The 86,398-nt window shown below is 41.4% G+C and carries 71 protein-coding genes, 4 tRNA genes and 6 pseudogenes; 46 read left to right on the top strand and 35 right to left on the bottom strand.

Annotated elements, in window-relative coordinates; translation table 11 throughout:
• Positions 1-89: 89 nt before the first annotated feature.
• Positions 90-1,892 (bottom strand): DUF3685 domain-containing protein, encoded by a 1,803-nt coding sequence (locus PUQ00_RS06690; RefSeq protein ID WP_300414406.1) that lies wholly within the window; start codon positions 1,890-1,892, stop codon positions 90-92.
• Positions 1,893-2,147: 255 nt separating this feature from the next.
• On the opposite strand from PUQ00_RS06690, the pseudogene PUQ00_RS06685 reads away from it, so the two are divergent.
• Positions 2,148-2,956 (top strand): annotated as a pseudogene (locus PUQ00_RS06685) (hypothetical protein); the annotation flags it as partial.
• A gap of 242 nt (positions 2,957-3,198) precedes the next feature.
• Here the strand turns inward: PUQ00_RS06685 and PUQ00_RS06680 are convergent.
• Positions 3,199-3,645, bottom strand: a complete 447-nt coding sequence (locus PUQ00_RS06680) for a Fur family transcriptional regulator (protein ID WP_300414404.1) — start codon at positions 3,643-3,645, stop codon at positions 3,199-3,201.
• A 681-nt stretch (positions 3,646-4,326) separates the two neighbouring features.
• Between PUQ00_RS06680 and PUQ00_RS06675 the strand changes: the two genes are divergently transcribed.
• Positions 4,327-4,797 carry a CRR6 family NdhI maturation factor gene (locus PUQ00_RS06675; RefSeq protein ID WP_300414411.1) on the top strand — a complete coding sequence of 157 codons (471 nt, stop codon included), beginning with the start codon at positions 4,327-4,329 and terminating at the stop codon, positions 4,795-4,797.
• 38 nt (positions 4,798-4,835) lie between these two features.
• Here the strand turns inward: PUQ00_RS06675 and PUQ00_RS06670 are convergent, their stop codons facing one another.
• Positions 4,836-6,251, bottom strand: coding sequence for an isochorismate synthase (locus PUQ00_RS06670; RefSeq protein ID WP_300414402.1), 1,416 nt, complete (start codon positions 6,249-6,251; stop codon positions 4,836-4,838).
• Between the two features lie 311 nt (positions 6,252-6,562).
• On the opposite strand from PUQ00_RS06670, the gene menA reads away from it, so the two are divergent.
• From menA to PUQ00_RS06655, 3 genes are read left to right on the top strand one after another with little or no spacing between them, the layout of a single operon-like run.
• Complete coding sequence (gene menA, locus PUQ00_RS06665) at positions 6,563-7,459, top strand: 2-carboxy-1,4-naphthoquinone phytyltransferase (RefSeq protein WP_300414399.1); 897 nt, start codon at positions 6,563-6,565, stop codon at positions 7,457-7,459.
• Between the two features lie 13 nt (positions 7,460-7,472).
• Positions 7,473-8,480, top strand: a complete 1,008-nt coding sequence (locus tag PUQ00_RS06660; RefSeq protein ID WP_300414396.1) for an o-succinylbenzoate synthase — start codon at positions 7,473-7,475, stop codon at positions 8,478-8,480.
• Positions 8,465-9,892: a 2-succinylbenzoate--CoA ligase gene (locus PUQ00_RS06655; RefSeq protein WP_300414409.1), complete on the top strand. Its 1,428-nt coding sequence runs from the start codon at positions 8,465-8,467 to the stop codon at positions 9,890-9,892. The genes PUQ00_RS06660 and PUQ00_RS06655 overlap by 16 nt, the downstream gene beginning before the upstream one ends.
• A gap of 92 nt (positions 9,893-9,984) precedes the next feature.
• Here PUQ00_RS06655 and PUQ00_RS06650 read toward each other — a convergent pair whose 3' ends face one another.
• From PUQ00_RS06650 to PUQ00_RS06640, 3 genes are all read right to left on the bottom strand, one after another.
• Complete coding sequence (locus PUQ00_RS06650) at positions 9,985-10,461, bottom strand: thioesterase family protein (protein WP_300414394.1); 477 nt, start codon at positions 10,459-10,461, stop codon at positions 9,985-9,987.
• Positions 10,462-10,641: 180 nt separating this feature from the next.
• Positions 10,642-11,103, bottom strand: coding sequence for a type II toxin-antitoxin system VapC family toxin (locus PUQ00_RS06645; protein WP_300414393.1), 462 nt, complete (start codon positions 11,101-11,103; stop codon positions 10,642-10,644).
• A complete protein-coding gene (locus PUQ00_RS06640; protein WP_300414391.1) occupies positions 11,100-11,369 on the bottom strand; it encodes a hypothetical protein in 270 nt (89 codons plus the stop codon). The genes PUQ00_RS06645 and PUQ00_RS06640 overlap by 4 nt, the downstream gene beginning before the upstream one ends.
• A gap of 195 nt (positions 11,370-11,564) precedes the next feature.
• Between PUQ00_RS06640 and PUQ00_RS06635 the strand changes: the two genes are divergently transcribed.
• Together PUQ00_RS06635 and PUQ00_RS06630 are read left to right on the top strand one after the other, a co-directional pair.
• Positions 11,565-12,737 carry an XRE family transcriptional regulator gene (locus tag PUQ00_RS06635; RefSeq protein ID WP_300414389.1) on the top strand — a complete coding sequence of 391 codons (1,173 nt, stop codon included), beginning with the start codon at positions 11,565-11,567 and terminating at the stop codon, positions 12,735-12,737.
• 2 nt (positions 12,738-12,739) lie between these two features.
• Positions 12,740-13,270 (top strand): hypothetical protein, encoded by a 531-nt coding sequence (locus tag PUQ00_RS06630; protein ID WP_300414387.1) that lies wholly within the window; start codon positions 12,740-12,742, stop codon positions 13,268-13,270.
• A gap of 109 nt (positions 13,271-13,379) precedes the next feature.
• Here PUQ00_RS06630 and PUQ00_RS06625 read toward each other — a convergent pair.
• Both PUQ00_RS06625 and PUQ00_RS06620 read right to left on the bottom strand, forming a co-directional pair.
• A tRNA-Ser gene (locus tag PUQ00_RS06625) sits at positions 13,380-13,464 on the bottom strand.
• 131 nt (positions 13,465-13,595) lie between these two features.
• Positions 13,596-14,516: a TIGR04168 family protein gene (locus PUQ00_RS06620; RefSeq protein ID WP_300414384.1), complete on the bottom strand. Its 921-nt coding sequence runs from the start codon at positions 14,514-14,516 to the stop codon at positions 13,596-13,598.
• Positions 14,517-14,665: 149 nt separating this feature from the next.
• On the opposite strand from PUQ00_RS06620, the gene nadA reads away from it, so the two are divergent.
• The 3 genes from nadA (at position 14,666) to PUQ00_RS06605 (ending at position 16,009) form a co-directional block, all read left to right on the top strand.
• A complete protein-coding gene (gene nadA / locus PUQ00_RS06615) occupies positions 14,666-15,640 on the top strand; it encodes a quinolinate synthase NadA (protein WP_300414381.1) in 975 nt (324 codons plus the stop codon).
• A gap of 124 nt (positions 15,641-15,764) precedes the next feature.
• Positions 15,765-15,850 (top strand) — tRNA-Tyr (locus tag PUQ00_RS06610).
• Between the two features lie 87 nt (positions 15,851-15,937).
• Positions 15,938-16,009 (top strand) — tRNA-Thr (locus tag PUQ00_RS06605).
• Positions 16,010-16,175: 166 nt separating this feature from the next.
• Here the strand turns inward: PUQ00_RS06605 and PUQ00_RS06600 are convergent.
• Both PUQ00_RS06600 and PUQ00_RS06595 read right to left on the bottom strand, forming a co-directional pair.
• Complete coding sequence (locus PUQ00_RS06600) at positions 16,176-16,829, bottom strand: group I intron-associated PD-(D/E)XK endonuclease (RefSeq protein ID WP_300414378.1); 654 nt, start codon at positions 16,827-16,829, stop codon at positions 16,176-16,178.
• Between the two features lie 72 nt (positions 16,830-16,901).
• Positions 16,902-16,974, bottom strand: a tRNA-Arg gene (locus tag PUQ00_RS06595).
• Positions 16,975-17,331: 357 nt separating this feature from the next.
• On the opposite strand from PUQ00_RS06595, the gene PUQ00_RS06590 reads away from it, so the two are divergent.
• The 4 genes from PUQ00_RS06590 (at position 17,332) to cutA (ending at position 20,349) form a co-directional block, all read left to right on the top strand.
• Positions 17,332-17,991 (top strand): Npun_F0813 family protein, encoded by a 660-nt coding sequence (locus PUQ00_RS06590; protein ID WP_300414376.1) that lies wholly within the window; start codon positions 17,332-17,334, stop codon positions 17,989-17,991.
• A gap of 145 nt (positions 17,992-18,136) precedes the next feature.
• The gene (locus tag PUQ00_RS06585) at positions 18,137-18,988 is read left to right on the top strand and encodes a hypothetical protein (RefSeq protein WP_300414374.1); all 852 of its coding nucleotides are present in this window, start codon (positions 18,137-18,139) and stop codon (positions 18,986-18,988) included.
• 21 nt (positions 18,989-19,009) lie between these two features.
• Positions 19,010-20,011, top strand: a complete 1,002-nt coding sequence (locus PUQ00_RS06580) for a transposase (protein WP_300414371.1) — start codon at positions 19,010-19,012, stop codon at positions 20,009-20,011.
• Between the two features lie 5 nt (positions 20,012-20,016).
• A complete protein-coding gene (cutA, locus tag PUQ00_RS06575; protein ID WP_300414369.1) occupies positions 20,017-20,349 on the top strand; it encodes a divalent-cation tolerance protein CutA in 333 nt (110 codons plus the stop codon).
• Between the two features lie 64 nt (positions 20,350-20,413).
• Here the strand turns inward: cutA and PUQ00_RS06570 are convergent.
• The 4 genes and pseudogenes from PUQ00_RS06570 to PUQ00_RS06555 form a co-directional block, all read right to left on the bottom strand.
• Positions 20,414-20,597: pseudogene (locus tag PUQ00_RS06570) on the bottom strand (ADP-ribosylglycohydrolase family protein); the annotation flags it as partial.
• 98 nt (positions 20,598-20,695) lie between these two features.
• Positions 20,696-21,967: a glycosyltransferase gene (locus PUQ00_RS06565; protein ID WP_300414366.1), complete on the bottom strand. Its 1,272-nt coding sequence runs from the start codon at positions 21,965-21,967 to the stop codon at positions 20,696-20,698.
• A 135-nt stretch (positions 21,968-22,102) separates the two neighbouring features.
• On the bottom strand, positions 22,103-23,044 hold the full coding sequence (locus PUQ00_RS06560; RefSeq protein WP_300414363.1) for an ADP-ribosylglycohydrolase family protein: 942 nt from the start codon (positions 23,042-23,044) through the stop codon (positions 22,103-22,105).
• Between the two features lie 87 nt (positions 23,045-23,131).
• On the bottom strand, positions 23,132-24,073 hold the full coding sequence (locus tag PUQ00_RS06555) for an ADP-ribosylglycohydrolase family protein (RefSeq protein WP_300414360.1): 942 nt from the start codon (positions 24,071-24,073) through the stop codon (positions 23,132-23,134).
• Positions 24,074-24,466: 393 nt separating this feature from the next.
• Between PUQ00_RS06555 and PUQ00_RS06550 the strand changes: the two are divergent.
• A pseudogene (locus PUQ00_RS06550) lies at positions 24,467-25,005 on the top strand (hypothetical protein).
• A gap of 239 nt (positions 25,006-25,244) precedes the next feature.
• Positions 25,245-27,161: a sulfite reductase, ferredoxin dependent gene (sir, locus tag PUQ00_RS06545; RefSeq protein WP_300414357.1), complete on the top strand. Its 1,917-nt coding sequence runs from the start codon at positions 25,245-25,247 to the stop codon at positions 27,159-27,161.
• A 64-nt stretch (positions 27,162-27,225) separates the two neighbouring features.
• On the opposite strand, the gene PUQ00_RS06540 is transcribed toward sir, so the two are convergent.
• Positions 27,226-29,976 (bottom strand): AAA-like domain-containing protein, encoded by a 2,751-nt coding sequence (locus tag PUQ00_RS06540; RefSeq protein ID WP_300414354.1) that lies wholly within the window; start codon positions 29,974-29,976, stop codon positions 27,226-27,228.
• A 27-nt stretch (positions 29,977-30,003) separates the two neighbouring features.
• The gene (locus tag PUQ00_RS06535) at positions 30,004-31,596 is read right to left on the bottom strand and encodes an AAA-like domain-containing protein (RefSeq protein ID WP_300414352.1); all 1,593 of its coding nucleotides are present in this window, start codon (positions 31,594-31,596) and stop codon (positions 30,004-30,006) included.
• A 198-nt stretch (positions 31,597-31,794) separates the two neighbouring features.
• Between PUQ00_RS06535 and PUQ00_RS06530 the strand changes: the two genes are divergently transcribed.
• The 4 genes and pseudogenes from PUQ00_RS06530 to PUQ00_RS06515 all read left to right on the top strand — a co-directional run bounded on the left by PUQ00_RS06530 (position 31,795) and on the right by PUQ00_RS06515 (position 36,703).
• Entirely contained in the window at positions 31,795-32,568 is a 774-nt protein-coding gene (locus PUQ00_RS06530) for a 16S rRNA (uracil(1498)-N(3))-methyltransferase (RefSeq protein WP_300414350.1), read from the top strand.
• A gap of 68 nt (positions 32,569-32,636) precedes the next feature.
• Positions 32,637-33,701: a tetratricopeptide repeat protein gene (locus PUQ00_RS06525; RefSeq protein ID WP_300414348.1), complete on the top strand. Its 1,065-nt coding sequence runs from the start codon at positions 32,637-32,639 to the stop codon at positions 33,699-33,701.
• A gap of 72 nt (positions 33,702-33,773) precedes the next feature.
• Positions 33,774-34,256: pseudogene (locus PUQ00_RS06520) on the top strand (DUF4351 domain-containing protein); the annotation flags it as partial.
• A 110-nt stretch (positions 34,257-34,366) separates the two neighbouring features.
• Positions 34,367-36,703: a VIT domain-containing protein gene (locus PUQ00_RS06515; protein WP_300414346.1), complete on the top strand. Its 2,337-nt coding sequence runs from the start codon at positions 34,367-34,369 to the stop codon at positions 36,701-36,703.
• Between the two features lie 30 nt (positions 36,704-36,733).
• Here the strand turns inward: PUQ00_RS06515 and PUQ00_RS06510 are convergent, their stop codons facing one another.
• Positions 36,734-37,270, bottom strand: coding sequence for a hypothetical protein (locus tag PUQ00_RS06510; protein ID WP_300414344.1), 537 nt, complete (start codon positions 37,268-37,270; stop codon positions 36,734-36,736).
• Positions 37,271-37,785: 515 nt separating this feature from the next.
• Here PUQ00_RS06510 and PUQ00_RS06505 point away from each other — a divergent pair.
• Positions 37,786-38,424, top strand: coding sequence for a triacylglycerol lipase (locus PUQ00_RS06505; RefSeq protein WP_300414343.1), 639 nt, complete (start codon positions 37,786-37,788; stop codon positions 38,422-38,424).
• 62 nt (positions 38,425-38,486) lie between these two features.
• Here PUQ00_RS06505 and PUQ00_RS06500 read toward each other — a convergent pair whose 3' ends face one another.
• Positions 38,487-38,918 carry a VOC family protein gene (locus PUQ00_RS06500; RefSeq protein WP_300414342.1) on the bottom strand — a complete coding sequence of 144 codons (432 nt, stop codon included), beginning with the start codon at positions 38,916-38,918 and terminating at the stop codon, positions 38,487-38,489.
• A 741-nt stretch (positions 38,919-39,659) separates the two neighbouring features.
• Between PUQ00_RS06500 and PUQ00_RS06495 the strand changes: the two genes are divergently transcribed.
• The 7 genes from PUQ00_RS06495 (at position 39,660) to nblS (ending at position 51,232) form a co-directional block, all read left to right on the top strand.
• Positions 39,660-40,481, top strand: a complete 822-nt coding sequence (locus PUQ00_RS06495; RefSeq protein ID WP_300414340.1) for a TIGR00297 family protein — start codon at positions 39,660-39,662, stop codon at positions 40,479-40,481.
• A 445-nt stretch (positions 40,482-40,926) separates the two neighbouring features.
• Positions 40,927-41,709: a peptidylprolyl isomerase gene (locus PUQ00_RS06490; protein ID WP_300414339.1), complete on the top strand. Its 783-nt coding sequence runs from the start codon at positions 40,927-40,929 to the stop codon at positions 41,707-41,709.
• Positions 41,658-44,360: a type I secretion system permease/ATPase gene (locus PUQ00_RS06485; RefSeq protein WP_300414337.1), complete on the top strand. Its 2,703-nt coding sequence runs from the start codon at positions 41,658-41,660 to the stop codon at positions 44,358-44,360. Before PUQ00_RS06490 ends, PUQ00_RS06485 begins: the two co-directional genes overlap by 52 nt.
• 469 nt (positions 44,361-44,829) lie before the next feature.
• Positions 44,830-45,762, top strand: a complete 933-nt coding sequence (locus PUQ00_RS06480; protein ID WP_300414335.1) for an SPFH domain-containing protein — start codon at positions 44,830-44,832, stop codon at positions 45,760-45,762.
• Positions 45,763-45,765: 3 nt separating this feature from the next.
• Positions 45,766-45,984 (top strand): hypothetical protein, encoded by a 219-nt coding sequence (locus PUQ00_RS06475; protein WP_300414333.1) that lies wholly within the window; start codon positions 45,766-45,768, stop codon positions 45,982-45,984.
• A 538-nt stretch (positions 45,985-46,522) separates the two neighbouring features.
• On the top strand, positions 46,523-48,535 hold the full coding sequence (locus PUQ00_RS06470) for a S8 family peptidase (protein ID WP_300414331.1): 2,013 nt from the start codon (positions 46,523-46,525) through the stop codon (positions 48,533-48,535).
• A 750-nt stretch (positions 48,536-49,285) separates the two neighbouring features.
• Positions 49,286-51,232 (top strand): two-component system sensor histidine kinase NblS, encoded by a 1,947-nt coding sequence (gene nblS, locus PUQ00_RS06465; RefSeq protein WP_300414329.1) that lies wholly within the window; start codon positions 49,286-49,288, stop codon positions 51,230-51,232.
• Between the two features lie 169 nt (positions 51,233-51,401).
• On the opposite strand, the gene PUQ00_RS06460 is transcribed toward nblS, so the two are convergent.
• A complete protein-coding gene (locus PUQ00_RS06460; RefSeq protein ID WP_300414327.1) occupies positions 51,402-51,773 on the bottom strand; it encodes a zinc ribbon domain-containing protein in 372 nt (123 codons plus the stop codon).
• Positions 51,774-52,036: 263 nt separating this feature from the next.
• Here PUQ00_RS06460 and PUQ00_RS06455 point away from each other — a divergent pair, with 263 nt between their 5' ends.
• Positions 52,037-53,404 (top strand): AAA family ATPase, encoded by a 1,368-nt coding sequence (locus tag PUQ00_RS06455; protein WP_300414325.1) that lies wholly within the window; start codon positions 52,037-52,039, stop codon positions 53,402-53,404.
• Complete coding sequence (locus PUQ00_RS06450; protein WP_300414323.1) at positions 53,401-53,994, top strand: Rho termination factor N-terminal domain-containing protein; 594 nt, start codon at positions 53,401-53,403, stop codon at positions 53,992-53,994. Before PUQ00_RS06455 ends, PUQ00_RS06450 begins: the two co-directional genes overlap by 4 nt.
• Positions 53,995-54,242: 248 nt before the next feature.
• On the opposite strand, the gene PUQ00_RS06445 is transcribed toward PUQ00_RS06450, so the two are convergent.
• On the bottom strand, positions 54,243-55,190 hold the full coding sequence (locus PUQ00_RS06445) for a glycosyltransferase (protein ID WP_300414321.1): 948 nt from the start codon (positions 55,188-55,190) through the stop codon (positions 54,243-54,245).
• A 19-nt stretch (positions 55,191-55,209) separates the two neighbouring features.
• Positions 55,210-56,229, bottom strand: coding sequence for an Npun_R2821/Npun_R2822 family protein (locus tag PUQ00_RS06440; protein WP_300414319.1), 1,020 nt, complete (start codon positions 56,227-56,229; stop codon positions 55,210-55,212).
• Positions 56,230-56,685: 456 nt separating this feature from the next.
• Between PUQ00_RS06440 and PUQ00_RS06435 the strand changes: the two genes are divergently transcribed.
• On the top strand, positions 56,686-57,111 hold the full coding sequence (locus PUQ00_RS06435) for a nuclear transport factor 2 family protein (protein ID WP_300414317.1): 426 nt from the start codon (positions 56,686-56,688) through the stop codon (positions 57,109-57,111).
• Between the two features lie 281 nt (positions 57,112-57,392).
• Here PUQ00_RS06435 and PUQ00_RS06430 read toward each other — a convergent pair whose 3' ends face one another.
• Positions 57,393-57,626, bottom strand: a complete 234-nt coding sequence (locus PUQ00_RS06430; RefSeq protein WP_300414315.1) for a hypothetical protein — start codon at positions 57,624-57,626, stop codon at positions 57,393-57,395.
• An 88-nt stretch (positions 57,627-57,714) separates the two neighbouring features.
• On the opposite strand from PUQ00_RS06430, the gene PUQ00_RS06425 reads away from it, so the two are divergent.
• The 3 genes from PUQ00_RS06425 (at position 57,715) to PUQ00_RS06415 (ending at position 61,312) form a co-directional block, all read left to right on the top strand.
• Positions 57,715-58,719 carry an LLM class flavin-dependent oxidoreductase gene (locus PUQ00_RS06425; RefSeq protein WP_300414313.1) on the top strand — a complete coding sequence of 335 codons (1,005 nt, stop codon included), beginning with the start codon at positions 57,715-57,717 and terminating at the stop codon, positions 58,717-58,719.
• A 341-nt stretch (positions 58,720-59,060) separates the two neighbouring features.
• Entirely contained in the window at positions 59,061-60,497 is a 1,437-nt protein-coding gene (locus PUQ00_RS06420; RefSeq protein ID WP_300414311.1) for an MFS transporter, read from the top strand.
• On the top strand, positions 60,497-61,312 hold the full coding sequence (locus PUQ00_RS06415) for an SDR family oxidoreductase (RefSeq protein ID WP_300414309.1): 816 nt from the start codon (positions 60,497-60,499) through the stop codon (positions 61,310-61,312). Before PUQ00_RS06420 ends, PUQ00_RS06415 begins: the two co-directional genes overlap by 1 nt.
• Before the next feature lie 222 nt (positions 61,313-61,534).
• Here PUQ00_RS06415 and PUQ00_RS06410 read toward each other — a convergent pair whose 3' ends face one another.
• Positions 61,535-62,788: an ABC transporter substrate-binding protein gene (locus tag PUQ00_RS06410; protein ID WP_300414307.1), complete on the bottom strand. Its 1,254-nt coding sequence runs from the start codon at positions 62,786-62,788 to the stop codon at positions 61,535-61,537.
• A 128-nt stretch (positions 62,789-62,916) separates the two neighbouring features.
• Here PUQ00_RS06410 and PUQ00_RS06405 point away from each other — a divergent pair, with 128 nt between their 5' ends.
• Positions 62,917-64,485 carry a metallophosphoesterase gene (locus PUQ00_RS06405; protein WP_300414305.1) on the top strand — a complete coding sequence of 523 codons (1,569 nt, stop codon included), beginning with the start codon at positions 62,917-62,919 and terminating at the stop codon, positions 64,483-64,485.
• Between the two features lie 25 nt (positions 64,486-64,510).
• Here the strand turns inward: PUQ00_RS06405 and PUQ00_RS06400 are convergent, their stop codons facing one another.
• The 6 genes from PUQ00_RS06400 to PUQ00_RS06375 form a co-directional block, all read right to left on the bottom strand.
• Positions 64,511-64,657, bottom strand: a complete 147-nt coding sequence (locus PUQ00_RS06400) for a hypothetical protein (RefSeq protein ID WP_300414302.1) — start codon at positions 64,655-64,657, stop codon at positions 64,511-64,513.
• A gap of 454 nt (positions 64,658-65,111) precedes the next feature.
• A complete protein-coding gene (locus PUQ00_RS06395) occupies positions 65,112-65,504 on the bottom strand; it encodes a hypothetical protein (protein WP_300414300.1) in 393 nt (130 codons plus the stop codon).
• A gap of 149 nt (positions 65,505-65,653) precedes the next feature.
• Positions 65,654-66,751, bottom strand: a complete 1,098-nt coding sequence (locus PUQ00_RS06390; RefSeq protein WP_300414299.1) for an ABC transporter ATP-binding protein — start codon at positions 66,749-66,751, stop codon at positions 65,654-65,656.
• A 56-nt stretch (positions 66,752-66,807) separates the two neighbouring features.
• Positions 66,808-67,692: a carbohydrate ABC transporter permease gene (locus PUQ00_RS06385; RefSeq protein WP_300414297.1), complete on the bottom strand. Its 885-nt coding sequence runs from the start codon at positions 67,690-67,692 to the stop codon at positions 66,808-66,810.
• 3 nt (positions 67,693-67,695) lie between these two features.
• Positions 67,696-68,607, bottom strand: a complete 912-nt coding sequence (locus PUQ00_RS06380) for a sugar ABC transporter permease (RefSeq protein ID WP_300414295.1) — start codon at positions 68,605-68,607, stop codon at positions 67,696-67,698.
• Between the two features lie 125 nt (positions 68,608-68,732).
• Positions 68,733-70,073 carry an ABC transporter substrate-binding protein gene (locus tag PUQ00_RS06375; RefSeq protein ID WP_300414293.1) on the bottom strand — a complete coding sequence of 447 codons (1,341 nt, stop codon included), beginning with the start codon at positions 70,071-70,073 and terminating at the stop codon, positions 68,733-68,735.
• Between the two features lie 197 nt (positions 70,074-70,270).
• Here PUQ00_RS06375 and PUQ00_RS06370 point away from each other — a divergent pair, with 197 nt between their 5' ends.
• The 6 genes and pseudogenes from PUQ00_RS06370 to PUQ00_RS06345 all read left to right on the top strand — a co-directional run bounded on the left by PUQ00_RS06370 (position 70,271) and on the right by PUQ00_RS06345 (position 73,473).
• Entirely contained in the window at positions 70,271-70,759 is a 489-nt protein-coding gene (locus PUQ00_RS06370; RefSeq protein WP_300414291.1) for a TIGR00725 family protein, read from the top strand.
• Between the two features lie 122 nt (positions 70,760-70,881).
• Positions 70,882-71,133, top strand: coding sequence for a glutathione S-transferase C-terminal domain-containing protein (locus PUQ00_RS06365; RefSeq protein ID WP_300414289.1), 252 nt, complete (start codon positions 70,882-70,884; stop codon positions 71,131-71,133).
• A 139-nt stretch (positions 71,134-71,272) separates the two neighbouring features.
• Entirely contained in the window at positions 71,273-72,031 is a 759-nt protein-coding gene (locus tag PUQ00_RS06360; RefSeq protein WP_300414287.1) for a YebC/PmpR family DNA-binding transcriptional regulator, read from the top strand.
• 146 nt (positions 72,032-72,177) lie between these two features.
• A pseudogene (locus PUQ00_RS06355) lies at positions 72,178-72,279 on the top strand (YebC/PmpR family DNA-binding transcriptional regulator); the annotation flags it as partial.
• Between the two features lie 137 nt (positions 72,280-72,416).
• Positions 72,417-72,695: a hypothetical protein gene (locus tag PUQ00_RS06350; protein ID WP_300414285.1), complete on the top strand. Its 279-nt coding sequence runs from the start codon at positions 72,417-72,419 to the stop codon at positions 72,693-72,695.
• A 613-nt stretch (positions 72,696-73,308) separates the two neighbouring features.
• On the top strand, positions 73,309-73,473 hold the full coding sequence (locus PUQ00_RS06345; RefSeq protein WP_300414283.1) for a hypothetical protein: 165 nt from the start codon (positions 73,309-73,311) through the stop codon (positions 73,471-73,473).
• A gap of 492 nt (positions 73,474-73,965) precedes the next feature.
• Here the strand turns inward: PUQ00_RS06345 and PUQ00_RS06340 are convergent, their stop codons facing one another.
• A complete protein-coding gene (locus PUQ00_RS06340) occupies positions 73,966-74,658 on the bottom strand; it encodes a PEP-CTERM sorting domain-containing protein (protein WP_300414281.1) in 693 nt (230 codons plus the stop codon).
• A 414-nt stretch (positions 74,659-75,072) separates the two neighbouring features.
• Here PUQ00_RS06340 and PUQ00_RS06335 point away from each other — a divergent pair, with 414 nt between their 5' ends.
• Positions 75,073-76,329 (top strand): FAD-dependent hydroxylase, encoded by a 1,257-nt coding sequence (locus PUQ00_RS06335; RefSeq protein WP_300414279.1) that lies wholly within the window; start codon positions 75,073-75,075, stop codon positions 76,327-76,329.
• A 3-nt stretch (positions 76,330-76,332) separates the two neighbouring features.
• Here the strand turns inward: PUQ00_RS06335 and PUQ00_RS06330 are convergent, their stop codons facing one another.
• Both PUQ00_RS06330 and PUQ00_RS06325 read right to left on the bottom strand, forming a co-directional pair.
• Positions 76,333-76,953, bottom strand: a complete 621-nt coding sequence (locus PUQ00_RS06330; RefSeq protein ID WP_300414277.1) for a Uma2 family endonuclease — start codon at positions 76,951-76,953, stop codon at positions 76,333-76,335.
• A gap of 37 nt (positions 76,954-76,990) precedes the next feature.
• Positions 76,991-77,310: pseudogene (locus PUQ00_RS06325) on the bottom strand (tyrosine-type recombinase/integrase); the annotation flags it as partial.
• Between the two features lie 85 nt (positions 77,311-77,395).
• Between PUQ00_RS06325 and PUQ00_RS06320 the strand changes: the two are divergent.
• From PUQ00_RS06320 to PUQ00_RS06310, 3 genes are all read left to right on the top strand, one after another.
• Positions 77,396-79,387, top strand: coding sequence for an MASE1 domain-containing protein (locus PUQ00_RS06320; protein WP_300414275.1), 1,992 nt, complete (start codon positions 77,396-77,398; stop codon positions 79,385-79,387).
• A gap of 48 nt (positions 79,388-79,435) precedes the next feature.
• Positions 79,436-79,633 carry a hypothetical protein gene (locus tag PUQ00_RS06315; protein WP_300414273.1) on the top strand — a complete coding sequence of 66 codons (198 nt, stop codon included), beginning with the start codon at positions 79,436-79,438 and terminating at the stop codon, positions 79,631-79,633.
• A 309-nt stretch (positions 79,634-79,942) separates the two neighbouring features.
• On the top strand, positions 79,943-82,138 hold the full coding sequence (locus PUQ00_RS06310) for a transglycosylase SLT domain-containing protein (RefSeq protein WP_300414271.1): 2,196 nt from the start codon (positions 79,943-79,945) through the stop codon (positions 82,136-82,138).
• A gap of 231 nt (positions 82,139-82,369) precedes the next feature.
• Here PUQ00_RS06310 and PUQ00_RS06305 read toward each other — a convergent pair whose 3' ends face one another.
• Positions 82,370-82,597: a hypothetical protein gene (locus PUQ00_RS06305; protein ID WP_300414269.1), complete on the bottom strand. Its 228-nt coding sequence runs from the start codon at positions 82,595-82,597 to the stop codon at positions 82,370-82,372.
• A 1,034-nt stretch (positions 82,598-83,631) separates the two neighbouring features.
• Here PUQ00_RS06305 and PUQ00_RS06300 point away from each other — a divergent pair.
• The gene (locus PUQ00_RS06300; RefSeq protein ID WP_300414267.1) at positions 83,632-83,916 is read left to right on the top strand and encodes a DUF427 domain-containing protein; all 285 of its coding nucleotides are present in this window, start codon (positions 83,632-83,634) and stop codon (positions 83,914-83,916) included.
• A 143-nt stretch (positions 83,917-84,059) separates the two neighbouring features.
• Here the strand turns inward: PUQ00_RS06300 and PUQ00_RS06295 are convergent, their stop codons facing one another.
• Positions 84,060-84,665 (bottom strand): PEP-CTERM sorting domain-containing protein, encoded by a 606-nt coding sequence (locus PUQ00_RS06295; protein ID WP_300414264.1) that lies wholly within the window; start codon positions 84,663-84,665, stop codon positions 84,060-84,062.
• A gap of 1,320 nt (positions 84,666-85,985) precedes the next feature.
• On the bottom strand, positions 85,986-86,398 hold a 413-nt coding region (locus PUQ00_RS06290; RefSeq protein WP_300414262.1), incomplete at its 5' end, for a HEAT repeat domain-containing protein.

Raw genomic sequence — 86,398 nt, 5'->3', positions numbered from 1 at the left:
CATTGGGCATTGGGCATTGGGCATTGGGCATTGGGCATTGGGCATTGGGCATTGGTTATTCCCCTTGTCTCCCTCATCTCCCTGCTCCCTCACTTAGATCGATCGCGATTTCGTCTCAGGTTCTTTTCTACTAACGATACGCTGCCAATACCTTGAAGAATACCACGACCGATTAAACCTAAACCCCGACCAATTACTTGGGTAAGAATGAAGACTATACCGCTACCTACAAAAGCTAATAGTGATTTTAAACGCGGTGCGATCGCATCACTAAATTCTAGGAGTAATGTCACTACTAAAGGAATATTAGAAAGTTTTACTAACTCCTGATTTCGAGGAGCATAAACTGAACTATTGGCAATGCCGCGAGGCGCAATTACAAATAGCTCATACCGACTTTCAAAAACTGCTTTTGGCTCATTGATATAATTTATTAATCGATATTTCCACGACAAATCATTTCTAAATCGTTCAATTTCTCTTGTGGAAATCAATTGGCTCCCATAAAAGTTTTGCTTAATCTCTTCTACATCTGCTAAAGAATTTAGGAGTGGTTGCACTACCCCATTCGCTACCTGAATTAACAAGTTCTCTAAAATCATTAATGCTTGGGACTTTGCTTCAGCGCTCACTACTGAATAGGAGATATTATTAATATTCAATTCTGTTTGAAATAGTAGATAAGAATACAACTCACAAACTAGTGGAATTTTATTGAGAATATCTCTCTGCACAACCTCTGGATTTTGCAACAATAAATTAACAATCTCTATATTTTGTCCCCCTAATTTTATCCGAGAAAACTTTCCAAAAAAATCTGTAATTGCTACTTGCCATAAATCGCTTATTAAGGTATTTTTTACTTCAAATAATTGACTTATCTCTATTTGAGAAGCACGTAGTTCATCTAACTGTTCTGCCAATTTTTGCAGGATAAGATAAAGTAATTCCCGTTTTTTATTTTCACGAAAGATGTCAATTTCTAAAGGTACATCTGTGACATTTCGTAAAGAAAATTGAAGTTTGGTAACGCAAGATGCAAACAAGTCAGATTCTAGTGTTCCTGGACTAAGTAAAGGTGATACAGTTTGCCTTTGTTGAATGGCGCTACTTAACGAAGGAGTCGGAGGTGACTCATCAACAACGGGGATATGTTCCTCTTGCCTTTCTTGTGATGAAACTAACAACCGATTTAGCAACCAACGAGCCGCTAGCAGTTCTCGCCTCTGTCCAGCTAGAATTGCTCGCTCTAATACTGGTAATCCGGGAACTTGTAATTGTGCTGTTACTGCGGCTAGGGTAACGTCAATGTCAGTAATTCCTGACAAACGTAAATTATTTCGCAGCTTAGAGAAAGGGAGTGCGGAGTGAGGAGTGCGCTTGCCGTGACCGTAGCCGAACGGGAGTAGAGGTTTAGCATTGCTAAAACCGTACAGGGAGTTAGGAGTTATTATTGCTTCCGTGTCCTGAAACCAATAGGAACCACCATCGGCAACTTCTTGCATGGCGGCAACTAACTCAAGAAGTGGTGTGCCTTTGGGGCAGTAGCCATTTACACCAATAGATTTTGCAGCCAATAGCAGTCCTTGTTCTTGCACAGAACTGAGGAGCAAAATTGGCAGGTTGGGATATAAAGCTCTGAGTTGCCGACAGAATTGTAAACCTAGCTGTTGACTGGTGGTGGAGCGACCATTACCGAATTCCAAAACCACCAAATTTACCTGATTAGGGTCTTGTTGGGCAATTTCTGCTAAAATTTGCAAGGCAACGGTGTCAGTTTCTACCACTGCGATCGCTTCCAGGTGAGGAATTGCTTCCAGACCTACCCGTAATCCCAGACGAAAAATCGGGTCTTGGTCGATTAACAATAATTTTATCGGGCGATCGATCATAGTCTACCCAATTAGACAAGTACTGTTTTTTACCAATCACAAAACAGCTTTGATCCAAAACTTTGTCTTTCCCATTGTTACCTGTTTTCGCAAGCTGATAAATCGATCATAATTGCCATAGGCAGTCTTCACTGTGTAATTAAATGAACTTGAGTATTTGGCACTGGTTGGCAGAACGTCATATCGCAATCAATCAAAATCAGAGGGTTTTCAGTAGGGCAATTGGCAGGTAAAGAAGACGCCGGTAAACTCACCCTCCAAGATCCGCAACTGCAAGGATTGCTGAAAACTCTCAGCCCAGGTAAATTGACTGATACTTAAGCTGAACAAGCACTGTCTTTGGTTGCAGATTCATTACTGGTGCAACAAATAAATAACGTTGCTATAGCTTGGCTAGTTGCCAATGGTGCAGAGGAACCTGAAGCTAAACTCTTAATACAACGTTTGGTCAACTCACTTCCTGGTAATATGCTGGTAGTCGTTACCGAAAATGCTGTACCTTTAGCCTTTAGCTCAACTGCAAAAATTTTTCCGTTTGGGGATTTCATTATCTCCCAGTTTGCTCGCCCCAGAAGTTGGTTCTACAGTCATTAAGAAAAAGGGCGGACAAGATGTCCCCCCCACAAGATTGGATAATTTATTTGTTGGAAGTCCCTTATGGAAAAACTAGTTTTTGCCAACTTTGGGCAGCACAGGTAGCACAAGAATTGTACCCTACTTGGATGCCTGTATTAATTAGGTTACGGGATGTCAAATATGGTAAAACTTTAATCGAAACCCTAATGCCGCATTTGTTGGGCATTTTGCACCGCGACAGACTGTTAGATGATCAACTATTGCAGTTAGCTGGTTATAACCAAAATTCTACCAGCACTTTTCTGTTACAGGAAATTTCTCATCGCCTGAGTAGATGGTTGTTGGGCTATCCGCTCATTGGCGGTATTAAGACAATGCTGCTGCCCTCAGAATCGGCTCATATCCACCGAACTCCAGAAGCGATCGCTAATTTACTCGCAGGTCGTCATCCCCAAGATTTACTTGAGCAGATGCAAGTGATCGGACTAATTGAAAGCTGTGAAGGCACGATTTTACCAGTAGATTTATATGATGATGATGCCGATGATGAGACAGTTTTTGGCAATAACTCCATTGTTGATAGTAATGGTTATTAAGTTTTTTTGCCTAGTGAAGCTAGAAGCCAGACTGTAAAAACCTCCAAACTCCTAACCCTTCTCTACCAGACGCTGCGCGTAACTTGCTTCCCCGTCGGGGTACGGCAGGCTCAGGGCATCGCTCCAAACTCTCATCACCCTTCTTGTGGATTACGGTAGCCAAAAAAGTTAATACTGTATTCAGTAATCCGCACTCCTGTTTGTTCTTCTATTTTGCGGATAAAATCTTCTGGTAGTTCCACATGAACATCAAGAATTTGATTTGTATCTATACAGTTGACATGACTGTGAGAATCACTGATATTGCCGTATAAACGACCATCACAACGTTCAATACACTCAATGATGTTTTGACTGGATAATGCTTCTAAATTTTGATAAACAGAAGTGTGACCGATCTCTTTACCTTGTAGATTCAAGCGATCGTAAATCTCTCTGGCAGAAAGATGTTCGTTTGCTTGCCAAAGTAATTCCAGAATAAACCGACGCTGACGACTCACACGCATACCCAGGATTTGACACTGCTCAAGCGCATCTTCTAGGGAACGAATTGGTCTTGTAGAAATTGTTTGTTTTTGCATATTACAGCTTGTTAACTGTTGAGGGAATTTTCCCATCTAAATGTTTATTGGTTATTTAATATATGCAATGATATTGCACACCGCTCTTTTACCTGTACTTGTGTTTTGGCTTTTGATGCTGCGGAAGTCACAGGTGGCAATAATGATTTTTTTGCTTGTTGACGGCTACTTTTTCAGACCTTAATCTAAAACAAACTCATTACAACTTTAACTTAAAACTGCTATAAATGTCCACCTTGGGGCAAGCGTTGCCTTTCCCAAGTAGGCTAATTCTAATGGCATACATGTTAATCGTGTAATAATTGTTTAGTTAAACACAAGTAATTATTCTAAATACAAATGTAATATTTAAGTGTAGCCAAATCCGGGGTACGTGAGTGGCGTAGGCGTAACCCAACCCAGGCATCACTAGCGAATCAAATCAAGACTAGTAACTAGATGTATATTTGTTATGACTTGCGAAAACTAAGCAAAAGTATCAAATAAGTTTGAGAAGGTCAGACTTGTGTGTAGACTTTGTATAGCTTGACCAATTATCAGCAAAAAAGTCTGACTAAATACTAATTGATTCCTCAAGAAGACTTTGTGCTGCTGAAAGTCCATCTAGCGTCAATCCCTGAAAGCTGCTACTGTAGATTCTCGATCCTACACTTGAGCATCAAAAAAGTGGCTGCTGAATCAATAACAATTGCGATCGCACTCAATAACGACTTCATTAACAATCTGGATCTGTCGCCTGCGTCAACGGTGATTGAACAACTGCTGCAAGATGGGGTGGTGTCCCATGAACAGCAGCTACGCTTTGATATCAATTACGATCTCGAACCTGGTGATCCACGAGAACTATCAGAAATCCCAGAAGTGCGGCTGTGGTTTGTACGCTTAGATGCCAAGTACCCTTGGTTGCCATTTTTACTAGATTGGAAAGCTGGGGAATTCGCTCGTTATGCCGCCATGCTTGTACCACACCAGTTTAGTTCCCAAGAAGGCATTCAGTACAATCCTGAAGCCTTAGAAATATTTTTGATGCACAAAATCTTTATTTTAGGTGATTGGCTAAAACAGCAGGACATCCCCAGCCTAGCACGGCTGAAGTCCATGGTCCAAATGCTGGGTTATGAATTAGATGATGCTTTTTTTGGGATATTTTAAATCCCCCACTGATTGCATTCTGAATTCTATATTCTCTTTTAAACTAATGCCTTTAGTAAAGCCTGAAGTTTAAGTTGCACTTCTGCAAACTCCTTGTGAGGATCAGAACCAGCCACGATGCCAGCACCAGCATATAATCTAGCGCGATCGCCATCAATTAATGCTGAACGAATTCCCACAATAAACTCGCAGTTACCCTGAGAATCTATCCAACCCAGAGGCGCAGCATACAAACCTCTCTCAAACCTTTCATAATGACGGATTTCCGCACAAGCAACATCTCGTGCTGCACCAGCAACAGCTGGTGTAGGATGCAATTGTCCGACAATCTTTAATGGATGTATGTTAGCAGGAACTGTAGCACTTATTGGTGTCCATAAATGCTGGATGTTAGATAATTGTCGCAGACGGGGCGCTAATATTTGGGGTAATAAACCTAGCTGGCATAGGCGTTGTGTAATGAAATCAAGTACCAGCAAATGTTCGTGCTTTTCTTTTTCACTATTGAGTAAGCGATTGGCATTAGCTGCATCTTCAGCAGGGGTTTTACCTCGTGGTGCAGAACCAGCCAAAGCATCAGTGATTAACTGTTGATTATTAATACTAATTAATCTTTCTGGACTTGCACCAATAAAGTTTTGTCCTTTGCCATTACTTGTAGAAAAAATATAACAATTAGGATGTATTTGCCTAAGATTATTTAAGGATTTAACTAAATCAAAGTGGTGACTTGACTTGACATCTAATATATCTGCTAAAACAACCTTACTTAAATGACTAGACTGAATTTTTTCCAAAACAGAGACTACTGAACGTTTAAATTGATCTGCGTTCGTGACGGATTTCTTGTAGAACTTTGCTGGAAAATAATCAATATTAGCAGAGTAATATTCTAAAGATTGGATAAATTCAATTTTATTTTGCACATTCTTCAACAATCTTGGAATATTTACATTTGCATTGATAATTATATTTGTTACTAATATACAGCGCTGATTTTTCACAGCTACTTGCCAACGTGGAAGAAAGATGGTAGCAGATGGAAATGGATAATCTAGTTGGGTATTTTTATCAAAAAAGCTGAAATAACAAAAAAAGTGAGGCCCAGAAAAAGGTTGATTAGCGTTACCAAAATTAATTATATTTTTTAGACGAGATTTGATAAAATATTCTGCTTGAGTGAAACGGTCTGCGCCATCAATCTGTAATTTTGCTACAGCATCAATTGCCGCGATCGCTTCTCCTTTACCTCTGTTCTCAAAGTAAAAATTTATTTCATTTGCTTGTGTAAGTTTATCTAATACAAGTAAAGGATCAACTAAATCGATCTCTTGGGAGATACTGACAATTTGCCTGGAATTATTTTTGACGCACTTTTCTTGCACTGTTACCAGAAATTGATATAAATCTTTGTGCTCTACAAAGAAGTTGCTACGACATGGTAAAACTGTCATGGATTTAACGATAGTAAATTTTTTTTAAGTTAACTTCCTAAAGTGTAATTAATCGTGGTCGTATTTCTACAGGTAACATATTAAGTTGTCATTTCACCAGCGTAGGATTTGGCTTGTTCGTGGTGTTCCTAGAACCTGACAAGGCAGTTCCAGGCTTAGGCTGTAACGTGAGGGTGGAATGTTAACAACACAAGGTTAACGAGCCACAGTAAAAGTGGCAGTTATTTTTAGCTCATGAATATCTAGGGTCTCTTTAAACCAGAAAATCTCAAGTGTGAGTAATATTCCGGCAATTTAATTAATCACAACTGATGACTACCAAGCAGATTTTATATCCCAACACGAAGTTATGGATGGCAGCGATTAAACCGCCAATGTACAGCGTTGCCATTATGCCCATTTGGGTAGGAACAGCAGTAGCATTTGCCGAAACTAAAATTTTCAATGGAGCAGTATTTTCTACTTTTGTAGCTGCGGCAATTTTAATTCTTGCCTGGGAAAATATCAGTAATGATGTCTTTGATTCCGAAACAGGTATTGATCAAAATAAGCACCATTCTCTGGTGAATTTAACAGGCAATAAGCCATTAGTATTTTGGATAGGAAATTTGTCTTTAAGTTTGGGATTGCTGGGCATAGTAGCGATCGCCTTTTGGCAACAAGACGTAACTGTAATCGCTATAATTCTGCTCTGCTGTGGTTTGGGCTACATGTACCAAGGGCCTCCCTTTCGCTTAGGATATCAGGGTTTAGGCGAGATTCTTTGCTTTTTTGCCTTTGGCCCCTTAGCAGTGGAAGCAGCCTACTACAGCCAAACTGAAACTTGGTCAATAACGAGTTTAGCAGCCTCAGTCATTGTCGGGATTGCCACAACCTTAATTTTATTTTGCTCACACTTTCACCAAGTTAAGGATGACATAGCGGCAGGCAAGCGATCGCCTATCGTCCGTCTGGGAACCCAAAAAGGTGCCCAACTCTTAGTTTGGTTTACTGGTAGCATTTATCCCCTCACCTTGCTGTTTGTGTTGTGGGGAATTTCTCCACCTTGGACATTGCTGAGTTGGGTAAGTTTACCCTTTGCCTTGAAATTATGCCGCCACGTTCAAGAAAATCACAACCAGCCGGACAAAGTTAGTAACTGTAAATTCATCGCCGTAGCCGTGCATTTCTGGGCTTGCTTGTTGTTTGGACTGGGATTTATGCTTTAGCAATTACTAATTGATGCGTTATCAATTTAAATTTCGTCCTTATCGGCGAAGATTTGTGCGAACACTGACTACCAATCACGGTAATTGGGATATTCGTGAAGGTATTATCCTCCGTCTTACCGATGAAACTCTTAAAGTCGGCTGGGGAGAAATTGCCCCCATTAGCTGGTTTGGTTCCGAAACCCTAGAACAAGCCTTAGATTTTTGTCGCCAACTCCCACCAGAAATCACAGACGAGATAATTTTCTCTATCCCAGATGAGTTACCTGCTTGTCAATTTGGCTTTGAGTCAGGGCGAAAGTGGGGGAGTGGGGAGTGGGGAGTGGTGAGTGGGGGAGATGAGGGAGATAATTTTATAACTCCTAACTCTTCACTCTTCTACAGTGGCTTATTACCAGCCGGGGAAGCGGCTTTAAATCAATGGGAAACGTTGTGGCAGCAGGGATATCACACGTTTAAGTGGAAAATTGGTGTGTATGCGATCGCTGATGAACTAGAAATTTTTGAGTCACTGATACACACCTTACCAGCCTTTACAAAACTGCGATTAGATGCCAACGGTGGACTTACCTATGAAGAAGCTAACTTATGGTTGTGGACTTGTGACAATCTCAAGAGAAATGGAGAAATAGCCCTAGAAATTGAATTTATCGAACAACCGCTACCCGTTGAGCAATTTCAGCAGATGTTGGAATTGAGTATCAGTCATGAAACTGCGATCGCTTTAGATGAATCTGTCGCCACACTTAGGCAACTCGCAGCTTGTTATCAACAAGGTTGGCGAGGGATTTTTGTGATTAAGCCTGGGATAGTCGGATCACCATCTCGTCTGAGAACGTTTTGCCAACAGCATAAAATTGATACTGTATTTTCATCAGTATTTGAAACTGCGATCGCAAGACAAGCAGCGCTCCAACTAGCAGCCGAATTATCCCGAAACAACAGAGCAATTGGTTTTGGCATCAACCATTTTTTTGAACAAGAAGATACGTGGCTTCAAAGTTTATGCAACGACCTTTAGACTATCTTAATAACCTTGCTCAGGATGATTGGCTTATCGGTTACAACAGCCGTCAATTTCATCAAATAGCTCAAGAATTATATTTAGAACTAACACAGTTATCAGCGTATGGAACACCACCAAAAATTATCTTAGCCGAACGCGAACCAGTACGGTTCCTAGCAAGTTTTATTGCTGCTTGTGCAGCTAATTGTCTAGTTTTTCTTTGTAACCCCAGCTGGGGAACACAAGAATGGCAACAAGTCCTTGATTTAGTACAGCCAGATATTATTTGGGGAGTAGGAAATAGGAATATTTACCAATGCCCCATGCCCAATACTTCTCTACGAGAGGCTGCGCCAACGGCAAAGCTCAGTACAAGTGCCCCATGCCCAATGCCCCATTCCATTATGATTCCCACAGGTGGTTCATCAGGACAGATTAAGTTTGCCATCCACACTTGGGAAACTCTTGCAGCGTCTGTACAAGGATTTACAGAATATTTTCAATTAAAGCGAGTTAATTCATTTTGCGTGTTACCGGTATATCACGTTAGCGGTTTAATGCAATTTATGCGCTCTTTCACCACCGGAGGTAAACTGACAATTCTGCCATTCAAAGCAGTAGAAGCAGGTCAAATATTAAATATTAAACAATCAGATTTTTTCATATCTTTAGTACCAACACAGTTACAACGACTCCTAGAAAATCCAGAAGTAACTGAATGGTTATCCCAATTTAATACTGTACTTTTGGGAGGTGCGCCAGCATGGAACGAACTATTAGAAAAAGCTAGATTTCATCGCATCCGGTTAGCACCAACCTATGGGATGACAGAAACCGCCTCTCAAATTGCTACCCTCAAACCAGATGATTTCCTGAGCGGTAAAATGAGCAGTGGTCAAATTCTTCCCCATGCAAAAGTAACTATTCACAATCAGCAAGGCGAGATTTTAAATTCCAATCAAATAGGAAATATTACCATTCATGCTCAATCTCTAGCCCTTGGCTACTATCCTATAACCAGAGAAAATGATGATATTTTCCAAATAGATGATTTAGGTTTTTTAGACGACAAAAATAATTTAAATATAGTCGGACGTAACAGCGAAAAAATTATTACAGGTGGAGAAAATATTTACCCGGCAGAGATTGAATCAGCTATACAAGCAACTCAAATGGTTGCCGATATTTGTGTCATCGGCATCCCAGATAAATACTGGGGACAAGCATTAACAGCAATTTACATTCCCAAACAATCAGATACCTCTGCCTTAAAAATCCAAACCCTACTTAAAGACAAACTTAGCAAATTTAAAATCCCAAAATATTGGATTCCCCAGCAAAACTTGCCCCGTAACTCCCAAGGTAAAATTAACCGCCAACAGTTACAGCAAATAGCCACAGAATTCCTCCAAAATCCCATCACATAATCTCTCTCAACTTTCTTCTCTCTGCGCCGCGCCAGTTGCTTCAACGGGGGGAACCCCCCTTCGGATGACGCTTCTACGTCGCTACCGCTACGCTAACACCAGTCGCCTACGGCGGGAAACCCGCCTACAGCGCTGGATTCACCGCAACGCACTGCCTTCTCTGCGTCTGTGCGGTTCGTTTCCAACCATTGGATTATCTCTTCAGATAATTCCTGCTTACTTCTACTATTCACATCAATACAAACATGCCTAGTAATAGCTTTAGCGACTACCACCTCAGCCACCGTAATTTCGTAAGTAATTTCAAACTTATCAATACCTAGTTTTTGAGGTATTAAACTAATTAGTAACTTGTCCCCGCCAAACATAGGGCGGAAAAAATCGACACTAGTATGAACAATGGGGAAAGCCACAGACGGATTCGTGAAAAAATCTTTGAGATTAATACTTGATGCTTCTAGAGATTCTTCATAAGCTTCATGGCAAATATCCAAAACGTTAGCAAAATAAACTACCCCAGCAGCATCAGTATCTTGAAAGCGAACCGTGCGGTTATAAGTAAAAGGCATTTTTGACAATTGAATATTAAAAAAACAGCAAGTTTATTGCCTGCTCTACAAACTAATTTTATTGCAACTAAGTAAGTCGGTGATAAAAATTCAATTTCCCCAGTTGTGAGTTTGTATCGATTTGTTTAGCCTGATCCAATGCTTTGGGGTTAAATATAAGGTGAGGAAAGGCGATCGCTTTTATATTAACGGCAATGTTGGTACATCGAAATCATTAAACGAGCAGATATTGTAAGACGAAGCCACTAAAGCCTTCACTAGCTTCCCATCGAGAGTCAGCAAAGTAGCACCTACCTGCTGTGAAAGTGCGACATAAGAGCCATCGTAGGCGGAGATTCCATAATTTAATGCGATGGCAACTGCATCCGTCATCAAATCAGCTGTGGAGACAACGCGCAAAGGGAAGTTTTTGAGAGTTGCTAAATCTGCTGGTACATCAACAACAGCATAAAGTCTGGCGCGGACATACTTCCAGATGATGTTGCCACACTCAATGTAAAACAAGTCTGGGACAAAGATCGCAGTTTGAGGATTGGCAAGATGAGCAAACAGTTGATTAACTTTCGGAGTTAGTGGATCATCTGGTATAAATTGCTTAATAGCTACACTTGCGTCTACAACACACCTGAGAGGGATAGTCATCTGTCTCGGTCTTCTCGGATTAAGGCAGTACTATCAGGCCATTCCAAATCTGTCTGGCGACTCTCACGCCGAAGGCGGATTTCCTCTAAGAGTTTTGGGACATTTTTTCGTCTTTCGTCTTCAGTTAACTGTGTTTTTGTCTTCTGCAAGGCGTTCTGCAATATTGTAATAACTTGAGCATCAACTGAGCTATTTTCAGCTTTAGCTAATTCTTGCAGGTGTTCGTATAACTCATCAGGTATATTTAGCACATGAAGGGTAGCCATTGATTGAACTCCCAAAAGAATTTATTGGTAATGGTAGCACGATGGGAGTTTGGGGAGTGGTGATCGCTTAGTCAATGGTAAAAATATATTATGATCTTGAGCTTATACGCAAAAATTGTGTATATTATAGAACGAAAATTGCGATTTTAAGTTTATTGATGCGAAGGTCTTGCCAGCTAATTACGAAAATTAACCATGACATTCGACTATGCTTTGCTAGGTAAAAAGCTGCGAGAAGTGCGAGAAGACTTAAAAATTGATGTTCTAGAAGCAGCTGCTCGACTACGAATAAGTGTAGATGACTATGTAAAAATTGAGTCTGGGCAGAAGAAAGCAACAGGTGATCAAGTTGTCTTACTAGCAAGTCTGTACCAAGAAGATTTTCGCTATTTTGTTACTGGTGATTATCCTTCGGCAAGATCACAAATAACAGAAATGTTTCGCCTCAATGCATCACTTTCTAAAAATGATCGAATAGCAATTCAAACTTTTGTAAGGCTGTGCGAATATGAAAATTTACTAGAAAAAGAAATCTTGAACAAGAAGTATAATATTCTTCACAATTATGGTAAACACCAATTTCGTCATAATTATTTTAAAAGACAAGGTGAAGAGGCGGCCAGTTTTGAAAGAGAACGTTTGCTTTTAGGAATATCACCGATTAGAGATATTTTTGAACTTACAAGAAATCAAGGTATTCATGTTTTTAAACGTCAACTAGAAGACCGAAATATATCTGGACTATATATCAATCATCCTACAGCAGGTCACTGTATTCTGATTAACTATCTTGAGGACATATACCGCCAAAACTTTTCAGCAGCGCATGAATACTGCCATGCTTTGTTTGATTCAGAGCTTGGTCAAGAGGTAAGTTATTTGGATAAAGAAACTAATAAGTTTGAATGGCGAGCCAATAGTTTTGCTCGGAACTTTTTACTTCCTAAAAAAATCATTGAAGAAGATTATCATCCAGTCATAACAGATGATGATTGGATAAATGTAATTCGCCAAATTGCCACACGTTTTTATGTTAGTTCTCAAGTAGTTGTTATTCAGCTTAAAGAGATGGACTGGATTGATGAAGACTTGAAAAACCAGCTAATGAATGAAAGGCGTCTTGTTATTAAATCAATAGAAAAATTTGATCCTGAGCTTCCGCCTGATTTATCAACAGGACAAAAGGAACGCTTAACACAAGTCATTCGCAATGGTCTTTCTTGGTATTTTATTGAACTATGTATAGAAGCCTATAGGCGAAAAGAAATTACTTACCATAAAGTATTAGAAATGTTTTCGTTACCTTTGGAGCAAGGATATCAAATATTAAATGACTTTAGAACTTTTCTAGAGGTAACAGAACTGTGATCATGATTGTAGCTATTGATACGTGTGCAATTATTCATTTAATGTATATTCAGCGTTTTTACCTCTTGAAAATACTAGGTTTTTCTGCTGTTATCACTACAATCTATGTACAGATAGAGTTTGAAAAAGGATACCCAATTAGCCATGATTATTTTTTTGAGTTAATTGATAAAAAAGAAATTTCCAAATATCCTTTGCAAATAGAAGATTTAGTTGAAATGGCTAACATTCCTCAATCGAAAAGAGCAAGCGATGCTGAATTATCTTGTTTTGTAATCGCAAAACGTATGGGTTGGAAGGCTATGACTGATGATAAGACAGCCTGCAATTATATTCAAAGGTATATTTCAATGTCACAAGGAAGTGTAATTAGTTTGGTGGATATATTATTAGATGCATATTCCAAATATCACTTAGGTGATAATGAACTACGCTCGATACAAACAACCTTAAAAGAAAACAATTTTCATATAAAGATGGATTTGGTTTTCGAGGGTACAAGAAGAAGATTAATGACTGGAAAATCAGTTTAATATTCATCAGTAGCAAGAACTTAAAATTAATTACGAGTTCGTACTTTCCTCACTCGGCAAGCAAAGTTCAATAGTCCACACATATGACAAATTATCACAAATCATTCAACGGAGAGGGGGAGATTCGAACTCCCGGAGGTTTTAGCCTCATCCGATTTCAAGTCGGACGCAATCGACCACTCTGCCACCTCTCCAATAAATCTGTCAAACTTGTGCTTACCCTACTTTCAGACGCTGTTCAGGCGCTTTTGTTGGTTAGCACTAAAGCTGACAGATAATACTATATCGTATCATCTACGCAGATTGCACAACTGGATGCGAATGTCTACGACACACTACGCGATCGCTCGTACAAAATTTCCTCTGAAGCCACCTGGAAGTCATTGCCCACCCAAAATAGGGAAACTTGCGAAACCACACCTGCCTCTAGGGTGACAATGGAAAAATTACGCAATTTCTCGCTGCCATTTTCCACAATCCGGGGCACAGTGGCTGCATTCAAGTAAATTGTCCCCTCTGGACTTCTAAAGATGGGCTTACGCTGCACCTTCTTGGTATGGCGTAAATCTCGGTGCATATGACCAAATGTCACCAGGGGAATGGTTTTACCAGCAGTCAAGGCTTGAGAAATCGCCTCGCCAAAATCTGGATCGCCAAAGTCGCCGCCAATTGGATGCCAGTCTTTGCCACACGGGTCTTCGGGGCGATCGCCTAACCCACTAGGCCCATTGTGACCCAAAAATATAATTGTCTCATAAGCGGCGCTTTTAACTGCTTTGAAGATGCGATCGGCAGATTCTTCCAAACTCGTCACACCGTAACGTTCTTTACAGATTTCCGCGAATTTCCACTCTGGGCCACCCCAGGTAAAGGGACGACCCCCCACTACAGTTAAATTCCAAGCGGGAAAATCCAACTTACCGTAACCAACATGGGACGGGCCTAATAAATCGAGTTGTTCCTGTACCCAGTCTTCCTTAGAGCGGTCATAAGGAGCCTTTTTACGTCCCCATTCGGTGGCGGTGTACCAGGCATCGTGGTTGCCCATCACGGCTGCTTTGGGAATATCGAGGGAGGCGATCGCTCTGACCACTTCCACCGACTCATTGCCAAAATCCCCCACAAACAGCGCTAAGTCAACACCCAGATGCTTGAGTGCAACGCCATCTTCCACTTCCCATTGGTCGTGAATATCTCCAACTACAGCAATTTTGAGGTTTATCGATTGAGTTTTCTGACTGGTCATGCCACTTTCCTTGCCGTCTATCTCCAGGATATGAAACTCAGCCCGATTTGGACACAACCCCAAAATATCAACCGTCCACTATTTTTGGTAAAAACTACTATAATTGATTCCACAGGACATAAATTTGCAATTTAGAGCACCCCCTAACTGTGTTTACCACTGCACTAGCTCAACGAGAAAAAACCCAACCGGGTGAACTACCACTAGATTTGTTTGCCGCTATTGAGAGTCTCAAAAAAGAACTCAACGCAGTTATCCTGGCACATTATTATCAAGAGCCAGATATTCAGGATATTGCAGACTTTATTGGGGATTCATTACAATTGGCGAAAGCCGCAGAAAAAACCAATGCGGATGTGATCGTCTTTGCTGGTGTTCACTTCATGGCAGAAACAGCAAAGATACTTAATCCCGATAAATTAGTACTTTTACCAGATTTGAATGCTGGTTGTTCTTTAGCCGACAGTTGTCCACCAGAGGAGTTTGCAGCTTTTAAGGCAGCGCATCCAAATCATCTGGTGGTGTCTTACATCAACTGCTCTGCTGACATTAAGGCGATGAGCGATATTATTTGCACAAGTTCCAACGCTGTGAAAATTGTGCAGCAGATACCGCAGGAACAGCCGATTATTTTTGCCCCAGATCGGAATTTGGGGCGATATGTCATGGAACAGACCAGACGAGATTTGGTGCTATGGCAAGGTAGCTGTGTTGTCCATGAAACCTTTTCCGAAAAGAAGATTGTCCAGTTAAAAATTGCTCACCCAGAAGCAGAGGCGATCGCACACCCAGAATGTGAAAGTAGTGTATTGCGCCACGCCAGCTTTATTGGCTCCACAGCCGCTTTACTCAAGTATTGTCAAAACAGCCCCACCAAAGAATTTATAGTTGCTACGGAGGCTGGAATCATTCACCAAATGCAAAAACTAGCTCCTGACAAGCATTTTATTCCTGCTCCGCCAATGAATAACTGTGCTTGTAACGAATGTCCTTTTATGCGGTTAAACACCCTAGAAAAGCTTTACTGGGCAATGAAAAATCGTACTCCCGAAATTACCATGTCAGAGGATATTCGCCTTGCTGCACTGCGACCAATGCAACGAATGCTGGAGATGAGTGTGTAACTAGTATTTTTTATACATATGGTAGAGACGCAGTTTTGTGGCGATCTCTACCCACAAGTTATTTTTTCTAACCACTTGCAATTTCTAAAAGATGGTGCTAATATTATTAATCGTGAGACAAATCGGGTCGGTGTCCGAGTGGTTAATGGAGACGGACTGTAAATCCGTTGGCTAGCGCCTACGCTGGTTCAAATCCAGCCCGGCCCACCACTTGCGAAGTTATAGGTTATAATGACTGGGTAAAGAGCAAAGATCCCAGCATTGTAACTTACAACTGATGAATCAAAATTGCATTTCGCCCGTGTGGCTCAGTGGTAGAGCACACCCTTGGTAAGGGTGAGGTCACGAGTTCAATCCTCGTCACGGGCTTTTTAAATTGATAAAATAATCAACGCCAAGTTAAGGGTTTTAGCTTTCCAGAGGTATTTAAAGCTGAGAAAAGTAAGTTTTTTACTTGATATTTTGACTATGATTTGACTATGAATCCAAAATTTTAGGTATCAGGTGGGTATCATAACTCTATTTTGGTTTCTTTTCAAGACTCTAATTTACTATAGGCTTTCTTAACCCAATATCCTCTGGGTGGCTTTTCTACCCCATAAGCCTTACACCATTTTTCTACAGCCTTATCAGACACCCCCAAATCTCTCCCAATTTGTGCGGTTGGCTTTTCCCAAACTAGTTTTCCTAGTTCTTCTTTAGATGGCCTTTCAACTTTTCTGGTATGAATTCTAGAGTCTGGGTTAACCTTTCTAGTTGTTAAATCAACGCCAAACTCCTTGTAGGTTCGCTTAAGTGCTACTTCAGTTAAATCTTTAAAATCTTCCCACCAGTAAAAAGGATTGGGTGATTTAGGTGGCGTTGTCCTGATACCGCAACCGCCAAACTTGATTGATGGATACACTACTTTGTTTATATCTGGCAAATAAAGGCCATAGAAATCAAAGTCATCAGATTTGTACTTTTTCTCATGACAACCATTCTTGTCTGCCCAATTGCTTTTATTTTTCAGTGTGCCATCGCTACTGTATTTAGCTTGAATTCTGTAACATTTGCCATCTTTGTAGGCAATCAAATCAAAGGGTGCATGTTCAGTTACCACTGGTACAAAAACCGAATATTCTTTCTCGACTAAATCTGCTATTACTTTAGCAGCTGCTAGATCACCCTTATCTTTTGTGTGGTGCATTTATATGAACTCTTAAGCCTATTTGGTAAATTACCATGAAAAGGCTTCTTTAGGGTTCGTATTAAGTTAAAACGAGCGCGGCAGGGTTCGAACCTGCGACCAACGGATTAGAAATCCGTGGCTCTATCCACTGAGCTACGCGCCCAACATAAATTAATGGCTCCTCAAGGAGTCACCTACATTATTATATCGTCTTCACCTACCAAGAAGCAATCGAAAATTGCAGATTTACCACTAGCAAGGCTAAGATGCTAGTCGCTAGTTAGTCAATCTACACCGAAAACAAAACAGATGGGGTATTGCTTTAGATATATTGTTTTGTCAAAAGGTTATTTGCCCGTTAGCGCCAACGCCCTCTGGGTGGCTAGCTTCGGGAAGGATCTGGCGATCGCTAGGTTCATTTCCACAGTAAACTAGGTAATTTCAGCCTTGGCGATGCTGCCAAATGCCATTATATATTCCATATTAAGAGTGCCCCTGTGAGGAGTTATTTGCTAGTGCCATGTTTATTCTCAAACGGCAGGATGTTGAAATATCAAGCATTCAGCACCCAAAAAAGGATCAGCAGGTGCCGATCCTCAGTTATCAAGGGCAGACTTTTCGCTTGATTAGTGTCTTCAAAGCTAGTCAAGAGGAAGAAGCTAGAGCCTTATGGAGAGAATTAACGGATAACCGGGGTAAAGCCTGTGTTTTACTAGAGGAACCGGAACGCTTTAGCGTCTGGGGTAAAATCCGTTTAGAGCAGCTGGGTAATGACACAGGTGGTCATGGTAAAACGGGGATTTTAATCCAAGCCAGTATTTTGCTGTTGCAAGGTGTTTATATCGATATTGAAGAGTTTTTAGGTGCTAAACAAGCTGCATTATTTCAAAAAGATATTGCCGAAGTATTACAGCAGAAGCAATTTCCCCAAGTATCTTCCCTAGAAGCAGTTAAATATTTAGTATCTACAAATCCTTTGCCTACAGCCAAAATGCCTCATTGGCAAGAAAACCATGTAGTTACCCTGTTACAAGAACTCCATCGATTAGGAAAGGTATATTTTGGCAACGCTAATTTTACCAAACAAGTGATTTATAAGCTAGAAGATATGCCAGAAACCGAGCGCTCGCTGTTTCTCAGTTGGCTAAATCAATCGCCACTGGGTAAAGTATGGCAGTAGCATGGCAATTCTTTAACAAACAAACCTCCCGCCACTGGCACTTGCTTTTGGTGTTCGGTTGTGTATTACTTGGCAGACACACCGCTTAGATATACAGTCCTTTAACTCAAAATACTGCCAGAGTGCATCTACATAGTCAAGCCCTATGAATAACTCTTACGAGAATTCGTTCCTTTCTAAATCAATTTTCACCACTCAGAACATTGTCTTAGCTAATATTGGCTGGGCCGTACTCGCACTGTTATACTTTTTGTTGTTTAGTGCCAAAGTTCCCGGAGCAGATGGCATAGAAAGCCGGGCCGAGTGGTATGTGATTGGCACAAATATTTTTGAAGCTTTAGCTTATTTGGGTGCTAGTATCTTATGCTTGAGGAACTGGCTGAGTCCGCAAATCGTCAGTGGCCGGAATGTTTGGCTCTTAATTGGCTTAGGTATGCTTTCCTATTTCGTTGGAGGGATAATTTTTGGCTATACCGAAATAGTTTTAAAAGATGAACCGGATGTGTCTTTAGGCGATATATTTTTTGTACTGACTTATCTATTACTTGGCGTAGGCATGATTTTAGCTGTGGCTTCCAGGCGAATCAACCTGGAAAAATGGCAGTGGCTAATTGTGTTAGGAATTGCAGTATTCGGTAGTTTGTTGGCATGGTGGATTTCTATGCAACAGGAAAAACCCTCACAACTGCTAGTCGCTATTTTGAACTGGTTTTATGTAGTTAGCGATGTGGTTTTGTTAATTATTGCTACCACTCTGCTGTTAGCCTTTTGGGGGGGAAGAGTTTCCCAGTCTTGGCGAATGATTGCAGCAGCGGCCTTTTCGCTCTACATTGCAGATATGTGGTTTAAATACGCCCAAGGCCCCAATTATCAAAGTGGGGAGATATTAGAGGTGTTTTGGGTGTTTAGTGGAGTGTTATTTGGCATGGGCGCTGTCTTAGAATATGACGCATCATTAAGACGAACGCGGCGTACCGGCGGACGGAAACGAACTTAGTAAAGATTTTTGGTATCTACCGTGAGAAAACTAACAGACTCTGACAAGCAAGAAATTCTTAAGTTATATCGAGAGACTGCCGAAACAACCTCAACTTTGGCAGACCGCTATGGTGTGAGTAACTCGACAATTAGTCGTCTACTCAAAAGCACTTTGCCAGAAGATGAGTATGAATACTTGGTCTCTTTAAAGCGGGCTGCGAGAACTCCTGAGGGAAGGGCACAGGTAAGCTATGAGCAGTTACCACTGCTGATTGAACCAGAGCCTGAGGTAGAAGTTCCACCCAGCGAAAGCCAACCCTTGGAAGTGCCAAAGGTTGAGCCACTACCACGTCGGATAATTCATGTAGAGCAGGAACTTTACTCAGAGGAAACGGCGGAGTCAATCGCTGCTAGTAGACGAGTGCGGCGACGTCCCTCGGCATCGGAAAAACCGAAGCTCCGAATCACAGAGAAATTAGAAACTCCAGAGGTAAGGCTGCCGGAAATAGTCAGCATCCCCATCCCACCACTAAAGAATGAACATCCAGGTGCAGCCGTCATCGCGCACATGCTGGGCGATGATTTGCTAGACGAATCAGAGGATTTGGATGATTTAGAAGATGATGATTTAGAAGATGACGACTTTGAGGAAGAAGACTTTGATGATGATGACCTAGATGAGCAAAGACCTTTAGTCACAAAACGAAGACCAGGTGAAGCATCAGTTCAAGTTTTACCTCTATCTGTTGCTAATTTGCCGAAAACGTGCTATTTGGTAATTGACCGTTCCTCGGAATTAATTACGCGACCTCTGAAGGACTTTGGTGACTTGGGACAAATTCCCAGTCTGGAAACCCAGCAAAAAACTCTGCCGGTGTTTGATAACCATCGCGTCGCCAAGCGCTTTTCTACGAAGCGCGATCGCGTGATTAAAGTTCCAGATAGTAAAATGCTCCATAAGGCTCGGACTCATTTGCAAGCTAAGGGCATCACGCGACTGCTGATTGATGGTCAGGTCTATTCCTTGTCTACGACGGTTTAGAGGTTATGGAGACACCTACTGGCTATGGTGTGGTATTGGTGACAGCTGGCAACATGCAGGAGGCAGAAGCAATTGCAAATGCCCTTGTGAAAGCTAAACTCGCTGCTTGTGTGAGTCTGTTACCAATCCACTCAATTTACAGCTGGCAAGGGGAACTGCATAATGAGCAAGAATGGCAATTACTGATTAAAACTGATTTGGCGCAATTTCCGGCAATGGAGGCCAAAATTAAGGAAATGCATTCCTATGAAGTGCCAGAAATTATTGCTTTACCAATTGTTGCCGGTTCTCAAGCCTATTTGCAGTGGATTTCTCAGCAAGTTAAAAGTAAAAAGTGAGGAGTCAAGATTTTCATAACTCCTCACTCCTCACTCTCAACTACTAACTCTAAGCGTAAACAGCGCAAAAAGTCAGCGAACTGTCATCTCCATGTACCAGCAGGAACATCCCAAGTTCCATAACCCAGCATCGATATGACTGGAGATTTTACTCGTTCAGCACGGCTGGTGGACTCCACTGGCACACCCAACGCATCACCAACACATAAACCTATCAAACCGGACAACGTTTTGGCAGCGGTTAGCATTGTTCAACCAGCATGAAACTTTTCTACAACTGATTTTACTTGCGAAAAGCCGTTGATCAAATAATTGGTATAGTTTATAATTCCAAACTAGCTGTAGACTAGGGTGTTGACTCTAAAAGCTGATTTTCGATTGCATCACATGCCACCTTAACCCCATTTTCTGCTTGGATAATACGTCCGATGTCTGCTGCTTTAGCAGCATAGTTGGGATTTTCTAACAATTCACGCAATTGCTTGGCTACCCGTTCTGCTGAATACTGTTTTCGATGAATTGTCCGTGAACTTCCCAAGCGTTCAACTCTTGCTGCATTGTCAGGTTGATCGTGGCTGTAAGGCATTATTAGTGTTGGGCGACCTGCCCGTAATACTTGAGCCGTTGTACCAATGCCACCTTGATGCACGATCGCACAAGCACGCGGAAAAATTTGAGAATATGGAACATAACTCATGGCAAGTATGTTCTCTGGTAGATCCTCTGGAGGAGTATTTTTACCCATCAATAAAACAGCACGGCAGTTCAGTTGCTTTGCAGCTTGAACACTTTCCTGATAAAAATGACCAGGAGTCATCACTGCGGCTGAACCTAAAGTAAAAACAATTGGGGGATCGTCCCTATCCAAAAACTGCTGAAGTTTTGGTGCAAGTTCTGTCTCACCTTTGTTGCCATCATAGAATGCAAATCCGGTGAGCACTGTATTTTTTGCCCAATCGGGTTGAGGCTTTGCGAATACTGAAGAGAACAGTGCTAATACAAGATAAGGTGAATATTTATCATCAATGAATGGATTTCCTGTGAGAGGTGGCAAGTCAAGCTCGCGTCGCAATTGGTGGATCGGCTCTGCCCAGGATTTAGACAACACTTTTGATAATTGAATGATGCCTCGGTTAGCGAGAGAACCTAGCCCCCGTAACTTGGCAAGAAATGGCAGTACAGGCAAGACAGATGGATCATAAACCGAAAGAAATGAGGCAGGCTGTAGAACAGCGAACGCCCACGGAATTTCTAATTTTTCTGCTACCAATCGAGCCGCCACAACTCCTTCACCTGTAACGATGAAATCTCCATCTTTTGCACCATCCATCAAATCGGTATAGGTTTCACGCAAACTCGCACAAACCCAATTTTTGATGACATACTCTGTGCCCGTTTTCAGATCCATCATCCGCGCCATTTCTTGTGGATCATTAAGTGCAGTGTTATCAGGGCGCATCCGATGAAACTCGAAACCGAGAGCCTCAATTTTGTCTTGATATTCTTTATGAGTTGCAAATACGACATCATGACCGCGCTTTTGTAATTCAAGTGCGATCGCAATTTTGGGATGCAAATCACCAAAAGAGCCGATGGTAGTTAAAACAATTCGGCTCACTACTGCGCCTCTCGGTTAATGACACCGTATAGATATACTTGCTTGATCTTAAAGCCTCGCTGCCCCAACAGTAAAATTGGAGTACCACCCTTACCGAGATATGAAGCAGCCCAACTTATAATTTCTAATTCCAAACTAGCTGTAGACAGCCCTTGCAAAACGCTCTGCTAAGTAAATAATGTCTTGTGTGCGAGCAATTTGGTTCATCCATTGTCTGGGAATATTTTCCACGCCGTAGTAAATTCCTGCTAACCCACCAGTGACAGCAGCAGTAGTATCAGTATCTCCGCCTAAGTTGACAGCTTTCAGTACTGCTTCAGAATAAGACGAGCTATTTAACAAACACCACAGGGATGACTCCAAGGTATCAATTACATAGCCACCAGAATTAATCTCTTCTACTGGTAATTTAGCAATCTCACCACTCAAAACTCTGCCAAAATGCGGCTTCTCTAACAAAAATTCCCGCACAGAATAAATTGTTTGGATATCTTGTAATCCTTGTAAATAAGCTGTTTGCAGGTCAGCCCCTTCCAAGAGCGCCACTGCAATACTAATATAAATGCCGCAGGCCATCTGCGATCGCGCATGAGCATGAGTAATCGCCGAAACATCATGCACCCGCCCAATCAATTCATCTAGAGTTAAATTTTTGTGACAATAAGCCATCGGCAAGATTCTCATCAAAGAACCATTACCATTACTATTTTCACTAGTACCACCTGCTTTCAGAGGTGGAGTTCCTTGTTTCCAGTTGAGAATTGCTAAAAATGTGGTGTTACCGATATCAAATACTTCACCTTGAGGAGTCCAGTAACTTTCGTGATACCAGCGCCAGAAGGAATTAGCAATCGCATCTAGTGAAAATCCCTCACAAAGACATTCTGCTAAACAAAAGGTCAGCGAACTGTCATCTGACCACGTACCAGCCGGAACATCCCAAGTTCCATAACCCAGCATAGATATGACAGGAGATTTTACTCGTTCAGCGCGTTGGGTGAACTCCACTGGCACACCCAACGCATCACCAACACATAAACCCATAAAACCAGACAACGTTTTGGCAGCGGTTAGCATTGTTCAACCAGCATGAAACTTTTCTACAACTGATTTTACTTGCGAAAAGTCGGTGAGCGAATGCTTGGTATAATTTATAATTCCAAACTAGCTGTAAACAGCCCGTGTAAAACGCTCTGCCAAGTAGATAATGTCCTGCCTACGAGCAATTTGGTTCATCCATTTTTGAGGAATATTTTCCACCCCATAATAAATTCCCGCTAAACCACCGGTGACGGCGGCGGTAGTATCGCTATCTCCACCTAAGTTAACAGCTTTCAGTACCGCCTCAGAATAAGACGAGCTATTTAATAAACACCACAGGGACGATTCTAAGGTATCAATCACATAGCCACCAGAATTAATCTCTTCTACTGGTACTTTGGCAATCTCACCACTGAAAATTCTGCCAAAATGCGGCTTCTCTAACAAAAATTCTCGCACAGAATAAATTGTTTTGATGTCTTGCAATCCTTGTAGATAAGCTGTTTGCAGGTCAGCCCCTTCCAAGAGCGCCACTGCAATACTAATATAAATGCCGCAGGCCATTTGTGATCGCGCATGGGCATGAGTAATCGCCGAAACATCATGCACCCGCGCCAGCAATTCACCTAAAGTTAAGTTTCTGTGACAATAAGCCATCGGCAAGATTCTCATCAACGAACCATTGCCATTACTATTTTCAACCTTGCCACCCGCCTGATGGGGAACAACTCCCTGTTTGAGGCGCATAATTGCTGTATGAGTAGTTTGACCAATATCAAAGACATCGCCACGGGGAGTCCAGTAAGCCTCCTTGTACCAGCGCCAAAAGGAATTGGCTATAGCATCCAACGAATACCCTCTACAAAGACATTCTGCCAAGCAAAAGCTTAACGAACTGTCATCTGACCAAGTTCCTGGTGGTTGCTTCCATGTGCCATAACCCAACATCGTTGTGACTGGAGATTTTACTCGTTCAGCACGGCTAGTAAACTCCACTGGCACACCCAATGCATCACCGACACATAAACCCATCAAACCAGACAACGTTTTTGCAGCGGTTAGCATTAATTAATCTCCACGAGAAGTGCTAAAAATTAACTTTATAGATTCCCTCTATAGCTTGTTGCAACAGATGCTACAGCCTACTTTTCATCCTATGTAAAAAGCTCGGTAAGAAATTGCTAATCGGGTATTTTATTTACACATCCAGACTTGGTTTGAGTTCCAATTATTGTGACAGTTTGAAAAGCGTCTATCTCTGGATCAAAAACCAGGATGATAAAGATATTGAAATGTAATTATCACAGCTTATTTATTATTATAAGGGATAGTTACCTTGTAAGCTTTCTGCATCAATAACAACACTCATTTCCGAAAATATGGGAATGGTTTGGAACATTCTTGTACCATTTTCGACCTGGAATATATAAGTAAAAAATACAAAATTTTGTCAAAATTATGAAACGCTTACTCAAGTCTTTCGTGACAATTTCTGCATTGTCTTCCTTAATAGTTACTCCTCTTGTTCTATCAGCTGGTCAAGCTTCTGCTGAAATCAAAAAAGGTACTGATGCTAGTTATGTTGGTGCTGGTGTTGCAGCTGGCGTTACCAGTGGCGACAAGGTATCAACGATGATGCCACCTTTGGCGGTAATGTCACAGGTCGCTTGAAGTTGGGAAATACGCCATTTTCTGCACGCGGTAATGTCCTCTGGAGTGATAAGACAAGTGCTATCATCCCAGAACTTTCTCTGGATGTGCCCATCGCTAATAGAACCAATGCCTATTTAACTGGTGGTTATTCTTTTGTAGAGAAAGATGGCTCACCAACTCCTATAGGTAATAGAGATTCAGTAGTGCTAGGTGCTGGTGTTGAATCGGAAATTGCTAACAACTTCCTCGTCTATACTAATGCCAAAGTCGGACTTGGTGCTTACCAAAATAGCGATGCTTCTGCTGTTAGCATTAATGGTGGTATTGGCTATCGCTTCAAATAAAAAATTATTGAGTCCTCAGTCGCTCTATACTTTACTAAGTACTCAGGACTTAGCACTTCTTCACTCATTACTGCAAAAAGCTGGTTTTGTTAAGTGTTACATCACTGACAAAGCCGGCTTTTGCCGTGGTAAAATTGAAATATTCCTCATTATTCCGGCCGGATTACCGGGGATCAATTAGCCGAAGGGTGCTGATTCGGCGTCTACTAATGCTTTATTGAGAATACTATACAAGTCTAATGGTTAAATCTGCTCCTTCCCCCATCGCTAGCCGTAAGCCTTCCAAAGTAGAAGGAATCAAGGAAAATAGTAATTTTTTGCGTGAACCTGTAGCAACTGAGATCCTTCAAGATACTACCCATTTTACCGAAAATGCCGTGCAGCTTTTGAAGTATCACGGTTCTTACCAGCAGGATAACCGCGACAACCGCCTCAAGGGACAGGAAAAAGATTACCAGTTTATGCTGCGGACAAAAAATCCGGGTGGTTTGGTACCACAGCAGCTGTATCTGGCTTTAGATAAAATAGCTGATGAGTATGGCAACCACACCTTACGAGTAACTACCCGTCAAGGTTTCCAAATGCACGGTATTTTAAAGAAAAGTCTAAAGACAGCAATTGCCACCATTGTCAAGAATCTGGGTACGACTTTGGGAGCTTGTGGCGACATCAACCGCAACGTGATGGCACCACCAGCCCCCTTTAAGAATCGCCCAGAGTACCAGTATGCTTGGGAGTATGCCCAGAATATTGCTGACTTGCTCTCAGCACAGACAGGCGCTTATTACGAAATTTGGCTAGATGGGGAAAAAGCAATTAGTGCTGAAGAAAACCCAGAGGTGAAGGCGGCACGACAGCGCAATGGTAATGGCACAATTATCCATGACAACGAAGAACCAATTTATGGCACGCACTATATGCCCCGCAAGTTTAAAATTTGCGTGACAGTGCCAGGGGATAATTCGGTTGATTTGTATTCCCAAGACCTCACCTTGGTAGTAATTACCAATAAGAAGAAACAATTAGAAGGATTTGACATTTTTGCTGGTGGTGGCTTAGGTAGAACACACGGTAAAGAAGAAACTTTCGCTAGGCTAGCAGACGAGATTGGTTATGTAGCTAAAGATGATGTCTACGACATAGTGAAAGCAATTGTTGCTACCCAGAGAGATTATGGCGATCGCACTGATCGTCGTCATGCCAGGTTAAAATATTTAATCAACGATTGGGGCGTAGATAAATTCCGTACCCAAGTTGAAGAATATTTCGGTAAACCAATTGAAGCCTTCAAACCACTGCCAGAGTTTAAATATCACGACTTCCTCGGCTGGAATGAACAAGGTGATGGCAAGCTATTCTTAGGAATTTCCATTGACAATGGTCGAATCAAGGATGAAGGTTCGTTTCAACTGAAAACCGCCTTGCGGGAAATTGTCGAGCAGTTCAACTTACCTATCCGCCTGACACCCAACCACAACCTGATTTTTTACGATATCGAACCAGATAGCAAGCAAGCTATTCAAGACATTCTCAGCCGTCACGGTGTCGGAGACGACCCTAGTAAAATTGAACCTTTAGTACGGTATGCAATGGCTTGTCCGGCTTTGCCCACTTGCGGCTTGGCAATCACAGAATCAGAACGGGCAATACCAGGGATTTTGGAACGGGTTCGCGCCCTATTAGATAAAATAGGTTTACAAAATGAACATTTTGTGGTAAGGATGACAGGATGCCCCAATGGCTGCGCTCGTCCCTACTTAGCAGAGTTGGGCTTTGTCGGTAGCGCTCCCGAATCTTACCAATTATGGTTAGGAGGTTCGCCAAATCAGACTCGACTGGCGCAACCTTACACAGAGAAGCTGCACCATAATGATTTAGAAAGCTTCCTAGAGCCGATTTTTGTTTACTTTAAGAAATCTCGGAAATCGAAAGAAAGCTTCGGTGATTTTTGCGATCGCGTTGGTTTTGATGCCATCCGCGAATTTACTGCCACCTACGACCCCCAAACAGCCAATGCTGCAAGCAAATCACGCCATCGGGTAAATTTGAAAGAAGAGGTTTATAGTAAGTTGAAGGAAGTAGCCCAAAGCCAAGGTAAGCCGATGACTCAGTTGGTGAGTGAAGCGCTAGAGGCTTACTTCCAGAATCTTTCGTAAGCCTAGTATTTTTGTGTGGCAGACATTTCCTCTGCCACAAATAAGCAAAAAATGTTTCCTGTATTCAGTTTTCCGGCACTTGCTCAAAACGAAATCCACCCCCTTCAATACTTCCACATTTTTTTCTAATACCTTCAACTGCTTTGACTAAAACTGGTTTAGCATCTTTCCGTTCACCATTGATGAATTGGAGTCGCTCACCTGAAGTTTTCTCAGGTGGTAGCTTAATGGATTTTAACTTTTCAATTACATCCTTTCGCTGTTCACTTGCATTCTTTTTAGATAGATCAGATTTTGATACGGCTGCGATAAAAGCCTGAGTAGCATCATAACTAGAAGCTGTTGCCCAGTCAATTTTATCATCCCATTCACGGCAAGCTCGCTCTGCAAATTCTTTTGAACTTTTCTCTTCAGGAAACCAGGGAACTGTCAATATTAAACCTTCAATATTTTCTTTAGCTTGTTTTAAAATTTCTGAAGTATACAGAGTTCCTCCTCCCAACAATGGTAAATTCCTTAATTCTGGATAGACGTTTTTTTTATAACTAACAATTTTAATTACAGTAGAAACTGATTCTGTATTTGGGAAAAAAACAACCGCATCTGGATGATTTATAGAAGCGAGATTTTCCAGAAATTCTCCCTTTAAGTTTCGTTGTGAATCTTCCAAATCTATAGATGATCGAACTTTCCCACGTTGTTCCTTAAACGAGGCTTCAAACTTTTCTTTGATGTCTTTACTGTAAGCATCTCTATTATAGTAAATAACAACTTTTTTTATATTATCCTTGATAGCATAATCGGCTAAGTATTTAGCAGCAACTTTAGTAGAAAGGATTGTCCTGAAAAAACCTTTACCTTGTAATTCCGTACTAGCGCTAGTAGCGGCTATCATTGCCAAATCATTATTTTGATATACCTCAAGTGCAGATTTACTAGCTTGGCTAGCATTGTGACCAATCACTGCTAATACATCTGAGTCTTTAATTAACTCTTTAGCAACTTTTCGAGCTTGATCTGGATTATTACTATCATTGGCTATCCTGACATTCAAAAGTCTACTTTTAAAACCAACTTTTTCCTTCGACTCATTAAACTCATTTTGGGCTAGAGCGACTCCTCTCAACATTGCAATAGCAGATGTTCTTCTCGCATACATAGGTACAACTACAGCCACGGTTATAGGCTTGAGGTTAATCTTTTTTGCCTGTTCTTGGGCTAAGGAATTATTGTAATAAATTACTACTTCAGGATCACTTTTGTCTATATCTTTAGATGTTTTAAAAAACTCTATTGCTTTTGAATAATCACCTTTATTGAAAGCTTCGACCCCTTTATTTTGATAAGAAATTTCATCACCTAAAAAGAAAGACTTTTCTCCTTGGCTAAAGAGTTCTGGATTTAAAACGTAAGGTACACGCAACCACTCTGATTGAATTGTTTTTTGTAATTGAAATACACTTACTCCATTAATAATCATCATACTGACAGTTATTCCTGCAAGTAAACGCTGAAAACGTTCTTTTTTTTGAATTTTAATTCCTAAATTAACTATTTCTAGTACTTGGCTAGCATCAATAAATTGGTAATCTTCAATATTCAGAATTTTACCATCACGCCATGCAATTGCTTTTTGTAATTCTTGACCTTGCAATAGTGATGATTTATCTTGACGGTTAGATGATAACCATCTCAGTAATTGTTCTTCATAGGGTCGCATCTCTGCTAACATTTCAGCAACCCAATTAGAATTAAATACTGATTCATAAATGAAGTTATAAACCTTTAATTTACCATTCCTTTCTTCTAGCAAACCAGACAGAATTAGTTCACTTTGTTCTAAACTGTCATTTACTGGTAATTCTTTATTTTGCAAAACTTTAAGATATAATTTAAGCAATTTGACAAGAGGTTCTTTACTATTAATAATCCTATTATGAATAGTTCTTAAATGTTGTGGTTCATCCTGGTATTCCCAATTTTCAATTATTCGTAATTTTACTAATCCCTCTATCCACTTAGAGATTAACTTTTCATCACTAGAAATGATATTTTCATGATCTGCAATTATTTTGAATATTTTTTGTGTGAGAAATGGTTGTCCGCCAGTCCATTTGAGTATTTCTTTAAGAATATATTCAGCAATTCTAGGGTCATTGACTTTACTTTCTAATCCTCTAGTTAAAGGTCGAGCTTCCTGTAATGAAAAACCATTTAATTGGATTGCTTCGCCAATATTAAAGGGTGTGCGTCGCGTATCTTGGATTAATTGAGATGGTGTAGCTACTCCTAGTAATGCAAAAGTAATTCGTTCATAAATTCGGTTATTAGCGCGCTCATTATAACAGGATCTAATAAAAGCAAAAAAATCATCAGTGGGGAAATCCAAACTTAGAACAGTGTCAATCTCATCTATAAAAATAACAATTTTTTGCTCAATTTCTGTTAATAACTTCTTCTCGAAAAAAGAATTTAATCGATCTAATGGAGTTAAATCTGATAACAACTCTGTTTGTAAATTAAATTTATCTGCGATATTTTTAATTAAACTATTATACCATTGTTCCTCAGTAAACCCTTTAGTCCCAAGCTTATCTAGGCTGATTACTACACATTTAAAGCCTGCTGTTTCTAAATTGTTCTTTACTCTTACCCGCAAGCTAGATTTACCCATCTGTCGAGAGTTAAATACATAGCAAAAATCACCTGCTTCCAGTTTCTCATAAAGGTTTCTGTCAGCTTGTCGCTCTATATAACTAGGATCGTCAAGATTTAAATCTCCACCTACATGATAATATTTTTGTCCTTGATTCATTGTTTATTTAACCTATTTTGCTAGTAACTATTCAAGAAAAACTCGAAAATACGACCGATACAGTTTACAACGTGGCTGAACACAATTACCCTGGAACTTGACTAATCCCAAATAGTACAAAGAGATGGCAATTCTCGGACGCAGCTGAACTGGATTGTTTTCATTCGCCGATATGACTTGAATGAATGCTGTTTTTAACTCTGGATTATTTTCAACCTTTTCTAAAAGTTCTTGTAGATGATTTTTGTATGCTCCTGCTAGGGTTGGAGCTTCTTCTAAAAATTGCTCAAGGGAGTTTTGATGCGATTTAATATGGTCAATACCAGTTGTTAACAGATTTGGATGTCCTCCTACCATATCCATTAATCGCTCAACTTGTTCAATGTTCCAGTTTAGTCCATATAGCTCGACTAAACGCTGTACCTGCTCCTGCTCAAAGTCTGGTAAATCAATTACTAAACGTAGATTAGCAAGAGGTGAGCTATTGATATCTAGCGAGGCATAAACTTCTGTAGAATGGGCAATTATCAAACGGAGTCTTTTCCAGATTTGACTCTTTACATCGCCGTACCTTGCCATATCATAAAAACTTCGGAGTAGTCTACAAAATTCTTGAGAAAGTTCATTTTGCTCAAAAATTAAATCAACATTATTCAAGGCTAATACCAAATAGTTAGCAGTTTTTGGTAATAAGTATTCCTGAAAGTAACCGATGGTGTTCTCCATAGGAGTCCATAGATTGTCCCAACGCTCATTTACTTGATTAGTTAAACCTAGCTCTTGGCTAACAGCAGCACAGAATAAGCGTAAAAATCTCTCCATATCGGTTTTAGTTAGGGTATTTATTAACCTGCTGCAATTCAACGTTACAGTTTGATAATTATTTGCTGTCGCATAGGTGAGAATCCTATTCACCAAATATGTTTTTCCCATTTTATCTGGTGCTTTAATTCGGATGAGAGCGCCTGGTTCTCTAATTTCCTGATAACATTGCTCTTCAATTGCAGGGCGTTCTATATAAAAATTACTAGAGGATTGCTTGGCTATCTTTCGACGAATAACTGGAGTTAGTTCTTCAGAAATACCTTCTAGTTGAATCTCTACACACCCAAACCTAAAAGCCTCTTCATAGGGTCGATTTGCACCTCGTGCTTTGTAAAAACCCACAGAAAATGCGATCGCCGCTCTATCCCCAATAGCAGTATTCATCCCGATGACAAAAGGGATATGCTGGACTATAGCCTCCGCCTGAATCACTGAATGACAAGCATTGAGAAGCACACACTGGACTTGATTAGCTACTAATTCAAACAATGCAGCTAAAGCTTGGGGCTTGACCGGTTGCACTTGACCAAATGTATTCTCAAAGCAAAGCTCACCCGTACTTGCACCATGTCCCGAAAAATGCACAATATCAGGCTGAAAATCCAATATTTTTTGGCTGACATCTCCAGGACGTGCAGATAATCCGTACTCTAGCTGAAATCTTTCTCGTTGGTTAGCTAGTTGTAGTCTTTGCTGGATTTCTCGCAACTCTTGCTGTAAACGCAGTCTAGACGTATCAGTAGGTTCAGCCGTTAAAAACAAAATTTTCATCTGGCGATCGCTGGCGTAAGTCATCCAAAACCGTTCCTAAAGTTTAATTAATTGCCTGCATTGTTTTTCACTCACAGTTCCGGTTTAGCATACTTACGAGAAACTACTGAAGTGATTCTACTTGATTTTAATGTTTTATCAAGAAATACAAGAATATTTCATTTCGATCAAAATCCAGTCTAGACGGAAAATAATTCCTATCCTCACCATGCAGAACATATCATGTCTCAACTGCAAAGAATTGCGATCACACCCTCTCAACTCCAACAAGGGCAAATTTTACTCACCAAAGAACAACAACATTATTTAGGGCGGGTGTTGCGCTTGCGTGAAGGCGATCGCTTTATTGCAATGGATGGTAGAGGAAAATGGTGGTTAGCGCAGCTTGCAGGCGAACAAGCACAGGTTTTAGAACCACTGACAGTAGAAACCGAATTACCTGTATCGATTACGCTGATGGTAGCGTTGCCTAAAGGGAATGGATTTGATGAAGTGGTGCGGTGTTGTACGGAGTTGGGAGTAACTTGTATTGCACCAGTATTGAGCGATCGCACTTTGCTTCATCCTAGTCTTCAAAAGCTGGAACGCTGGCGGCGCATCGCAGCCGAAGCCGCCGAACAATCAGAGCGCTCCTTTGTACCGACAATTTTAGAACCTGTTGCTTTTAATACGGGTTTGTCATTAGTCATTGGTCATACCCTGCGGGAAGGCGAAGCGCCTATGTCATTTGCAAACAGCCAGCAATATATCTGTGTGGCGCGTGGTGAGTTTCCCCATTTAAAAGATTACTTACAGTACAAAGGACAAGTGACAAATGACATAGGACAAGAAACAATTATCATTGCTACTGGCCCAGAGGGAGGATGGACAACACAAGAAATTGAGAATGCGAAGTCATCTGGATTTCAACCTGTTTCCCTTGGTCGTCGCATCCTGAGAGCAGTTACAGCCCCAGTAGTAGCATTATCCTTGATTGCCGCAACTTGTGAAGTATAAATGATTTATAGCTCACGCAAAATGACTTTTACGTGAGACATCACTCTAGCGTGTATTTAAAGTAAGTGATGATTGAGCAAGTTGCGATCGCTTTTGAGCATAAAGACTATCAAACAGCTGCTAAATTACTCAAACAGCTGCAAAAAGAATCGCCCGAAAATCCTTGGGTACAATATTATCTCGGTCGGTTACATGAAGTATCTGAAAAGCGCCAAGATGCAGAAAAAATTTATCGGCAACTGCTACGAGATACAACGAATACCAAAATATTGACGCTTGCACGTCAAGGTTTGCAACGGCTACAAGAAATAGAGCTAGAAGAAAGACAAAGAGCCATTTCCCAAGCAACTGCCCAACCTAATAACACCGAACTTAGCGTACTAATTTTAAAGCCACTCAGTAACGAGATGAAAATAGAAGCATCTCGAAAATTCGCCCAGATTATGCAGCTAGACCCCTACACTGCACGGCTGGTATTGCCAAGTCGTGGCTGGAGGTTATACCGCACTGGACAACTAGGAGAACTAAAATTTTACGGCAAACAGCTACAGCAGGCTGGTATTCCTTGCTTTTGGGCAACAATAGCTGAAATTCAGCAAATTCAAGTTTATCAAGTCAAATATTTCCGAGAATCTACCCCAAAAGCTACTGTTGTTTGCTGCAACGAGGCAAATCAACTCGGTTCTCTCACCTTTGACTGGTCAGAAGTTACAGCAAAAGTAGTGGGGCTATTGCCCATTTTTGAGGAAGTCGTAGATCGCGACGTGCGCGGTAAACTGGAACGGAAAACTCAAATACAAGATTATGCCCAGTTTTGTGATTTACAGCTACTTGGTAGACGTTGCATTCTCCGACTTGATGATAACGGCTATGAATTTCAGCAAGGTTTAGAAATCATTCCCCAAGCTAGCCAAAATACAATCAGAATTCATTGGAATAGTTTATCGAGTTGGATTGACCAGCAACTACCTGAAGTCAAAATTTGGTCAGATTTCACGTCCTTTGCAGATACAGCATTAGATCAAACAGAAATGCTGGGTCATATCAAGTCTCACATTCATCTGCTTCGTAGGGAAGAGACTAATTGGGACTCAGCTTTTCATTTATATAGTGGACTGGTGTTGGTTAAATAATTCATAGACAAGTATAAAATGACGCGCTTTATACATGACAAATTCTCCAAGGACTATTTGGAAGAATTACTAAAAGAAGGTTGGTTATCAGGAGTACATTTTCTGCCAGATGCCTTGCGGACACCAATTGTAGCGATACACCAACTACCGCAAACACCGGAGACTTTATGGTTGAGGCTTTTGGGAAGGGGAAGTGTGCAATCACAAGCTATCGTCGAGTTGCAAGCGTTACCATTAAATTATCCATACCAAAAAGCAACACTCGAATTAGTTTACAACTTGCGCGAAAACTTGAGAGTAAATCAAGAATTAGAAGAAGATGATCGGGAGTTAATTATGCGACTAGAACCACTTTATCAAAGAGACAGAGAACAAGCTGTATCAGGAGAACAACGTTTAATTATACGTCAACTCAATCGCCGCATTGGGGAAATTAATGCCTCATTAATCGAAGGAATTAAAGGATTATCTATTGAACAATTAGAGAATCTCGGAGAAGCATTACTAGACTTTTCTAGTGTTGCTGATTTAGAAACTTGGTTAAACCAACAATAAAATAAATGATCATCAGTAAATTAATTTATAGCAATCCGATTGGATTTTTTCAAAAATCTAACTATGCTTGGTCTAAGTTTATATTCCACACAAAGCAAGCTATCAAATCCATGAATACAGTAAGTGCTGAAAACCAACAGTTAGGGAGTTTGTACGTTCAATCCCCTCAAGGACAGCAGCTAGTTTTTCCGCTCAAGCATACGGAAGTTATCGCAAAAATTGCAGGTAACTTGTCACGAGTTGAGGTGATCCAAAGCTTTGAAAATCCCTTCACGCAGCCTTTAGAAGCAGTGTATATCTTTCCGTTACCTGATGAGGCGGCGGTGGATGACATGGAAATAAAAATAGGTAGCCGCATCATCAAAGGCAATATTAAAAAACGTGAAGAAGCTCAAAAAATCTACGAAAAGGCGAAACAAGAAGGACGCACTGCCGGACTTTTAGAACAGCAACGAGACAATATCTTTACCCAATCTCTGGCTAACATCAAACCTGGTGAACAAATTGATGTCACAATTCGTTACACCGAAAGTTTAAAATTTGATGCGGGAAACTACGAATTTGTTTTCCCGATGGTGGTGGGGCCAAGATATATTCCAGGAACGCCGATAGATGGTAGCGGTGACACAGACCAAGTTCCTGATGCTTCTCGGATTACACCGCCTGTAGTCCCAGAAGGAATGGGTAGCCCGTCGCAGACATCGCGTCACAATATTAATGTCACAGTAGAAATTGATGCAGGTTTACCAATTTCTGAAGTGCGTTCTCCTTCACATCAATTAAAAATTGAACACTCAGGTCAAATTGTGCGGATTCAATTAGCCGGAGAAGATACAATTCCCAACAAAGATTTAATTCTCCGCTATCAAGTTTCTGGTAATAAAACTCAATCGACAGTATTAACCCAAGCAGACGATCGCGGCGGACATTTTGCAATTTATCTAATTCCAGCTTTGGAATATTCCACTGATGAAATTGTCCCCAAAGATGTCGTATTTTTGGTGGATACTTCCGGTTCGCAATCTGGCGATCCGTTGCAAAAGTGTCAGGAATTGATGCGGCGATTTATCAATGGGTTGAATCCCCACGATACTTTCACAATTATCGATTTTTCCGATAGAGTCAGACAGTTATCAAAGAAACCTCTGCCGAATACATCAGAAAATCGTGCCGAAGCGATCGCTTACATTAACAATTTACAAGCTGCTGGCAGCACAGAAATGCTCAGTGGCATTCGTACAGCGATAAATTTCCCCACACCAGCCGGAAGATTACGCAGTGTTGTCCTCTTAACCGATGGCTACATCGGTAACGAAAATGAGATTTTGTCAGAGGTACAACAGCACCTACAACCAGGAAATCGCCTTTACAGTTTCGGTGCTGGTAGTTCTGTTAACCGTTTTTTACTAAATCGCATCGCCGAAATTGGCCGGGGAATATCTAGAATTATTCGTCATGATGAACCCACAGAAGAAGTTGCCGAAAAATTTTACAGGCAAATCAACAATCCCGTACTTACAAATATTCAAATTTCTTGGCAAGGTGACACAGAATCGCCTGTGATTTACCCAGCCACAGCGCCTGATTTATTCACCGCACAACCATTAGTTTTATTTGGTCGTAAACAGGATAGAGCCAGAGGTAATCTGCAAATCTCCGGCATTGCTGCGGGCAGTAAGCACTATGAAAAAACATTTAATCTCATATTTGAGGAAACAGGAAATCTTGCTATAGCGCAGTTATGGGGACGTGCCTGCATCAAAGATTTGATGAATCAAATGGTGAGCTTTGAAACAAAAGCTGGTGTAGAAGCAGTTACAGAAACCGCCTTAACTTATCAACTGCTTTCTCAATACACCGCTTTTGTTGCTGTCAGCGATGACGTGCGGGTTGAACCAGGAAGCGAATACCTGTCTATGCAAGTGCCAGTAGAAATGCCTGAAGCAGTTAGTTACGAAGGAGTGTTTGGCAGTCCTCCTGCTGGTGGTTTTGCGCCTAAAATATCATTCTCAATGCCATCAGCGCTAGCCTCAGCAGTAGCTCCAGATTTTCTCCTACAAAAGCGATCGCCAAAATCCCCAGTAGCCAAAGAAGTTAATATCCCTTTTAAGAGCTTTGATTCCCAGGAGATAGAACTAGGTGAAATATCAGACGCAGCTATCAACCATCAGTTAGAAGTAATCAGCGTTACTGGCTTGGATGACACAGGAATTGCTAACCTAACCAAACACTTTCAACAACTAAACTTTCCTTCAGGCTTCAGTGGTGAAATCGTCTTTGAGTTCACTCTCAACAAAGGTCGGGTAGAACGGGTAGTTTTGGATGAGAAAGCCTCGACCCTAAAAGATGCAGTTGTAGTGGAGATAATTAAGCGATCGCTCTTACTTTGGAGAGTTCCTCCATCTACAACTGGCAAAGTTATCTTAAGCTTGCATGTTCACGTTTAACTTCTATAGACCCGAAATTTACGGTCTATATCACTTGTTAGACGTTTTAATCTGACGTGCCATGTCTAAGTAAACACTCATATTTGCTCCTGGACGACGACGACCATTAGAACTAGTAGTCGAAGGAGCAAGATATTTTGGCGCAAAGGTGGTTTCAGTTGGCTGCTCTTTGAGTACTTTGGCTGCTGCGGCTTTTTCATTTTTGCCTGGTTGAATTTTAAGACCCTCAGCAGTCTGCACTAGCTGAACATCCGCTGCTTTGGGATTTTTAGTTGATTGTGCCTTAGCCTGATCTGCGGCGGTTTTTGTTCCGTTCAATGAATCTGGCTTGGATAGAGCTGGTGCTTCTGATGCAATTGTTGCCGTTACTTTCTTAGCATTCGATGCAACTGTCTCTGCTACTTTCTTCACATTCGATGCTACATCTTTAGCAGCATCTTTGGCTTCGTCCAATTCTAAGAAGTAGCCGTTGCTTTTCTTCTTCCCTGGTAAGAGTCCAGTAATCAAACCCAGGATACCGCTAAGAAAACCCTGAATACCCGAAATTAGCTTTTTGATAAAATCCATTACAATTACTCCTGCCTTTTACCTTTTATATTTGCAACTCGACCGTAATTGTTAAAAATTACGACAAAATGTTACATTTTTCTGCTTTGCGTCACCCCGTTATGGTGACAACGTTTATAGGCTTGTACTTAATCAACATTCTAGTAAAACTATAGGGCAAATGTTTTCTTACAGGCACTTGCAACCTCTATACACTGAGAACTAATTATTAAATTTTACTGTAGCTAAGAGCAAGATTCTGAAAGCAAGCTTGACAAAAATTAACATTTCTTTGTTTGGTAAATAGCTAATTGAAGTGACGCAAGCAGTTAACTTTCAACCAGTGGGAGGAGTGTCATAGCCTATTGGCAGATAGCGATAGCGGTAAGTTAGATTTTATACAATTTAGATTCAGAAGCATTTCACTTTTGCAAAAATATCTTTATAAAGAATCCGAAAAGCGATAGCTCCAGTTTGTAGAGCTTTATGTACCGACAAAAGTGAGATAGGCCCCTTAATTCAGCCAGATTTTGTAAATGAACACTGAAAATAAACAACGCAATCCCGTTTTGCTAATACACGGGATTGACGACACAGAGGCAGTTTTCCATAAAATGAGGGCATACCTCATACAAGGGGGTTGGTCTGTATATAGCCTGGATTTGCTTCCCAATAATGGTGATGTGGGTCTTGATGAATTAGCAAAGCAGGTAGCCGATTATGTTACAGCTACCTTTGGATCAGAACAACGCCTAGATTTAGTCGGCTTCAGTATGGGAGGAATTGTCAGCCGTTACTATATTCAGCGACTGGGAGGGATTAACCGCGTACAGAGGTTTATTACCATTTCTTCGCCCCATCATGGAACTGTTGTTGCTTATGGTTCCTGGCGTCCTGGTTGCGTACAAATGCGCCCCGACAGCATTTTTCTCAAGGATTTAAATTCTGATGCTGTAATAATATTGGGGCAGCTAGATTTTACATCTATCTGGACACCTTATGATTTGATGATTGTCCCAGCCAATAGTTCACAAATCTCCGTAGGAAGCGAAGTAATAGTACCAGTTGCTCTACACCCTTGGATGCTAACAGACTCCAGGAGTTTAGCAGTAGTAACAGCAGCTTTAGCAGAGGAGATTAAGCTACCTTTCCTTAAAAAAGTATCTAGTCAGTAGCTAGAATGCTTGCCAGACTTGATTTTTTCATCTTTAATTACGAATTACGAATTACGAATTTATTAAGTCCTATCCCCAATTTGTGTATGTTCGTAACTCCCAAAAATCGCCTCTGCGTGACGATAATACTTGAACTCCATGAGGTTATAAAAGGGATCTTCTAAAAAGAAAGTGCGATGCTCAAGAGGAGAACCAACAAAGCGATTTTTGGTTGATTCGCGAAAAAGTAGCTGTTGTTGTTGTGCCCTTTCTAGTAAGTCTTGCCAATCACGTTCTTGGGTAAAAATTAGCCCAAAGTGTCTGGGATAGATAGTATTTTGCGGTATCAAGGGTTCTTTGGTGACGTGAGCCACTAGTTGATGACCGTAGAGATTGAGAATCAGGGCGTAGCGGTTTTCACGACCAGGAATGCAGCCCAAGCCATCCACGTAATATGCTTTTGTTTGGGCAACGTCAGTTACAGGGAAAGCAAGATGGAATAAAGTTTGGCTCATAGCTTGTGTGGAAAAGAGTAGTAGTTGATGCTATCTACAATAGACTTATCCACAAATAAACCTCAAAATAGCTGAAACCCTTACATAGCTGGCTTTTTAGCTTATATAAAACAGGAACCTCTAAAACCCTCTCCAGAGCTAGGTTTCAGCCAAATAAAGTTCTCATTTCCGGATAAGTCTAATTTATGCTGTTAGGTCTTGATTGTGGTCAACTTGAACACAGTTTTAATTAAGATTAACTTATATCCTTATATCCTGATGACTAAGATTGGGGACTGAGTAAGATTTCAGCTGCTGCACATGCAGCTATACTAATTTAGGTTTGCATAGGCAGACGCTTAGGAACGGAGATTTAATAACTTACAACTTCATTAGAGTGTATTGGGTGCGTTAAGCACTCAAGAATCTACCCAACTAAACAAAAGTTTTGCATTTTGTTTAATCCACGTTCTTTAGTCAATATTGCAGTGTATATCTAAGACATTGTTTGTAGTTTTACACTCAGCTTTCAAGTCTACGCCTACGCTATACCCTTAATAATACAAACATATTACTTTAGCTGGGGAGGTGTCAGCTCCTTCGGGGAAGTCAAAAGTCAAAAGTTAAAAGTAAGAAGTAAGAACCCCATAAATAAATTTAGGGGCTTGTACCTTTTTATTTCTGGTCAGAGATTAAGCACTAAGTATCACAAATTCGTTATTCTGTTGATATTCAGACAAAATTACTCATGATTAATTGCTGATGTCATCCTTAATTAATTCTGTAAATCCCTGGTTGGTAGCAATAGGATTAAACACAATTTTATTGGGTTTAGCTTGGATTGCTCCGAAAAAGCTGCTTACCCCTGCTGGATTATTCCACGCCTGGTTCTTGTCCATCCTAATTTGGGTAACTCTAGGCTGGCAAGGATATGCAGTAATAATGTTCTATTTTCTGGTTGGTTCTGGCGTTACCCGCATCGGTATGGCGCAGAAAGAGGCAGAAGGAATTGCCGAAAAGCGTTCTGGGGCAAGAGGCCCAGAAAATGTTTGGGGTTCGGCTTTAACTGGGGCGCTGTGTGCCTTGGGAGTAGGGCTAATAAATTCGGGGTTTCTTGTACCTGGTTCCCAATACTTCGACTTTGTTCAGTACAAGTCGCTCATTACAAGTCCCCAGTCTCTATTATTGTTAGGCTATGTAGCGAGTTTCAGTACTAAGCTGGCTGACACCACTGCCAGCGAAGTTGGTAAAGCATATGGTAAAAGCACCTTTCTAATTACCACACTCCAACCAGTGCCTCGCGGTACAGAAGGGGCGGTAAGTTTGGAGGGAACTTTAGCTGGTATCGTGGCTTCTGTAGCGATCGCATTTGTTGGTTGGGCAGTTGGTTTAATTGATCTATTGGGAGTAGCTTGGTGTGTGCTGGCAGCATTTATTGCCACTAACTTAGAAAGTGTGATTGGGGCAACACTGCAATCTAAGTATACCTGGCTGACCAATGAAGTAGTCAATATTTTTAATACATTAATCGGTGCGATCGCGGCTGTGCTACTTGCGTGGACATGGATAAATATTATTAAGTAAACAGATGAGCATAAACAATTACTCATTAAGGTGGCGTATGGGGCGATTTTTCTAAGTCAGTTCCGACAACTTTGGTAATAAAAGTAAGGCAGTGGCTCGACTTTTAGCAACTTGGGTAGAAAACGGGCAAAAAACAATACTTAATAGATTTTGGTTTATTTTCGCCTATCTAACTAGCTGATCATTTCTCTGAATCTATAAAGATTTGGTTAGACAAGTTGCTTTGCCTGACAACTGAATATTTTCAATCCTGTTTTGTCGCCGCTAGACCGTAAAACTAATCATGGCAAATTATTTTATTTCGTAGCTATATAATTCTTTGACCATTTAGATGTAATTAGTTCATAGAATCTTTATCATATTTATCCATCAATCACCAGATGATCTCTATATGATTTAATTTAAAAGTTCTATAGGTGTTTAATCATTGTCACATAAATAGTTTATGGAATATTTATCATTTTTGACAATCAATGACCAAATAATTTCTATTGAGGAAGCAGTAAAGTATCTGCAAGCCTCTGGAAAATTAGGACAGTTCATTGGAGATATTCTCCGCCAGTACGTTATTGAGTCAGAAATCCGAATCCGAGACGATATTGAGATTGGTACAGCAATAACTGAACAGGCAATTATTGACTTTAGGCTGAAAAATCAACTGACTGACCCTGAAAGTTTTCAACAATGGTTAAAGACCAATAACACAGATTACGCTAGCTTTTACACATCGGTTACTTTTGGGTACAAGTTAGAAAAGCTGAAAGCTGTAGTGACAGAACCAAAACTCCAAGAATATTTTATTGAACGCAAAATTTTTTTGGATCGGTTAGTACTTTCTCGGATTGTTGTTGATAATCGAGAATTGGTAGACGAACTACAAACCCAAATTGAAGAAGGAGGTAGTTTTGAGCAATTAGCTAAAGAATATTCACTTGCAGATGACCGAATTGTAAACGGCATGATGGGAATCATCAGCCGAGGCAGTATGCCAGATATATTACGGGCAGCTATTGATGTGGCAAGTCCTGGAGAATTGATCGGGCCAATAGAAATCGTTGGCAAAGACTCTCTCCAAGGAGAAGGGCCTTATGGTTTGTTTCGAGTAGAACAATTTCTGCCCGCGTCTTTAGAAGATACTCAATTAAAGCAAGCACTACAAAATGAGTTGTTTGACAAATGGCTAGCAGAGAAAATTCAAAAACTGACAGTCAAGTTACAAGTGAGTTAAAAATTCTGGATAATGAATCTTTACGATTAAAAGTGCTAGCTTCTTTGCCTTGGAATCAGCCACCGCTATGTTGGCTGACTCCCGAACAACAATCCAAGTTGCAAAATGAGTCGCAAACTCGTCAATATCGTCTTGGAGAAAAAATCTGGTCAAACGATATTGGCGGTTATCAATTCTTAATTGTGGCTGGGAAAGTGCGCTTGCGAGAGGAGGGCATTAGCAAACCTTTAGCAGCCCTAGAAGTCGGGGATTGGTTTGGTGACTTACAAAAGATGTCTGCGGATTTTAAAGCTGTAGCTGCTAGTAAAGAAGTGATAGTAGTGTGTTGGGATACTGCGCTGTGGGCAGAATTTTCTCACCCACAAATTCAGGAGTTCTGGCAAGTGTTACCAGTAGGTATGGAGAGAGAAAAGGAGACATTTTCCTTCTCTGCCACTCCTGCACTACCGCCAGCTTCCGTTGGCACTTCTGGCCCCCACAGCCTCCAACCCCAAAGAAAACTCCCAGCCGCCAATCTGATCATCTCAAATTATCCGTTTGTTGCCAGTTGGAACAGCGCAGCTGCTTGTTTAACAATGGTGGCACAACAGTTAGAAAATTCTGTGCAACTGGAATGGGTGCAGCGCCAACTCAGAGGACAACGCCCAAAACAGGTTGTGGAAGCAGCAGAAAAGTTAGGGTTAGTGTTGCGGCGGTTACAAGTGAGTTGGGGTGAGTTGCGACAGCTGTCATTTCCAGCTTTATTGTTGTGGAATTCTGACTCACCCCAGAGTCCATCCTGGGTGGTGGCCTATGGAGTTAAGGGCGATCGCCTAATTATCGCTAACCCTCTAAATCCCGAACGGACTTGTGAAAGCTTGCCGCAGTCGATAGTTGAGGCATCCTGGAATGGACAATTATGGCAAGTAGAACTCATATCCCAGCAAGAAAAATTTAACCTCAGTTGGTTCACTCCAGCAGTTTGGAAGTATAAGGGATTGCTAACAGAAGTATTGTTAGCATCTTTTACCTTGCAGCTTTTGGGGTTAACAACACCGCTAATTACGCAAGTCGTTATTGATAAAGTGATGGTGCAGGGGAGTTTGCCGACTCTCGATGTGATGGCGATCGCACTTTTGTGTGTAGCCATATTTGAGTCCATACTCGGCATTCTGCGCTTATTCATCTTTACCCATACAGCTCGTCGTCTCGATTTGAGTTTATCAGCACAGCTATTTCGCCATTTGATGCGTCTGCCTTTGGCTTATTTTGAGTCGCGGCGCGTCGGAGACACAATAGCACGAGTCCAGGAACTTGAACAAATTCGTCAGTTTCTCACAGGTACAGCATTAACTGTGATTCTAGATAGCATCTTTGCTGTGGTGTACCTGGCATTGATGTTTTACTATAACGTCCCACTCACCTTTGTCGCCTTAGCAGTACTGCCGCTATTTGCCACATTGACGATAGTTGCAACCCCAATTCTGCGTAACTGGCTCAACGAAACCTTTAACCGCAGTGCCGATAGTCAATCGTTTTTAGTGGAGACAATCACCGGGATTCACTCCGTTAAAGCCCATGCAGCAGAACCAGTAGCCCGCGATCGCTGGGAAGGCTTATTTGCTCGCTTCATTCGCACAGGTTTTAAAGCTTCTACTACCTCCAATATCAGCAGCAACATTGGTGACTTTCTCACCAATTTTTCCACCATGCTGATTCTCTGGTTTGGCGCCAAGTTAGTCATCGAACAAAAGCTCACAATCGGACAGCTAGTTGCGTTTCAAATGCTGTCTGGTAGAGTCACAGGCCCACTTTTGCGTTTAGTACAGTTGTGGCAAAACCTCCAACAAGTGCTACTTTCTGTAGATCGCATTGGTGATATTCTCAACGTTTCCCCAGAAGCTGAACTAGGAACTGGACTAGTTTTACCACCCCTGAAAGGACAAGTCACCTTCGAGCAAGTATTTTTCCGTTACCGTCCCAACTTTGAAGCAATTCTGCGGGGAATATCTTTCAATGCCGAACCAGGGCAATTTGTTGGCATTGTCGGACGTAGCGGTTCTGGTAAAAGTACCCTGTCTAAGCTATTGCAGCGCCTCTATCAAATTGAATCAGGACGCATCCTGATTGATGGTTTTGATATTAAAAGTGCCGATTTAGCCTCACTGCGGCAACAAGTTAGTGTAGTTCTCCAAGAAGACTTTTTATTCAACGGTTCGATTTTGGAAAATATCACTCTCGGTACTCCCGACATTACCGCAGAGCAAGTAGTAGAGGCGGCAAGACTAGCAGTAGCCCATGACTTCATCAGTCAATTACCCTACGGTTACGAAACCAATGTTGGTGAACGCGGTACCGCTTTATCTGGTGGACAGAGACAACGCATTGCCCTAGCAAGGCTATTTCTTTCCCAAGCGCCGATTTTAGTTTTGGATGAAGCTACCAGCGCTTTGGATAGTGAAACTGAACAACAAGTATTGCAAAACCTGCAAAAAATTTCCGCTAATCGTACTGTGTTCCTGATTGCTCACCGCTTTGCCCCCCTCAAACGTGCTGATTTGATTTTGGTATTGGAGCAAGGCGTGATTGCCGAACGTGGTACTCACTCACAGTTGTTGCAACAAAAGGGTTTGTATTGGTCACTATATCAACGGCAGCAGGCAAATATCTAGTGATGCCAAGTCTAGATTTAACACCTGTTGGATAAGTAGCCAACCCTTATTTAACCTCAAAAATTCAACTAAAAGCGCTCTCAATCCTAGAGAGCGTTTTGCTGTTTGGTGACGCTCTGGCTTTTTGCCTTTGCCCAAATCTTAATATCATTGACAAAAATCTTTGCAACACATGAATCGGCTGTAGGGGCGTACAGCTGGTCATAGGTGTCAACTTAAGGTGAAACCCTTTTAAAACCTCGTTTCCAGCCAGAGGCTGGAAATGCTGTTTTTTGTGGCTCTGTTGCTAATTCTGGAGGCTCCGCCTCCCATATGCATTCCCAGTCTCTGACTGGGAACGAAGCAATCTCTAAAAGCTGGTTCTAGGCTGGTTTTACCTTAAGTTGACACCCATGACGGCTGGTCACTTGCTATTTGTGATTACAATGATATCATTTTGATATTAAAAAACAGATCACATGAATAGATAATGAAGCAGCAAATCGAGGATTTTCCTGCCTTTAAAGTCAACGGCTTCATAGCTTTGAGCATAATCCTGGCTTTGGCAATTTTTGGCAGTTGGCAGGTTTGGGCAACAATACAGGGATTAATAGAAGTATTAGGCAGAAGTTTTAATAAGGTAGAAGATTTTGCCGATTTAACAGAAATGGGTGCATGGTTAGGGGCGACACTTATCGTAGTAGTAATTCCTTCACTGTCGGGTTTGTTTACAGTTGAGCCAAATCAAGCAAGAGTACTAGTCTTTTTAGGGAGTTACGTTGGTACTGTCAAGGAAGCAGGATTTTGGTGGACTAACCCTTTGACTAACAAACGTCAGGTATCTTTACGGGTTCGCAACTTTAACAGCAAAATATTGAAAGTAAATGATGCTCAAGGCAGCCCGATAGAGATTGCAGCCGTAGTGGTGTGGCAAGTAGTAGAATCAGCCAAGTCTACATTTGCGGTTGATGACTACGAGCAATTTGTTGCCATCCAGAGTGAGACATCGATACGTGCCCTAGCAATCCGCTATCCTTATGATGCGCCTGATGAACAATCAATTCCTTCGTTGCGTGCAGTACCTGATGAAATCGCGCTTTTCCTCCAAAAAGAATTGCAAGCGAGACTGGAAGTTGCAGGAGTTGAAGTGTTAGAAGCGAGACTTTCTCATCTTGCGTATGCTCCAGAAATTGCTCAAATGATGCTGCGTCGTCAACAAGCCAAAGCAATGATTGATGCACGGCGGCAAATTGTTGAGAGTGCAGTCGGAATGGTTGATGAAGCACTAAAACGGATCAGTGAACAACAAATTATTGACTTGGATGATGAACGCAAAGCCGCTATGATTAACAATCTGTTGGTTGTCCTAACCTCAGAACAGAACATCCAACCAGTGATTAACACTGGCAGCCTTTACACCTAAGACATGAGCCAGAAAAAACGGTTTTTACTGCGTTTAGACCTTGAGTTATACGAAGTGCTGGAAAAATGGTCTTCTGATGAATTAAGGAGTGTTAATGCTCAAATTGAGTATCTCCTGACAGAAGCAGCACGCAAAACAGGGAGATGGAAAGAAGATAAGCGCCAAAAAAATACTAAAAAGTACAAGATGGATACACAGACGCAAGACACATTAGATGATTAATCCTAAATTCTACACTTGTATTACAGACGTAATGAGGATGGTGTGCTTTTAAATCAAGTATTTGTTGTCTTAGCCCTTTTTTGTCACTCTCGGAAAACAATAATCTCAGCCAAATTCTCGGACTTTGATTTAGCCCCGTAACCGTTTGAACGATTAGATTCTCCCAAAGTGACAAAAGAGGGATAAGCTAAAATCCATCTAATTTGTAGATGAGAATTTTCTGAATATATTGTGGGGTGGGCATCTTGCCCGCCTTGATTATGCAACTTGAATGCCGATTAGCTTAATGCAATTTTTCTATTGCACCAATTTCGACTTTTTAACTAGTCATAATTTAAAATTGACTTGATAAATTGACTCTTAAGAAAAAGTACTATTTTGAAAATGTTTTTTGGTAATAAAATTAGCATTTTGTTCTGAGATTTCATAGTAATTATTGACAATAGAGCTTGTTCACACCTTAAAACCTTTTTCTTGTAAAGGTTTTAACGCTTCAAACTGTCAAAAAACGATTGATATTTTTGAGAGAAAAATACTTATGCTCCGTAATGATGTTAATCACAATCTGTTGTCAAATAAACAGCTAAATTTCTCTTCAACCTCCTCATTAGATACCTTTAATACGAAGGATGACTATAGCCTCAACTTCAGCAAACGTAGTAGTTACAACTCAACCGATGCTGATGTGCAGTTGCAAAATAGCAGTAACGCTACTGCTAATGCTTTAAGCACTGGAAATTATAACTCCACCAATGGCTATGGCTTAATTAATGCAGCAGCAGCAGTGGCTAGAGCTGCTGGTCAGAATACCTTTGCTGATGTTCCTAACCTTGGTGGCAATAATTGGGGAGCAGACCTCATTAAAGCACCGGAAGCTTGGGCACATGGATATACAGGTAAAGGCGTTGTTGTTGCTGTTATAGATACTGGAGTTGACTACAACCACGAGGATTTAAAGGATAATATCTGGACGAATCCCAAGGAAATTGCTGGCAATGGTAAAGATGATGATGGCAATGGCTATGCTGATGATATCCACGGCTGGAACTTTGTTGACAATAACAACAACACCCTAGATGACAACGGTCATGGCACTCATGTTTCCGGGACGATCGCCGGAGAGAATAATAACTACGGTGTCACTGGTATTGCTTATGATGCCAAGATTATGCCTATCAAAGTTTTAGATAGCTCTGGCTCTGGTTCCGACACTTCCATTGCTAAGGGCATTCATTATGCTGTGGACAATGGAGCTAACGTGATTAACCTCAGTTTAGGAGGTGCTTATTCCAATGGTACTCTGGAGTCAGCCATTGACTATGCCAGCAGCAAAGGAGTGATTGTGGTCATGGCAGCAGGTAATGATGGTGGCTCTTCACCAGACTATCCCGCCAGCTATGCATCCAAGTCGGGAATTGCTGTTGGGGCAGTGGATAGGAATAATAACCTAGCTGACTTCTCTAACCGCTCTGGAACGAATCAAATTTCCTACGTCACAGCCCCAGGAGTCAAAGTCTACTCCTCAGTTCCAAATAATCAGTATGCTACTTATAGTGGTACGTCGATGGCTGCTCCCCATGTTGCTGGTGTAGTTGCCCTGATGCTTAGTGCTAACCCCAAGCTAACTGATGCCCAAGTCCGTGAGATTGTCGCAGACACCGCCGGAAATAGTACACAAACTACAAGCTCTAGTTTGAATATTTCTCATGTCAGTTCTCTAGCAAGTCAGGTGATTGCAGACACAGCCAGAAATAATACACAAACTACAATCTCTAATTTTAATAATTCCGATGTTAGTTCTCTGAAAAGGCAGGCAATGTCTAACAGCAATCTGCTACACATCGACGCACAAACCGCAAATCCTCTTACATCACAGACAATTTCTAGTTTTAATGGTTCCAATTTTGGTTCTCTAATGGGTCAGGCGGTTGCAGAAACGCCAAAATATTTGACATCAGAGACTATTGCTAGTTTTAATAATTATGATGTCGATTCTCTAATGGGTGAGGCAATGTCTACGACGGTCACTGAGCCAAGTCTAAGTGCGGGCGATGTCTACCCAGAAACGCCAAAATATTTGACATCAGAGACTATTGCTAGTTTTAATAATTATGATGTCGATTCTCTAATGGGTGAGGCAATGTCTACGACGGTCACTGAGCCAAGTCTAAGTGCGGGCGATGTCTACCCAGAAACGCCAAAATATTTGACATCAGAGACTATTGCTAGTTTTAATAATTATGATGTCGATTCTCTAATGGGTGAGGCAATGTCTACGACGGTCACTGAGCCAAGTCTAAGTGCGGGCGATGTCTACCCAGAAACGCCAAAATATTTGACATCAGAGACTATTGCTAGTTTTAATAATTATGATGTCGATTCTCTAATGGGTGAGGCAATGTCTACGACGGTCACTGAGCCAAGTCTAAGTGCGGGCGATGTCTACCCAGAAACGCCAAAATATTTGACATCAGAGACTATTGCTAGTTTTAATAATTATGATGTCGATTCTCTAATAGACTTATCCACAAATAAACCTCAAAATAGCTGAAACCCTTACATAGCTGGCTTTTTAGCTTATATAAAACAGGAACCTCTAAAACCCTCTCCAGAGCTAGGTTTCAGCCAAATAAAGTTCTCATTTCCGGATAAGTCTAATGGGTGAGGCGATCGCACCCCGAATATTCGTACCCTCATAAAGGCGATCGCACTTCTCACTGAATCTTTGATTCAGTAGTCTACAATCAGTGGTGGGTTCAGAGCAACCACTGATAGCGAAGCGTTAGCGAGTCCTCGAGCGTCTTGCAATTTTTAATTAATAATTTTTAATTGGAGCGTAGCGACTTGACTCGGCGAGTCAAGTCTACGCAAGTTGGGCATTAATCAAGTTAAAATGCTATGGCATAGCCTGATACAAATGTAAAATTATAGTGATAGGCTATGGGATACTCTATACACAGATTTTGCAGTAATATCCTTGCGATGGTGTCTTCTTACAAACCACTCGGTAAGCCTAAAGCTCAGTCACAAAACGTGCTGATATCTAAGCGACCCGTGCGGTAATAAAGCGCTATGAACAAAATTCACCATTCTGTGGCGAAAAAATGGGGTTTAAGGCGTTAATCCTGAACTGGACATCAACTCCGATGGCTGAAATGAGGTAAATTCGTTAAGACCACCTTAACAGAAATATCCCCAGCACTCCCGCATTCGCCAGGCCCCTAACACGTTTGTCAAATTAACTGTTAATTTTTTAGTTGTTGGGCTTTATAACAAAGACTACTAACAACTTTATTTTAAGATGCTAGCTCTGTTAAAAACAATTCGAGATGCGATCGCTAGTTGGTGGTCAGAGTTCACTCTCCAGACCAAACTGCTGGCTGTAGCCACAATGGTCGTTTCGTTGGTGATGAGTGGTCTGACCTTCTGGGCTGTGAATACAATTCAGCAGGATGCGCGGATGAATGACACCCGCTTTGGCCGTGACTTGGGGCTGCTGCTTGCTGCCAACGTTGCCCCCCTAGTCGCTGACAATAATCTTACTGAGGTTGCCCGATTTTCCCAGCGCTTCTATAGCAGCACCTCTAGTGTGCGTTATATGCTCTACGCTGATGAAACCGGGGAAATCTTTTTTGGCATTCCTTTTTGGGAAGCCGAGGTAGAAAATTCCCTCACCATTAAACGGCGGATACAACTGCCAGAAGATTACCCTGGTGATGGGGAAAAGCCGATGGTGCGGCAACACATGACCCCAGATGGCACAGTTACCGATGTATTTATTCCCCTGATCGTCAATAAAAAATACTTAGGTGTATTAGCGATCGGTATCAACCCGAATCAGACTGCTGTCATTTCCACCAATTTTACCCGCGATGTCACCATTGCCGTTTTTATCACGATTTGGGTAATGGTGATTTTGGCAGGAGTGATTAACGCTTTGACGATCACTAAGCCGATTAAAGAACTGCTGGTGGGGGTGAAACAAATTGCTACCGGGAATTTCAAGCAGCGCATTGATTTACCTTTAGGAGGCGAACTGGGGGAGTTAATTTTAAGTTTTAATGAAATGGCAGAGCGATTAGAACGCTATGAAGAACAGAATATTGAGGAACTGACCGCAGAAAAAGCCAAATTAGAAACCCTAGTTTCAACGATCGCAGATGGTGCTGTGTTGATTGATAACAACATGCAGGTGATTTTAGTCAACCCCACAGCACAGCGAATTTTTGGCTGGGAAGCTGCTGACGTGGTAGGCTGCAATGTGTTACATCACTTGCCAGCATCAGTACAAATGGAAATCACCCGTCCCTTGTACGAAATGGCAGCAGGGGAATGCGAAAGCGCCGAATTCCGAATTTTTATTAAGCAACCCGCCCCACGAACGATCCGCATTCTTTTGACTACAGTACTCAACCTGCAAAGGGAAAGTATCAAAGGTATTGCGATTACTATCCAAGATATTACCCGCGAGGTGGAACTAAACGAGGCAAAAAGTCAATTTATCAGCAACGTTTCTCACGAACTGCGAACGCCTCTATTTAACATCAAAACCTATATTGAAACCCTGCACGATTACGGCGAAGACTTAGCTTTACAAGAACGCCAGGAGTTTTTGCAAACTGTCAACCATGAAACCGATCGCCTAACCCGCCTAGTTAACGATGTTTTGGATTTGTCAAAACTCGAATCTGGTCGCAATTATAACTTTGATGGCGTAGATTTAGCCCAAGCGATCGAGCAAACACTGCGTACTTACCAACTCAATGCTAAAGATAAAGGTGTTGAACTTGTTCAAGAAGTTGCTCCTAATTTGCCCTTAGTAATGGGTAATTATGATCTATTAGTACAAGTGTTTGGCAACCTGATTGGTAATGCCCTGAAATTTACAAAAGCCGGTGGTAAAGTCGCAATCCGCGCCTACCAAGTAGATTTCAAACCCAGTCACACCCAATCTTCTCCAGTGCGGATTGAAATTTCCGATACTGGAATTGGCATCGCCACAGAAGATCAACACTCAATTTTTGAACGCTTCTTCCGCGTAGAAAACCGAGTTCACACCCTAGAAGGTACGGGTTTAGGTTTATCGATTGTCAGAAATATCATCGACAGGCATCGTAGTAAAGTCCATCTAGTGAGTGAAGTTGGCATTGGCACCACTTTTTGGTTCGATTTAGCCGCATTTGAGGAAAAAGCGCCACCGATACAAGTTGAACCTATTGCTGAAGCATCCAAAATCACCACAGCTTGAAGGTTAGGATTGGGGATTGGGTATTTTTGACCTCTCTCCAAACCTCTCCTAAAAGGAGAGAGGCTTTGAATTTTACTCCCCTTTTCTTGTAGAGAAGGGCTATTCTTGTTAGGTCTGTATTGAACTCAACAGAGAAGCGTTATATTCTCTATTCCCCAGAAAACACAAATCAAGGTCTTAATATAACGAACAACAAACAGACCAATAATAAACCTAATAGCAACAGCAAAGCTTGATTGCGTTTTACCCAACTTTTCACAGTTAATGCAAAACTGTTAGTGTAACGCTGCTGTTCCAACTCTAACTTTGTCTCTTCAATATTTTGGTAGAGGGTACAGTCTTTGGCATAGGGACGCTGGGGAAAATTGCAAGTATCATCAGCCTCATAAGTGCAAGTGTCGCATAGATACCCGTCCCTAGTGGCGCGGTGCAGTGGAATACCGGGATGACCGTAAGCTTTGAGTGTCGTCCGGCAATAGGGACAATTAATAGCTTGACTATTAACGAGTTGATGGCAGTGGGGACAAGATACAGTAGCCAAAACCTTTAGCGCAAATAGGTTAACTAAACACTTTGATTCTAGCCATTTACAGGGGTAATGGGGAAATACATATATAGCCTGTTAATTTTAAATATGGCTAGCTCTCAAAAGTGGTTATTTTATCAGCAAAAGTACTAATATTATGATGATTTTTTCTCTTTTCCTAAGTGATTTATATCACTCAAAATAATTAAGGCTATGCCATAATCGAGCAAATATCAGGTTTTGTCCCAAGTTCAAGAATTATTTAGAGGTAGAAAATATTGCCTTTTAATCCTGAGCTATGCCGTAACGAAAGCGAAGTTGAAAGCAAACTTATAGTGCAATATTTGCTACCGCAGCTAGGTTATACTCCTGACACCTGGCATCAAGAAGTTGCCCTCGGTAGCATCCGCTTAGATTTTTTAGCATTTGCCGCACAAGTTATTCCCTTTGTCTTAGATGCAAACTCACCGTTGAGTGTCGTCATGGAGGCAAAGCATCCCAAACAAAACTTAAATAATCATGTACATCGACTCAGGCATTATTTAACCAGCTTGAATGTCAAATATGGATTGTTGACTAATGGCAAAGAGATTAGAATTTATCAAAAATCGCAATACGATATTCAATTAGTATTTCAATGTTCTGGGAAGGAAGTTGAGATAAAGATAGATAAAATTAAAGGTTTGATTGGTAGAGAGAGTTTTAAAGAAGGACAGTTAATAAATAAGCCAGAAGTTCAAATAACTGAAAATAATTTAAATTTGAAAACAAAGAGGCAACATTCAATGAAAACAATTGCGGTTTATCATAATAAAGGCGGTGTGGGTAAAACGACTGTTACTGTTAATTTGGCAGCTGCCCTACGAAAGAAAGGAAAGAGGGTGTTAATCATTGATTTAGATAGCCAGGCTAATACTACATTGGCGACGGGATTAATTAGATTTGATGATGAAGAATTAGATGATTTAAAAGACTGTAATATTAGTCACGTTTTACTATCAGAAGACTCTTTTCCTATAAAAGAAGTTGCTAAGAAATCTCTATTTACTCAACCAGAGATTGATGTGGTTCCTTCTCATATTAACTTAATGAAGTATGAATCGGAACTTAATCAACTGCCTGATAGTAAGATGATGTTAATTGGAAAGTTCAAGATGATAGAAGATAATTATGATATTGTTATACTTGATACGCCTCCTGCTATTGATCTTTTTTCAGAAATTGCTTTAATAACATCTGACTATTTACTTATTCCTTCTGATTTAAAGCCTTTTGCCAATCAAGGGCTATTAAATGTAAAGGAGTTTATTAAGCGAACTGATAAGTTTAGAAAATATATTAGTAAAGTACCCATTGAAATACTTGGTGTTCTTCCTTGCAAAATTTCAACCAATGCTAGATTTATCCAATCTACTTTACCAAAACGTATAGAACAGATTACAAAACGTTATGGTTTGAATGTGATGGATAGTGTCATATATGAAAGAGAGGATCTAGCAAAATGCGGCGAACAAGTTAAAGTTATAGGTAACATGGAAATACCTGATCCCAGGTCTGTGCTTGATTTTAAACCAAATTGTACTTCTGCTCAAGAAATGGAATTATTAGCAATAGAAGTTTTACAAAAAATAGGAATGCCTTCATGAAACTATCTAATTCATTTATAGCTGTGAAGAAAATCTCTTCTCCTGTTCTGCGCTCACAATTTTCAGAAGATGAATTGACGCGGACAGCAGAGTTAATTTTGAAAGTTGAAGGAATTATCAATCCATTAATTCTTCGTATAACTAGTGCACAGTCATATGAGGTTGTTGATGGACACTTTGAATACTACGCTGCTACTAGAGCAAAAGAAATAGATTCTCAAAAGGGTGAGTATATTGGAGCATTCATTATTGATCCAGATAATGAAGAAGTTTTCCAAGAACAAGTTGAATTAATAAGAAAAAGAGAATTCGGTGACAACGAAATAAAAAAAAAGTTAGAAAGTCTTACTGCTCAGATTGCTAAATTAGCTGAATCAGTCAAAAAAATTGAAAATATTTTTACTAATATAGAAAAGCCAAAACGTAGCAATCAGAAAAAAACTCAGAAAAGAACATCTGAAAAGTCTGAATATGACACTATGACAGTTACACAGCTTAAAGAGATAGCAAAGCAACAGAAAATAGTGGGTTCTTCAAAAATGAACAAAGGTGAACTCATTACAGCAATAACTAATATTTTAAAATCTTAATTATTCTCAAATAAATTTTGATTTTCATCACATTTTTTCAGCATTATTATAGGGAGTTATAATTTGACTCAACTTACCAACCTACCCCAACTATTCCACAAAATAGGTAGATTCGCCAACCCCTTTGCACTTTTCTTCTGCATCTGACTTTTCATGGGATCTAGAAAACCTCTCTCCGACAAGGAGAGAGGCTTTGAATTCTCCCGATTCCCTTGTAGGGAAGGGGGCTGGGGGGTTAGGTTTCATGTCTAACCCCGCACCTGTCGCAATGCATTAAATGCCTTACCTCGCAACCCAACTGGTAACAGCGATAACCCTAAACCAGTCCAAGCCTTAGCAGTCGAAAAAGACTGTCCCGCTAAAACTAGCTCTCTGCCTTTTTGCGTTTCGCCTTTTTCAATTAAACGCAAACCTAATAATAATTGCGTTTCAGTTAGACGATTTTTCCTGATTGTCTCTATTTTCTCAGACTCAAATTTATAACTTTCTAAATATCTGATTTTATCAAATAAATAAGGAATAGCTCGATTGATACCTTGCTGCTCTGCATGGGAGCGATATTCCATTAATAATTCTGGTAAGTAATAGCCATTTTTTCCAGCCAAAGCTAGACGCACAAATAAATCATTATCCTCACAATTTTGCAGATTTGGCTGCATAAATCCTAATTCTTGCAATGTTTTACGGCGAAATAATGTTGCCCCAATTTGAAAGCTTTGGTGAATAAATACTACTTCCAACAAATTATCTACAACACCTGTTGGTAAATTATTCCTACCCCAGCGATGAGAATTTTCTTGAGTTTTTGCCTCATCCCGCACATTATCAATATCAATTATCCAATGGTCTGTACCAACAAAATCAATACTAGAATCTTGAGTAAGAATAGCTGCGGTACTTGCGAGAAAATCAGGTGTTAGTCGATCATCATCATCAAATTTAATAAAATATTCACCACTGGCAGCATCAAAGCCCGATCGCATATTATTACTTTTACCAATATTTTGCGGATGACGGACATATTTAATCCGGTGGTCTGCGTACTGTGATATTAACTCAGGTGTGCGATCGCTAGAACCATCATCACAAACAATTAGCTCAAAGTCTTGCTCAGACTGATTTAGTACACTGTCGAGCGCATAAGGCAGGAGATTAACACGATTAAAAGTAGGAATACAAACACTAATTTTTGGCATACTCTATTCTAAAATAATTTTAGGGTATACTTCTTTGAAGTTTCTGGACTATTTTGTTGAAAACAATACTAGTTTTTGTAATTATACTAACTGGTCTTAGTTGTTTTGGTCTTTGTTCTGGGTGTTTGAGAAAGCGATAATATAAGAACTCATCTCTATAACAGATATTGATATCTTCTCCTTGACATAAACGAGCAAAATCACGAGAAGAATAGCTCATATAATGAATACGGTGAATTGGTTTTAAGCCATCTTGATTGTAAAGAACATTATTAATATTGACAAATGGATCTGCATTAGCGCAGTTGCCTGTTTTATCTTGACCATTGGGGCTAAGTGTAAAGTTAAACAAGGGGCGATCGCAGCGCAAAGTCATATAATTAAACAAAAAAGCATCATCCCACCATCCATGTCTATTAATCCATTCAACTTCCCTCTGAGTAATTAATCGCTCTTTGATTATTTCAATTTCTTCAACAGTAAATAACCCGCGTTTAGAGCCAAAAAAGCTGGAGCAATGCAGCTTATTACGTATATCTGCTTCTGTATATAGTCCAGTTTCTTCTATAACTGAAATATCTAACGCTGCAAAAGATATATCTTTAAGATGTTCCCAATCATCAAAAATAAAATCGGATGTTTCTAGCTTGTCAATTACATTATTGAGTGGCTTCATTGCCAAGCTATCAGCGTCATAAAATACAAATTTATCAAAAATACCCTCAAAGGCGACAAATTTTCTTTGTAAATGACTTTTGTACCAATTAGGACGTGATACTTTTGTCTCTTTCTCTCTGGGATGAGCCGCCCAAACTTGATGAGCAAATTCTTCCCAGCGTTGAATTACGTCCCAATTATCAAACAGGATTACATTCTTTCGAGAATTAATTTCTTGCCTAACTAGGTCTAGTCGCTCATCATAGGGAATAATACAAATCGGAATATCTGCGCTAACGTTTGCCTCAATACTATTTAGTAAAGCTACTAGTTGGTCAAATACTACGTCATTAGCAAGGGTGTAAATACCGAAAGAATCCATTTTGATAAATCCTTTTTATCTTTAAGTTACTAAGTAAGGCAAATAATATTATCGTTACTTTCTAAGCTATTATTCCCAAATAACTAATAATATACACATCTTTAGATTTTATGCTGAGGTCAAGGAGAAAGTGATTTTGGTTAGTTTGGATGATACTAAACATTACCCGTTGTTTGTCTGCATTGGCAAAACCCGTGTTGTAGTATCACTTCTGTCAAAAATGCCCTGTGCGCTTGGGCATTCGATTAAAGTACATGGTAGTGTACCAGTAATGAGAATGTCTTAGATGCTGTCTAGAATGCGATAATATTTAGGGTTGCCTAAAGCAGTGGTGGTTGTCTCTCACAAATTAGCAATAATGCACAGAGCAAAAATTTATTTCTAAACTTGCATCAGCCTACAGTTATTCACTAATAAATAAACAATATTTTTAATTTAAGTATAAAATGAGCAGGAATGTCTGACATTGAAGACAAAAAAATAATTGCTCGACGGTGGATTGAACTCATTAGCGAGCATCGGATTGAAGATATCTGCAAGATGACCGCCCCAACTTGGAGGATGCACGGTGGTTTACCTGGGCTTCCCCCAGGGCCAGATGGGGTACGTAAACTCTTTGGTTCATTTGGGGCTATCGAGCAGAAATGGACAATTGAAGACGTAATTGCTGAAGGTGACAAAGTTGTGGTGCGTGCAACCAACACCTGCGCTCAGGAAAGTTTCTTTGGAATAGCTAGTCATGGTCGAGAACAGACGTTCACGGCTATGTTCATTCATTGGATTGTTGATGGCAAGATAATTGAAACCTGGCGAAACGCTGATGATCTCGGACGAGTTCTTCAGCTTGGGGCGCGGATTGAGCCAGGAACGTCTGGGCAATAACTTTACCTGGTTCCCAGAGAAGGCTATTTCCATAATCTTTGATTTGGCGGCGAGACGGTAGTCGCTTCAAGTTGGCAGCTAGTCACCAGATAAGAGAAATCTGTCTTATCCTAAGGGAGACGCACTCGCGAACGTGCTGCCTCATGAATTGAAGGCTAAAAACGACTCTAGAGCTTGCTTCTTTGAGTTGTCTATGATAGTTTGCTAACAAGTACAAAATACATTAACTCTATCAAGTTACCGTACTTTATTAAATACTATCGTTGATATACCCGAAGGAGTCAGGAGTCAAGAGTATCTAGGTACTCTACTAAAAATATGACAAGCAAGAAAGCCAGTCGCACCGATTGAAAAGTCGATGACTGACATAAAGCTGTATTTTTTAATTCATCCAGAGCATTTGTGATCAACGAAACGCCTGCTGCGATCGCTGTAAACAAAATCGCCAACGCTAGGGATGAAATACATAGATAGTCTGGGATGGAAGCCGCTAATTTAGCACTACAAATGCTCAACAGGCGTTGTCTCTTGTAAAACTGTATTGCACGTCTGGTATTAAGCACAAAAGTACGCTAAAGCCAAGTATTTGCAGAGGGTAATCATATGCAGATTGGACTGTTCCACCAAATGTGGGCTACTCCTAATATTGAAGACCGGGAATTTTTTGCTCAGACGATCGCCGATGTGCAATTGGCTGAAACACTGGGTTTTGAATCCTGCTCTTTTGGAGAACATCATTTTATCAGAGAACGACCTTTTTATGGTCGATTACCAGTTCCGGAAGTGTTCATCGCTAGGCTAGCCGGGGAAACAACCCGAATTAAACTTGGCACAGCAATTAAAATTCTCACCTTAGAAAATCCACTACGTTTTGCAGAATCTGTATCTTTATTGGATTTACTAACTAATGGTAGGGTGATGTTTGGGCTAGGTCATGGAAGTCCGGCTGATATGGAACATACTGGCTTTAGCCAAGAGGAAAAACATCAAATGTTTCGCGACCAACTTTTGAAAGTACTGGACTACCTTTCACCCCAGCGACAAGGTTCCCAAATTACACCACTACCCCGCCAAGAGTTGAGAAAATTGTTCTGGTTAGGGGTACGCGATCGCGAAACCATAGTCTTAGCTGCTAAACTTGGTCTGAATCTACTAGTCGGACAAGGGGAAGGAGCATCTGCTCAAAACATCTATAGCGATATCTATCGACAAGCAGGTGGTACTGGAGCATTGCGAGGGTTTAGGCTGGTGTACGTTGCCCAAAACGATGCCGAAGCTCAAAAGACAGTTGCCTCATCTGCCGAAATATTCTTCAGCGTCAGAGAAAAGTTACCAGCATACATAGAAGCACAACGTCAAGGACGCATCCCCGCAGGGCCGCCGAAAGACTTAGCAGATATGTTGAAGCGGATCAATTACATCGTCGGTTCCCCCGCAACTGTTGCCGCACAACTTAACGAGTATGTTGCAGCTACTCAGATAGACCGCTTGGGGATCAAGATTCATCTGCCAGGACTGGCGAATGAGCATGTCAGGCAAACAATGAAGCTATTCGCCCAAGAGGTTGCCCCTGAGGTGCAGTTATCAAAACAACCACAGGCAGCCTAAGCAATTCCAAATAAATGCCACTATACAGGCATCCTGGCTATTGACTGCCAATTTTAGATTTTAGATTAAAGAACAAAGAATTATTTGGTTCATGCCCCGTACTCATAGTGGAGCGAGTGCGGTCTTGGGGTCTCCCCAAGTAGAGCAACTCGCGTGGCGGAATAAATCCAAAATCCAAAATCCAAAATCCAAAATTGATTGACTCGATACTTTCATAAACCTTGAGCAGCTGATCTTTAGTTTCCTGAACTTGGTAGTCAGCATAGCACCCTACAATGAATATACGTATACAAACTATTTACAACCGTAAAGTCAAAAGTGGAGGCTAAACGTAGGCACAATTGCAAACACAACCTTTAGCTTTGTCAGACTCTCAAAAAAATTGGGTCTTACTCGGTGTCGGACTTGGGGTATTCATGTCTACCCTAGATGTGGGCATCATCAATGTTGCTTTGCCCACATTGGTGCAAGCCTTTGATACCAGTTTCCCAACGACCCAATGGGCTGTATTGAGTTACCAGTTGGTCAGTTCCAGTTTAGTTTTGGGGGCAACGCGCCTGGGGGATATGTGGGGCAAAAAGTCCTTATATCAGGGGGGACTTGTTCTGTTTACTTTCAGCTCGCTATTATGTGGTTTTGCACCTGGTATTGAGTGGTTGATCGGCTTTCGGGCCCTTCAAGGACTAGGGGCTGTGTTCATTTCTGGGCTTGGTTTGGCAATCATCACAGAAGTTTTTCCCTCTTCCGAACGAGGTCGGGCAGTTGGGGTCATCGGTAGTGTAGTGTCAATGGGAATTGCTTTTGGCCCTTCCGCTGGCGGACTGCTCCTGGGCTTATCAGGCTGGCATAGTATATTCTTCATCAATGTACCGCTGGGGATCATAGCTAGTTTCTTAATAGCTAGGGTGGTGCCACCTTCTGTACGCATTCAGGGCAAACAGAAATTTGACTTTTTTGGAGCCATATTGGCTTTATTGACTCTGGGTAGTTTTGGGCTGGGTATGACGCTAGGGCAAAGCCAGGGCTTTAGCAGTAGCAATGCGTTGATATTATTAGCGATCGCCGCCGCGAGTTTTATGACTTTTTTGGTAGTTGAAGCGATCATAGAGCAGCCATTACTAGAGCTACACCTGTTTCGCAATCTTCAGTTGAGTATGGGTTTGCTAAGTGGTTGGCTAGCATTCACTGTTATTGGCGGTTCACTGCTGATCGTCCCTTTCTTTCTAGAGGGCGTCAAGCATTATCCGACGATAAAAGTGGGGCTGCTATTAGCCGTATCGCCTGTACTTAGTGGGTTAATTGCCCCACTAGCTGGAACACTTTCAGACCGCTTTGGCGGTCGAGTGATCAGTTCCATTGGGCTGGGGTTGATGATTGGCGGCTGTCTGGGGATCAGCACCTTTGATGCTCAAATTACTGAATTAGGCTATGTGTCGCGCTATTTTATTTACGGCATTGGATTGGGTTTATTCCAATCACCCAACAATAGCACTGTCATGGGAGCAGTACCGAGGGAGCGGCTAGGGATTGCTTCTGGGCTGCTTTCTTTGTCACGTACCTTAGGGAACACAGTAGGAGTTTCTCTAATCGGGGCAGTATTTGGAGCGCTAATTGCTAGCATGTCTGGGGGTGCAGATGTCTCTGTTGCCCCTCCTGAGGCGATCGTTGCGGGGTTCCAAGGAACTTTTCGCTTCGCAGCCCTAATACTGTGTGGAGCAGCAGTTGCATCCGTTTTGAGGAGCAGTAAGAGGCAGGGGGAGCAGGGGAGGAATAATTAATGCCCAATGCCCAATGCCCAATGTCCAATATTCAATTATCAATTACTAAGGAGTTAAATAATCGTATGACAGGAAAATTAGAGGGAAAAGTCGCAATTATCACTGGCGCTTCAGCCGGAATTGGAGAAGCAACTGCGATCGCCTTGGCTTCAGTTGGAGCAACAGTAGTACTCGCTGCTAGACGTGGCGATCGCATTCAGGCATTGACAAAACGCATCGAAGCTAGTGGGGGCAAAGCATTGCCTATTGTCACCGATGTGACTGACGAAAGCCAGGTAAATAACTTGGTGGCAAAGGCAAATGCAGAATTGGGAAGGGTCGATATCCTTGTGAATAATGCAGGGATTGCCTTACTCGGCACCATTGAAGCTGGGAATAGCTCAGACTGGCGGCGATCGTTTGACCTCAATGTACTAGGACTGCTATATGCTACTCATGCTGTTTTGCCTCTGTTGAAGGTGCAAAAATCCGGGCATATAGTCAATATTTCCTCAGTGGCTGGCCGGACAGCGCGGGCAGGTATCGGTGTTTATAATGCTACTAAGTGGGGTGTCAATGCTATCTCCGAAGCATTGCGCCAAGAAGTCCACAAGGACAACATCCGCGTCACCATTATTGAACCAGGTTTGGTGGATACCGAAATTGACAACCAAATTACCGATCCCGTTGCCAAACAACAGATCGAAGAACGACGCAAGTCAATTCAACCTCTGCAAAGCGAAGACATTGCTGCTGCGATCGTTTACGCTCTCACTCAACCGCCGCATGTTAATGTCAACGAAATTCTCATTCGACCAACGGGACAAGAACTCTAACAATTCAAAATTCAAAATTGTTCACGCTGCCTCTGTGGTCTCACTCATGAACACCTTTTCAAGAGAGAGAAGTTCCTTGCTTGGGTTCAATATTTACAAAAAAGTGGCGGTGGATCTTGATGCTTTAAATTCTTTTTAATTCTGACATTTAAAGATATTTGAATCAACTCTTATAAGCATTTTAGTGCTTACTAAAAACCCCAAAACTAGCGAAAGAAAGTACTACTTTACACTTAAGAAAGAAAATTTACCATTGACACCGTTTGCTTCCATCTTCAGTTGGGCAACGTAAAACTCTTTCTGAATGACATCACCTACTGGTGTAAAAGCAATTTCACCAAGAGGAGTTTGATACTTTCCTTTGAGTAACTCCTGATTTAATTGTGTACGCAATTGGGGCAGCGTCAATTTGTTAATTTTGCTTTTTTTATCCAAAGATTTTAGAGCTTCTACATATACTTGCAAGGCAGTAAAAGCTTGAGCGCTCACTTGGGGTGGTTCTCTACGATATTGTTCAATGTAGGCTTTCCGAAATGCAGTGTTAATTTCACTAGGATATACAGGACTGTAAGCTTGAGCAATAATCACGCCTTCACAAAGCTGTCTGCACACAGAAAATATATGAGATGTGTTAAAACCATTGCCACCAATAATTATTCCTTTATAACCAAGTTCCCGTAGTTGTTTAACTAAATTACCTCCATCTACAGCTAACCCAGATATAATCACTAAGTCTGGTTTTAAATTAATCGCATCGCTGGCTTGACTTTGAAAGTCGGTATCTGTAGTTTGAAACTTTTGTACTGTTACTAGATTCAATCCTAAATCTTTAACTGTCTTCTGAAAAATTTCTGTTTCCGACTTATTAAAAGCATCATTTTGAGCGTAGAATACAGCTACTCTTTTGATTTGAGAATTTTGCTTGAGTGCAGCTTTCACCGAATAAGGAGCGACGACAGCAACAGATGAAGAAACACGAGCAACATAATTACCTATTTCGGGAATCCCTTTAGCGGTATTTGATGCTCCTATAACTGGAACTTGATTACGTTCTGCTATCGGGTCAGCGCTAAAAGCTTGTTGTGACAGGGTAGGGCCAACAATGGCAACAACTTTATCTTTATTAATTAAAGTTTGAAAGGCATTAATGGCTCCAACTTCATCGCCACCAGTATCTTGATATACTAATTTAATTGGTCTACCATTGATCGCACCTTGATCATTAAAATACTTTTCGGCAATTTTTACTCCATCACTTCCTTCTTGACCAAGTAATGCTATATTGCTTGTTTGGGCAAAAGCAATACCGATAGGAATAGCATCATTTGCACCTGTTGTTAGTGTTGGATTATTTGCCGAATTTTCACTACTATTGCCACTTTTTCCACAGGCTATTAGTAGCATAGAGCATATAAATAATAATGCCGTTTGATGAGCAATACCAACGGAGAGCCTAACGGCGATCGCATTTTTCATAGATGCATGAGTATTATGTTTATTATGATCATACTTGTCTAGCAGTGTCTGGAAACGAGATTTAAAATAAAACTCTTATTATTTCGTTACAATCGGCATATGCGTTGGGCATTCAAGAGTTATCAGCCATGAAATTAATTTCCGAGCCACCGATTCCTGTAAAAATTCAAAAAATGAAGGAACGGGTGCGGTGGATGCATCCCAGTTTTGTGCAACGAGGAATTGACCAAACCAGCATAGTGATTGACGATCGCAGGCAGGATAGTCCAGAATTTTCGTTTATGGTTATCGGTGATTCCGGCACCAAATCCCATTCTCGGCACCACCCCCAACGAAAAGTTGCTGAACTGATGCTGCCTCACCGCGATGATTGCAGTTTTGTGTTGCACACAGGCGATGTAATTTATGTGGTGGGTTCCCAAGAATATTACTCGGCAAACTTTATTGAGCCTTACCGGGAATTTCTTGTCGGTGGCGACAACCCCAAAGGCATTTCTTACGATTGCATGATGTTTAATCTGCCATTCTTGCCAGTACTTGGTAATCATGATTACTACGATGTGCCGTTAATCTACCGTTGGCTGGCTGGAACTACGTTACCACTGCGTCGCTTGTTGCGCTACAAAGATATTGAAATTGGCTGGCATGGATCATATCAAGGGGATGCATATGCACGGGCGTTTTTGGACTATACAGGGGCGATGTCTTCCCCAGAATTAGAACGTCATTTAGATCAACACTACACTGCTAAGACTGACACAGGGCGCTGTTTACGTTATGAACCTGGACATTTTACCCGTTTACCCAATCGTTATTACACTTTCCGTTACGGCGGGATTGATTTTTTCGCTTTAGATTCCAACACTTTTAATACACCATCACCTTTACCTGCAACTCAAGATGGGGAAATTTACCGCCGGCAATTGCAAAAGCGTCGCCAGGAAATAGATCAAGAAGAATTGCAGATTTTGGGAATATGCGATCGCCTCAACCCACATAAACCCACCGATGCGGAACAACTTGATGAGCTTAGTGCCAAATTAGACCAAATAAACGAGATCAAAATCGATATTGAAAAACAACTAGCATCTCAGAAAATACCTGCGATCGATTTTGAACAACTTGAATGGTTGCGAAGCAGACTAATCGAATCTTGGAACACCTTGGAGGTGCGCGGACGTGTAATCTTTTTCCACCATCCACCCTACGTCACAGAAGCTACCAAGTGGAATCAGGCACAAACTTTGGCGGTTCGCCACCGCTTGCGCTGGGTATTTGAACAAGTGGCACAAAATCTTGGTTCTCTAATTAAAGAACGTCCCATAGTGGATTTGATTTTAAATGGTCACGCTCACTGTTTCGAGCATCTTTGCACAACTGATACCGGATTTGCTGACTCTCACATTAACTGCATTATCTCTGGTGGTAGTGGTCATCGTCCTCGTTATCAACGACAAGGGGGGACTGAATTGATGGAGACTTTTGCGGAAATTGCAGGTAAACCCATTCGGAAAGTTGCAGATTCAATGCTTTTTGTGGGTCGTCATGACTACAATTCTCAGAACCGACTGCCTTACTCATGTGTGCGGATTGATGTTCTGGATGGTAGCCCACCCAAGTTTATCATTAGACCACTGATCGCTGAACGGATAGAAGATCAGTGGTATAACCGCGAACTTGAACCATTTGTGATTTAAATAAAAAACCTCAAGAAAGGTTATGCTACGCTTTCACCTGTCCCTCTCCGTGAGTTCCTGGTGTGTACACACAAGTATGACCAGCATAGGTTTCAACTCTTTTAGTAGTTTCGTAGGCTGCGTTATGGACACGCTGAAATAACAAATGCTCCGGCGTAGCAGCCGTAGGCATCGCCGAAATAACAAATGAGTCCGCCGAAATAACAAATGAGTTCGCCGAAATAACAAATGAGTCCGCCGAAATAACGAATGAGTTCGCTATGATTCAATACGCTTGGGTTAAGGCTAAAACTCTTTGTCAAAGTCAATTTTTTTAACGAACCGCAAAGGACGCAAAGGAAGAGAAGCAAGAGAAGCAAGAGAAGCAAGAGAAGCAAGAAATGCTTAACTGAACTGTATTGCGCTATGATTGCAACAATTTAGCTTTGTCACGCCAGCGTAACGCACCCTTCTCCTATCGGAGACGCTACGCGAACGGGTTCAGGAGTCGCCTGCGGAGGGAAACCCTCCCGTAGCGCTGCTTCACTGCAAATCTTTGGTAGATGAGATTTTTCCGACTTGTATGTACACCGTAGCCCAAGGCATCGGGGAGACGGCGCTAGCTGGGGGGTAAAATATATTGCAGCTTACTCCAAACTAATTTTCCACAACCCCTCTAGTGGATTGGATTGTTGCAACTGACTATCACTGCTGCCGAGCCAATTATTGTCATAGACTAACCCAACACTGAATATACTATTTACAGGATATTGTCCTAGTTTTCCAAAACCTTCAATATTGTTTGAGTCAGTGATTACTTGCTGGTTCAACTGTATAGTTGTTTGGTTGCCGTCGTCAAAGTAAATTGTGGCTCGTTTGTTATGAAAGCGCACCTGAACTTTGTAGACCCCACCAGTTGCATAATAGTAAGCTCTAGCAGGTAGCTTTTGACCATCAATGTTTTGCCCTTTGAACTCAACTGCCATAGCAGGCGTGCCTAGTAGCAACAGGACTGGCAGGACTAAGCCTAAAACTTTCATTGGTAGTAACAAACACTTTCAATCAAACTAATTTCTACTTTAAAACATAAAACTAATTTGTGGGTTAACTAGTGATTGCTTGGCTTGAATTGGGAATACCAAATTTTTACATTCATAGGCTCCCTGGTTTAACTCGCACTTTCCATTTACTACCTGACACCTAACATTTGTCTTTTAACAAGAGCATGGCCAGATTGAACATCAAACCAGTGAATATCCTCAAGGGGCAATGCTAGTGTAATATCCTCGCCACTCCAATTTTGGTCTGTTGGCAACAAAGCACGTACCGTAATCGCTCCGGTTTGTGAACCCTCAATCTTGACACTGACCAAATAGTGCATACCCAAGTTTTCCACTAAAAACACTCGCCCTTGGATAGTCTGGGTATCACCTGGTTGAGCAATACGGACATCTTCTGGGCGGATTCCCAGAACAATCTGCGGTGGTACAGTTGGTATATCTGGGAGAAGCACTTGGAAGTTACCCACGATCGCGTATTGTCCTTTACAAGGTAGAGTCAGCAAATTCATTTGCGGACTACCAACAAATCCAGCCACAAATAGATTAGCTGGATGGTTATAGATGCGGTCAGGTGGGTCAAGTTGCTGGACATAGCCATCGTTGAGCAATGCAACTTTCGTGGAGAGCGTCATCGCTTCGGTTTGGTCGTGGGTGACGTAGACAACTGGCACTTTTTGTGCTGCAAAAATTTGCTTGATATCGGCTCGGACTCTTTCCCGCAATAGTGCATCTAGGTTACTTAAAGGTTCATCCAGCAGGTACACATCAGCATTACGCACCAAAGCACGTCCGACAGCAACTCGCTGCCGTTGACCTCCAGACATGTGACCAGGCTTGCGGTTCATTAACTCTGCTAATCCTAAAACTTCTGCCACTTCTGCCACTCGCTGTTTAATTTCTGTAGGTGGTACTTTTTTCAACTTGAGTCCAGAAGCAAGGTTTTCGTACACTGTCATGTGAGGATAGAGTGCATAGCTTTGAAATACCATTGCAATGTTGCGATCGCTTGCTCGCTTATAGGTGACATCCACCTCTCCAATCTTGATCTGACCGCGAGTCGGTTCTTCAAGACCCGCAATCATGCGTAGGACGGTGGATTTGCCACAGCCAGAAGGGCCAAGTAAAGTGAGAAACTCATCGTTATCTACAGTTAAGCTAACGTCTTTGACAGGGACGACTTTAGGATTATAGGTTTTATTCAAGTTTTTGAGTTCGAGTTTAGCCATTTTGATTTTTATCAGAAGTGATTCTTAGAAGCTTCGTCCTTTAGGACGGAGAGATGTCACCCTTTGACAGCGCCAGCAGTCAGACCTTGGACAATGCGGCGCTGGAAAAACAAAACTAGTAAAATTAGCGGTAATGTCCCGACGACAGTAGCAGCAGCGATCGGGCCGTAGGGAATTTCATATATTGTCGCACCACCCAACTGAGCAGCAGCAACGGGAATTGTCTTTAATTCTTCACGAGTCATAAACGTGAGAGCGAAAATAAACTCGTTCCAAGCAAAAATAAAGGTGAGGATTCCAGTAGTCACTAAGGCGGGAAGCGTCATGGGCAGCACGATTTGCCATAGTAGTTGAAAAGTGTTATAGCCATCGACCCTAGCGGAATCTTCCAAATCTTTTGGCAATTGTTGAAAAAAGCTTCTAAGTACTAAAATTGTTAGCGGCAAATTGATGGCAGTATAGGGTATAATCAGCGCCAGATAATTGTTGCCCAGTCTAAGCGCCTGGATAATTTCTAACAGTCCTAAGAACAACAGAATTCCCGGAAATAAGGTAACAATCAGAATGCTGGCGAGGATAACTCGTTCACCCCAAGGGCGTAACCGTGCGAGGGCATAAGCCGCAGGTGCGCCGATCGCTAAAGCTACAGCTGTGGAAGTAATCGACACAAAGGCACTGTTGAAGATGTAGCGCCAAAATGGACGACGGGTGAATAACTCAATGTAGTGATTGAAAGTGAATCGTGTGGGAAAATAGACAGTAGGAACGGCGGCAATATCTTCATTCACTTTAAACGAGGTTAGCAATTGCCATAAGGCTGGAGCTAGGCTGAATAGCACCACTAATACAACTATTATGGACAGCAAGATTTTTTTAAGAGAAAACTTGGTTTTATCTGTTCGTCTTGGAATCGTTGGAACTGCTTGTGGAGTTACACTCATGGGTTAAATGGCTCCTGATGTTTTAGCACGGTATTTGTTAAGCAAGAAACTAGCGATCGCCACCGCCGCAATCAAGATTAAAAATGTCACTACTACAAGGGCTGCTCCATAACCAAAATCTAAGTACCGCATCACTGTGGAGTAAATGTATAATGACACCACTTCAGTAGCGCCACCAGGGCCACCCCCGGTCATCACGGCAATTAAGTCGAAAATCCCGAAAGCTTGAGCAAAGCGAAATAGCACTGCAATTAAGATTTGCGGCAGTAGCAGTGGCAGGGTAATATTGCGGAAGCTTTGCCAAGCATTTGCCCCATCGACCGAGTAAGCTTCATAGAGGTCTTGTGATATCGACTGCAACCCAGCTAGCAATAAGATACTGATAAACGGCGTAGTTTTCCAAACATCAGCAAAAACCACTGCTATCATCGCCAGCGTTGGATCTCCTAACCAGTTAATTCCAGTCTCAATCAGCCCCAATCGCCGCAGAATATCGTTCACAACCCCAAACTGATCGTTAAAAATCCAAGCCCACGCCAGACCAATCAGAGAGGTAGGCAAAGCCCAAGGTATAATGGCGGTTGTACGCACTATCCCCCGCCCAAAAAACGCCTGGTTGAGAACTAGGGCAATCCCCAGTCCTAGCAGTAGTTCTGAGATTACTGATGCTGTTGTGAACACGGTTGTCGCCCACAAACTCTGCCAGAAACGACCATCGCCCGCCATCCGTACATAATTGTCCAAACCAGAGAATACGGGTTGTAGCTCTGTTCCCAGATTTCTAGTAAATACGCTTAACCAGAATGCTCCTAAAATCGGGTAGGCAAATACAAACAACAGTAGCAGCAATGCGGGTGTTAGTAAGATCCAGGCTGTCTGTTCTTCCCGACTTCGGAGTGTATGTAAATTTGTCATTTGTTATTTGTTATAGGGCATTGGGCATTGGGCATTGGGCATTGGGCATTGGGCATTGGGCATGAGAAAGAGGACAAGCAGAATTGCGGACAAGAGCAAAGACTTGTTGCAAGTTCTCACTTAAGTCATCTTGTCTCCCCTATTCCCCCTGCTCCCTGCCCTGCTGCCAGTAGTCGGCGTGTTTCAGCAGCAGCAGCTTGCATTGCTCGTTCAGAATTCATCCGACCGGATAACGCGGCGCTGAGATAACGCTGCAAAATATCTGATGTCTGGGCATATTGCGCGATCGGCGGACGTAAAACTGCATTGTCCACGACCTCCAATAACTGCGGATAGTGGGGGTATTTAGCAACAATCTCTGGATCTGTAAACAAATCCCGGCGACTTGGCACATAGCCTGCACTGAAAATGAATCGGCGCTGTGCTTCCCGACTGGTAAAATACTGAATTGCTTTCCAAGCTTCTTCAGGATGTTGAGAAGATTTAGCAATCCCTAAACCCCAGCCCCCAAGACAAGCCGCTCCTCTCTTACCAGGAGCATGAACCATCGGTTTAATCGCAATTTTGCCCCGGATTGGCGAATTTTCTGCTTGGGCTAAAGGCCACGCATAGGGCCAACTGCGTAAAAACGCTACTTGACCACTTTGAAACAAGCGTCGGGTGTCTTCTTCTTGGTAGGTGGTGACTCCAGGAGGAGAAACACCTTCCCTAACGGTACTACGCAGAAACTCAATGGCTCGTAATGTTTCTGGTCGATCTAGTCCAACTTCGAGCGTGTCGGGATTAACCCAGAAGGCACCAAAGCCATTGAGGACTTCCGCAAACATCGCCACCAGTCCTTCATATTGGCGACCCTGCCAAACATAGCCCCAATTCACCTCCTTTTTCTTCTGCAAGACTTGGGAAATTCGGATCAAATCATCAAAGGTTTCTGGCGGTTTCAATCCTGCTTGTTTGATTAAATCTTCTCGGTAGTAGAGCATTCCCACGTCGGAACGCACTGGAATGCGGTACAGCTTGTCTTGATAACGTCCCCCTTCTACATCCTGGGATGAAAATGCTGCCAACTCCTCTTTAGAAATGCGATCGTCTAGGGGTAGTAACCATCTAGCAGCTGCAAACTTGGATGTCCAGATGACATCCATATTGATCAGGTCATAAGGGGATTCACCCAAGATAAAAGATGAGGTATACAGGTCTTCGAGCAAATTTGTGGCATTCGGCCCTTCAACCAGGTTAATCCGAATACCTGGGTTTTCAGCCTCGAAGTCTCTAATCAAACCCTGCCTCCAAGGTTGGGCATCAGGGGCAGTCATTAACAGATTCAGGGTAACTGGTTGCTGCGAAAGTGCTACCCAACTGAACAATATGATGCTCAACAGAGTTGCTAGGAAAACCCCTATATGGAAATAACTTTGTTTTTGGATGAATTTTTGTAACTTGTTTATTGGCTTTCGGTACAACATTATTAATGTAGCGATCGCTAGTGAGAATTATTAAGAAATAAAAACATAAAATCTCTGAAAAAAGATTATTTTGTATTATTTTTTATCAAAATGCTTGAGTAATGAACAAGCAAGTCAATAAACTTAACATCAAATTGATAAGTGCTTTAGAACATTCTGCTTCTTTGTCCGTGAAAACCGCTATCATCTGAAATTCTATGCGAAAAATTATTATTGGGGTTATGGGTAGGGGAGAAAATGCGACAGCAAATGATTTAGAAAATGCTTATAGATTAGGTCAACTGATTGCCAAACAAGGATGGATTTTACTGACTGGTGGTAGAAATGCAGGGGTAATGGATGCAGTAAGTAAAGGTGCAAAATCTGCTGACGGTTTAACTATTGGTATTCTTCCGGGTGATAATCAGGATGGTATTTCCTCTTGGGTGGATATTGCTATTTTCACAGATATGGGTAATGCTAGAAACAATATTAATGTTCTCACCAGTCATGTAATAATTGTCTGCGGGATGGGTGCAGGAACGGCTTCAGAAGTTGCCCTAGCTTTGAAAGCAAATAAGCAAGTAATTTTGTTGACTAACAATGAAGAAAGCAAAGTTTTCTTCAAAAAACTGTCACCAGAAAATGTTTATATTGTGGAAAGTGTGGAGCAGGCGATCGCTACCGTAAAAACAATTTTATACTAATTGGTAATTGGTGAATCAGTAGACATCTGGTGAAATTAAATATGCGTTATCTAGAACCCTTGTAGAGACGCGAAACTTCGCGTCTCTACATTCTTTTTCAGAGATGTCTAGTAATCATCATCTTGACGCAACTAAATGACCATTTGGCAGACCTTAAATGGCTGGAGTTGAGACATCCCACCATTGCTGATGTTGCTGTTTTTCCATACATCGCTCTTGCTGCCGATGGTAAGATTTCTCTGGAACCCTATCCTGATCTTCGAGCCTGGATTGAACCGCTCAAGCATCTTCCCAGTTTTATTGGAATGATTGGTATTGAAAAACCTGCTAGACTTTTGATCACTCTGCTTATGGAACAAAGGGGAGGGCGATAAAAATTACTAGGCGGGCAACCGTAGATCATCTGATGTCCGGTAAGCTGATATTTTACTGGGCGGATCAATACCAAGTATGGTGGCTGTCTGACACTCATGTATATCCTAATCTTGAATATAGTTTTGAGAATTTAAGATTATGGCAGGACACAGTAAATGGGCAAATATTAAGCGCCAGAAGGCCGTAGTAGATGCAAGGAAGGGAAAAACCTTCACTCAGTTATCCAGGGCGATTATTGTTGCAGCTAGAAGCGGCGTACCAGATCCGGCGCTGAATTTTCAACTTCGCACCGCAATTGATAAGGCTAAGGCTGCGAGTATCCCCAATGATAATATTGAACGAGCGATCGCTAAAGGTGCAGGCACTTTTGGCGGTGATAATGCTATCTTTGAAGCGATTCGCTACGAAGGTTACGGCCCTAGTGGTGTAGCAATTTTAATCGAAGCCCTCACAGATAATCGCAATCGCAGTGCTGCTGACTTGCGTGTAGCTTTTAGTAAAAATGGTGGCAATCTTGGTGAAGTAGGTTGCGTTAGCTGGATGTTTGACCAAAAAGGCGTTTGTGTGGTAGAGGGTGTGGTCGATGAAGAACAGCTTTTAGAAGCATCCCTCGAAGGCGATGCCCAGTCTTATGAGATGACTGAAGATGAGATGGCTGAGGTATTTACTGATATAGCAAATTTAGAAACCCTTAGCCAGACACTCAAAGATCAAGGTATTAAGGTAATTGATGCCGAATTGCGCTGGATTCCCAGTAATAGTGTAGAAGTTACTGATCCAGATCAGGCGCGATCGCTTTTCAAATTAATTGACACTCTAGAAGGCTTGGATGATGTGCAAAATGTCACAGCTAACTTTGAAATCGCAGAAGAATTAATGGCTCTCAGCATTTCTTAATCAAAATCAACATAGCCATCATAACCTATCAAGCTATTCAGGCGCGTCACCGATAGCGTAGCGTAAAGCCTTCTCTACGAGACGCTGCGCGAACGGCATAGCTTCTCGTAGAAACGCAGGAGCGTCACAGCCCGTCGTAGACATTGCTGCTCAAGTGAATCGACACCCTAGAAAACCTAGATGATGTGCAAAATGTTACATCTAATTTGGAAATAGCAGATCATCTGATGGCAACTAGCATTATATAGCAAGGTATTCACTTAAAGTCATCTATCTTTGAATAGAGATGATTAAAAAATCACACGTAAGATTCATACAAATTACAAACTAATGACATACGGCTAGTAGATAGTTAGGCAATTGGTTATCTGATGAGGAGTTTCAAATGAATAAGTTCGCTAAAGCCTTACTTTTGGCTCTAATGTTTGCTACCCCTGTAGCCGTTTCTGCATCTACTGTTCAAGCCAAAACTACTTCTACGCCGACAGCAACTTACGCAACTGCTAAAGTTGCCAAATCAAAGACTGCAAAACGTAAACATCATAAACACAAACACCACAACTCCAGCAAAGCTGTTAGAAGTAAATCGGTAGTTAAAAAACAGGTTACTCCAACAGGTGCAACTACGCCACCCGCAGCTACACCAACCACCCCAAGTAACTAATTATTGATGAAAGTAAATTGCTGTTAACTTTCAGATTTTCTAGTAGTTATATACAAGTTTATTTTCTACTACTTGCTCACTATAGCAATCCTATCTGATTTGTAATAATTCTCGGTGTCTAGATATTCGATTTCTCAAAGAAGTCGGGGATCTAACTTTTCACGAATGATTTAGGATTGCTATACACACCATACCGTTTATACCTGCTGTGATCCACAGCAGGTTTTTTTTATAATTGGTAAATTTCTTTAAAATAAGAGAATTACTTTTATTTCTAGCGGTTTGCAGGTGCATGAAGTAGATAACAAAACCTTACCTTCAACCCATCTCCGATCTCACGGAGAGGGGAGATAAAGCACAGCTTTATCGGGGTGAGGTTAAGCTGTACCTCGCTCTTATTAGAAAATACTATAGTCCAAGAATTAATTATGGCTACTTGTCGAAAAACCTCCGTAATTTTTTCTCTGAAGACTAATAAATTTTCCAGTGTATATAGATGGGAATCTCGGCAAAAATCTCCACGAAAACTTCATATAAATAACAAGATATCGACACATGTCTTTGTCATATTAAATTCATAGATTCACTGGATAAATAGAATCAAGGAAATCAGATGAACAAGTTTACTAAAGGTTTAGTTTTAGCTCTAGCACTTGCTACTCCTATAGCCATTGCTGCACCAATCTTTCAAGCTACACCGGCTTCAGCTGCTGTTAGGCATCATAAACTTCATCACAGAGGAATACGTCACCATCACGTTCGCAGACATCATCCATAATCTCCTGCTGTCAAACACAGCAGACAGCAGAATTTAGAATACATTCGCCAGAATGGGCTACGCCCGCTCCGCTAACAGAAGTAAAACAGGCTTTATACCTGGCTTTGAGATGAATCGTTGTGTAGTTCACCTTCCTTGAAATCTGCTGTATTTAATGATAAGTTACTGTTAAATAGTTAGTAGTACCTCTGCAATAAAATTTCTACTTTATTTATCTACAAAATAAGTAAAGCTGTGTAACCTCGCTGTTGTCCTCAATCATCAGTGAGGTTTTTCAATGTTTGTTGCTATTAACTTGCCCTAAAGGGCGCGATCGCGTCAAAAGAAAAGTTAAGATTTGATATGAAATCAAAATAAAAAAATGATTCTATCATACCTCTTATGCCCAATAGTGTTCAAGTGCTAGGAAAAGAACTTTTTATCGATCTTTCACTTGCATTAATGAGCATAAAGAAAGTTAGTAGAACCAAAAAACCTTGTTACAAAGGGTCATTAATTCCCAATATTTAACTGTTTACGCTTCCGGGTGGAAACAATACCGAATGCACCCATTGCTAAAAGACCAAGTACAGAAGCAGGTTCAGGAATTGTTTTGAAACCTTCTGGCGGTTTTTCTGCAAAGTAAACTTCATCCAAAAAGTTTCCGATTGTGGGATCACCACCAGCAGCAGATACTGAGTCAAACTGCCAGCGTGTTTTACCACCAGTGGCAACAGTTGTACCCTGATATTCTACCCAAGCTGTGTTGCCAGTGCTGTATAGTTGACTAAAGAGAGTCTTGTTAGTCGCAAGGTCAATAATAGACAAACGCATCGTATCTATACCTTGACGACCTTCATGGAAAAATCGCCAAAACATAGTTGAGCCAGATGTAGTATCTACATCTTGATATAAGCTAGATACTTGATTAGCATTGAGTTCAGCATATTGATCTGTGCCTAATGCTCCAGCATGGAAGAGTCTACGAGTTTGAATTTCAATTTTATTATCTGTAGCTGTAGTCTTCCATCCAGGAACAAGAGATGCGTCTATGGAATCCCATGACAGATTACTAGAGACAACAGGCTGCTCAAAACCACCATTTATTAAGCCTGAAGCGTGAGCTTCTTGGGCATTTCCGACAATACCCAAGGACAGAGCCACAGATCCAATAGTTACCACAGCCAATTTGCTAATGTTTTTCATGTTCACTAATGTATGAGTGCTTTGAGACTTCTCAAATATAAGTTTCAGCACTCGATGTTTGGTGAAGACACTGTAAAATAGCGGTCAAAATATATAAAATTAGTAATTATTTTTACCTAAAGTTATGATTTTTTCTAAATAATAACACTGAATTACGCTTTAGATGCTTGCTGGAAAAGCGACTCAGATCGTTATATATCTGGCATAAAAAGTCTGTTTCACTTTCGTAACCTTTCCTGGGAGTTATAGCAATGGACAGATAGCTTAGGACATTCGCAAATCCTAAGAGAGTGTCCTAACCATTATGGCAGCCGCTATAGCAGCGAAGTTTTTCAATGTTTGCCCCTCTCAACTTGCCCTAAAGGGCGCGATCGCGTCAAAATAAGAGTGAAGACGCTGTAACCTAACTTAACAATGGCCATAACGCCGCTTAAGCAAATTTCCCCTCAACCAACACCGCCAAATGAGCGGGGATATGAATATGATTTGGTAATTGTCGGCGGTGGGATTATTGGGTTAACTCTAGCCTCTGCTTTAAAAGATTCTGGCTTGAGTGTCTTGCTGATTGAGGCAAAATTTGCATCAGTGGCGGTAGCTAAGGGACAAGCCTATGCAGTTCACATGCTTTCGTCGCGAATTTATCAAGGAATTGGAGTTTGGGATAAAATGTTGCCTCAAATCGCCAAATATTGCCGGGTTCGTCTTTCTGATGCCGATTCTCCCAATGTGGTGGAATTTGCCACAGATGATCTAGGTACATCAGAGTTAGGTTATGTGGCGGAACATCAAGCGCTGTTGCAACCGTTGCAGGAGTTTGTCCAAAATTGTCCAAATGTGACTTATCTGTGTCCGGCAGAAGTGGTAAATACGCGGTATCAGAAGGATATAGTAGCGATAGATATTAAAGTTGCCGATCAGTTACGGACAGTCAAGAGCAAATTATTGATAGCAGCAGATGGGGCGCGATCGCCGATTCGTCAAGCTGCTGGAATCAAAACTCTGGGCTGGAAATATTGGCAGTCTTGCATAGTTGCATTTGTCAAACCAGAAAAACCGCACAATAACACCGCTTACGAAAGATTTTGGTCTAGCGGGCCCTTTGCGATTTTACCTTTACCGGGGAACCGTTGCCGCATTGTCTGGACAGCCCCGCACGAAGAAGCAAAAGCTTTATGTGCCTTAGATGACGAGCAATTTTTAAAAGAACTCACCCGTCGCTATGGCAATCAGATGGGGAAATTGGAATTACTGGGCGATCGCTTTGTATTTCAGGTACAACTCATGCAAAGCGATCGCTATGTTCTCCCCCGACTGGCATTAATTGGTGATGCGGCACACAATTGCCATCCTGTCGGCGGACAAGGTTTAAATCTGGGTATTCGGGATGCTGCGGCTTTGGCGCAAGTAATTCAAGCAGCGCACCAAGCGGGTAAAGATATTGGCGATATTCAAATTCTTAAAGGTTATGAACGCTGGCGCAAGCTAGAAAACCTGACGATTTTAGGTTTCACAGATTTGTTAGATCGGATGTTTTCTAATAATTTCTTACCTGTGGTAGTAGTGCGTCGCCTGGGTTTATGGTCTTTGCAGCGAGTACCTATATTAAAAGTGTTTATGCTGAAGTTGATGATTGGTTTGAAGGGGCGGACTCCAGAATTGGCAAAACGATAAAAGCTAGACAACAGCAGCTTGAAAAATCTGGTTTGGGGTGAGATTCAATTCCGGAAAAGTTTGGGAAACAATGCGATCGCTATCTCGAAACTTACTTATTTGATATTCCTCATCAACTAAGTTACAAACGGAGATTGTTGGTTGTTTGGGATTACCAATAAAATTACGTCCACCCAAGGCAGCATAATCGACAATCCAGTATTCCGGTATACCCATCTCTTCATAATCAGCATATTTTAAATAGTAATCGTCCCGCCAATTAGTTGATACAACCTCAATTGCCAAAGGTATTGATGCACCTAAACTAACGATAGATTCTTTTTTCCATAATTTTTCGTTTGCCAGATTTGCACGGTTTAGCACTAACACATCTGGGATGTAACCAGAATCTTTTTCAGGAGGTCTAACTATAGCTTGGTTGGGGATAACGTAAGGGAAGTTTAATCGGTCAATTAAAGCACTAAGCTTTATTGTCAAAAATCCTTTAACTTCTTCGTGTTCCCCTACTGGTTGCGCCATTTCAACAATTTGTCCTTTATGTAGTTCATAGTGTACTCGCCGGGTTTCGGGTAGCCAATCTACGAATTCCTCAAAGGTTACTAGCTTGGGTATAGCTTGAGTCATAGATGATAGAAAATTACTGATGATAGAAATATTATCTCTAATTTAGGGGACTGTAGACAGCTTTTCCACCACGGTTAAGAACGTGTGTATAAATCTTTGTAGTTTTCATATCTTTGTGTGCGAGTAATTTCTGTACAGTGCGGATGTCAACCCCTTCCCTACGGGACGCTACCCGAACGGGGAATTAAAAATTAAGAATTAAAAATTAAAAATTAAGGGTCTCGTAGAGAAGCGACGGTCATAGCCATTTTGCAGTAAAAAGGTAGCGAAACTGTGGCGAAATGTATGACAACCTACCTTTTTCTGAATACCAGCTTCACGAACCGCTTGTTTTAATGCTTTTTGTAAACTACTTTCATCGCTGCTTTATGTTCTGACCTTAAGGGAAAAGGGCATTCTATGTAAAGACAAGCAACGTTGATATCAAGCAGCCACTAAACAGATGATTCAACAAAAATCCCCTATATTCCCTCATGGGCTAAGGCAAATTGGAGGCACCTTTGTTTTGGCGATCGCCTATTATGGAATGGCTGAAATTTCACGCCACCTGGCCTCCACACCCCAGAATGTGACTCCAGTTTGGCCCCCAGATGGAATTGCTGCTGGGGCTGTTCTGTTCTTTGGTAACTGGATCGGGTACGGTGTTTTGCTGGGTTCATTTTTCGCCAACTTCTGGGCGTTCCGAGATTCAACAAGTTTCTTATCGCTGGTGATTTCAACGTTGCCAGTTCTGGGAATTGCGATCGGAACAACCTTGGGGACTCTGTTGGGTGCCTTCTTGCTACGGAAAACTACTAACCTTCACTATCCCTTAGAACGTGTCACCGACGTGTTCAAATTTTTGATCTTAACTGGCATGGTGGGGCCGATCATCAATGCAACTGTTGGAGTGGCTTGCTTGGCGTTGGGTGGTAAAGTTCCCTGGACAGCGTATGGGACAGTCTGGTTAACCTGGTGGATTTCTAATGTTTCAGGAATTTTTATCGTCAGCCCGATTCTGCTTAGTTGGGGGCAATTCATCCAAAAAAACCGACATCCAATCTGGCAATGGTTATCCTTCAGTTCAACCTCAGAGGATGCTGAAAATCTCTCTGATCTTCGACACTCAAGAGCAAACTTATACCGTTTAAGATTCTGGTTAATCGTAGAGCCAGTTATCCTGACGGGGTTGGTCATTTTCATCGGCAAAGTTGCTTTTGGTAAGGGATATCACTTTGAGTATATCTTGATTCCAATGTTGATCTGGTCTGCCTTTCGACTGGGGCAACCGGGTGCAACACTGTTAACTTTTATTGTGGCTGCGATCGCAGTGATCGCAACCGTCAATGGCAAAGGTAGTTTTGTGACTGCGGATCTCAACGAATCTTTGATGCAACTGCAATCGTTTATTGGCGTGATTACACTCACGATTCTTGTGCTGACAGCAACGATCGCCGAACGAGCACAAGCAGAAAGCAAGCTGCGTTTAGCTTTTGCCGAATTAGCCAGAACCAATGAAACTTTGGAAGTTCGAGTTCAGCAGAGAACTGAAGAATTGAATCAAAAGAATACGACTCTGAAACAAACCCTACAAACACTGAAACGTACTCAATTGCAGATGATTCAGAGTGAAAAAATGTCTGCATTGGGACAGATGGTGGCAGGAGTTGCCCATGAAATCAATAATCCGGTTAATTTTATTTATGGTAACTTGACTTATCTTTCTGAGCATATCCAAGGCTTGTTCAGAGCATTGCAAGCTTACCAACACTACTATCCAAATCCACCTCAAGCCCTGCACGCAGAATTGGATCACCTTGAACTGGACTTTTTACGGGAAGATATGACCAAGATTCTTCAGTCTATGGAAATTGGTGCCGAGCGGATCTGTACTATTGTGTTATCGCTGCGGAACTTCTCGCGTTTGGATGAAGCAGAATTGAAAGCGGTAGACATTCATCAAGGGATTGATAGTACCTTGGTGATTTTGCAACATCTATTGCAAGCGACAGACGCTCGCCCCCAGATCCAGGTCATTAAAGAGTATGCTCAGTTACCACTGATTGAATGTAATGCTGGCTCCCTTAATCAAGTATTTATGAATCTTTTGAACAATGCTGTTGATGCATTAGAAGAATCTAATCAGGGGCGTTCGTTCCAAGACATTTCAGCCAAACCCAATGCCATCTGGATTCAGACTCGTCAAATCGATCCAAACCAAGTGATGATTATGATTTCTGACAATGGAATGGGTATTTCAAAAGAGATTCGCTCTAAACTATTTGATCCTTTTTTCACTACCAAGCCCGTTGGCAAAGGCACTGGTTTGGGTTTGTTTATGAGCTATCAAATTGTGACCCAGAAGCATGGCGGTAATCTTTCGTGTAACTCCAGACTGGGACAAGGCACAAAGTTTGTGATTGAGATTCCTGTAAAAGCTAAGAGGATTGCTTGAGTAAGCACAATTTATGTCTTAACCAGGCTAATAATCGCATTTGTTATTTTGGCGACCTCATTTGTTATTTCGGCGATGCCTACGGCTAGCTACGCCTACGCATTTGCTATTTCGGCGATCGCATTTGCTATTTTGGCGATGCCTACAGCTAGCTACGCCGACGCATTTGTTATTTTGGCGTTCGCATTTGCTATTTTGGCGACTCCATTTGCTATATCGGCGATCGCAAAGACAGATATCATGTGATTTTATGGAGAATTGGTTACGCAGGGCAATATAGATAAAGAAGTCTCAAGTCCAATCAGGGTATTCAACCACGTTACGACATCTCTGGTCGTGACTCAAGTTGGTAGGCAGCATCAAACCGTTATAATATACCAAAGATAGATGTAATAGTATCTAATATGTGCTAATTACTCAATACTGCTAAACATAGGATTGAAAATTAGGATTTTTCTACATAAAATTAAAAATCTAAAATTAAAAATTGGTAACACTGATGGTTAGGAGTGCTAGAGTTTCAAGAAATTCACCGGAACTTTTCAGCGGGTATTCATGCTGAAGAAACTACAGAAAAAGCAAATTTCGATAATTGCGGGTGCAGCACTGTTTGCCTTTTTAGCTGGGGCAATGGTATCAGCACCTCAAATTGGCAAATCTTTGGGGAAATGGCTCAAACTGAGTCAGAATCAAGCACAGCCAACATCAGAGGGTAGCATTGCCCAATCTGCCGTCTTTCCACTGATATCACAATCACTGCCAGAACGGGCGGCAAAACTAGCAGAAATTGCTGGGCAGTCGCGATCGCCAGACCGAAATCGCGCTCGTTATCTTTTAGCGAGTGATTACATTGAAAGAACCCAAGCAAAAAAAGCGCTGGTTTTACTGGACGGATTAGAGAAAGACTATTCCATTCTCGCGCCCTACGTTTTGCTGAAACAGGCGCAGGCAGAGGATATCCTCGGCGAAGACGGCAAAGCCTCGGATCTTAGGCGAAGTGTGCTGAAACAGTATCCCAAAGAAGCGGCGACAGTGAAAGCGCTATATCTGATTGCCCAACCGAAGCAACAAGAAACTGCGATCGCTCAATTTCCTGCCAATCCTCTGACTTGGGAAATTATCCGCAAACGCTTGCAAGAAAATCCCAATCAGCCACAATTACAGTTGATTTTGGCTAAATATGCCTATGATCAACCAGGCATAGTGGGCGTTTTGGATCAGTTAGTAAAACAACCTACCCTGAAACCCGAAGACTGGGAACTAATTGGTACAAGCTATTGGGAAAATAATCAATTTCTGAAAGCGGCGAATCCTTATGCCAAAGCACCTAAAACATCGCGCAACCTCTACCGTACCGCACGAGGGTTACAGGTAGGAGGCCAAGATAAAGAAAAAGCGATCGCCACCTATAAACAACTAGTGCAGCAATTTCCAAATAGCGAAGACACTGGGAATGCTCTACTGCGTTTAGCAGAAATGGCAAAAACACCTAAAGACGGCTTACCCTATCTTCAGCAGGTAATTAGTAAATTTCCGAAACAAACTGGTACTGCACTGGCACAAAAAGCCAAAACTTTCCAAGCCCTCAAAGATCAAAAGTCAGCTAGCCAAGCGTGGCAATTACTCATAGCCAAATACGGCAATTCTGATGAGGCGGCAGAGTATCGCTGGAAAATCGCCCAAGATAAAGCTAAAGCTAAAGATTACGTCGGTGCTTGGCAATGGGCAGAACCAATTGTCACCAATAATCCCAACAGTATTTTGGCTCCGAGAGCAGGCTTTTGGGTAGGAAAATGGGCAGCTTTGTTAGGGAAACAGCAGCAATCTCAAACTGCTTATGAGTATGTGATTAGCCAGTTTCCCTACTCTTACTATGCATGGCGAGCCGCAACGATGCTGGGGCTAAATGTTGGCAACTTTAACAACGTGCGCGTGATCAACCCCGAAGTAATCACACCCCAGCGTCCATTACCGCCTGCTGGTTCTGAGACTTTCAAAGAATTATATCTGCTGGGTCAAGACCGCGATGCTTGGTTACAATGGCAAACAGAATTTCAAAACAAAATTCAGCCAACGGTAGCAGAGCAATTTACTGAAGGGTTGATGCGACAGGCTAAGGGAGAAAATCTCATTGGAATTGACAAAATTTCTAAATTAGAAGACCGGGAAATACCAGCTGAACTTGCCCAATATCAGACTCTGAGCAAACAGATCACCTACTGGCAAGCCCGTTATCCATTTCCCTATCTTCGGGAGATTGAAAAGTGGTCTACTGAGCGTAAACTCAATCCTCTCTTAGTCACTGCCTTAATACGTCAGGAATCAAGGTTTGAGCCAAAAATCAAATCCGTTGCTAACGCTACTGGTTTAATGCAGCTGTTGCCGAGTACAGCTCAATGGATTGCCCCACAAATCAAGGTGGATATCAAAACCATAAACTTAGAAAATCCCAACGATAACATCATGCTGGGTACATGGTATTTGGATCATACCCATCAGCAATATAACAATAACTCGCTGTTAGCGATCGCCAGTTACAATGCTGGCCCCGGCAATGTCTCCAAATGGCTGCAAACTCAAACTACACAAGATCCAGATGAGTTTGTTGAAGAAATTCCCTTTGATGAAACTAAAAATTATGTGCGGCAAGTATTTGGTAACTATTGGAATTATCTGAGGCTTTACAACCCTGAGATTTCTGGCATTGTAGCAAAATATGCTGTTCAACACCCACAACTACCGATGCGATAATCTTAAACAAGAGGACAAGGGGTATGAGTTCTTTTTTCCCCTTGTCCCCTGTCTTCCCTTCCTTTTGTCTTATAAAAGTCAAGATCAGGCGATGCCTACGGTGGTCACTGAGCCAAGTCGAAGTGACCACCGCAGGCATCAGAACTTTGTAACAGAGGTGCTCTGTACCTTTTTATTTCTGGTCAGGCGATTGATCTAATTTACAACTCAAAAGCACAGAGGTAACTTAGATTATTCAAAATTACCAAGACCCATCATCTGATAAGCAATAAAAGCAGTATCAAAGGGTTTGAGGTAATTAACATTCGTGGAATGACTAGGTAAAACGTCAGAGTTGACGGCTGTATTTATCGATGCGGCACTATTGTTATTTTTAGCTGTATAAAGGCTAATAATTTTAGGGATAGAATTAATCCAAGGAACAATATGTGCAGAATTTATCAAGTTTGTAAGTTTCATAGAGTTATCCTCAACTATAACGAAGTCTACTAAGAGGTTGTTTGAAAAGTAGTTGGCTGTGATTTTAAGCACTTATTGATCCCCCCTAACCCCCCTTTTTAAGGGCGGAACCGGAATCAAAGTCCCCCTTTTTAAGGGGAGCCACTGCGTTGGGGAGGCAGTGCGTTGGACGGGTTTCCCGGCTTGTTCGCGTAGCGTCTCCCCTTGGGAGAAGCAACTGCCGTCGGCGAGCCACTCTTGTTGCACGTGGCGTGGATTTAGGAGGTTCGAGAACGTTTTGATACCTACAATAGGACTTTTCAAACATCCTCTAAGAGAGTCCACTGTTTTATAAATCTCAATATCCTCCACTCAGTTTATCAAACAGAATAAAGGTGCCAGTCGCCAGAATTCACTTGGGTATTTTGTGCGACTGGTGGATGAGTAAACGGCGTTTTTGCACCCCCACAAAACAAGAAAATTTGGTGGTCAACAAGAAAGTTGCGGGTCTGAATCCCCCACTGATTGCATTCTGACGAATGTATTGTGACGAATGTATTCTTCTTCAACTTATCGCTTTATTTGTTAATTAAACAAACGGCTGAGTCAAATTAAACCAAATATAATAAATGGGGAATTCGGAGAATATTTGGCAAGTAAATAATCACTCAGAAAAGGTAAAGGGACGTTAGATAAAATCCTTTGGTGACAAGCATTTATATTAGACGCGATCGCTTACATATATGTAATTGTCGTATTCTCTTCTAGATATTTTTTGCTTGAGACTATAAACCAAAATTCAACTTTTTTTGGATAATTAAGTTTGCATACCAATATACTAGAAAGTATTTCTGATAAAAGCAAATGTTTTTATTTCTTAAATACATAAATAAAAGTGATTGTAATTAATATTTTTGATAGATGGTAGCGTTGGCGCAGCCCACCGCAGGTATCGCACTCACAACACCCGTCAGCGTCACAGGTTGCATAAATTCACTACAAATAAGCTGATAGTGTCAAAATGTTATGTGTATAGTTTAGAGCCAAAGTCATTTATGCCGAAAGCAATTTGGAATGGAGCAGTTTTAGCCGAGAGTGATAATACCGTAGTTGTGGAAGGCAACCATTATTTCCCTGTTGACACCATTAACAAGCAGTACTTCACAGAAACTAACACTCACACCACTTGTCCTTGGAAAGGTGTCGCCAGCTACTATAGCATTGATGTTGATGGGCAAATCAATAAAGACGCTGCTTGGTACTATCCCAGCGCCAAGGAGAAGGCTAAGAATATTGAAGGTTATGTGGCCTTCTGGAAGGGTGTAAAAGTTGAGGCTTAATAAAGGGTTCCTGGAAGTATTTTAGTTTCAGGGACATTAATATTATGTCTGGCTAATCGCCTATAAAATAATTAGCCCGCGCAGAGAGAAGTCTGAGCGGGCTTCGTATTTAAAGTATTTAGCAAATTTATTCTAAGACGTAATTATACCTTTGCTTTGGGAAATGCTGCTTGCTTTTTCTTCGCCAGCCAAGCCAGACTAACAGCAAGTATAATACCAGCGATCGCACTTGGTTCGGGTACTGTTGTCAGGAAAATGCTACTAGCTGTAACAGTTATACTGCCTGCTGCTCCTGAATTAATATTACCAGCAGCGATCGCGCTTAGTTCGGCGGGTAGTGCGACTATAAAACCATTTGGGACGTTGATAGCTATGTTGCCTCCTGCTGCGGAATTATTGCTATCATCATTGATCGCGCTTGGTTTGGGTACTAGTCGCAATAAAAGAAGATCATCGACTTTGAGACTGATGTTACCTGCTAAACCATCGCTGATTGACCCAGAATTGACGTTGAGGGTGGCACCGTCTCTTATGAAAAGGCTATTGGTTGTAATAGTTATCTCACCTGCTGCTCCCAAATTATTGCTCCCAGTGTTAATTTGCCCGTCATTATTTAAGCTAACATTACCAGTAGAGATACTTAAATTGCCCCCGTTAGTGATGCCGTTGGAAGTCCCGATTTTACTATAGTCTTGGACATTCAGTCGTATAGCATTAATCTTAGTATTATTGCTGCTGTTTTTTGTCACCTTAAACTCCTCGGATTAATTTCTCAAAAAATAAAAATTGACACTCTGCTCAATCCACAATGCAAAATCTGTTTCATAGAGAGTTTTTACTGGTGATTGAGTCATAATAAATTAAAAACTTGAGGGTACTTTAGTAATAGTTTAACTGAAGGGTTAACAAAATTTTAAAAGCATAGCGATACCTACGGTGGGCTTTGCCAACGCACTTTTTTGGCGCGTTCTACATGGGTAGTTATGAAGATAAGAGGATTTTAAGATGGTTGCTACAAAATCGGCGATCGCACTTGTACTGAGCTAATAAACATCGTCATGAGTACCAATGTCTAGTAAAAGAATAACTTGTTTCCCACTTTCGTCATCGGTTTTCATTGAGAAAACAATGCGACAATCATATCCACAAGAGCATGAAAGCAAGCCCGATAGCTTTCCCTCTAGCTTGTGAGTACCCAAGTTAGCTGCAAATATATCATTCTCCATAGCAGCAATAGTTTCTTCTATTCTGGAAAAGCAAGTCAGCATTACGACGAGCAAATTTTCGGAAAGCTCTTTTAAATTTGCTAGTGATAACCAACCTATACATCGGCTGCACTTGGGTTATTGAGATATTTCCGTAATTCTTGAATTGCTTCGGTAGCTATTGGTCAGACCTGCGTTTCTGGACTATGGTTTGATCTTAAATTCTGATGATCCAAGTGCAATACAAAAGCAGCAAATAGCCATAATTGCGCGATCGCTTGGTGCGCGGTTTACTGCCATTGATTGATATAATTTTATAATTATAGCTAACAAGCAAAAGGCATGACTTAAAAAAACAAGCAAAGCCATTTGTTACGATAACTTATATATTGATAAGCGTTGCTTAACTATTTATCACAAAGGTATAAGCATTTGCTAGAAATAAACAAACTATTGTTACTAAGGTTCAAGGATTTATAACAAAGGAGTACCCAAATACGATATCAAAGTACCCAAATATAACAAAGGAGTACCCAAATACGATATCAAAGTACCCAAATTCAATATCGAAGTACCCAAATACGATATCAAAGTACCCAAATACGATATCAAAGTACCCAAATACGATATCGGAGTACCCAATTATAATTAATGCTTAATTTGTTAGCTTAAATTTTAAGTATTTGTTATGGTGAGTACGCGATCGCTGCGATCGCAGCAAATAAGTATCCATTTATAATTAATGCTTAAGCTGTTGTTGCTAACAGACAAATATTCGTAAAGTTTGCGTCTGTCTTTGTGACGAGTGGACAACCTGTTGTTATCACGGCAACTTTATTTGTAACGTCGCTGCTGCAAAAGTACTTAAATTATTCTTGTGAAGAGGATTTTCTTTAAGCTTTGCATCGCACGAGTAGCAACATTATGCTGATGCCAAGCTTGATAGAAATCGGAGTAAGGCATATTCTGGGCGCATTTCCAGGCTAAATTGTAGAATTTACCATTCAATCGCCAATAACCCCTTAAAGCTTTGACTACCTCAAAGCGATCCTGATTATTCTGTATAATTTTCCCTAAGCTATCTGCTGCCAGCCTACGGGTGAAGTCAGACACAGTAGTTGATTGCAGCAGTTGCACCAAGGCGGCGATCGCAAATTCATTGCCAGTGCCGATTTCCCCTAAGCTATCTGCTGCCCGGTCACGGATGAAGTCATTCACAGTTGTTGATTGCAGCAGTTGCACCAAGGCGGCGATCGCAAATTCATTGCCAGGGTCGA

Source organism: Nostoc sp. S13 (assembly GCF_029379315.1).
Classification (GTDB): Bacteria; Cyanobacteriota; Cyanobacteriia; order Cyanobacteriales; family Nostocaceae; genus Nostoc.
Note: the sequence above shows the minus strand (reverse complement) of the source record. Positions and strands in the feature narration are given on the sequence as shown.

Bases quoted from the DNA above. Each gene is read 5' to 3' on its own strand.
- PUQ00_RS06690 (WP_300414406.1), bottom strand. From the start codon at position 1,892: ATGATCGATCGCCCGATAAAATTATTGTTAATCGACCAAGACCCGATT.
- PUQ00_RS06680 (WP_300414404.1), bottom strand. From the start codon at position 3,645: ATGCAAAAACAAACAATTTCTACAAGACCAATTCGTTCCCTAGAAGAT.
- PUQ00_RS06670 (WP_300414402.1), bottom strand. From the start codon at position 6,251: ATGACAGTTTTACCATGTCGTAGCAACTTCTTTGTAGAGCACAAAGAT.
- menA (WP_300414399.1), top strand. From the start codon at position 6,563: ATGACTACCAAGCAGATTTTATATCCCAACACGAAGTTATGGATGGCA.
- PUQ00_RS06660 (WP_300414396.1), top strand. From the start codon at position 7,473: ATGCGTTATCAATTTAAATTTCGTCCTTATCGGCGAAGATTTGTGCGA.
- PUQ00_RS06655 (WP_300414409.1), top strand. From the start codon at position 8,465: ATGCAACGACCTTTAGACTATCTTAATAACCTTGCTCAGGATGATTGG.
- PUQ00_RS06650 (WP_300414394.1), bottom strand. From the start codon at position 10,461: ATGCCTTTTACTTATAACCGCACGGTTCGCTTTCAAGATACTGATGCT.
- PUQ00_RS06645 (WP_300414393.1), bottom strand. From the start codon at position 11,103: ATGACTATCCCTCTCAGGTGTGTTGTAGACGCAAGTGTAGCTATTAAG.
- PUQ00_RS06640 (WP_300414391.1), bottom strand. From the start codon at position 11,369: ATGGCTACCCTTCATGTGCTAAATATACCTGATGAGTTATACGAACAC.
- PUQ00_RS06635 (WP_300414389.1), top strand. From the start codon at position 11,565: ATGACATTCGACTATGCTTTGCTAGGTAAAAAGCTGCGAGAAGTGCGA.
- PUQ00_RS06630 (WP_300414387.1), top strand. From the start codon at position 12,740: ATGATTGTAGCTATTGATACGTGTGCAATTATTCATTTAATGTATATT.
- PUQ00_RS06620 (WP_300414384.1), bottom strand. From the start codon at position 14,516: ATGACCAGTCAGAAAACTCAATCGATAAACCTCAAAATTGCTGTAGTT.
- PUQ00_RS06600 (WP_300414378.1), bottom strand. From the start codon at position 16,829: ATGCACCACACAAAAGATAAGGGTGATCTAGCAGCTGCTAAAGTAATA.
- PUQ00_RS06590 (WP_300414376.1), top strand. From the start codon at position 17,332: ATGTTTATTCTCAAACGGCAGGATGTTGAAATATCAAGCATTCAGCAC.
- PUQ00_RS06585 (WP_300414374.1), top strand. From the start codon at position 18,137: ATGAATAACTCTTACGAGAATTCGTTCCTTTCTAAATCAATTTTCACC.
- cutA (WP_300414369.1), top strand. From the start codon at position 20,017: ATGGAGACACCTACTGGCTATGGTGTGGTATTGGTGACAGCTGGCAAC.
- PUQ00_RS06560 (WP_300414363.1), bottom strand. From the start codon at position 23,044: ATGCTAACCGCTGCCAAAACGTTGTCTGGTTTTATGGGTTTATGTGTT.
- PUQ00_RS06555 (WP_300414360.1), bottom strand. From the start codon at position 24,073: ATGCTAACCGCTGCAAAAACGTTGTCTGGTTTGATGGGTTTATGTGTC.
- sir (WP_300414357.1), top strand. From the start codon at position 25,245: ATGGTTAAATCTGCTCCTTCCCCCATCGCTAGCCGTAAGCCTTCCAAA.
- PUQ00_RS06540 (WP_300414354.1), bottom strand. From the start codon at position 29,976: ATGAATCAAGGACAAAAATATTATCATGTAGGTGGAGATTTAAATCTT.
- PUQ00_RS06535 (WP_300414352.1), bottom strand. From the start codon at position 31,596: ATGACTTACGCCAGCGATCGCCAGATGAAAATTTTGTTTTTAACGGCT.
- PUQ00_RS06530 (WP_300414350.1), top strand. From the start codon at position 31,795: ATGTCTCAACTGCAAAGAATTGCGATCACACCCTCTCAACTCCAACAA.
- PUQ00_RS06525 (WP_300414348.1), top strand. From the start codon at position 32,637: ATGATTGAGCAAGTTGCGATCGCTTTTGAGCATAAAGACTATCAAACA.
- PUQ00_RS06515 (WP_300414346.1), top strand. From the start codon at position 34,367: ATGAATACAGTAAGTGCTGAAAACCAACAGTTAGGGAGTTTGTACGTT.
- PUQ00_RS06510 (WP_300414344.1), bottom strand. From the start codon at position 37,270: ATGGATTTTATCAAAAAGCTAATTTCGGGTATTCAGGGTTTTCTTAGC.
- PUQ00_RS06505 (WP_300414343.1), top strand. From the start codon at position 37,786: ATGAACACTGAAAATAAACAACGCAATCCCGTTTTGCTAATACACGGG.
- PUQ00_RS06500 (WP_300414342.1), bottom strand. From the start codon at position 38,918: ATGAGCCAAACTTTATTCCATCTTGCTTTCCCTGTAACTGACGTTGCC.
- PUQ00_RS06495 (WP_300414340.1), top strand. From the start codon at position 39,660: ATGTCATCCTTAATTAATTCTGTAAATCCCTGGTTGGTAGCAATAGGA.
- PUQ00_RS06490 (WP_300414339.1), top strand. From the start codon at position 40,927: ATGGAATATTTATCATTTTTGACAATCAATGACCAAATAATTTCTATT.
- PUQ00_RS06485 (WP_300414337.1), top strand. From the start codon at position 41,658: ATGGCTAGCAGAGAAAATTCAAAAACTGACAGTCAAGTTACAAGTGAG.
- PUQ00_RS06480 (WP_300414335.1), top strand. From the start codon at position 44,830: ATGAAGCAGCAAATCGAGGATTTTCCTGCCTTTAAAGTCAACGGCTTC.
- PUQ00_RS06475 (WP_300414333.1), top strand. From the start codon at position 45,766: ATGAGCCAGAAAAAACGGTTTTTACTGCGTTTAGACCTTGAGTTATAC.
- PUQ00_RS06470 (WP_300414331.1), top strand. From the start codon at position 46,523: ATGCTCCGTAATGATGTTAATCACAATCTGTTGTCAAATAAACAGCTA.
- nblS (WP_300414329.1), top strand. From the start codon at position 49,286: ATGCTAGCTCTGTTAAAAACAATTCGAGATGCGATCGCTAGTTGGTGG.
- PUQ00_RS06450 (WP_300414323.1), top strand. From the start codon at position 53,401: ATGAAACTATCTAATTCATTTATAGCTGTGAAGAAAATCTCTTCTCCT.
- PUQ00_RS06445 (WP_300414321.1), bottom strand. From the start codon at position 55,190: ATGCCAAAAATTAGTGTTTGTATTCCTACTTTTAATCGTGTTAATCTC.
- PUQ00_RS06440 (WP_300414319.1), bottom strand. From the start codon at position 56,229: ATGGATTCTTTCGGTATTTACACCCTTGCTAATGACGTAGTATTTGAC.
- PUQ00_RS06435 (WP_300414317.1), top strand. From the start codon at position 56,686: ATGTCTGACATTGAAGACAAAAAAATAATTGCTCGACGGTGGATTGAA.
- PUQ00_RS06425 (WP_300414313.1), top strand. From the start codon at position 57,715: ATGCAGATTGGACTGTTCCACCAAATGTGGGCTACTCCTAATATTGAA.
- PUQ00_RS06415 (WP_300414309.1), top strand. From the start codon at position 60,497: ATGCCCAATGCCCAATGCCCAATGTCCAATATTCAATTATCAATTACT.
- PUQ00_RS06410 (WP_300414307.1), bottom strand. From the start codon at position 62,788: ATGAAAAATGCGATCGCCGTTAGGCTCTCCGTTGGTATTGCTCATCAA.
- PUQ00_RS06405 (WP_300414305.1), top strand. From the start codon at position 62,917: ATGAAATTAATTTCCGAGCCACCGATTCCTGTAAAAATTCAAAAAATG.
- PUQ00_RS06400 (WP_300414302.1), bottom strand. From the start codon at position 64,657: ATGCCTACGGCTGCTACGCCGGAGCATTTGTTATTTCAGCGTGTCCAT.
- PUQ00_RS06395 (WP_300414300.1), bottom strand. From the start codon at position 65,504: ATGAAAGTTTTAGGCTTAGTCCTGCCAGTCCTGTTGCTACTAGGCACG.
- PUQ00_RS06390 (WP_300414299.1), bottom strand. From the start codon at position 66,751: ATGGCTAAACTCGAACTCAAAAACTTGAATAAAACCTATAATCCTAAA.
- PUQ00_RS06385 (WP_300414297.1), bottom strand. From the start codon at position 67,692: ATGAGTGTAACTCCACAAGCAGTTCCAACGATTCCAAGACGAACAGAT.
- PUQ00_RS06380 (WP_300414295.1), bottom strand. From the start codon at position 68,607: ATGACAAATTTACATACACTCCGAAGTCGGGAAGAACAGACAGCCTGG.
- PUQ00_RS06375 (WP_300414293.1), bottom strand. From the start codon at position 70,073: ATGTTGTACCGAAAGCCAATAAACAAGTTACAAAAATTCATCCAAAAA.
- PUQ00_RS06370 (WP_300414291.1), top strand. From the start codon at position 70,271: ATGCGAAAAATTATTATTGGGGTTATGGGTAGGGGAGAAAATGCGACA.
- PUQ00_RS06360 (WP_300414287.1), top strand. From the start codon at position 71,273: ATGGCAGGACACAGTAAATGGGCAAATATTAAGCGCCAGAAGGCCGTA.
- PUQ00_RS06350 (WP_300414285.1), top strand. From the start codon at position 72,417: ATGAATAAGTTCGCTAAAGCCTTACTTTTGGCTCTAATGTTTGCTACC.
- PUQ00_RS06345 (WP_300414283.1), top strand. From the start codon at position 73,309: ATGAACAAGTTTACTAAAGGTTTAGTTTTAGCTCTAGCACTTGCTACT.
- PUQ00_RS06340 (WP_300414281.1), bottom strand. From the start codon at position 74,658: ATGAAAAACATTAGCAAATTGGCTGTGGTAACTATTGGATCTGTGGCT.
- PUQ00_RS06335 (WP_300414279.1), top strand. From the start codon at position 75,073: ATGGCCATAACGCCGCTTAAGCAAATTTCCCCTCAACCAACACCGCCA.
- PUQ00_RS06330 (WP_300414277.1), bottom strand. From the start codon at position 76,953: ATGACTCAAGCTATACCCAAGCTAGTAACCTTTGAGGAATTCGTAGAT.
- PUQ00_RS06320 (WP_300414275.1), top strand. From the start codon at position 77,396: ATGATTCAACAAAAATCCCCTATATTCCCTCATGGGCTAAGGCAAATT.
- PUQ00_RS06310 (WP_300414271.1), top strand. From the start codon at position 79,943: ATGCTGAAGAAACTACAGAAAAAGCAAATTTCGATAATTGCGGGTGCA.
- PUQ00_RS06305 (WP_300414269.1), bottom strand. From the start codon at position 82,597: ATGAAACTTACAAACTTGATAAATTCTGCACATATTGTTCCTTGGATT.
- PUQ00_RS06300 (WP_300414267.1), top strand. From the start codon at position 83,632: ATGCCGAAAGCAATTTGGAATGGAGCAGTTTTAGCCGAGAGTGATAAT.